Source organism: Streptomyces sp. NPDC047130 (assembly GCF_040643475.1).
Taxonomy (GTDB): Bacteria; Actinomycetota; Actinomycetes; order Streptomycetales; family Streptomycetaceae; genus Streptomyces.
On the sequence record NZ_JBEYUK010000003.1, the window covers coordinates 54,003 to 164,859 of the forward strand.

Genomic DNA, 110,857 nt, shown 5'->3' on the forward strand with positions numbered 1-110,857 from the left:
GAGCGGAGCCGACCGGGGGCGACCCCACCGGCCTGCGTCCCGAGCAGGGCGGCGTGGCGGGCGGTTCCCCGGTGTCGCCGAGGACGTCCCCGCAGCCGTACAGCCCGCCGCCGCACGGCACTCCCGACCAGCGTGGCAGGCCGAAGGGCGACCGTTTCTGATCCTCACGCGGTCCCTCACGCGGGCCCCGGGTGCACCTCGCCCCGGGGCCCGCGCCCGTGTGCGGGGCGGGCCCCGGTGGCACGCGGCGCCGTGCGTCAGGGGCCGGGTTGCAGGAGCCGGATGCCGGGAGCCGGGTTGCAGGAGCCGGATGCCGGGAGCCGGGTGTCAGGCGGCTCCGGCCGGGTCCGGTGCCGCCTTCGTGCCCTTGCCCCGGGTCCTGGCCCGCAGGGCGAGGGCGACCGCTCCGGCGACCAGGGCGAGCGTGGCGACCCCGGACCCCGCCAGGACGGCCCGGGGCCCGAAGGCGGCGGTGAGCGGACCGCCGAGGGCGGTGCCCATCGGCGAGGAGGCGAGCAGGGCGGCCCCGCGGACGGCGAGCACGGTGGTCAGCCAGGCCTCGGGGGTGCGGTCCTGGAACAGCGTGAACGACAGCGCGGTGAAGGGGCCGTAGATCACTCCGCCCAGGGCGAAGCAGGCCACGGTCACCGCCGGCGGCGCTCCGAGGCCGAAGGGGAGCAGGACCAGGCCCCATCCCGCGACGATGCCCAGCGCCGTCGGCCACAGCGGGAGCCGTCGCAGCATTCCGGCGGCCAGCCCGCCCAGGACCGCGCCGACGCTGAACAGGGTCCAGTACAGGCCCAGCAGCCCGGCACCCTGGCCCAGGTCGTCGGTGACGTGCAGGGGGAGGGCCACCTCGACGGGGCCGTAGAGGAAGAAGAAGAACCAGGTGAGCGCCAGGATGCCCAGCAGTTCGGGCCGCTGCCGGAAGAGCGCGAGGGCGGCCGTCGACTTCCCGCCGACGCCGCCCACGGGGTCGCCCGCCGGGTCACCCACGGTGTCGGCCACCGGGTCGGCCGGACCGGGGTCGGCCGTCTTGGGCTCGCCGGGCGTCCCGGGGCGGACGCGGGCGGCGCCGAGAGCGAGGACGGCGAAGGTCAGGGCGTCGATCCCGATGATCCAGGCGGGGTGCACCACGGTGATCAGCACTCCGGCCGCGGCGGGCCCGAACACCATCGCCGCCGAGGCACTCGCGCTGACCAGGGCGTTGGCGGGCAGCCGTTGCCCGGACGGCAGGAGCGTGGCGAGCAGCGCGTACTTGCCCGCGCTCCCCCACGCGTGCAGCAGCGAGGAGGCGGCCAGCAGCACCACGTACAGCCAGGGCGTCAGCACGCCCAGGGCCCAGGCCAGGGGCACGCAGGCGAGCATGGAGGCCCGCAGCACCGCGTCGGTGAACAGCAGGCGCCGGGCCGGGAAGCGCCGCATCCACCGCCCCAGCAGCAGCGCCCCGAGCGCTCCGGGCAGGGCGTACGCGGCGACGGCGGTGCCGACGTAGAGGCCGCGGCTGCCCTCGGGCGCGAGCAGCACGGCGAGCCACGGCACGGTGACGATCGCCATCCCGTCGCCGAAGTCGGAGGCCACGAAGGCCGGGAGCAGTCGCCGGAAGGGACGGTGGGCGAGCACCGGCCGGTAGGCCGGGGGCAGTTGGGGCAGCCGGGGCCGCCGGGTTCTGGGTGCGGTCACCGGGACAGCTTCGGGCCCGGGACCCTCCCGGCGTCAACCCGGCGGGTGCGCGGCGGACCGTTCGAGCCGGTCACGGCCCCGGCGGCATCGGTTTCTTCCTTTCCGCGCGCCCGGCATGGCGAGTGGTCAAGCGACGTCCTCTTCCCTCCAATGAGGGGAGGTGTCCCCGGTACCGAGTGAGGCGGCGAGCAGGTGGGCGAGGGTGTGCGTCGTGAGGAGTCCGCTGCCGCTTGCGGCCGGCCGGTGGTGTTCCTGCTCGACGAGGAGGGGACCGTGGTGCGGTGCACCGGGGCCGTGGACGACCTCCTCGGTCTCGGCGCGGAGCAGGTCGAGGGTCGCCCGCTGGCGGACCTGTGCGTCACCGCGCCCACCGGTGGCTGGGGCCGCCGGGCCGGCAGGGGTGCGGCCTCCCTGGTCCTGCGGCACCGGGACGGCACCCGGGTGGAGGCGGAGGCCGAGGTCGCGCCGCTGCCCGCCGGAGGCCCGCCCGGCCACCTGGTCCTGATCGGCCCCGGCACGGGGGTCCGCCGGGACCAGGCCCTGGTGCGCGGGTTCTTCGAGCAGAACGGGGTGGGGCTGGTGGTCCGCGGGGCGGATGCGCCGGAGCGCCTGCTGCTCGGTCCGGGTTTCTTCGGGCTGGACCGCCCGCTGGGCGGCGGCCCGTACGAGGGGCGGCTGGAGGACGCCCTGGTGGCCGAGGACGCCGCCCGGATCGGCACCTGGCTGCGGCAGGTGCTGGAGACCGGGGAGCCGCCCGCCGAACGCGAGTTCCTCGCCCGCTGGGCGGGCCTGCCGGAGCGGGAGCGGTCGGTCTCCGCGTCCGCGTTCCGCCTGGAGGACGCCGACGGCCGGGTGCTCGGCGCCGCCGCGGTGCTCACCGACGTCACCGAGCGGAACGCCGCCGAACGCGAGCTGTCGCTGCTCCACTCCTCCGCCTACCGGCTGGGCCGGTCGCTCGACGTGACCCGCACCGCGGAGGACGTCGTGCGGCTGCTGGTGACGGACTTCGCGGACCTGGCCTGCCTCGACGTGACGGATCGGGCGCGCCGGGGGGACGAGGCCGGCTCCTTCGCGCCGGGCACGCCGCTGCGCAGGGTCGCGGTCGCCTCCTCGGACGGCGTCTGGCCGCCCGAACTCCACCAGCTCGGCGATCCGGTGCGCGCCCGGAGTCTGGAGACCGACACCGTCGGCCGCGGGGGCACGCAGGTGGTGCCCGACCTGGACCGGCTGCGGCGGCACCCCGACGTCGACGAGGAACGGCGGCGGCTGCTGCTCCCCGCGGCGGCCTCCTCCGCCCTGTTCGTGCCGCTGGTGGCCCGTGGACACGTCCTGGGCGTCCTGTCGGCGTGGCGCCGTTCGGACCGGCTGCCGTTCGGTGAGGGGGACGTCCCGCTGATCGATTCGATCGCCTCGCGGGCGGCGCTGAACCTGGAGACCGCCCGCCGGTACACGCGCGAGCGGCGCACCGTCGAGGAGCTCCAGCGCAGTCTGCTGCCGCCCCCGGTGCGGCGGACGACGGCCGCGCACAGCTCGGGCGTCTACGCCCCGGCGAGCAGCGCGGCCGGGACGGGCGGGAGCTGGTACGACGTGATCCGGCTGTCCGGGGCGCGGACCGCCTTCGTGATCGGCCGGGTCGCCGGGCACGGGGTGCACGCCGCCGGTGCGATGGGCCGGCTGCGCTCCGCCGTGCAGACCCTGGCCGACGTGGACCTGCCCCCGGAGGAACTCCTCGGCCATCTGAACGACCTGGTGAGCCGCATGGGAAAGGACGAGGGCGACCGTCCCGCGTCGACGGCCGGATCCCTGTACGGCGCGACGTGCGTGTACGCCACCTACGACCCGATCGGCGGCGTGTGCTGCATGGCGAGCGCCGGCCATCCGGCGCCGCTGGTGGGCCGCCGGGGAACCGGTGAGGTGACGCAGGCCGGTCTCGAGCCGGGGCCCGCGCTCGGCAGCGGCGCCAAGCAGCCGTTCGAGCCGGTGCGGTTCCTCCTGGACCCCGGTGACGTCCTCGCCTTCCACAGCGGGACGTCCACGGGGCCCTCCCCCGCCGGTGCGGGAGACCTGGGCCACCTCGTCGAGAGCGCCCGCGCCGCCGCCCGCAGCGACATCCCGGTGGCTGTGCTCACCGCCCCGCTCCTGCGCCGCCTGCGGTCCCGGCCGCGCGCCGAGGACGTCGCCCTGCTCCTGGCCCGGGTAGACCGTGTGCCGCCCACGCGCACGGCCCACTGGGAGCTGTCCGCCGAGCCCGGCGAGGTCAACCACGCCCGCGCGCTGGCCTCGGCCCAGCTCACCGCCTGGGGGCTGGAGGAGCTGGTGTTCAGCACCGAACTGGTCGTCAGCGAGCTGGTCACCAATGCCCTCCGCCACGCGGGCGGGCCGATCGGTCTGCGGCTCATCAAGGACGAACGGCTGATCTGCGAGGTCTCCGACCCCAGCCAGTCCCAGCCGCACCTGCGCCGGGCACGGGCGTCCGACGAGGGGGGCCGGGGGCTGTTCCTGGTCGCCCAGATGACCGACCGGTGGGGCAGCCGCTACACCGCCGACGGCAAGACCATCTGGACGGAGCAGGTGTACGGCGAGGACGCCGCGGACGACTGACCCCGGGCGGTCACGGAAGGCCGGCCCCGGGACGCGGCGGTCAGGCCGGTACCACGCATCCGCGCCTCTCCAGCGCCACGGCCACCGGGTCGTCGGCGAGGATCGTTGCAGCGCGCCCGCACCCGGTTGCCGCGCAGGTCCTGGACGCGGCGGCAGCAGCAGGGCGGTGAGGGCGCCGGCGCCACAGGTCGGGGACGCTCAGAGCCGCTCCTCGAGGTGCCGTTCCAGATGGGCGATCAGGTCGTCGGCCGTGCCCAGCGGGACGCTGCGGTCGGTGACGACGACGTGGCCGTCGTGCTCCAGCGCGTAGAGAAACATGTCGCGGGCGCCTTCGTTGACGCTGCGCGCGGGCAGCCGGGCGAAGTCCACCTCGACCAGCAGGTCCTTCAGCCGGGCCCGCTCCGCGCCGGAGAGGGGATCGGCCTCGCGGGAGCCCTCGCTGCGGTCGCTGATCTCCACGGTGCCGTCGGTGGACGCCAGGATGGAGCGATGGACGCCGGCGATGCCTCCGGTGACCGTGAGACGCACCTGTTCGGCCTGTTCGGCCTGGTCCGTGGGTGTCCCCTGCGCCGCCGACGGGGACACCCGTGCGGGCGCGGGGACCTCGGCCGCGCCGGGGGGACGCGACGGGCCCCCGGGTTCCGAGGCCTCCACGGACCCGCAGGCGGCGAGCGTCAGCCCCGCCGCGACCAGCAGGGCCGGGCCCTTCCCCCGCTTCCGGTACGGCATCTCGGACTCCTTCCGCCGCGAGCGGTCCGTCTCACACGGTAGCCGTCCGGTCGTCCCACGGCTCCCGTACGGCGCAGTCGTGGTGAAGAGCACCCGCCGGAGGGCGGGACGCGGCCGGCGCCGTTTTCCGGCCGCCGGGGCGCCGACCCCGCGATTTTCTGATGTGATGCTCCAGTTTTTCACCTGTTAGGTAGGTTATTCGTCCGATGCCTTTCCCGGACCTGCGGCAAATGCCAGCCTGATGGAGCAGGAAGCACGGTCTACTGGAAGGACCGACCGTGGTGGAATCCCGGATCAGCGCTGTCGAACTGCCGCCCTTCTACTGTCCACTGGAATCCCGCTCCCATCCCCGCTCCGCCCAGGTCGAGCAGCGCGCCAGGGAATGGCTCCGCACCTGCGGGATGTGCGGCACCGACGAGGAATACCGACAGGTGGCCGCTTCCCGGAGCGTCGACTTCTACGGGAGATTCGCCCCTTCGGCGGACGACGACCGTCTGCTGGCCACCGCGGCGTGGGTGTACTGGGGTTTCGCCTTCGACGACGCGCGCTGCGACACCGGACCGCTGAGCAGACGGCCCGCCGAGTTCGGCGCGCTGGCCGGACGGGTCCAGCGGGCGCTGGAGGCGCCGTCGGCCGTGGAGGCGGACGAGCGGTTCGGGCCCCCGCTGCGGGACATCGCCGCCCGTTTCCGTTCCCTCGGCACGGACACGCAGTTCCGCCGCTTCGCCGCGGCCCACCGGGCCTGGCTGTCGGGTGTGTGCTGGCAGGTGGGCGTCCTGGCCCAGGGGCGGACCCCCGGACTGGACGAGTACCTGGCCATGCGGCTGCTGTCCTCCGGCGGCGAACCCACGTTCGCCATGCTGGAGTTGGCTACCGGCGCCGAGGTGCAGGCGGCGGAGATGCACCGGCCCGCGGTGCGCGCCCTCACCGAGATGGCCATCATGGTGGCCGCGCTCGACAACGACCGGCACTCGCTGCGCCGGGAGCTCTGCGACGGCCAGGACCTGAACATCTACACGGTGCTGGGACGGAGCACGGGGCTGCCCCTGCCGGACGTCGTGAGGACGGCCACCGGCGTGCGGGACCGCATCCTGGTGCGCTTCCTCTCCCTGTACGAGCGGGTGCGCAGGGGAGCGAGCTCCGGGCTCCGCGCCTACCTCCTCGGCCTGTGCCACGGCATCCGCGGCAACGCCGAGTGGGGGTTGCGCGTGCCGCGTTACGTGGGCGACCGGACGGACGCCGCCGGGGACGTCCCCGCGGCGGTGTGGGCGCGGCAGCCGGTCGACGGTGACAGCCGCCCGGTACCCGCCGCGTCCATCGCGTGGTGGTGGGACGACCTCGCCTAGCCGGCGGGACGGCCGGGCCGCCGCGAGAAGAACGGAGGACGAACGTATGACACGTGTGCCTGTCATCCCCCAGGACCGCTTCGGCGACGTCGTCGACCGCTGCCGTCGTCTGGTCCAGCCCGCGCTCCGCGCGGTCGCCGACGAACTCCACCCCAGAACCGCGCTGATGGTCCGCTACTCCTTCGGCTGGTGCGGCGCGGACGGCGTTCCCCGCCCCGACGCGGGGAAGGGGACGGGCAAGGGCGTCCGGCAGGTGCTGGCCGTCCTGTCCGCCGAGGCCGTCGGAGGCCGCGCCCAGGACGCCGTTCCCGCCGCCGTGGCCGCGGAACTCGTGCACGCCTTCAGCCTCGTGCACGACGACATCATCGACCGCGACGAACGGCGACGGCACCGCCCCACGGTGTGGAAGGCGTACGGCGTCGGCCCCGCCGTCCTCACCGGCGACATTCTGCTGACCCTCGCGACGGAGACCGCGGCCCGCTCCACCGCCGGCCACTCCGAGGCGGCCGTGGCCCTCCTGTGCGACTGCCTGCTGGCCCTGATGCGCGGCCAGACCGAGGACATGGCCTTCGAGGAACGCCCCTGGCGCGGCACGGAGGCGGTGACCCCCGCCGAGTACCGGGCCATGGCGATGGACAAGACCGGGGCCCTGCTCGGCTTCTCGGCCGGACTCGGCGCGCTGCTGGGGGGCGGTGCGCGGCCGCAGGTGGAGGCCTTCGTCGCCGCGGGCCGGGAGATGGGTCTGGCGTTCCAGATCATGGACGACGTCCTGGGCATCTGGGGTGACCCCGGACGGACCGGCAAGCCCGTGGGGAGCGACCTGCGGCAGCGCAAGAAGACGCTGCCGGTGCTCAGGGCCCTGGAACGGGGCGGCCCGTCGGCCGCCCGCCTGGCCGAACTGCTGGCCGACCCGACCACCACGGACGGCGAACGGGTCGCGAGGGCCACCGAGTTGCTCGACGAGGCGGGCGGGCCCGGCCTGGTGCTGGACGAGGGCCGCACCGCGCTGGAGCGCGCCCGACGGGCCGTCGCGCCCTTCTCACTCTGCCCCCGCGCCGGAGCGGAACTGGCCGCGCTGGGGGACTACCTGGTCGCACGCGCCCGGTAGGACGGAGAAACCCCACAGGGAAAGGAAACGCATGAAATAGCATTTCAGGTCACGCGCACAGAGAAGCGGCGGCGCGGTGCATTTCATCACCGCGAGCCGGGAATACCTTGCTCAGCGTCCACGGGAATGGATCGGAACGGTCCGCGCGTTTTCCGTGGCCTCGGCCGGAAGTGAAGGAAACGGCATGGCCGACATCGAATCGATCGAAATCGAAGTAATCACCGGCGACGAACCGGACGCGGGAACGGACGCCCTGCTCTACCTGGGTATCGGAGGACGTGAATTCCTGCTGGACAACTACGACGAGGACGACTTCCGCCGCGGGGACCGGAACGTCTTCCGCCTGGGCTGCGGCAGCACGGTCACCCACCCGTCGACCAACGACCCCACCGCACCGCGCCTCACCCTCGACGACGTCGAACGCCACCCGGTCTACCTGCGTCTCAACGCGCAACTGGAGGGCGACTCCTGGCTGCTGGAGAACGTCTGGGTCACCGTCCGCGCCGACGACCGGGACGTCCGCTACGACCGTTCCATGCTCGACGGCCCGGGCGCGGACCGCGCCATCTGGCTGGGCATCCGTGACGGGTGCGTCCTCCACCTCGACCGCGGGCGATGACCCCCGAGGACCACGCCCGCCCGTAAGGCTCGAAAGGAAGAGGACGCATGGGAAAGAGCACGAGCGACACCTTCCGGGACCTCCTCGGCGGTCTCACGGACGATCTCAAGGAGGCGTTCGACGACATCATCGACTACGGAGAGCACGGCAGGCGCGGGGAGAGGGGGAGGCGCCACGACCGGCACCGGCGGTGCGACCACGACCACGACCGCGGTCGTGACGGTGACCGCGACCGTGACCGCGACCGTGACCGTGACCGTGACCGGTGGGACGACCGGTGGGACGACCGCTGGGACGACGACCGCCGGCAGCCCCGCTGGCTGCAACGGGAGGACGACGGTGGTCGCCGCCGGCGGCGGGACCGAGGGGATCGCCGGGACCGGGAGGGCCCCTGGCCGCCCCGGGAGGACGGCAGGCGTTCCGCGGAGGAGGACGACGTCCGTGCCGCGCGGGGCCGGGTGACGCCCAGGACCGCCGGAGTGCCGCGCCAGAGCCGTCGGCAGGAGGTGACCGGCGACGAGGACCTCAGGGAGACCGTCGAGGCCCTGAGGTCCGAACTCGGCGCCCTCGTCGCGGCGTTGAGGGACGCCCCGGTCTCCGGGGGTTCCACGAGCCTCCGGGAGTCGCGGCGCGCCTGACCGGCGGCGGTCCCGTCGCCGACGTCTCCCCCTCCGTCACTGCGTCTCCCCCGGGCGGTCTTCTGTGAGCAACGGCCGTCTGCGCCAGGTGTCCCGGGCCGCCGGGCACCTGGTGGCCGAGGAGCTGTCCCGGAGCCTGCGCAGCCGCCGCCCGGGACACGGCTCCCACGACGCGCGGATGCGGCAGCGCGCGGAGCGGGCGCGGGACGTCCGCCGCTTCTTCGAGCAGCTCGGGCCCTTCTACACGAAGGTCGGCCAGATGCTCTCCACGCGCCCGGACATCGTCCCGGAGTACGTGATCCCGGAGTTGGAGAAGCTGCACGACAACGCCTCCGTGCTGCCCTTCCGGGCCCTGGAGCCGGTCCTGCGGGCCGAAATGGGCCCGCACTGGACGCGGGAGCTGCGGGACGTCGACACCGCGCGGCCGCTGGGGGCAGCGTCCTTGGCGCAGGTGTACCGGGCGAACCTGAGGGACGGGCGGCCCGTCGTCGTCAAGATCCAGCGGCCCGGGGTCCGTGAGACGGTGGCCCAGGACATGGCCGTCCTGCGACGCACGGCACGCGTCACCGGACGGCTGGCTCCGCGGTTCACCTCGGTCGTCGACGTGGGGGCCATGCTCGACGTCCTCTTCGACGCGATGCGGCCGGAGCTCGACTTCACCGTCGAGGCGCGCAACATGAGGCGGGCCGCCGAGCTCGTCACGTCCTTCAAGCACCTCGCGGTACCGGAGGTGGTCCTGGCCACCCCGCGCGTCCTCGTCCAGAGTCTGGCGCCCGGCCGGTCGGTGCGGCATGCCGAGCACGGCGACTTCTCGAGGGCCGAGCGACTGGGCATCGGGGAGGATCTGCTGGCCTTCGTCTTCCGGGGCTTCTTCGTCGACCGCTTCTTCCACGCCGATCTCCACCCCGGCAACGTCTTCGTGGCGCCGGGCGAGCGGGCCACACTGATCGACTGGGGCATGGTGGGCCGCACCGACCGGCGCACCGGCATGCTGCTGATGCTCATCCTCATGACACTGGCCCAGAACGACGGTCATGGCCTGGCCAAGGCGTGGGTGGAGCTGGGGCACGCGACCCCGTGGGCGCAGACCGGGGCGTTCGCCTCCGACATGGCCGTGCTGGTGCCGCAGATCGCCGACGCCTCCCTGGAGGAGCTGAACTTCGGCCTGACCCTCACCCGCGTCCTGACCTGCTCCACCCGGCGGGGCATCAGGACCAGCCCGGCGATCGCGGTCCTCGGCAAGGCGTTCGCCAACGTGGAGGGGTCGGTGCGGCACCTCGCGCCGGAGCTCTCGCTCATCGACGTGTTCAGGACGGAGATGCAGAACGTGATGCTGTCGCTGGCGGCCGAGACCGTGTCGAAGGAACAGATGGCCCGCACCGCGCTGGAGCTGATGCTGGGCCTCGGCTCGGCGGCGGAGCAGGTCCGCGGCGTCTTCGGCGGCCGGTCCTCCCGCCCGGGCGACGGGGAGGGCTGAAGGAGCCGGCCGCCGCGGCCGGTCAGGCGGCCGGGGTGATGAGGACCGCCGTCGTCGCGGCGAGGCCGCCGCGGAGGCGGCTGCCGAGGAGGGTCAGGCGGCCGGTGATGCCGTACTTGCGGGCGACGGCCCGGCGGACCCGCGCCGTCTCCTCGGGGGTGCCGAGCCGGGCGCGGGCCTCGACGGCCTCGCCGCGCAGGTTCCCGCGGAAGTCGCACGGGGCGACGGTCACCCGGCCCTCGCGGCGGATGCGCTTGACCTTGCCGCTGTCCACGCGGGTCCACACGGCCAGCGCCCCGTCGCCGTCCGGTACCACCCAGACGGGCGTGGCCACCGCCCGCCCGTCCTTGCGGAAGGTCGTCACAGAGACGTACGGGGCGGCGGCCAGGCCGTCGAGAGCGCTCATGCTCCGCAGGGTACCGGGCTCAGTTGACGGCGCGGTCGGTGCCCTCCCAGTACGGCTGCCGCAGCTTGAACTTCTGGATCTTGCCGGTGGCGGTGCGCGGGATGGACGCGCGGAACTCCACGCTGGTGGGCGCCTTGTAGCCGGCCATCCGCTCCTTGCAGTGGGCGATGATCTCGGCCTCGTCCGCGGTGGCGCCCTCGGCGAGGACCACCAGCGCCTTGACCGTCTCGCCCCACTTCTCGTGGGGCACGCCGATGACCGCGACCTCGGCGACCGCGGGGTGGCCGAAGACGACGTCCTCCACCTCGATGGACGAGACGTTCTCGCCGCCGGTGATGATGACGTCCTTCTTGCGGTCGGAGATGGTCAGGTGGCCGTCCCGCCGGTCGAGGAAGCCGCCGTCGCCGGTGTGGAACCAGCCGTCCTCCAGCGCCTCCGCGCTGGCCTCGGGCTTCTCCCAGTAGCCCTCCATCACGGTGTTGGAGCGGGCCAGCACCTCGCCGGAGTCGGAGACCGCGAGCCGCGTGCCCAGGGTGGGCAGGCCGGCGCGGGACAGCCGGTGGGCGCGCTCGTGCGGGGGCAGGGCGTCGTCGGCGGGCAGCGAGCGGTTGAAGGTGAGCAGCGGGGCCGTCTCGGTGAGGCCGTAGATCTGGAGGAACTCCCAGCCGAGTTCCTCGCCGACCCGCTGGATGGTGCGGCTCGGCGGCGGGGCGCCCGCGCAGACGATGCGCACCCGGTCGCGGCCGGGGATCCCGCCCTTCCAGTCGGCGGCGGCGTCGAGCACGGCGTTCCAGACGGCGGGCGCGCCGCACATCAGCGTGACGCCGTGCCGCTCGACGCGGCGCAGGATCTCGGCTCCGTCGACCTTGCGCAGGACGATCTGCGGGACGCCCAGACCGGCCATCACGAACGGCATGCCCCAACCGTTGCAATGGAACATGGGGAGCACATGCATGTAGACGTCGCGTTCCCAGGCCCGGGTGTGCAGGCCGAAGGTGACCGCGTCCACCCAGATGTTGCGGTGGGTGAGCTGGACGCCCTTGGGCCGTGCGGTGGTGCCGGAGGTGTAGTTGATGGTGGCGGTGGCGTCCTCGTCCGGGTCCGACCAGGGCCGCGGCGTGACGCCGAACCGCATCAGCGCCTCCGTCTCCTCGCCGAGGACGAAGCGGTGGGGCGCGGTGACCCGGGCCAGGTCGGCGTCGAGTTCGGGGTCGACGAGGAGCACCGAGGCGCCGCACTGGCGGACGATGTAGTCGACCTCCTCGGGCTTCAGCCGGAAGTTCACGGGGACGCAGATCCGCCCGCTCATCGGCACCGCGAACAGCAGCTCCAGCAGCCGGGCCGAGTTGTGGCTGACCACGGCGATCCGTTCGCCCTCCGCGACGCCGAGGGCGTCGAAGCCCGCCTGCCAGGCGCGGACCCGTTCGGCGAACCGCCCGTAGCCGCCGTCGGGCACCGGCGTCGCGGGCTGGACCGGCTCGTCCACCACTCCGGGGCTGTCGGCGAAGCCGATCTCCGCCCGCTCGAGGAAGTCCGCGATGGTCATGGGCACCCGCATCGTTCTCACTCCTCCGTACGGTGGCCCGGCGGCCTCGCCGGCCGGCCGGGTCGGCCAGGGTCCGAACATCTCATCACCCCCGCGGCCGCAGGTGAACACTCCGGCGGCGGGTGCGGCCGAAAAGATCGTGAAGGGTGTGCGGGAAGGGTCGTGAAGGGGGACGCGGGCACGCGCGGAGGGACGCGGGCACGCGGCGCGGTGCGCCCGGGCCGCCGCGAGCGGGGGCCGGCCGGGCCTGCGCCCAGGCCCGGCCCCCGCTCCCCGGCCGGCGCGTGAGCGGCGACGACAGCGGTTCAGCGCCGGCGGCCGTGGGCCGACCCGTCGTCAGGCGGGGCCCACGGCAAGGGGGTTCAGCATACGTACAGCTCTCCCCGCCAGGTCAACGACCGCCACTTGATGTGGCCGCGTCACCGTGCTCATATTGGTACGGACCAATGTTCGCGCGGCGTCCGCGGAGGTGCCCGGTATGGCTGGTGTGGAACGTGCTCCCCGGGTGGTGACCCGGTGCTGCGGCGTGCTGCTGACGGTGGCTCTGGCGGCGTCCTGCGGCTGGGGCGCCACGGCCGACGCCGAGGACGGCGGCCGGCTCCCCGGCGCGCCCGTCGGGGTCACCGCGCAGGCCGGAAGCGCGACCAGCGTGCACGTCATGTGGAACAAGGTCGCCGACAACGGCTCCGAGGTGGAGGCCTACGAGGTCTACCGGGGCCGCGCCAAGGTCGAGGAGGTCCCCGCCGACGAGCACATGGTGGACGTCACCGGGCTGAAGCCGGGCACCACCTACACCTTCCGGGTGCGGGCCCGCTCCACCGACGGGCGGCTGGGTCCGCAGAGCGCCGAGGTGCGCTCGACCACGCGCGCCGAGACCGTCGCCGACACCCGTCCGCCCTCCCGCCCGGGGGGCCTGGAGGGCCGCGCGGTCGGCAGCCGGGCCGCCCAGCTCTCCTGGAAGGCCTCCACGGACGACCAGGAGGTGGCGTCCTACGACATCTACCAGGGCTCCACGAAGATCCACAGCGTGGGCGGCGGCCAGACCGCGACCGTGGTCACCGGGCTGCGGCCGGGCACCCGCTACTCCTTCACGGTGCGCGCGAAGGACGCCGCCGACAACCTCTCCCCCGCCGGCGGGCCGGTCCGGCTCACCACCTCCGGCACCGCGGAGGACGACGGGCGCGGCACGGCCCCGGTGGCCTTCCGCGCGGCGGCGGTGCGGGCGGAGGGCGCCTGGCACCTGGAGATCTCCTGGGAACCGCCCCCGGTCGACGGGGTGGTCACCGAGTACCAGATCCATCTCGACGGCCGCCCGGCCACCACGCTGGTGTGGGGCGGCAAGGCCCCGGGAGGGCGGGCGACGCACCGTTTCTACCTGGGCGGAGAGGCCGGCGAGACGCATCGGGTCCGCCTGCGCGCCAAGCTGCCGGACGGGACCTGGGGCGGCTACTCCCCCGAACGCACGGTCACCACGGGACGCTGACGGGCGCCGGCCGGCACCTGCGGACGCGGCGGCGCGGGGCGCGGTGACACGGGGCGCGGTGTCTCAGGGCACGGTGGCACGGCGCGCGGCGGCGCGGGCCCCGGCGCAGGGAGCGGCGTCACCTGTCCGGGTGCTCTCCGGGTGCGCCCGGCGCGTCGTGGACATTGGCTGTCCCCGAGGGCGGTACGGGCGTTCCCGATCCTCGGCGGCGCTAGGGATGTCCGCCAGCCGTGCCGCCGGAGGTCAGACCATGCGTACATCTCGCGTCATCGTCAGATCAGGCCTGACCGTGGCTGCCGCCGCCGCCCTGCCGCTCGCCTTCGCGGGGCCGGCCGGCGCCGGCCCCGGCATCTCCGTGAGCACCAGCGGCACGACCGTCGCGGTCACCACCAGCGCCTGCTCCGAAGTCAACGGCAGTTGGGGCACCGCCTCGCTGCTGAACAGCACCCAGAACACCTTCGCCGAGGGCCGGCAGGTCGCCCTGTCCGGTTCGGCCACCAGCCAGTCGGCCGCCTGGTCCAGCGTCTCGCCCGGCACCTACACGGTCATCGTGCGGTGCTCGGACAACAGCACGGCGGGCACCCAGTCCGTCATCGTCTCCGGTGCGACGCCGACGGCCACGGCCTCTCCCACGTCCACCCCCACCTCCACCGCGACCCCGACCATGTCGGCGACCGCCTCCCCCACGCGCGGCGTGATGGGCGGCATCGGCGGCGCGGTGAAGGACCACACCACCCTCACCCTGGTCGCGGGCGGCGCCCTCGTCGCGGCCGGCGTGGGCGGCACGGCCTGGTACGTGCGGCGCCGCGCCAAGCCGCACCGCTTCTGAGCGGTTCCCGCGCCCACGGCAACGGCGCGGCCGTCCCGGCCGTCGCCCGGTGATGCACCGGGCGACGGCCGACGCGCGTGCGGCGCCGGCGGCTCACCGGGTCCGCTCCGGGTCCTCCGGGGACTCGGGCTCGGGGAACCCGGGGAGTTCCGCGCGCGGCAGCACACCGGTGATCACGTGGGCCTCGGTCTCCTCGCACACCGCGACTGCGGCGGTCAGACCCGCCTCCGTGAACGCCCGCAGGGCCGCGGGCGCCTGACGTGCGCTCGTCTCGGCGAGCACGCAGCCGCCCGGGGCGAGCCAGCCGGACGCGCCCTCGGCCACCCTGCGCAGCACGGCGAGACCGTCGGGTCCGCCGTCCAGGGCGACCGCCGGTTCGTGCTCGCGGGCCTCCGCGGGGAGCAGGCGGATGTCGGCGGTGGGCACGTAGGGCACGTTGGCGGCGAGGATCTCGACGCGGCCGCGGAGCGCGCCGGGCAACGCCGCGTACAGGTCGCCGTGGTGGACCCGGCCGCCGTAGGGGGCGAGGTTGCGGCGCGCGCAGGCCACGGCGGCGGGATCGATGTCGGCGGCGTGGAGTTCCGCGCCGGGCAGCGCGGCGGCGAGCACGGCCCCGAGGGCGCCGGACCCGCAGCACAGGTCGACGACGGTCCGCGCCGCGGGCGCCAGGGCGAGGGCGCGCGCGACGAGGAACTCGGTGCGCCGGCGGGGCACGAAGACGCCGGGCGCCAGGTCGATCCGCAGCCCGCGGAACTCGGCCCACCCGACGACGTGTTCCAGGGGTTCGCCGGCCGCGCGCCGGGTCACCAGGGCGGCCAGCCGGTCGGGCGAGGCCGCGGCGCGGACCAGGAGGGCGGCCTCCTCCTCGGCGAAGACGCAGCCCGCGGCGCGCAGCGCGGCGACCACCTCGGCCGGGGGCCGGGCGGGCGCGGGGGGCGGTGCGGAGGGGGGAACGGCGGGTGGTGTCCGGGAAGTCGTCATGGCCCTCGGTGTCGGTGGCGGCGCGGGTCGGACGGCCGGGTCCCTGCCCGGGCGCGGCCACCCTACCGACGGTCCGGCAGCCGGGCACGCGGAACGGCGGGCGGGCCAAAGGGGCGTGGCCGGTCGGGTGTGGGCGGGCGCGGAGCGGAGGAACGGGCGGCGCTCGTTGGCGCCCCACGGGCTTATGGTTGTATTCTGCAACCAGAACGTGAGGAGGTTCCCCGTGGACGCAGCCGCCGACCGGGCGATCGAGACGATCCAGCGTGAGATGACGTCGTTCGCGCGCCGGGCACGCGCGCTGGCCGGACGGCTCCATCCGGAGCTGTCGCTGGTCTCGTACACGCTCCTGGGACACCTGGAGGAGAGCGGCGGCTGCCGGGCCACCGACCTGGCGGAATTCTACGCGCTGGACAAGTCCACCGTGAGCCGGCAGGTGGCGGTGCTGGAGCGCGAGGGGCTGATGGAGCGCCTGCAGGACACCGCCGACCAGCGGGTCCAGGTGCTGCAACTGACCGACGCCGGGCGGCGGGTCCTCGCCCGCGTCACCGACCGGCGCCGCGAGGCCCTGAGGGAGCGGCTGACGGGCTGGAGCGAGGAGGACCTGGCACGGTTCGCCTCCTACCTGGAGCGTTACAACGCCGGGTCGCCCGGCCCCACGCCGCCGGAGGACTGACCGGCCGTCACGGGCGGGTGCCGACGACGAGACGGCAGCGCGGGCTGCCGTCGTCGCGGCGGCCGAACTCCGGCATGGCGTAGGTATCCACCGCGAACCCCGCGCGGACGAGGGCGTCGCGGAGCACTCCGAAGGTCAGGGCGCGGTAGTACATCACGAACCGCGGGCGCCACACGGCGTTGCGGATCCGCATCGCGGTGTCGAAGGCCAGGAGTTCCAGGGCCTGCCGGGAGCCCGGGCGGGGCGGCCCCGGGAGCGGGAAGGCGAGACGGCCGCCGGGGCGGAGGACCGCGTGGGCCTGCCCGAAGAGGGCGGGCAGGTCGCGGGGCAGGAAGTGGCCCAGCGCCCCGAAGGTGACGAGCAGGTCGAACGAGCCCGGCGCGAAGGGGAGGCGGCGCGCGTCCGCGCGGACCAGGCGTGCCCACGGCGCCGCGTCCCGGGCCCGTTCGAGCATGCCGGTGCTGACGTCGACTCCGGTGACGCCTCCTCGGCACAGGCCGGCCAGCACGTCCAGTCCCGCGCCGGTGCCGCAGCACAGGTCGAGACCGTCCCGGAACGGGCCCAGAGGCGCCAGTCCGTCACGGGTCGCCCGGAGGAAGCGTTCCGAGGTGCGGAACGGGGTGCTGTCGAAGGACGGGGCGAGCAGGTCGTAGCCGCGCTCGACGGACGACAGCGCCTGTACGGCGAGTTCGCCGAGGGTGGGGCCCTGCGGTCCGTGGATCTGCCGACCGAACATCCTCGGAGCATAGCCGCGGCGGTACGGCATCCGGGTGCCGCTCGGGCGGATCCGGCCGTGGCGCGCGGCGCGTCGCCGTGCACCATTCCTACCGTTCTCATATGAAAATCACACTAATGTCACGAGGCTCCGGCCGGGCGGCCCGCCTGGCCGTCGCCGGATGCGCCCTCCTCGCGGTGGGGGCGGCGGGGACGCCCGCGCCGTCGACCGCGCCGCCGGATCCGCTGCGGGCCTCGGGCACCCAGGTACGGCTCGTGGAGGGGGCGCCGGAGGTGCCGGAGGTGTCCGCGCTGTCCTGGGTGGTGGCGGACGCCCGCAGCGGCGACGTGCTGGCCGCGCACGAGGCACACCGCGAACTCCCCCCGGCCAGCACGCTGAAAACCCTGTTCGCCCTCGCGCTCCTCCCCCAGGTGCCGGCGGGCCGCCACCGGGCGACCGACGCGGAACTCGCCGGCGTCGGCGAGGGCAGCAGCCTGGTCGGGGTCGAGGCCGGCCGCGACTACGCGGTGGACGACCTGTGGCGGGGGGTCTTCCTGAGCTCGGGCAACGACGCCGTGCACGTCCTGTCGGCCATGGCCGGCGGCAAGCGGGCGGCGGTGGCCCGGATGCAGGCCACCGCCGAGAGGCTGGGCGCCCGGGACACCCGCGTGGTCTCGCCCGACGGGTACGACGCGCCGGGCCAGGTGTCGTCCGCCTTCGACCTGGCGGTGTTCGGGCGGGAGGGGCTGCGCGACCCGCGGTTCGCCGAGTACTGCCGGACGGCGGTCGCGGACTTCCCCGGCCGGGAGGGGGCCTACGGCATCCGCAACACCAATCGGCTGCTGACCGGGGCGGAGGGCGTCGAGCCCTATCCCGGGGCGATCGGCGTGAAGAACGGCTACACCAGCAAGGCGGGCAACACTCTGATCGCGGCGGCGAAGCGGGGCGGGCGGACCTTGGTGGTGACGGTGCTCAATCCGCAGGACGGCAGCTCGGGCGCCGTCTACGAGGAGGCCCGGTCGCTGCTGGACTGGGGCTTCCGGGCGGCGGGCCGGGTCCGTCCCGTCGGTTCGCTGGAACCGCCCGTCGCGGCGGGCGCCCCGGCCTCGCCCCGGCCCGGCCCCTCCGCGAAGCCCGCGACGGCCGCGCAGGTGGCCGCCTCCGGCCAGGCCGACGGCCTCGGGTGGTGGACGGTGGCCCTGGCCGCCTGCGCGGCGGCGCTCACGGCGGGCGGGACGGCCGTCGGCGCGCGCCGCGGCTGGTGGCGGCGCGGCTGGTGGTGGCGGCGCGGGGCACGGTGAGCCCGGCCGGGGCGTTCGCCCCGGGACGGACGGCGCCCCGGGCGTCGGCGATGCCGGGGCGGTGGCGTCTCCGCGGAGTCGGTCGGGGCGGCGTTCGGCGCGCTCAGCCCCAGGCCGCACCGCCCAGCGCGACGCCCGCGTACATCGCGCCCAGGCCCGCGGTGAGCGTCCCCAGCACGTTGAGCACGGCGAGGAGGGGGGAGCCGTCCTCGGCGAGGCGCAGGGTCTCCCAGGAGAACGTCGAGTACGTCGTCAGCGCCCCGCACAGCCCGGTGCCGAGCAGCAGTTCCAGCCGCTCCCCGGCGACCCCGGCCGCCACCGCGCCGGTCAGCAGCCCGAGGGCGAGCGAGCCGGCGACGTTGACGACCAGGGTGCCCCACGGGAGGACGGCGCCGGGCCCCAGCCGCAGCCGCACCAGGCGGTCGGTGAGGTAGCGCAACGGGGCGCCCACCACGGCGCCGGCGATCACCAGCAGCCAGTTCACGTGCGCCCTCTGGTGAACCGCGGCCGCCGGGACAGGACGCCGCGGCCGGCCGCCGCGCCGAGGAGGACGGCGGCCATCGCCGCCGCCAGGGTCCCGCCGAGGTAGAGGAGGGCGAGCGGCCGCTCCCCCGCCTCGTCCAGCCGGTGGACGTCCAGCGCGTAGGCGGAGAAGGTGGTGAAGCCGCCCAGCACCCCGGTGCCGAGGAAGGGGCGCAGCAGCGGATGCGGTGTGCGGGGCCCTTCGGTGGCCAGGACGGTGACGCCGCCCATCAGGGCGCAGCCGACGACGTTCACCCAGAACACCGCCCAGGGGAAGGCGTCGGCGGCGGGCCAGCGCAGGGTGGCGGCGTAGCGGGCGCTCGCGCCGATCGCGCCGCCCAGGGCGATCACGGCGACCACGGGCGCCTCGGCACGCCACGCGCGGGGGAACCGCGGAGCCGGGCGCGACGAGCGGGACCCGTTCGGCGGCACGGGCGCGTGCGGTGCGGGATCGTGCGGTGCGGGCCCGTCAGGCACAGGGCCGTGCGGTGCGGGGGTGTCACTCATGTCGGTCGGCCAGCCTAGCGGCGTGAGCAGGGCGGACGGGAAAGAGGGGCCGGACGGCCCTACGCCCGGCGGGCCGGTGCTGACAACGTGATCCATCCAGCCTGCACGGACTGCAAGGACTGCAAGGACTGCAAGGACCCGGACGCCCACGTCCGACCAGGAGCCAGGAGCCCAGGAGCCCGCATCATGCCCCGTACCGTCACCGTCGGTGTGGACGGCTCGCCGGAGAGCCTCGCGGCCGCCGACTGGGCGGCGCGGGAGGCCGAGTTGTGGAGCCGGCCGGTGCGGCTGGTGCACGCGGGATCGTGGCAGCCGTTCGGTGCGACGGCCGGCGGGGGCGGGGCGCGGGCCGCCGACCCGGAGGCCGAGGCGGCGCGGCGGCGGTGGACGCAGAAGGTGCTGCGCGAGACGGCGGAACGGCTGACCACGCACCGTCCGGGGTTGCGCGTGAGCTTCGAGCAGGTGCGTGAGGTCCCGGCTCCCGCCCTGCTGGAGGCCGCGTCGCGCGGGTGTCCGCTGGTGCTGGGGTCGCGGACGGTGGAAAGCGCGGACGGGCACGAGGACGTGTGGACGGTGGGCCCGGTGGCGCTGACCGTGGTGGCTAGGGCCCGGGGGCCGGTGGTGCTGGTGCGGGTCGGGACGTCGCCGGAGGACGAGCGGGCCGACGGGGCGGTGGGACCGTCGTGGGCCGGGGCCTGGCACCGGGACGTGGTGCTGGGACTCGACCCGGCGCGGGCCGCGGCGGGGGCGGTGGCGTTCGCCTTCGGCGAGGCGGCGCGGCGCCGGGCCCGGCTGAAGGTGGTGCACGCCTGGCGGCGGCCCCCGGGGGTGGGCCCGGAGCAGGACCGGGCGCTCGACGAGGAAGCGCGGCGGGCGCTGCGGGAGGCGCTGGCGCCGTGGCGGGAACGTCACCCGGCGGTGCGGGTCACCGCGCGGACGGGGTTCGGCACGGTGGCGGCCCGGCTGGTCGACGAGGCGGCGGAGGCGGCCCTGCTGGTCGTCGGCCGCGGCGGCGCGGCCGGCCGGATCGGCGGCGTCACGCGGACGGTACTGCGGCACTGCGCGGTGCCGGTGGCGGTCGTTCCCCGCTGACGGCGGCGCCCTGGCGGCTCACGGCGGGCGCCCGGAGGACCGACGCGGGTCCGGGAGGCCGGCGAGGGCGTCCGGGAGGCCGACCGGGGCCTCCATGAGGGCGTACGCCGGATGCGGGGCGCGCCGCGGGCGGCGAGCATGGGGCCATGGCGGCGCACCTGAGGACCCTGGTCTACCCGGTCGGCGACCTCGACGGCGCCAGGGCGCTGTTCCAGGCCCTGCTCGGCGTCGAGCCGCACGTCGACGAGGCGCACTGGGCCGGGTTCCGCACGGCGGACGGCCAGGAGCTGGGCCTGGACCCGCACGGTCACGACGCCGGGCTGACCGGCCCGGTCCCCTACTGGCACGTCGACGACCTGCGGGCCACCCTGGCCGCGTTGCTGGCCGCCGGGGCGGAGGCGGTGCAGGACGTGCGCGACGTCGGCGGCGGCAAGCTGGTGGCCTCCGTCCGGGACCTGGACGGCAACCCCGTGGGCCTGGTCCAGGACCCGCCCGGGGCGTGGCCGGAGACCGCCTGACAGCCCGTCGGAAACGGCGCTTCCGGGGTCTCCCCCGCCGGACGGCGCCGACCTACGATGGGCCCCATGGCAGCGGACACGGCCGGTGCGCGGCTGGAGCAACGGTGGCGCGGCATTCTCGCGGTCCATTCCCGTACGGTCTGCGAGATCGACCGGGTGCTGCACCCGTACGGCCTGTGCGCCAGCGACTTCGAGGTGCTGGAGGTCCTGGTGTCCGGTACGCCGGACGGGCCGGGCGTCCCCTGCCGTGTGCAGGACATCGCGGAGCGGGTCCACCTCAGCCAGAGCGCACTCTCCCGCCTGCTGGGACGGCTCGAACGCGAGGAGCTGCTGGAGCGCACGGTGTGCCGGGAGGACCGGCGCGGGGTGTGGGTCTCCCCGACCCCGCGGGGCCGTGAGCTGTACGCCCTGGTGCGGCCGCTGCAGCGTGAGGTGCTCTCCCGCACCCTGACCGACTGACCGCCCGCCCCGAGCGGCCGCTTCGGGCGGCGTCGTCGGGCGGCGGCTTCGGGCGGCGGCTTCGGGCGGCGGCTTCGGGCGGCGGCTTCGGGTAGGGCGGGGCAGGACGGGACAGGACGGCGAAGCGGGGTCGGCGCAGCCCAGGGCCGGGGTCCCGCACGCCCGAACATTGTCAACAATTTCGTCAGCGGTTACTGTGTGGGCGCGTGAGGCACCCGGAGAGGACTCGGATGATCATCGATTGCCATGGGCACTACACCACCGCGCCGCCCGCCCTGGAGGCCTGGCGCAAGCGGCAGATCGCCGCCGTCGGCGACCCCTCGGCAGCACCCTCGCCCGACGAGCTGCGGATCGAGGACGACGACCTGCGCGCCACCGTGGAACCGGCCCAGCTGCGGATGATGGACGAGCGGGGCATCGACCTCACCGTCTTCTCGCCCCGCGCCTCGTTCATGGCGCACCACATAGGCGACTTCGCGGTCTCCGCCGCGTGGGCGTCGGTCTGCAACGACCTGGTGCACCGCGTCGCCGGCCTGTACCCGGACCGCTTCGCGCCCGCCGCCATGCTCCCGCAGTCGCCGGGCGTCGACCCCGCCACCTGCGTGCCCGAACTGGTGCGCGCCGTCGAGGAGTTGGGCGCGGTCGCGATCAACCTCAACCCGGACCCGTCGGGCGGGCACTGGAGCGCGCCGCCGCTGACGGACCGGTCCTGGTACCCGGTCTACGAGAAGATGGCCGAGTACGACATCCCCGCGATGATCCACGTCTCGACCAGCGTCAACCCCGCCTTCCACACCACCGGCGCGCACTACCTCAACGCCGACACCACGGCGTTCATGCAGCTGGTGCAGGGCGACCTGTTCAAGGACTTCCCGACGCTCCGGCTGGTCATCCCGCACGGCGGCGGCGCGGTGCCGTACCACTGGGGCCGCTTCCGCGGGCTCGCCATGGCACTGGGCAGGCCGGAGCTCGAGGAGCACGTCCTGGGCAACGTGTACTTCGACACCTGCGTCTACCACCAGCCGGGATCGGACCTGCTGTACGAGGTGATCCCCGCCAGGAACATCCTGTTCGCCTCGGAGGCGATCGGCGCGGTCCGCGACGTCGACCCGTGCACCGGCCACCACTTCGACGACACCCGCCGCTACGCCGAGGCCGCGAAGCTGTCCGCCGAGGACCTGGCCGCCGTCCAGGAGCACAACGCGCGCCGCGTGTACCCGCGGCTGGACGCCCTGCTGAAGCGCCAGGGGCGCTGACCCCGCCCGCACCGTCCCCGCCCGGACACGTCCCGTCGAGAGGAACCCCCGTCATGTACGAACTCGGAGTCGTCCACCGCACCGTCCCCCGCCCGGCGGCCGAGGAGGTCGAGGCCCTCGCCCCGTACGGGGTGGCCACCGTCCACGAGGCGATGGGCCGCACCGGTCTGATGCGGCCCTACCTGCGCCCCGTCTACCCGGGCGCCCGGCTGGTCGGCCCCGCCGTCACGGTGCTGCTGCAGCCCGGCGACAACTGGATGCTGCACGTGGCGATCGAGCAGGTGCGGCCCGGCGACGTGCTGGTGGCGGCCTGCACCACCGAGTGCGAGGACGGGTTCTTCGGCGAGCTCCTGGCCACCTCGGCGCGTGCCCGCGGGTGCGCGGGGCTGGTCATCGACGGCGGCTGCCGCGACGTGGCCGACCTGGAGAAGATGGACTTCCCCGTCTTCAGCCGCGCGGTCAACGCCAAGGGCACGGTCAAGGCCACCCCGGGCTCCGTCAACGTGCCGGTGGTCTGCGGCAACGCGCAGGTCCGGCCGGGTGACGTGGTGGTCGCCGACGCCGACGGCGTGGTCGTGGTGCCGGCCGACCGGGTGGCCCGCACCGCCGACGCGGCCCGCCGCCGCGAGGAGAACGAGCAGCTCAAGCGGGAGCGGCTGGCCGCCGGCGAACTGGGCCTGGACATGTACGGCATGCGCGGCCCCCTGGAGGCCGCGGGCCTGCGCTACGTCGACTGAGCCTTCCCGGCGGGGCCTGCCGACCGGACGGTGTTTCGCCGCCGTCGAACAGCTGTCGGCCGACTCGCCCCCTGCCGGGTGATGTTCCTCTGCCCACGGCAGGGCTCCCGCCAGAATGCGCGGCATGATCAACAGCTCCGTGCGGCGGCGAGCCGCGTCCCTCGTGCTCGGTCTGGCCGCCGTCTTCAGCACCTCGGCGGCCGCCCCCGCCGCGCCCGTGTCCGCCCCAGCAGCCGCACCCGCACCCGCCGTGGCCGCGGCGGCGCCCGCCTGTCCGCAGTTCGAGGACAAGCTGCACGCCGCCGCGGACCGACGCGTCGACCTCGGGCGCATCACTCCCACCCCGACGTGGCGCACCACCTGCGGCACCCTCTACCGCAGCGACAGCCGCGGTCCCGACACGGTCTTCCCGGCCGGCTTCCTGCCCAAGGACGTGACCGACGGGCAGTACGACATCGAGCAGTACGTCCTGGTCAACCAGCCCTCCCCGTACGTCTCGACGACCTACGACCACGACCTGTACAAGACCTGGTACAAGTCCGGCTGGAACTACTACATCGACGCCCCCGGCGGCATCGACGTCAACAGGACCATCGGCGACACCCACCGCTGGGCCGACCAGGTCGAGGTCGCCTTCCCCGGCGGGATCGCCCGGGAGTACATCATCGGGGTCTGTCCGGTCGACAAGGTGAAGAAGGTCGAGATCATGGAGGACTGCCGGAGCAACCCGTACTACGAGCCCTGGCACTGACGCGGCCGTCGGAGCCGGGCACCGGGCGCCGACGCCGCGCCTTTTCGGCCTCCGTCGGAATGGCGCCGGAAACGCCAGGATTCGCCACCCCCGCACGCCCGCTGCCTGCGGCGCTTGCATGCGCCACCCGGTTTCGCCACCCTCTGCCATGATCGTTCGCCGGGCACATTTCCGGCAAAGCACGCACCGTGACATTCGGGTGCTTGCCGAAGCATCCAGGTTGGGGTTACCTGCGTAGTCCGGAGGCCGGGACCGCGTCCTGGCACTTCGCGACCGTCCCGAAACACACAGGGCCTGGCCCCGGGAGGCCACCCGAGGCCAGGCCTATGTGCGGGGCGGGGGGCGGGTCCGGCCGACTACTTCTCGGCCGGGCTCACCCGCAGGCGTCACACGACATGCTCAACGCATCCCGCGATGGCAGTGATCGCCGTCAGAAGCAGCACCGCGGCTTGCCCCCAGTCCATCCACCGGTGGCACCCGCGACGCCTACTCCGTCCCGATCGTCCCATCCCGTCCGACTCCTCTCTCTTTCCCAACTGCGTTGGGTCCCTGCCCGGTTGGCAGGAAGTTCAGGAGAGATCCGTCGGACAGTCGCAACATACCTGCACCGGGACACCCGATTCACCGGCGCTCGAGTTTCGCCGGGATTCGCCACCCCCTGCCGAAAATCGCCATGCCATCTCGCCACCCCGCCCCGCGGTCCTGCCTCCCTCGCCGTGCCGCTCAGCCCTCGACGCCGGTCGCCGAGTGGGAGGCGCCCACCGGTTTGGACTCCGGGCTGCCGCGCTGGCGGAGGTAGATGGAGAGCACCGCCATCGATGCCACCGCCAGCAGTTCGGACTGCCAGTTCTGCAGGGTGCGGCTCCAGAAGTCGGCGGAGGTGACGTAACCGCCCCAGCCGACGGGGCCCTCCATGGACCGCAGCCGTTCCTCGTTGTAGGCGGCGGTGCCGGTGATCGACTGGGCCAGCCAGGACAGCACGAAGATGCCGCCCATCACCAGGCCGAGGGAGCGGGAGAACAGCAGCCCGCGCCAGCCCGGGGCGGACGCCCAGCGCGGCGACTCCTCCGTGGCGTGCGCGCCGACGCGCTGCTCCCGGTCCGACTCGGTGCCCGCCCGGCCGATCTCCTTGGACTCCGGCGAGCCCCGCTGGAGCAGCCACACCGTGCCGAAGATGTAGAGGAAGAACTGGAGGTACTCCGACTGCCAGTTCTCGGTCACGTCCACCGCGAAGTCGGAGGACGTGGCGTAGGAGAGGAGCCCCACCGGGGGCAGTCCCTCGGAGACCAGGTCGTTGTTCAGCTCGGCGCGTCCGGCGAAGAGCTGGCCCACAAGGGTCAGCAGGAAGCCCGCCAGGAAGACCAGCCCCAGGCTGTTCTCGCGCAGGAAGCGGCGGACGCGGCCGGCCGGGCTCATCGGTGCATCAGCCCGAGGGTCGTGAAGTAGGCGAGCCCGGCGAAGATGATCAGTAGGGTCGCCGTGAACATCAGCCGCATCGCTCACCCGCCCTTGATGCCACAGCGGTAGGGCTGGTCCGGGCGCGGCTCGCAGCCGGCCGCTGTCACCTTCCAGCCGCCCGGGAACCGCGACAGGAAGAGGGTGTCGCCCTCCAGCACCACGCGCGCCCGGTCTCCCCAGACGTCCACGGCGCGCACCGCTCCGGCGGCCGGCAGGTCGTCCTCCTCGATGGCCTGGCGGATCGCGTCGCGGCACCCGCTCCTCGCGGTCTCCTCCAGCTCGTCGCGGGTGCCAGGGGCCAGCGCCGCGCACAGCAGCGCGTGGCGTCCCGCGTCCCGGTCGAGGGCGAAGCGGGTGGCCTCCGCCTGGGCGGCGTCGCGCCGCTCCTCGACCGCCCCGCAGGCGCCGATCCCGGTGATCGCCAGGGCGAGGCCCGCCGCGCGCACGGCCGCGTGCCGGTACCGGCTGCCGTTCATCCCGCCTCCCGCCTCCCGCATCCGGCATCCCGCATCCGTGGGCCCGGGCCGTGTGCCGGCGCCGTGTGCCGGCGCCGCGCCCGTTCCAGGTGTCCGTTCCGTGTGCCTGTGCCGCGGGACCCGTGCCGTGTGTCCGCGCCGCGGGGCCGGTTCCGGGTGTCCGCGCCGCGGGACCCGTGCCGCGTGCCCGCGTCGCGTCCGTTCCGTCTGCCATCCGAACCGGGGGGCGTGCCGCCCGCAACCGGGGGCGGACCGAACGGGCCCCCGGCGGAGGGTCACCGGCCCTTCACCGCGCGCCCGGTTGCGGGAGGCCGTCGTTCCGCTCGATGCTGATGGACCGGCAGGCGATGCCGGGCGACGCGACCCGGCGCAGGGGAAGGCGATGAGGTCACACATGCGTGAGGCCCGGCGGCCCAGGACGGCCGCGCTCGGCGCCACGGCGGCCCTCCTGCTCGGGCTGCTCTCCGGCTGTTCCGGGGAGACCGGGCCCGGCCGCCCCGACCGCAGGATCACCGTCTGGTCGCAGGAGAGCCTCCCGGACCGGATCGCCGCCACCGAGAAGGTGATCGACCGGTTCGAGCGCGCGAGCGGCGTCGAGGTGGAACTCGTCGGCGTCGCCGAGGCCCAGATGCCCCAGCTGATCATGTCTGCGGCGGCCTCCGGGACCCTGCCCGACGTGATCGGCGCGGCCACGCTGGGCCAGATCTGGCAGATGCACGGCAACGAGCTGCTGAACACCCGGATCCCCGGCCGGGTCGTCGAGACCCTGGGCCCGGGAACCTTCGACCCCAACGCCCTGGCGCTCGCCTCCGACGGTCCCACCAGGCTCGCGGTCCCCTCCGACGCCTGGCTGCAGCTGCTGGTCTACCGCGAGGACCGGTTCGCCGCGCGCGGGCTGCCCCCGCCCGACACCTACGCGCGGATGCTGGACGCCGCGCGGCGGCTGACCGGCGACGGCCGCAGCGGCATCTCCGCGGCCACCGACCCCGCCGACGTCTTCACCTCGCAGAGCTTCGAGAGTCTGGCGCTGGCCAACGACTGCCGTCTGGTGGACGGGGGCGAGGTCGCCCTCCGGTCCACGCCCTGCGAGGAGGCGTTCTCCGTCTACGACCGGCTGGCCCGGGACTACGGCGCACCGGGCACCCAGAGCGTGGACTCCACCCGGGCCACCTACTTCTCGGGGAGCAGTTCCATGGTGATCTGGTCGTCGTTCGTCCTCGACGAGATGGCGGGCCTGCGCTCCGACGCCCTGCCCAGCTGCCCGGAGTGCGAGGACGACCCCGGGTTCCTGGCCGAGAACAGCGGGGTGGTCACCGCGGTGAGGGGCCCGGACGCGAAGGCGCCCGCGCAGTTCGGGGAGGTGACCTCCTGGGCGGTGACCCGCACCGCCGAGGAGGACGCCTCCCGCCGGTTCGTGGAGTACATGATGGGCGCGGGCTACCAGGACTGGTTCGGCATGGCGCCCGAGGGCAAGATCCCCGTCCGGCGGGGCACCGCGGCGGAACCGGACCGCTACCTGCGGGCCTGGCGGAGCAGCGAGCTCGGCGTGGACCGGCGCCGGCCGATCGACGAGGTGTATCCGCCGGAGCTGCTGGACCGGCTGGTCGACGGGGTGCAGCGGATGCGCCGCTGGGGCATCACCGAGGGCGAGGGAGCACTGGTCGGCGCGGCCAACGGCGAACTGCCGGTCTCCAAGGCGATCGGCGCGATGACCGGTGGTCAGCTGAGCCCGGCGGACGCGGCCGCGCAGGCCGACGAGGAGGTCACCGACCTGCGGACGTCGCTCGACCGCCCCACCGACGCCCCGGGGTCGCCATGAGCACCGCGGCGCCCGGTCCCCGTCCGGGGCGGCGCGTCCCCCGGCGCGGGCGCCCGATGACGGCGAGCCGGCGGGCCAACCGGGCCGGCATCGCCTTCGTGTCGCCCACCTTCGTGGTGGTGCTGGTGGTCGTCGCCCTGCCGATCCTCTGGACGGTGCTGCTGGCCTTCCAGGACGCCCGGCTGGTCGACATCCAGGGCATGGGGCTGCTGGGCGACTGGACGCTGGAGAACTTCTCCGAGGTGTTCGGCTCGGCGGGCTTCTGGGAGAGCCTGTGGGTGACGCTGGTGTACACGGTGGGCGGCACGGCCGGTTCGATCCTGCTGGGCCTGGTCGCCGCGCTGGCCCTGCGGCGCCGGTTCCGGGGGCGGGGGCTGCTGCGCGCGGCGATGCTGCTGCCGTACGTCGCCCCGGTGGTCGCGGTGGCGTTCGTCTGGGAGGTGGCCCTCTCCCCGCAGTACGGCGTCGTCAACGCCTGGGGCGGCCGGCTGCTCGGCTGGGACGACCCGATCGCCTTCCTCTCCACCCGCCGTTACGAGGTGGGGCTGTTCGGCGTCCACGTCGACGTCCCGCTGGCGCTGCTCACGGTGATCGCCTTCGAGTGCTGGCGGTACTTCCCGTTCGCGTTCCTGTTCGTGCTGGCCCGGCTGCAGGCGGTGCCTGCCACCCTGGAGGAGGCGGCCACGGTCGACGGGGCGACGCCCACCCAGCGGTTCCGGTACGTGCTGCTGCCCCAGTTGACGCCGGTGCTCGCGCTGCTGTGCGTGCTGCGGTTCATCATGACGTTCAACAAGTTCGACGACGTCTACCTGCTGACGGGCGGCGGCGCGGGCACCGACGTGGCGGCCGTGCGGGTCTACGACTTCCTCACCGCGCGCTACGACGTGGGCGCCGCCGCCGCGCAGGCGCTGGTGCTGGCGGCCTCGCTGATGGTGCTGCTCGGGCTCTACTTCCGGTTCTTCGGCGACAAGGCGCAGGAGGAGGAGACGTGAGGATGTCCCGCGCCCGGTTCGAGGAACGGCTGTTCGCGGTGGTGCGGCCGCTGGTGATCCTGCTGCTGGCGCTGATCACGGTGGTGCCGTTCCTGTACATGGTGCTGCTGTCGGTGAAGCCGATCGACGCGCTGCTGCTGGACCCCGGCGCGCTCTGGGTGGCGGCCGAGGACTTCACGGTGTCCACCTACCGCGACGTGCTGCGGTCCTCGGACGCCGGCGGTCAGGGCTTCCTGCGGTTCCTGCTCAACTCGGCGCTGGTGTCGCTGGGGACGGTGGCGCTGACACTGCTGGCGTCCGTTCCGGGCGCCTATGCGGTGAGCCGGCTGCGGTTCTTCGGGCGGCGCCAGGTGAGCGCGCTGTTCCTCGCGGTGTACCTGTTCCCGGCCACCCTGCTGGCCGTGCCGCTGTTCGTGATCTTCGCGCGGCTGGGGCTGTCCTCCAGCCTGGCGGGGCTGGCCGTCGTGTACGTGGCGCAGACGGTGCCCGTCTCGGTCTACATGCTGAAGAACTACCTGGTCACCGTGCCGGTGTCGGTGGAGGAGGCGGCTGCGCTGGACGGCTGCACCCGGCTCCGGGCCGTCCGCAAGGTGGTGCTGCCGCTGGCCATCCCCTCCCTGATGGCCACCGGCCTGTACGTGTTCATGATCGCCTGGAACGAGTTCCTGTTCGCCCTGCTCTTCCTGGCCGCCGATCCGGAGAAGTGGACCGTCTCGCTGGGTCTGGCTCAGCTCGCCGACGGTGTGGAGGTCCCCAAGACGGTCCTGATGGCCGGTTCGGTGGTGCTGACGATTCCGGTGGTCGTCCTCTTCTTCGCGGCGGAGCGCCTGCTGACCGAGGGGCTCACCAGTGGCGCGGACAAGGGCTGAGCGGGACGGCCGCGGGCGCCGGTTCCGGCCAAAGTCGGGCGAATCCGGGGCGCGTCGGGACGGTGGGCCCGGCTGCCGACGCCCCCGGTCAGGCCGCCGGGCCGCCGGTGGACCGCCTGATTCCGTCCCGGCGGGCGGTCCGCCGGGCCGCCGGAACCGGCCGCGCGGCCGAAGTGGCTCCCTGGCGGCGGTCCGAGGGCGTTCCTAGGGTGACGCGACATCCCACTCCCGACGCTTCCGGAGGCGGCCATGTCGGTGAACGACGCGGCAGCACCGCTGAGTTACCCGTTCCCCTGGCAGTCGGCGCTCGAGCCGCCGGCCGAGTTCACCGAGCTGCGGGCGAAGTGCCCGCACGCCCGGATCTCCGTGGGCGGCGGCGAGATGACGCTGCTGACCCGGTACGCGGACGTCCGCGCCGTGACCGGCGACCCCCGCTTCACGCGTGACCTGTCCGCGGAGGGGGCGGTGAGCCTCAGCGCGGACGGCACGGACCTGTACAGCCAGAGCGAGTCCAAGAGCATGGCGGCGGCCGGCGAGGCCCACGAGCAGTGGCGGCGCATGGTCAGCCGCTGGTTCACCGCCAAGCGGATGACCGCGCTGCGGCCCGAGATCGAGCGGATGGCGGAGGACCTGATCGACGCCATGGTCGAACAGGGGGCGCCGGCCGACCTCGTCGCCCGGCTGGCGTTCCCGCTGCCGGTCCAGGTGATCTGCTCCATGCTGGGCGTGCCGGACGCGGACCGGGACCGGTTCGCCCACTGGTCCAACGTGATGATGAACTACAGCCGGTTCTCCCGGGACGAGGCGGCCGCCTCGACCGCCGAGTTCGACGCCTACATGCTCGGCCACATCGAGGCCAAGCGGAGCGATCCGCAGGACGACATCATCAGCAACCTGATCGTGCAGACCAACGACGTCGGGTACCGCATGCCCGGTGACGACCTGCTCGACACGGCGAAGGCGCTGCTCGCCGCCGGGCACGAGACCACCGCGAACAGCATCGGCAAGATGACGGCGTTCCTGCTGGCGGACCGCACGCGGTGGCAGGCCCTGCTCGCCGACCGCTCCCTGATCCGCACCACGGTCGAGGAGGCGCTGCGGTACGACGCCCAACTCGGCCTGGGGCTGCCCCGGTTCATCAGCGAGGACGTGGAGGTCGGCGACGCCGTCCTGCGGGCCGGGACCACGGTGATGCTGAGCATGGCGGCGGCCAACCGCGACGAGACGGTCTTCGAGCGGGCGGACGAGATGGTCCTGGACCGCAGCCCCAACCCGCACATCTCCTTCGGCGTGGGCCCGCACTCCTGCGTCGGCCAGGCGCTGGCCCGCACCGAGATGCAGGTGGTGCTGGAGGTGATGCTGCGGCGGCTCCCCGGGCTGGAACTGGCCGCGTCCGTGGACGAGTTGAAGCTCGAGGAAGGGTTGATCGTCACCGCCCTGACCGAGCTGCCGGTGAGCTGGTGACGTGCGGAGAGGGGCTGCGACCGTGAAGGTGACCGTCGACCGGGGCGTGTGCTGCGGCGCCGGGCAGTGCGCGATGCTGGCACCGGAGGTGTTCGACCAGGGGGACGCGGACGGGCTGGTGCTCCTGCTGGACCCGGAGCCCGGGGAGCGGCACGCCGCAGCGGTGCGGGAGGCGGCGGCGACCTGCCCGACCGGGGCCGTCCGGCTGCTCGACGCGGACTGACACCGCGCGGTCCTCCACTCCGCCGCGGCAGCCGCCCCAGCCACCGCTGGCGTCGTCGCTGTCGTCGCTGTCGTCGCTGCCGCTGCCTTCGTCGGCGCAGCCGCGGCCTCGGGAGCGGGCGCCGGGAAATCGGTCGCACACGGCGAGGGGCGCGTGGCAGGATCGCGCGGTCCGTCCCCGCCCCCACCGGAGTCGCCGTGCGTCTGGTCCCCGCCCCCTACCGCAGTCTGTTCGCCACCAGGGGGACGGCCGCGTTCACCGGGGCCGGGTTCCTCGCCCGGCTGGCCCTCGCCATGCAGGGGGTCGGCACGGTGGTGCTGGTGTCGTCGACGCACGGGTCGTACGGCCTGGCCGGCCTGGTGACCGGGGCGTCCCTCGTCACCACCCTGGTGACCCTGCCGCTGCTGGCCCGGCTGGTCGACCGGTTCGGGCAGGCGACGGTGGCGGTGCCGGCCGCGCTGTGGGCGTCGGTGTGGACCGCCGTGCTGGTGGTCTGCGCGGTGCTCGGCGCGCCCGCCTGGGCGCTGGTCGGCGCCAACGTGCTGTCCACCACCGCCCCGAACGTGGGGGCGATGGCGCGGGCCCGCTGGGCGGAGCTCCACGACGGGGACGCCTCGGCGATGCACCGGGCCAACTCCTTCGAGCAGGTGCTGGACGAGCTGTGCTTCGTGCTGGGCCCGGTGCTGGCCGTCGGGCTGGCGACGGCGGTCGCGCCGTGGGCGGGCCTGCTCTGCTCGCTGCTGCTGACCGCGGCCGGCACGCTGCTGTTCGCGGCCCAGCGCCGCACCGAGCCGCCGGTCCGCGCCGGGGCCGGTGCCGCAGGCGCGGCCTCCACCAGTCCGCTGCGCGTGCCGGGGATCCGGGTCATGTTCCTGGTCTTCCTGTGCACGGGCGCGGTGTTCGGGTCGCTGGAGCTGGTCACCGTGGCGTTCACCGAGGCGGCGGGGCACGGCTCGCTGGCGGGGGCGGTGCTCGGACTGCAGGCGGCCGGATCGGCCGTGTCCGGGCTGGCGTTCGGTCTGCTGACGCTGCGCGGCGGTCCGGTGCCGCTGTTCCTGGCCGGGGTCGCCGGGATGGCGTTGCTGGTGCTGCCGCTGACCCTGGCCGGCGGGCTGGGCACCCTGGTGCCGCTGATGTTCCTCGCGGGCATGGCCACCTCCCCCACGATGATCACCGGCACCGGGCTGGTGCAAGAACTGGTGCCGCGGGAGCGGATCAACGAGGGCATGACCCTCACCACCACCGCCCTGCTCGGCGGCATCGCCCTGGGCAGCTCCGCGGCCGGCTGGTTCGTGGACCGTCAGGGCACGGAGCAGGGCTACCTGCTGCCGGCCGCCGCGGCGTGGGCGGCGCTGGCCGTGGCGGCGGCGGGCTCGCCGGTGCTGCGGCGGGGCGTGCGGCCGGGGCTTCGGGACGCGCCCGCCCTCGCCTGATCGCGCGGGCCCACGGGCCGGAGCCGCCGCCGACCGGGCGCCGGGCAGGGCAGGGCAGGGCAGGGCCAGCGTGGGGGGGGAGGGGACGCTCAGGCCTCGGGGAGGCGCAGCGCGAGGATGGCCATGTCGTCGCGTCCGTCGCTCGGGTGGTGGTCCGCGAGCGCGCGCACCAGGTCCTCCACCGGCAACGCGGCGTAGGTCACGGCGAGTTCGAGCAGGGCGTCCAGGCCCTCGTCGATCGCGTGGGCGGGGTGCTCGACCAGCCCGTCGGTGAAGAAGACCACCGTGGCCCCGGGGGGCAGTGTCCGGCGGTGGTCGGGGCGTGGCACCGACGGGTCGACGCCCAGCGGGAGGCCGGGCTCGTGCAGCAGGTACTCGGCATGGCCCCCGGGCATGATCACCAGCGGCGGGAAGTGCCCGGCGGCGCTCCAGTGCAGGGCCCATTCCCTCCCGGCGTCCTCCACCCGGGCGACCAGCACGGTGGTCACCGGTTGGACGGTGCCCGCCTCCACGGTGACGTCGAGCTGCCGCAGGACGTCGCTGGGCGGGGTGCGGCGGTCGTAGAAGAGGGCGCGCAGCATGTTGCGGATCTGCGACATGGTGGCGGCGGCCGGCAGGTCGTGGCCGTAGACGTCGCCGATGACGATGCCCAGCGCGCCGTCCGGGAGCCGCATCGCGTCGTACCAGTCGCCGCCGAGGTGGTTGGGCTCCACCGCCGGGCGGTAGACGGTGGCGGCGGTGTGCGGGCTGAGGTCGGGCAGGGCGGGGAGCAGCAGGCGCTGGAAGGTCTCGGCGCTGTCGCGGACCTGTTCGAAGAGGCGGGCGCTCTCGATGGCCATGCCGGCGGCGCTGGCCAGTGCGACCAGCACCTCCTGGTCGGCGTGGTCGAACGGGCGGCCGTCGAGGCGTTCGGAGAGGTAGAGGTCGCCGTAGATCTCGCCGCGGACGCTGATGGCGACGCCCAGGAGGGTCCGCATGTGCGGGTGGCCGGGGGGATAGCCGACCGAGGCGGGGTGGCCGGCGATGTCGTCCAGCCGCAGCGGTTCCGGGTTCTGGATGAGCAGGCCGAGGACGCCTTCGCCGTGCGGGAAGTCGATGCCGGCCAGCGCCTGGTACTCCTCCTCGTTCAGCCCGACGGTGATGAACTCCTCGAGGTGGTCGCCCTCCTCGTCGAGGACGCCGAGCGCGCCGTAGCGGGCGTCGCACAGGTTCATCGCGGTGGTGACGATGCGGCGCAGCACCTCGTCGAGTTCGAGTTCGCCGGTGATGGCGAGCACCGCGTCGAGCAGGCTCTGGAGGCGGTCCTTGGTGAGGGCGAGGGCCCGTAGCTGCCCGGCGATCTGGTCCATCTCGGTGTCCAGGCGCCGTCGCAGGTCGGCGAAGGGCACCGCCTCGCCCCGTGGCTCCTGCCCGCTCACCGCGTCCGCCTCCCGACGCGTGCACCGCGGTGCGCCCGCCGGACCTGCCCCTGCCTCGCGCGGCGCACCCTGCCTCCCGTCCCGCTCCTGTCCCGGCCGTGAACGAACGGTTTCCACCCTGGCACGGGGCGGCCGGGGCGGCCCGTCCGGCTGCTCCGGGCGCGTGGCGCGGAGCCCGTCCCTCCCGGCGGGCGGAGGGGAGGAGACGGGTGCCGGGAGGGGCGGGACCGGGTCAGCCGGCGGGCGAGAGGGTGACCGGGAAGCCGTTGAGGACGGCGGTGCCGGAGAGCGGGTCGAGGAGGGTGCCGTCGAGGAGCTGGTTGACGTTGGCGCCCGGGTCGGCGGAGGCGTGGCGGGTGCGGGTGCCGGGCCGGTCGTGGCCCCAGCCGTGGGGCAGGCTGACCACGCCGCGGCGCACCGTGTCGGTGATCTCGGCGGGGGCGGTGACCTCTCCCCCGGCGCCCTTGACCCGTACCGGCGTGCCGTCGGCGATGCCGAGGAGCGCCGCGTCCTCGGGGTGGACGTGCAGGGTGCAGCGGTTGGAGCCGCCGGTGAGGGCGGGGAGGTTGTGCAGCCAGCTGTTGTTGGCGCGCAGGTGCCGGCGTCCGACCAGCACCATGCCGTCGGCGGGCCGGCGGAGGGCCTCGCGCAGCCGGGGCAGGTCGTCGGCGATCGGCCTGGGCAGCAGTTCGATCCGTCCGCTGCGGGTGCGCAGCACCTCGGGGACGCGGGGCCGGAGCGGGCCGAGGTCGACGCCGTGGGGGTGGTCGAGGAGGGTGCCGAGGGACAGTCCGCCGGGGCGGGCGCCGAAGCCGTCGCCGTAGGGGCCGAGGCGCAGCATCAGGTCGAGGCGGCGCTCCACGCCGTCCTCGCCGGTGAGGGCGGCGGCGAGTTCCTCCGGGTCCCGGCCGTGGACCGGGGAGTGCGGGTCCCGGACGGCCTGGCCGAGGGTCCGGGAGACGACCGCGGCGTCGACGGTTGCGGGGTCGGCACCGGGCTTTCCGCCCACGGCGAGGACCAGGCGGGCGAGGATCTCGCTCTCCGCCATGCGGCCCGGCTCGAGCGGCACGGCGGGGCGGGTGTAGCGGGCCTGGTTGCGCACCGCGAGGGCGTTGAGGGCGAAGTCGTGGTGCGGGCTCTGCGCGGGCGGGGGCGGGGGCAGCACCACGTCGGCGTGGCGTGAGGTCTCGTTGAGGTAGGGGTCGACGCTCACCATGAAGTCCAGGGAGGCGAGCGCCCGGTCCAGGCGGTCCCCGTCGGGTGCGGAGAGCACCGGGTTGGCGGCGACGACGACCAGGGCGCGGATCGGTTCGCCCTCGTCGGTGGCGGTGTCGATCTCCTCCGCCAGGGCGGCCATCGGCAGTTCGCCCTTGACCTCGGGGTGTCCGGAGACGCGGGAGCGCCGGCGGCCCAGGTCGAAGCCGCGGCCGGGGCCGGCGGGGCGGGGCGCCCGGCTCGCGGCGGCCAGGGGGAACATCGCGCCGCCCGGGCGGTCCAGGTTGCCGGTGAGGACCGTCAGCACGTCCACCAGCCAGCTGGCCAGGGTCCCGTGCGGCACGGTGCAGCTGCCGATGCGTCCGTAGACGGCGGCGGTGGGCGCGGCGGCCAGTTCACGGGCCAGTTCCCGGATGGTGCCGGGGTCGACGTCGCAGGCGGGGGCCACCGCCTCGGGGGTGAACTCGCGCAGCGCTTCCGGGAGTTCGTCGAGGCCCTCGAGGTGTGCGGTGAGGTCGCCGGGGTCGGCGAGGCCCTCGTCGAGGAGGACGTGCGCCATCGCGGCGAGCAGCAGGGCGTCGGCGCCGGGGCGGATCGCCACGTGCCGGTCGGCGAGCGCGGCGGTGCGGGTGCGGCGCGGGTCGACGACCGTGAGGGTGCCGCCGCGGCGGCGCAGCGCCTTGAGGCGGCCGGGGAAGTCGGGGGCGGTGCACAGACTGCCGTTGGACTCCAGCGGGTTGGCCCCGACGAGCAGCAGGTGGTCGGTGCGGTCCAGGTCGGGGACGGGGATGGCGTTGGGGTCGCCGTAGAGCAGTCCGCAGGAGACGTGCTTGGGCATCTGGTCGAGGGTGGAGGCGGTGAAGAGGTTGCCGGTGCCGAGCGCCCCGATCAGCAGGCGCGGGTAGAGGGCTCCGGCCATGGTGTGCACGTTGGGGTTGCCGAGCACCACGCCGGTGGCGGCGCCGCCGTGCCTCTCCAGTACGGGTGCCAGCCCGGCGGCGACGGCGGCGAACGCCTCCTCCCAGGTGGCCTCGCGCAGTTCGCCGTCCTCGCGGACGAGGGGCGCCCGCAGCCGGTCGGGGTCGGCGTCGAGCTGCCCGAAGGCGGCGCCCTTGGGGCAGACGAAGCCCTCGCTGAACACGTCCTCCCGGTCGCCCCGGGCGCCGGTCACCCGGCCGTCCCGGACGGTGAGCACCAGACCGCAGGTGGCCTCGCAGAGCGGGCAGATCCGCAGCGCGGTACGGGAGTCGATGACCTCGGACACGGGTTTCCTCCCGGAGCGACGACGACGTCACCGCGGAGCATACCGACCGGTACGCCTGTCCGGGAGGGTGCGGACCGGACCGTTTCCGCCGGGCACCCGACCGCGTCCCGCCGGCGGACCGCCGGCGCCACCCCTCCCCCGCGCCCGCCGGGCCCCTCGCGCCCACCGGTGCCGTCCGGTCACCCGGCCCCGTGGAGACGCGGTCGAGCCGGTAGCGGATCGCCGCGACCGCCGACGCCACGTCGCGCCGGCCCACGGGCACGCCGGTGCCCGGTCCGGCCCACGGGCACGCCGGTGCCCGGTCCGGCCGACATGGCCGGCAGGGACACCGCCAAGGGCGCTCCCGGTGTCCCCGCACCTGGTGTTCGGCCGACGCAGCCAGCTGGTGCGGGCCGAGGCCCGGTCCGAGGGCGTCCGGCGGCTGCCCGGCTCTCACCCTTCGGCCCGGCGGACGGCTTCGATCACCGGGCCGAAGGCGTCCAGGTACGGCCCGTGCACCGTGTAGTGGGTGAACCCGAACCGCTCCCGGCCGCGCAGGATCTGCCCCGCGATCTCCTCGACCGTGCCGATGAGGACGTACGGCGTGTCCAGCAGTTCCTCGACGGTCATCGCCGGGCCGAACCGCTCCACCACCCGCTCGGCCGCGCCGGCCCGGTCGTCGGTGACCAGCACCATCTGGGCCAGCGCGTGCCACTCCAGGCTCGCGGCCCGGTCCCCGGCGCAGGAGCGCGCGAAGGCCACCCGTTCCGCGGCCTCGGCGGCGGTGCCGATCCGGAAGGTCCCCGGCGGCCGGCCCTTGATCTGGTACGCGCCCGCCACGCTCACGGTGTCGGCGTGGCGGGCGGCGATCCGCAGCACGCGGTCCCCGGTGCCGCCGATGATCAGCGGCGGTCCCCAGCCGCCGAACCCGGCCCGCTGCACGGGGCGCAGCACGGGCACGCCGTAGGCCTCCCGCATCCCCGCCTGCTGCGCGAACCCGTCGGCGGCGAAGTGCCGCCCGACCTCCGTGACCGTCTCCTCCAGCCGGTCGGCGCGGTCGCCGAACCCCTGCCAGGCAATTCCGGCCTCGTCGAACTCCCATTTCATGTGGCCCGATCCCAGGCCGAGTTCGAGCCGTCCACCGGTGAGGACGTCGGTGGTGGCGGCGTCACGGGCGAGCAGGGCGGGGTTCCAGAAGAGGGAGTTGAGGACGAGGGTGCCGACCCTCAGCCGTTCGGTCGCCCGCGCGGCCGCCGCCAGCACCGGGAACGGCGCGGGCATCCCGAGGTGGTCGGCGGCGAACAGCACGTCGTATCCGAGCCGTTCGGCACGTCGGCAGAGGGCGTCGAACTCGTGGGGTGCGGGGAGGCCGAAGACGTTGAAGGAGAATCTGAAGTCGCTCATGCCCAGGTACCTGGCCGTGGCCCCGGGGCGGCAAACACCGGCCCGGGGCCCGTGGAGGCGCGGTCAGCGGCGACCGCGTCCCGGTTCCGCCAACCGCTCCAGCAGCGCGTCGGCCATGGCCCGCTCGCCCGCCGCGTTCGGGTGGTAGGGGGCCGCCGGGGAGGCCGGGACGAGCGGCTCCATCCAGCGCTCGGCCGGCGGACGGCAGGCGTCGTGGCCGATCGCCGGGGTGTAGGTGTCCACGTAGCGGGCCCGCGAGCGCTCCGCGACCTGGCGCAGCATGGCGTTGAGCCGCTTGGCGGTGGCCCGCAGGTACGGGGCGTCACCGGCCGCCGTCGTCACCTGCGGCCAGCAGCCGGGGCCCGTCTCCGGCAGGATCGGCGGGTACCCGAGCACGTACACCCGGGCCCGCGGCGAGCGCTGGTGGACGGCGTCCAGCACCTTCTCCACCAGCGGCGCGGCGGCCTCGATGCGGTCGGCCAGCACGTCGGCGCCATCGGCGGTCCAGTGCGCGGTGCAGGGCGCGCCGGCCGGGTCGGTCGCGCCCAGGCGGCCGCAGGTGGCCATGATCTCGCCGAACCCGATGTCGTTGCCGCCGATCTGCACGGTGACCAGCGTGGTCCTCCTGGAGACCGCGGTGAGCTGGGGCGGGTTGCCGCCCTGAGCCCGCCACATGTCGGCGGTGGTCGCGCCGCCGCAGCTGACGTCCGTGAACGAGGCGACGCGGAGCTCCCGGGCGGTGAGGGAGGGGTAGTTGCGGTCGGAGCGCGCGCAGCCGGCGTCGACCTGCCGGGGGATGCCGGGCCCTGAGGTGTAGGAGTCCCCCAGCGCCACGTAGCGTTCGGCGGGGGCCGCCGAAGCGGGCGCCGCTCCCCCGCCGGCCATCAGCGCCGCCGCGCACAGCGCGGCCAGTCCGGATGCCGTTCTCCGGCGGCTCTTCCGCATGCTTCCCCAACTCCTCGGTCGTCCGGCGCCGTTGCCGATCGGCAGACTCGGTGGTGGGACGGCCGGTGTCAATGGCGCTGCCGGCATGTGTTCGTCCCCTCGCCGGTCCGAGGAGCGGACGGCGAGCCCGCCCGGCCGGGCCGCGGCCACGGGAGAGGGACGCGCGGCCGCCTCCCTTTCCGGATCGCCCCCTTCCTCGCCCCGGACTCGGCGCTATGGTGCGCGAGTTCGACACCACGTTCCGCTTTCGTACGTGTAGAGGAATCGCGTCATGCGTGTGGGAATCACCGGGCACCGCGGCCTGAGCCACCCGATCGTCTCCGAGGTCCAGGAGCTGCTCGCCGAACGACTGAGGCGTTACGACCCGGGCGCCCTGACCGTGGTCACCTGCGCGGCCGAAGGGCCGGAGAGCCTGCTGGCGCGGGCGGCGCTGGACGCCGGCGCGGCCGTGGAGATCGTCGTGCCCGCCGACGACTACCGCGAGACGCTTCCGCCCGAACACCGCTCGGTCTACGACGACCTGCTCAAGCAAGCGCGGGGCGTCCACCCGACGGGCATGGCCTCGGTGACGCCGCAGGCCCGCCAGGTGGCGGGCGAGATCCTGGTCGGGCTGTGCGACGAACTGCTCGCGGTCTGGGACGGCCTGCCGGCCCGCGGCCACGGCGGCACCGCCGACACCGTCGCCTACGCGCTCGGCGTGCGCCTCCCCGTCACCGTCGTGTGGCCGGAGGGCGCGACGCGCCGACCGGCGGCCGGGCGGCCCTGAACGGGCCTCCCGGTCAGGCCTGCCCGCGTACCGCCGTCAGCACGGCCAGCGCGGCGCAGGCCGCCAGGGCGACCGAGCCGAGGGCGAAACCGACCGCGCCGCGGAGTCCGCCGACGCGGGTGCGGCGCGGGGCCGGACCGGGGGCGAGGCGGACCACCGCAACAGCGTCCACCGCACCGGTGTCCACCGCACCCGCGTCCACCGGGCCGGCGCCCCGGCGCGCGGTGCGCAGCAGGCCGGCGAGCTCCAGGGCGCGCAGACCCAGCGCCAGCGAGAGCGGCGTGAGGACGAGGACGGCGAGCACGGCCATGAGCCGGAGCACCGAAGGGTCGGACGGCATGGCGGGACGGTACAAGCGGCCGGACGCACGACCGCGGACGCCACGGCGAAGTCCGGGCGAACAGTGGGTGACCACACCGGACCGCCCCGCTCCCAACCCGCGGGCCGAACATCTGCGCTAGATTTTGCCTCTCCTTGAACTCGCTGATCACTCACCCTGGAGCCGACAGCTCATGAACGACATCATCGAAGGCCTGGGCCGGGCCGCCGCGTACGGCGCCCTGGGCGTGGTCCTGCTGATTCTCGGCATCTTCCTGATCGACCTGCTGACCCCCGGCAAGCTGGGACGCCAGATCTGGGAGCAGCGCAACCGGAACGCCGCCCTGCTGCTCAGCTCCGCGCTGCTGGGCATAGGCGGCATCGTCTTCACGTCGATCTGGACCACGTACGACGACTTCGGCAAGGGCCTGGTGTCGACGGCGGTCTTCGGCCTGCTGGGCCTGGTGATGATGGCCGTGGCCTTCCTGGTGGTGGACCTGGTCACCCCGGGCAGGCTCGGCGCCACCCTGGTGGAGCCCGAGCCCCACCCCGCCGTGTGGGTGACGGCCTCCTGCAACCTGGCGGTCTCGGCGATCGTCTCGGCGTCGATCGCCTGAGCCGGTCCGGCACCGGCACCGGCACCGGGCACCGGCACGACCACCGGTCCCGGCTGCCCCACCGGCCCCGGCACCGCGGACGCCTCCGCGGCCCGAGCCGCCGCCGGGTCCCCCGCGCGCAGGTCGCGCGTGAGCGGGGGCCCGGCGGCGGTTTTCTCGCGCCCCGCCCCTCCCACGCTGCTCCGGCGACGCGTTTTCGCCCCGGCCCCGCATCCGCCTCGTCCATCCCATTGACGCCGGGTCAGATGTGCATGAGCATGACCGCCAACCGGGCGATGGGAGCGCTCCCACAGCCGCTTGCGCCAGAGGCTTCCGCGCCCGGCAGGGCACGCCCGTGACCACCCGCACCGCGACCGAGGAGCCCCGGACGTGAAACGACGCAGAACCACCTTGCTCGGCGTGACGGCCCTGCTGGCGGCCGCCCTCGCCCTGCCGGCCGGACCGGCGGGCGCCGACGAGGTCGAACTCATCCAGAACGGCACCTTCGACACGTCCAGCGATCCCTGGTGGAGCAGCGCGGGCGTCACCACCGCCGTGGAGGACGGCGAGTTGTGCGCCGCGATACCCGGGGGCACCGCCAACCGCTGGGACGCGATCGTCGGCCACAACGACCTCACGCTACAGGCGGGGCAGACGTACCGGCTGTCGTTCTCCGCGACCGGCACCCCGGCGGACCACGTGGTGCGCGCGGTGGTGGGCCTGGCCGTCGAGCCGTACGACACCTACTTCGAGGTCAGCCCGCAGCTGAGCGTCTCCGGCAACGACTACAGCTACACGTTCACCGCCCCGGCCGACACCGCGCGCGGGCAGGTGGCCTTCCAGGCCGGCGGGAGCGCCGACGCCTGGAAGATGTGCCTGGACGACATCTCCCTCGTCGGCGGCGTGCCGCCCGAGGAGTACGAGCCGGACACCGGACCGCGGGTCCGCGTCAACCAGGTCGCCTACCTGCCGAACGGGCCGAAGAACGCCACGCTGGTGACGGAGGCGACCGAGGCGCTGCCCTGGGAGCTGCGGAACGCCGCCGGCTCCGCGGTGGCCCGCGGCCGGACCGTGCCGCGCGGCACCGACGCCTCCTCCGGTCAGAACGTCCACTCGGTGGACTTCGGCTCCTACCGCGGCGGCGGCAAGGGCTTCGTCCTGGTCGCCGACGGAGAGACCAGCCGTCCCTTCGACATCTCCGCCGAGGCGTACCGCAAGCTCCGGCTCGACTCGCTGAAGTTCTACTACACCCAGCGCAGCGGCCAGGAGATCCGCGAGGACCTGCGCCCGGGTTACGGCCGCCCGGCCGGCCACGTCGGCGTGGAGCCCAACCAGGGCGACACCGAGGTGCCCTGCCTGCCGGGGGTGTGCGACTACGCGCTGGACGTCTCGGGCGGGTGGTACGACGCCGGCGACCACGGCAAGTACGTCGTCAACGGCGGCATCTCCACCTGGGAGCTGCTGCGCACCTACGAGCGCTCCCTGTACGCCCGCACCGGCAGCCCGGGCGCCCTGCGCGACGGGACCCTGGCGATCCCCGAGTCCGGCAACAAGGTCCCGGACGTCCTCGACGAGGCGCGCTGGGAGCTCGAGTTCCTGCTGCGGATGCAGGTGCCGGCCGGGCAGCCGCTGGCCGGCATGGCCCACCACAAGATCCACGACGCGGAGTGGACCGGGCTGCCGCTGATGCCGCACCTCGACCCGAAGAAGCGTGAACTGCACCCGCCGACCACCACGGCCACCCTGAACCTGGCGGCCACGGCGGCGCAGGCGGCCCGGCTCTACAAGCCCTACGACAAGGCGTTCGCCAGGAAGGCCCTGAACGCCGCCCGCACCGCGTGGCGGGCCGCGCTCGCCCACCCGGACATCCTGCCGGACCCCGACGACGGCATCGGCGGCGGCGCGTACCCGGACACCGACGCCTCGGACGAGTTCTACTGGGCGGCCGCCCAGCTGTACCTGACCACCGGTGACGGCGAGTACGAGCGGTTCGTCCTGAAGTCCCCCGTCCACACGGCGGACATCTGGAACCCGCTCGGTTTCGACTGGCAGCGCACCGCGGCGGCCGGCCGGCTGGACCTGGCCACCGTGCCCAACCGCCTTCCGGGTCTGCGGTCCGTCCGCGCCTCGGTGGTCCAGGGGGCGGAGAAGTACCTGACCACCCTGCGCGAGCACCCGTACGGCATGCCGTACGCCCCCAAGGACAACGTCTACGACTGGGGCTCGAACGCGCAGATCCTCAACAACGCCCACGTGATCGCCACCGCGTACGACCTGACCGGTGAACGCCGGTACCGCGACGGGGCGTTGCAGAGCCTGGACTACGTGCTCGGCCGCAACGCGCTGAACATCTCGTACGTGACCGGCTACGGGGACGTCACCTCGGTCAACCAGCACAGCCGGTGGTACGCCCGCCAGCTCGACCCGAGCCTGCCCAACCCGCCGGCGGGCACGCTGTCGGGCGGCCCGAACTCGAGCATCCAGGACCCGGTGGCGCAGAGCCTGCTGCGGGGCTGCACCGGCCAGTTCTGCTACGTGGACGACATCCAGTCGTGGTCGACGAACGAGCTGACCATCAACTGGAACGCGGCCCTCGCCTGGATGGCCTCCTTCGCGGCGGACCAGGGGTAGTCCCCGGAACCCCGGCCGACCGGCGGCCCGGCCGGCGGCGTCCTTCGTGAGAAGGCGCTGCCGGGCCGGGCCGCCCGTGCGTCAGCGGGCGGCCGTCGCGAAGGGGACCAGCACGGGGTCCGGGGTGTCCGCCGGGCGGGCCGGGTGGCTCCACAGTCCGCGGTCGGCGAGGCGGGGCAGGACGCCCTCGCCGAACCAGTAGGCCTCCTCCAGGTGCGGGTAGCCGGAGAGCACGAACTCGTCGATGCCGAGGGCGTGGTACTCCTCGATCCGGTCGGCGACCTCCTGGTGGCTGCCGACCAGCGCGGTGCCCGCACCGCCGCGGACCAGGCCGATGCCCGCCCACAGGTTGGGGTGGATCTCCAGGCCGTCGTGGCCGCCGCCGTGCAGGGCGAGCATGCGGCGCTGTCCCTCGGACTCGCTGCGGGCGAGCCCCTCCTGGACGGCGCGCACGGTCTCGGGGTCGAAGCCTTCCAGCAGCCGCCGTGCCTCGGCCCAGGCCTGTTCGGAGGTGTCGCGGGTGATGACGTGCAGCCGGATGCCGAACCGCACCCGGCGGCCCCGCGCCTCGGCGTGCGCCCGCACCCGGGCGATCTTCTCGGCGACGGCCGCGGGCGGCTCGCCCCAGGTGAGGTAGACGTCGACGTGCCGGGCGGCGACCTCGAGGGCGAGCGGCGAGGAGCCCCCGAAGTAGATCCGCGGCGCGGGGTCGGGCAGCCGGCTGAGCTCCGCCTCCTCCACCCGCAGGTGCCGGCCGGTCCGGGTGACCCGCTCTCCGGCCCACAGGCCGCGGACGATGTGCAGGAACTCGTCGGTGCGCTCGTACCGCTGGTCCTTCTCCAGGAAGTCGCCGTAGGAGCGCTGCTCCTGGCGCTCGCCGCCGGTCACCACGTTCACCAGCAGCCGTCCGCCGGTGAGCCGCTGGTAGGTGGAGGCCATCTGCGCGGCGAGGGTGGGCGAGACGGAGTCGGGGCGGAAGGCGACCAGGAACTTCAGCCGCTCGGTGCGCTGGCTCACCATGGCGGTGGTCAGCCAGGCGTCCTCGCACCAGGTGCCGGTGGGGGTGAGCGCGCCGGTGAAGCCCAGGTCCTCGGCCGCGCGGGCGATCTGGGTGAGGTAGCCGACGGTGGGCGGCCGGTCTCCGCCCGCGGCGCCGGGACGGACGCCGTGGCCGCCGCCGACGACATGGCGGCTGTCGCCGCTGGTGGGCAGGAACCAGTGGAAGGTGAGCGTCACCGGAGGGTCGCCTTTCGGGAAGGGGGCGTGGGCCGGGAGTACGAGGTCGGGGTGCGGCGGGGAGTACGAGGTCGGGGCTCGGGCCGGGAGTACGAGGTCGGGCGCGGACGGAGGCTCACGCGGCGACGGCGCGGACCACGGCCCGGCGGGTGCGGTCGGCGAGGGCGGCGGAGAACTGGTCCACGACCCCCTCCAGCGCCGTGGCGGCCGGCTCGGCGACGGTGACCGTGCCGTCCTCGGCGACGGTGATGTCCTTGTCGAGGGTGAACCAGCCCTGGACGATGTGGCCGGCGCCCATGGAGCTCAGCACCGGGCGGAGCGCGTAGTCGATGGCGAGGACATGGGCGGTGGACCCGCCGGTGGCCAGCGGCAGCACCGTCTTGCCGGCCAGCGCGTACTGCGGGAGCAGGTCCAGCAGGGCCTTCAGCAGGCCCGAGTAGGCGGCCTTGTACACGGGCGTGCCGATCACCACGCCGTCCGCCTCCGCCACCAGGGCGGTGGCCGAAGTGATCGCCGGATGGCCGAAGTCGGCGCCGAGCAGCGCCTCGGCGGGCAGGGTGCGGACGTCCAGGGGGACCACCCGGTGCCCCTGGGCGGTGAGCCGGGCGTCCAGGTGGCGCAGCAGGCGGGCGGTGCGGGAGGCGGGGGACGGGCTGCCGGAGAGGGAGAGGACGGTTGCCATGGGAGGTCACTCCTGGGAAGGCGGCGGTGGTCTTTCGGACCGGAGCGGTGACGAGGGAGGACGAGGGAGGACGAGGAAGAAACGCGGGGGCGGCCGCGCGGGCACGCCGACGGACGCCCCCGCGAGGGGCGGACCGGGCGCGGAACGGCGCGGGCGGGCGGGACCGAGCGGGCAGGCCGGAGCGACGACGAGCGAGGACGCGGGGATGCGACGGGCCGGCCCCGCGGACGGCGGGGCGACGGGGGCCGCGACCGCTCAACGGCTCAGGGGCTGCTCACCGGTACGACCGGGAGGGAGAGGCGACCGGAGGGAACTCCGGATCAGGCCACGCGACAGAGCGCCGCGGCGACACGGACCAGGTCGACGCAGCGGCGGCAGGTGAGGATCTGGCGCGGCATGCTCCGATGCAAGCACGCGGTCCGAAGGGGCGTCAACGCCGTGCCGCGATACGAGACGCCCCCGGGCGGGCACCATGGGCGGCGCTGAAGGCCGAGTCGGGCGAAGGAGCGTGGCCCACATGTCCATGGTCGGCAACCTGCGGAAGGTGGCGCGGCCGGCCCGGCGCGGCCGCCGCGTCGATCTCAGCCACCCGGCGCGCTCCCCCCTCGGTTCGACGGTGGTGAACTGCGTCGTCTACCGGGCCGGCGTCCGGCAGGACGGTCCGCGGAGCGTGGACGAGGCGGTCCGGCTCGCCCGCAGGTACCGTGACGGCTTCGTCCGGCTGGGGCTGCACGAGCCGACCGCCGAGCAGTTCGCCGACGTGGCGGAGCTGTTCGGGCTGCACCCGCTGGCGGTGGAGGACGCGATCCACGCCCACCAGCGGCCCAAGGTCGAGAGCTACGGCGACGTGCTGTTCTCCGTCCTCAAGACGGTCACCTTCGTGGAGCACGACGAGCTGACCGCGACCAGCGAGGTGGTCGACACCGGCGAGATCATGGTCTTCACCGGTCCCCGCTTCGTGGTGACGGTCCGCCACGGCAGCCACGGCTCGCTCGGCCCGCTGCGCGAGGAACTCGAGTCCCGGCCGGCGCAGTTGGCCCACGGCCCGGCGGCGGTGCTGCACGCGGTGGCGGACCACGTCGTCGACGAGTACCTGACGGTGGCCGCGGCCGTGCAGGACGACATCGAGGCGGTCGAGACCCAGGTCTTCTCCCCCGACAACCGCACGGCCGATCCCGGGCGCATCTACCAGCTGAAGCGCGAGGTGCTGGAGTTCAAGCGGGCTGCCGTGCCGCTGGCCCAGCCGCTGGCACGGCTGGCCGCCGACCCGGCGGCCCCGGTCGGCGAGGAGATACGGGCGTACTTCCGCGACGTGGCGGACCACCTGGCCCGGGTCACCGAACAGATCACCTCCTTCGACGCCCTGCTGGACTCCGTGCTCCAGGCCCATCTGGCGCAGGTGACGGTGGCGCAGAACGAGGACATGCGGAAGATCACCGCCTGGGCCGCGATCATCGCCGTGCCCACCATGGTCTGCGGCGTGTACGGCATGAACTTCGAGCACATGCCGGAGCTGGGCTGGCGGTACGGGTACGCCTGGGCGATCGGGGTGATCGTGGTGGCCTGCTTCCTCGTCCACCGCGGATTCAAGCGCAACGGCTGGTTGTAGCGGCGCGGATGGCGCATGATCGGAGCACCCCCGATCGGAGCGGAGTGACGCGGTGAGCACCAGCGAAACGCCTGTCGAGCAGCTGGACGTCCTTGTCGTCGGAGCCGGCATCTCCGGGATCGGCGCCGGCCGCTACCTCAGGACGGAGCACCCGGACCGGTCGTTCGCCATCCTCGAGGCGCTGGCCGCCACGGGCGGCACCTGGGACCTCTTCCGCTATCCGGGCGTCCGTTCCGACTCCGACCTGCACACCTTCGGCTACGAGTTCAAGCCGTGGCGGGACCGGCAGTCCATCGCGGACGCGCCGCGGATCCTGGCGTACCTGCGCGAGACGGTGACCGAGAACGGCCTCGACGCCCACATCCGCCACCACCACCGGGTGGTCGCCCTGTCCTGGTCGAGCGAGGAGTGCCGCTGGCTGGCCGAGGTGGAGCGCACCGACACCGGGGAGCGTCTGCGGCTGGGCGCCCGCTGGGTGTTCTGCGCCGGCGGCTACTACCGCTACGACGGGGGCCACACCCCGCACTTCGAGGGCCGTGAGGACTTCGCCGGCACCGTCGTCCATCCGCAGCACTGGCCGGAGGACCTGGACCACGCCGGCCGGCGGGTGGTGGTGATCGGCAGCGGGGCCACCGCGGTGACCCTGGTCCCCGCCCTCGCGGAGACGGCCGCGCACGTCACCATGCTCCAGCGCACGCCCACGTACGTCATGCCGGTGCCCCGGGAGGACCGGATCGCCGCCGTGCTGCGCAGGTGCTTCGGCGAGGAACGCGGCTACGCCCTCACCCGGCGCAAGAACATCCTCCAGCAGCGTGCCGTCTGGTCGTTCGCCCAGCGGTTCCCGAAGGCGGCGCGCAGGCTGATCCGCCGGGTCAACATGAAGCTGCTGCCCGACGGCTACCCGGTGGACGAGCACTTCCGTCCGCCGTACGACCCGTGGGACCAGCGGCTGTGCGCGGTGCCGGACGGCGACCTGTTCACGGCGATCCGCCGCGGCGCGGCCGAGGTGGTCACCGACCGCATCGTCCGCTTCACCGGGCGCGGGATCCTGCTGGAGTCGGGCCGGGAACTGGAGGCGGACCTGGTGGTCACGGCCACCGGTCTGAAGGTGCAGGCGATCGGCGGGATCGCCGTGACGGTGGACGGCACGCCGGTACGGCTCTCCCGGACCGTCGCCTACAAGGGCATGATGCTCTCCGGGGTGCCGAACTTCGTGATCGCCATCGGGTACACCAACTCCTCCTGGACGCTGAAGATCGGGTTGCTCTGCGAGCACTTCTGCCGTCTCCTGTCGCACCTGGACGCCCACGGGTACGACGCGGCCTGCCCGGAACCGAGCGACCCGGACATGCCCACGCGGCCCTTCCTGGACTTCGCCGCCGGCTACATCCGCCGGGCGGTGGACGACCTCCCCCGGCAGGGCGACCGGATGCCGTGGCTGACGTCGATGAGCTACCACTCCGACGTGAAGCTGCTGCGCTCCGACGACGTGACCGATCCGGAGCTGCGGCTCTTCCGCGCCGCCGGCCCGGGCGGGCCGGCGGGCGGCGACGAGGTCACACGTCCCGTCGCCGGACCGCGAGGACGGTGACCACAGCGGCGGCCACGGCCCACACCGCGAGGACCGTCCAGGCGCCGGCCTCGGTCCAGGGGAACGGCGTGGGCGGCGCGTCGGAGGCGGTGAGCCGGAGCCACGCCGGGAAGGGCAGCGCGTGCCGGACGACGGCGGTCCCGTGCCGGTCCTCGGTGAGCAGCAGCGGCAGCACCAGGACGACGGTCACCGAGGCGAGCACGGTGGCCGCGGTGCGCCGCAGCACGGTGGCCAGGGCGAGCCCGGTGAGCGCGCACACCGGGGCCAGCAGGGCGGAGGCCGCGAGGACCCCGGCCGCGCCGGGATGCCCCCAGGGGACGCCCACCCCGCGGCCGTCGAGGATCGCCTGGGTGAGGGCGAAGGAGACCGCGGTCACCAGCGCGCCCCAGACGGCGGCGGTGGCGGCGACCACCACGGCCTTGGCGGCGGTCACCTCGCCGCGCGCCGGGACGGCGGTGAAGGTGGTGCGGACCGCTCCGGTGGCGAACTCCGCGAGGATCGGGAGCGCTCCGAGGACGCAGAGGGCCACCATGGTCACCACGGCGGCGTTGACGGTGTAGGCCTCCTGCAGCGGGATGCCGGCCTCGACGAAGGCGGTCCGGTCGGCAGGGGTCCGCTCCTCCCAGTGCGCGTAGGTGTCGTAGGCGGTGCCCGCGTTGAGGGCGATCACCGTCAGGGCCGCGGCGCCGTAGGAGATCCAGGTGGACCGCGGGGACCGGAGTCCGGTCCACTCGGCGGCGATCAGGTCCCCAAAGCGCGGGCGGGGTTCGGTGGTCATCGGGCGTCTCCCTCGGCACTCCGGGCGGCGTCGGCGGTCAGGCGCATGAACGCCTCCTCCAGGGACGGGCGTTCGGTGTGGAGCCCGGACAGCGGTATGCCGTGCCGCCCGGCGATCTCGCCCACCCGGCCGGCGTCCAGGCCGGTGACGACGAGTCGTTCGCCCTCCGTGCGGACGTCGGCGTCCTCGGCGGCCAGCAGGGCGCTCAGCGCGTCGGCGGCGGAGGTCCGGACGGTGACGCGCCCGGTGGCGTCGCGCGCCGAGAAGTCGGCGAGGCTCTCGGCCGCGATCAGCCTGCCGCGGCCGACGACGACCAGGTCGTCGGCGGTGTGCTCCATCTCGGACATCAGGTGACTGGAGACCAGGACGGTGCGGCCCTCCGCCGCCAGGCGGCGCAGCAGGCCCCGGACCCACCGCACGCCCTCCGGGTCCAGGCCGTTGAACGGCTCGTCGAACACCAGGACCGGCGGGTCCCCCAGCAGGGCGGCGGCGATGCCCAGGCGTTGCCGCATGCCGAACGAGAACCCGCCGATCCTGCGGCGTGCGGCGCCGGCCAGTCCGGCCTCCTCCAGCACCTCCGCGACCCGGCCGGGCGCGATGCGGTGGGCGCGGGCGAGGGCCGACAGGTGGGCCAGGGCGGTGAGCCCGCCCCGCACTCCCTGCGCGTCGAGGAGGGCGCCGACCCGGCGCAGCCCTCGGCGGTGGACCGCGAAGGGACGCCCGTCGACGGTGGCCGTGCCGGCGGTGGGCCGGTGGAGGCCCAGCAGCACGCGCAGGGTGGTGCTCTTGCCGGCCCCGTTCGGCCCCAGGAAGCCGGTCACCCGTCCGGGGCGGACGGTGAAGGTCAGGTCGTCGACGGCGGTGACGCCGCCGTAGCGCTTGGTCAGGTGCGTGACGTCGATCATGGCGTCCACGGTGCCGTCCGGCGGGGCCGCGGGTCGTCCGGCCGCGGTCGGCAATGCCCGGTCACCGTGTCGACCCCGGTCGTACGGCCGTGAGTCGATGCCCGGGGCGGGGGACCGTGCCACCATCGGGCCATGTCCGTCCCGCCGACTCTCCCGCCGACTCCCCCGCCGCTGCGGCGACTTCCCCCGGGCGTGTGGCCCGCGCTCGTGTGGTGTGCGGCCGCGCTGTATCCGGTGGTGGTGTACGTCCTGGCGCCCACCGGGCCCGGCCACGCCACCAGTTACCCGCGGGACGGACTGGCCGGCCCCCTCCCCCGGGCCCTGTTCGTCCTCGCCTTCCTCCTGGTCCTCGGGGGCGCCGCGGTCTCCCGGCGCCGGCCCGTGGCGGCCTACGCCCTGGTCCTCGCCGGGACGGTGGTGCTGGCGGCCGCCTGGGGGCAGGACGAGATCCCGCCGCCGCAGTTCCTCGGTGCGGACGTGGCGCTGGCCGGGGTCGCGGCCGTCCGTCCGCGGCGCGAGGGCCTGTACGCGGCCGGGGCGGCGCTCGGTGTGCTCGGCGGCTACCTCGCCGTGCGGACGTGGACCGGCGGGGAGACCGGCACGGCCGACGAGCCGTTCGTGGCGCTGACGGTCGCCGTCGCCTGGCTGGCCGGCCGCCTGGTTCACCAGGCCCGGGCCCACGACGGGGAGCTGCGCCGGAGGGCCGCGGCCGAGGCCGTGACCGCCGAACGGCTGCGCATCGCGCGGGAGATGCACGACACTGTGGCACACAGCCTCGGCATCATCGCGCTCCAGGCGGGAGCCGCGGCCCGGGTCCTGGAGACCCGGCCGGAGCTGGCCAGGGAGGCGATGGTGGCGGTGGAGCAGGCGGGCCGCGAGACGCTGGGCGGGCTGCGCCGCCTCCTGGGCGCGCTGCGCGCCGCCGACCCGTCCCCGCCGGGCGCGGCGGCGCCCTCCCTCCCCGACGACGCCGTCGGTGCCTTCGCGGGTCTGGCGGAGGAACTGGAACGCCTCGCGGCGCGGACCACCGCGGCGGGGGTGCGGGTGGAGGTCGGCCGGCGGGGCACGCTGCGGGGGCTGCCGCCGGAGGTGTGCCTGGCCGCGTTCCGGATCGCGCAGGAGGCGGTGACCAACGTGGTCCGCCATTCCGGCGCGGACTCCTGCCGGATACGGGTCGACCGGGGCGCGCGGGAGGTCACCGTGGAGGTGGACGACCGGGGACCCGGCGGGACGCCCCGGCCCGGAAGCGGCTTCGGTCTGGCCGGCATGCGCGAACGGGCCGCCCTGCTGGGCGGAACGCTCGACGCGGGTCCTCTTCCCGGCGGCGGCTTCCGGGTGACCGCGCGGCTGCCCCTTCCCGTCGGGCCCGGCGGACGTCCCCACCCTGAGAAGGCGGAATCCCGATGACCGTGCGTCTGCTGCTCGTCGACGACCAGCCCCTGATCCGCACCGCCCTGCGCATGGTGGCGGCCGAGACCGCGGACCTGGAGGTGGTGGGCGAGGCGGGCGACGGGGCCGAGGCGGTCCGGCTGGCCGCCGAACTCGCCCCGGACGTCGTGGTGATGGATCTGCGGATGCCCGGGACGGACGGCATCGAGGCCACCCGCCGGATCACCGGGGCCGGCACCGCGCGGGTCCTGGTGCTGACCACCTTCGACGACGACGCGTCGGTCTACGGGGCGCTGCGCGCGGGGGCGTCCGGCTTCCTGGTCAAGGACATGGCGCTGGACGACATCCTCGCCGCGGTCCGGGTCGTCGCGGCCGGCGACGCGCTGCTCGCCCCGGCGGTCACCGGGCGGCTGATCAGGGAGTTCGCCGCGCGTCCCGCCGGTCCGGCGCGCGCGCCGTCCGCGCTGCCGGACCGGGTCACCGAGCGGGAGACCGAGGTGCTGACCCTGGTGGGGCGGGGCCTGACCAACACGGAGATCGCCGAGCGGCTGCACATCACGGTGGCCACCGCCAAGACGTACCTGACCCGGCTGCTGGCCAAGCTGGACGCCCGTGACCGGGTGCAGCTGGTGATCATCGCCTACGAGGCCGGGCTGGTCGCGCCGTCGGAGGACTGAACGGCGCGACCGGGGCCCGCTCCTCGCCTCAGTCCTCCCCGGTGGCCTTGCGGACCAGCGCCGCGTAGCCGAGCTGGAGGGCGTCGGCCCCGGCGAGGGCGGTCAGGCCGCCCATCGCGGTGCGGGTCGCGCGGGGCGCCAGCAGCAGGCCGGCGGTCAGCGTGGAGGCGACCCAGACGCTGGTGCAGAACGGGCAGGTCATCAGCTCGCCCACGGTCTCCCGGCCGCTCTCCTCGCGGGCCTCCTCGTGGAGTTCCGCGGGGCCCTCCGGGCCGACGTACCGGGTGAACGGCGCGCGCAGCGGGCTGGTGACCGAGGCCTTGCTGAGCAGCCGGCTGAGCCGGAAGGTGGACACCGCGGTGAGCGCGACGTCCCAGGGGTCGGGGCGCTCGGGCAGCGGGCGGCCCCGGCGCCGGACGGCGACGGCCCAGGTCGCGGTGTACGCGCCGAAGGCCGTCATCGCGGCGAGGTAGCCGCCGAGCGGCCGTTCGCCGCCGTCCGCGTACGCGCCGTGGGTGCGGTGGAGTGCCGCCCTGAGGCGTCCCGCGATGCCGTCGCCGTCGCCGTCCGGATGGTGTGCCATGTGCCCTGTCCGTTTCCCGCCGTGGTCGGTCACCGCCGCCGGTCGATCCGGCGGCCCCTCTGTCCGATCCGGTGTCCTGCCGGTTCCGGTGTACTGCCGGTCCCGGTGTGCTGTCCGTTCCGGTGTCCTGCCCGTTCCGGTGCCCGCCCGGGGCCCCGGCACGCCTGTGAAGGCGGGCGGGTCACGGCAGCGGGGTGCCGCCGGTGGCGTTGACGATCTCACCGGTGATGTACGAGGCCTCCTGGGACGCCAGGAAGACGTAGGCGGGCGCCATCTCGGCGGGCTGGGCGGGACGCCCGAGCGGCGCCTGCTTGCCGAACTCGCTGGTGTCCGGCATGGTCGCCGGGATCAGCGGGGTCCACACCGGCCCGGGCGCGACCGCGTTGACCCGCACGCCCCGCTCGGCCAGCATCTGCGCCATGCCGTGGGTGAAGGACACGATGCCGGCCTTGGTCATGGCGTAGTCGAGCAGGTGCGGGCTGGGCTGGTAGCCCTGCACGGAGGTGGTGTTGACGATCGACCCGCCCTCGGGGATGTGCGGCAGGGCGAACTTGGAGAGCCAGAACATGCCGTACAGGTTGGTGCGCATCACGCGGTCGAACTGCTCGGTGGAGATCGCCTCGATGCCGTCGGGCTGGGACATCTGGTAGGCGGCGTTGTTGACCAGGACGTCGATCCGGCCGAACTCCTCCACCGCCCGGTCGATCAGCGCGCGGCAGTTGGCCTCCTCGCGGATGTCGCAGCTGACGGCGACCGCGCGGCGGCCGGACTCCTCCACCAGGCGGGCGGTCTCCCGGGCGTCCTCCCCTTCCGCCTCGAGGTAGGTGAAGAGCACGTCGGCGCCCTCGCGGGCGAAGGCGAGCGCGACGGCGCGGCCGATGCCCGAGTCGCCGCCGGTGATCACCGCCTTGCGGCCCTCCAGCTTCCCCGAGCCGCGGTAGGACTCCTCGCCGTGGTCGGGCGGCGGGTCCATGGGGGCGGTCCGGCCGGGGTGGGGCTGGTCCTGGGAGGAGAACTCGGGAGTGGGGTGCTTCTCGCCCGGGTGCTGGGGCTCGTTCACGTCGCTGACGCTCCTCTGCGCGGTCTGACCAGTACGGACCCAGCCCGAGGTACCCGCCCCGGCACCCCCTACACCGGTCCTCCCGCCACCGCCCGTCCGCGCATCCCCCGGCGGGCGGCGGGGTACTCGGCCGCCGAACCCCGCCCCACCGGACCCGCAGCGGGAGACGACATGATCACCCACCGACGCCTGGTCGAGGACGCCGCCGCGCGCACCCGCCTGCCCTCCGAACGGGCGGCCCGCGCGATCAAGGTAACGCTGGCGGTCCTCGCGCTCCATCTCGATCCTCCGGCCCGGCAGCGGCTGCGCCGGGCCGTGCCGGGGCCGGACCGCGACGCCGCCTACGCCACCGTGCCGCGCTCCGGCGGCACGGTCACCGACTTCTACGGCGAGGTCGCGGCCCATCTGCAGGCCCCGCCGGAGCAGGGCCGCCATGTGGCGCGCTCGGTGCTGTCCCTGATCGCCCGCGACGACCCGGACCTCGGCCGCCACCTCGTGGCGGGCCTGCCCCCCGGGTTCGACGAGGCGTTCACCGCTCCGGATGCCCACCCCGAGCGGCTGCCGGGCGAGGACACGCCGCTCACCGAGCGGGAGCTGCGCGCCGCGCTGCGCCGGCGCCCGCAGTGGAGCGGTGACGGCCACCGGCTGACCCGCACCGTCGGGCTGCCCCGGGACCGGGTGCCGCCGCTGCTCCACCAGGTGGAGGACGACGCCCGGGAGCTGCACCGCCACGTCGCCCACGCGCTGTCGGACGACGGGATCACCTTCACCGTGCGCACCCGTTCGGTGGACGCCGTGACGACCACGGACCTGGAGCTGGCCGACCGCATCGACGCCGCGGTCGCCGCGGTGGGCTCGGGCGGCCGCCCCGGGTGACCGCCGTCCTGCCCACCCGCGACGCCCTCGGGGCGGAAAACCCGCGCCGGACGCCGGTGACCCGTGCGGGCCGGGGCAGGTTGTCCCGGTGGGGGCGGTCCGCGTCGAGGCGCCGGGGAGCGCCGGCGGGCGGTCGCCCCGGCCGCGGTGGCGGCCGTCCTGGTGAGAGGAGCTCTTCGTGACATCGTCGACGTCGGCGTCCGGCGGACCTTCCCCGACCGGGAAGGGGGCCGCCGTCGGCGAGCGGGACCCCAACCGGTGGCGCGCCCTGTGGGTGACCCTGGTCGCCGGCTTCATGAGCCTGCTCGACGTGACGATCGTGGCCGTCGCCCTGCCCACCATCCAGAGCGACCTCGGCGCCGGCCCGGCCGAGGTGCAGTGGGTGGTCTCCGGGTACGCGCTCGCCTTCGCCCTCGCGCTGGTGACGGCGGGGCGGCTCGGTGACGCGCTCGACCGGCGGCGCATCTTCCTGCTGGCGCTGAGCGCGTTCGTGGTCTGCAGTGCGCTCGCCGGGGCCGCCCCCGGCATCACCTGGCTGGTGGTGGCGCGGCTGGCGCAGGGCCTGGCGGCGGGCTGCATGGCCCCGCAGAACTCGGCGCTGATCCAGCAGATGTTCCGCGGGCCCGAACGCGCCCGCGCCTTCGGCTTCTTCGGCGCCACCGTCGGCATCTCCAGCGCGGTGGGCCCGATCGTCGGCGGCCTGATCCTGGCCCTGGCCTCGGGCGGCGAGGGCTGGCGCTGGATCTTCTACGTCAACGTCCCGATCGGGGTCCTGGCCGTGCTGCTCGGCCGCCGGCTGCTCCCCCGCACCCGGCCGACCGGGAAGGGGCAGGTCGACGTCCCGGGCGTGCTGCTGCTGGGCGTGGGCGTGCTCGCGGTGATGCTGCCGCTGGTGCAGGCGGAGGCCGGGGGGCTGAGCCGGCTGTGGTGGCTGTTCCTGGTCGGCGCGGCGCTGATCGGCGTCTTCGTCCTCTGGCAGCGCCGTGTCCTGCGGGCGGGCGGGCAGCCGCTGCTGGACCTGCGGCTGTTCACGCAGACCCGCGGCTACGCGGTCGGCGCGGGCGTCGGCACGCTGTACTTCGTGGGCTTCAGCGGCGTCTGGCTGGTCTTCGCCCTCTTCTTCCAGCACGGTCTGGGTTACTCGCCGCTCGAGTCGGGTCTCGCCGTGACCCCGTTCGCGGTCGGTTCGGCGGGCGCCGCGGTGGTGGCGGGGCGGCTGGTGGAGCGGCTGGGCCGGCTGCTGACGGTGTGCGGGCTGGGCGCGGTGATCGTCGGCATGAGCGCGACCGCGCTGCTGCTGCGCTTCGCCCCGGAGGGCGCGGCGACCTGGCTGGCCGCGCCCGCCCTGTTCGTGGCGGGCATGGGCAGCGGCTCGGTGATCTCGCCGAACATCACCATGACCCTGCGCGACGTCCCGGTCCGCATGGCCGGTGCGGCGGGCGGGGCGCTGCAGACCGGTCAGCGTCTGGGCGCGGCGGTGGGCACGGCCGCGCTGCCGGGCCTGTTCTACCTGGTGCTGGCCCGGAACGACGACAACTTCCGCGACGCCCTGGCCATCGCGCTGGGGGCCGCGCTGATCGGCATGACGGCGGCGCTGGGCCTGGCGGTGGCCGACTGGCGCCGGGACCGGCGTGGCCGTCAGGAGGACGCCGAGGGCGCCCAGCAGGCCGCCGGCTCCCCGGTCCGCACGGGCCGCACCTGACGGAGCGGGCCACGCGCCGACGGAGCCGGGCACGCACCCGGCCGGAACGCGGCCGGCCGTGCCCGTGGGGACGTCAGCTCGCGCTTCCGCCCTGGTGGGTGGGGGCGAACATGCGCAGGGCCGCCGGGAGCACCACCACCGAGGGGCCCGGGGTGGACAGCGCCTCGGCCAGGTCGGCGCGCAGGTCCTCGGGCGTGGTCCGCACGCCGGGCACGCCGAAGGACTCGGCCAGGGCGACGAAGTCCGGCCCGGGCAGGTCGGTCCCGTGGGTCTCGCCGTAGGCGTCGGTCATGTAGTCGCGGAGGATGCCGTAGCCGCCGTCGTCGACGATCAGCCAGGTGACGTCGAGGGCGTGCTGACGGGCCGTCGCCAGTTCGGCGACGGAGTAGAGGGCGCCGCCGTCGCCGGAGACCGCGAGCACCGGCTGCCCGGGTTCGGCGACGGCCGCGCCGAGGGCGGCGGGGAAGGCGTAGCCGAGGCCGCCCGCGCCCTGGGCCGAGTGCATGGTGTTGGGGCGGCGGGCGTCGAAGGCGGACCACGCCCAGTAGGTCAGGACGGTCATGTCCCAGAACGAGGGCGAGCCGGAGGGCAGCGCCGAGCGGACGGCGGCCAGCACCTCCTGCTCCCGGTCGAGTCCCTGCGCGGCGATGCGCGCGCCGACCCGGTCGAGGAGCCCCCGCACCCGCCGGGCGGCCTCGGTGTGCTCCCGCGCCGGGACCGGTTCCAGGGTCTCCAGCAGGGCCTGGAGGGCGAGCCGGGCGTCGGCGTGGACACCGAGGGCGGGGTGGTTGGCCTCCAGCTTCCCGGCGTCGGCGTCGATCTGCACGATCGTGCCGCGGGGCCGCAGCGTGTGGTAGTTGGAGGAGAGCTCGCCCAGCCCGGAGCCGACGACCAGCAGGACGTCGGCGTCCTCGAGGAGGTCGGTGGTGTGCCGGTCCTCCAGCCAGGAGCCGAGCGAGAGCGGGTGGGTCCAGGGGAAGGCGCCCTTGCCGCCGAAGGTGGTGACGACCGGGATCGCCAGCTTCTCGGCGAGCTGCCGGAGCTTCTTGGAGGCGTCCGAGCGGATCACCCCGCCGCCCGCGACGATCACCGGGCGCTCGGCGCGGGCCAGCAGGTCGGCGGCGACGGCGGTGAGTTCGGGCCGGGGCGGCAGTTCCTCCGGGGTGGCGTCCACGGCGGTGACCTGCGGGAGGCGGGCCGGCTCCGCCAGGACGTCCTGCGGGATCTCCACCCAGACCGGCCCGAACGGCACGGTGAGGGCGGAGCGCCAGGCCTCGGCGATCGCGGACGGGATCTGCGACTGGGTGCGGGCGGTGTGCACCGACTTGACGATCCCCCGGACGGAGGCGGCCTGGTCGTCCAGTTCGTGGAGGTGGCCGCGGCGGCGTCCGCCGAGCCCGGTGGAGGGGATCTGGCCGCTGATGGCCAGTACCGGCGCGGAGGCGGCGGCGGCCTCCTGCAGCGCGGCGAGCGCGGTGAGCGCGCCCGGGCCGGTGGACAGCAGCAGCGGGGCGGCCTCGCCGGTGATCCGGCCGTAGGCGTCGGCGGCGAAGCCCGCGTTGTTCTCGACCCGCAGGCCGACGTACCGCAGGCCGGAGCGGCGCAGCGCGTCGAAGACGGGCAGGACGTGCTGGCCGGGCAGGCCGAACACCGTGGTGGCGCCCAGCCCGGCCAGCGTCTCCACGACCAGGTCCCCGCCCAGGCGGCCGGGCGGAGGGTCGAGCGCCGCCTCCGTCTGCGCGGCGGTCGGGCGGAGCACCAGGTCGTGGTCGTGGGTCACTGCGTACGGGCCTTCGCGATCTGTCGGGACATGATGGTGGTGAGCTCGTAGGCGGTGTGGGAGGCCGCGACGGAGGTGATCTCCGCGTGGTCGTAGGCGGGGGCGACCTCGACCACGTCCGCCGAGACCAGGTTGCAGTCGGCCAGGCCCCGCAGGATCTCCAGGAGTTCCCGCGAGGTCATGCCGCCGGCCTCCGGGGTGCCGGTGCCGGGGGCGTGCGCCGGGTCGAGGCAGTCGATGTCGATGGAGATGTACAGCGGCCGGTCCCCGATCCGCCGGCGGAGCTGGTCGGCGACCTCGTCGGCGCCGCGGCGGTAGACGTCGGCCGAGGTGACGATGCCGAAGCCCATCTTCTCGTCGTCCGTGAGGTCCTGCTTGCCGTAGAGCGGGCCGCGGGTGCCGACGTGGGAGAGGGCCGAGGTGTCGAGGATGCCCTCCTCGACCGCCCGCCGGAACGGCGTGCCGTGGGTGTACTCGGCGCCGAAGTAGGTGTCCCAGGTGTCCAGGTGGGCGTCGAAGTGCAGCAGGGCGACGGGGCCGTGCTTCTTCGCCACCGACCGCAGCAGGGGCAGCGCGATGGTGTGGTCGCCGCCCAGCGTCATCAGCCGGGCCCCGGTGCCGAGCAGGTCGTCCGCGGCGGCCTCGACGGTCTCGACCGCCTCGTCGATGTTGAACGGGTTGACCGCGATGTCCCCGGCGTCCGCGACCTGCGCGAGCGCGAACGGGGAGGCGTCCTGTGCCGGGTTGTAGGGGCGCAGCAGCCGGGACGCCTCGCGGATGGCGTTGCCGCCGAAGCGGGCGCCGGGCCGGTAGGAGACGCCCGAGTCGAACGGGACGCCGACCACCGCCACGTCGGCCGTGCCGACCTCGTCCAGCCGGGGCAGCCGGGCGAAGGTCGCCGGTCCCGCGTAGCGCGGGATCCGCGAGGAGTCGACGGGCCCGCGGGGCGTCCGGTCGTTGCTCGTGGAAGTCATGGGGGTGAGGCCCTTCTTGTCACCGGTTCGAGGGTACGTGGCGCCGGGTTCACCCGCGCGGAGCGCACCACCGACCGACAGTAGATGGCCCGGCGACGGCTGCGAAGTGTACGTTTCCTCCATCGGACCGGCGAGAACCAGAGGAAACATCCACCATGACCTCCGCACCGGCGCTGCCGCCCACTCCCCCGGTGCCGCTGGCGGCGCTGCTGGCGCGGGCCGACCTGGGTCTGGTCCACCTCGCCGGACCGCGCGACGGGGACGTCCACTGGGCGCAGGTCTCGGAGATGGCGGACCCGTTCCCGTACCTGCTGGGCGGCGAGCTGCTGCTGACGGCGGGCGTGCAGCTGCCCGCCGGGGCCGGCGCCGGGTACGTCGACGCCTATGTGGAGCGGATCCTGGCCGCGGGCGGCGCGGCGCTGGGGTTCGGGGTCGCGCCGGTGCACGACACGGTGCCGCGGGCGCTGATCGACGCCTGCGGGGCGCGCGGGCTGCCGCTGGTGGAGGTGCCGCCGGGGACCACGTTCTCGGCGGTGGCCCGCGCGGTCGGCGAACTGGTGGCCCGGGCCCGGCTGGCGGAGGTCCGGCGGGTCGCCGAGGCCCAGCGGAGTCTGGCGGCGGCGGCCTCGCGGCCCGAGCCGGTGCCCGCGGTGCTGCGTCAGCTGGCCCGGGCACTGGGCGGCTGGGCGGTGCTCTTCGACGCGGACGGGACGGAGGGCGCCTCGGCCGGGCAGGAGCCGGGCCCCCGGGTGCGGGCGGCGCTGGCCGGGCTGGCCCGGGTGGTGCGGCCGTCGGCGGCGGGCACGTCGGCCGCGGGCACGTCGGCCGCGGATCGGCCCTCCCCGGGGCCGTCCGCCTCGGGACCGGTCGCCCCGGCGCCGTCCTCGGCGACCGACACGGTGGACGGCGTGCGGCTGTCGGCGTACGCCCTCGGGGCGGGGCCGGGCGGTGCGCTGGGGCTGACGGGCGGCGCGGAGCCGGGCGACCACACCATCACCGCGGTGGCCACGGTGCTGCTGGCGCTGCTCACCGGGGAGCGGGGCGACGGCCCGGACGCCGCCCGGTCGGCGGCCCTGGTGCGGCTGCTGCTGGGGGCCGGTGCGCGGGAGGTGTCGCCGCTGCTCGGGGGCGAGCGGTGGACCGTGGTCCACGCCTGCCGGGAGGCCGGTTCCCCGGACCCCGCGTCCTCCGCGGAGCCCCTGGACCCCGCGTCCTCCGCGGCCGCCGCGGAGCTGGGCGAGGCGCTGGGTTCGCCGCTGGTGGACCTCTCCGGCGGGCTGGTGCGGGTGCTGGTGCCCGCCGGAGGCCGGGTGGAGCGGCAGTCCGGCTGGAGGCTGGGGGTGAGCGCCGCGGTGGACCCGGAGGACCTGGCGGCGGGGGACGCGCAGGCCGCGCGTGCGCTGGGCCGGGCCCGCGCCACCCGGGTCCCGCTGGTCCGGCACGGCCCGGGCGGACGCCTGGCCGACCTGGTGCCGCCCGGCGAGGCGGTGGAGCACGCCCGGACCCTGTTGGCGCCCCTCGCCGGCGCCCCCGCGCTGCCCGGGACCCTGCGGGCCTGGCTCTCCCTGCACGGCAGCTGGGACCGCACCGCCGTGGCGCTCTCCGTCCACCGCAACACGGTCCGGCAGCGGATCGCCCGGTGCGCGGCACTCCTGGGGGCCGACCTGGACGATCCGGACGTGCGGATGGAGCTCTGGTTCGCGCTGCGCCACTTCCCTGACTGAGGCCGGACCGAGGCCGGACGGGGGCCGCCCCGCCCCAGGAGGCGGGGGCAGCCCCACGAGGCCGGGGCCGGGTGTCGCCGGGGTGGTCACATCTGCCGGACCTCGCTCTCCTCGACCGCCCGCCGGCCGGGGCGGAGCGACGACAGCAGCAGCGTCAGCAGCGTGCCGCCCAGCGCCCACGCGCCGAGGACCAGCAGCGGCCCGGTGACGGCCCGCCCGTCGAAGTAGGCGACGGACCGGGCGGTCCAGGTGCCCGCGCCGGGGATGAGGGCGGGCCCGATCTCCCGCCAGAACGTGGGCAGCAGCGGGTACGGATAGGCGCCGCCCGCGCTCGGGTTGCCGGCGATGACGACCACCAGGACGGTGAGGCCGATGCCGATGATGCCGAACGCCCCCTGGAAGGCGAAGGTGGTGGCACCGGTGGCGAACACCACGAGCGCGCCGAGCCACCACAGCGCCGTCACGCTGCCCGGCAGCGCGCCCAGCACCGGCCCGATCACCACCGCCCCCAGCAGCCCCAGGAGCACGGCGTAGACGGCGAGGGCCAGCAGCCGGATCACCGCCCGGGGGAGGTTGGCCGGGCGCGCGCCGTAGCCCACGGCCAGGATGGCGGCGCACAGGTAGCCGCCCACGCACCAGCCGACGATCAGGTAGAACGACGACAGCCCGCGCGCGTCGCCCCGCTCCACGGGCACCAGGTCGACGGTGCGCAGTTGCCGGCCCTGCCGTGCCTCCACCTGGCCGACCACCTCCTCCAGGGCGTCGGCGACCGGGGAGCCGCCGCCGCTGGCGACCAGCAGCCGGTCCGCGGGGGTGCGCGGGTCGACGATCAGCGCGCCGTAGAGCGTCCGGTCCTCGATCAGCCGTCGCGCCTCCTCGGCCGAGGCGACCGGCCGGGCGTCGAGGGGCCGCCCGGGCAGCGCGTCGAGCTGCTCCACCAGGCGGGTGGAACGCGGCCCCTGCTCGGCGGTCACGACGCCGAACGCGATGTCCCTGGGCTTCGGCTGATGGAAGGCGCCGGCGTACGAGGCGATGAAGAGCACCCCGAGCGCCAGCACGCCCAGGACGAGCAGCGCGGAACGCGGACGGACCGCGTCCTTGACCTCTTCGGCGAACGTGCGCCTGGCGGGAGCCTCGGTATCCATGATCCCCAGCCTGGCCAGCCACCCCGCACTCCGCAGGCCGGGTCCGCCGGGCGGGGGAACGAACCGCCCCCCGGGCACGGGCTCCGGAGCCCTGGCGGCACGGGAGCGATTCGGCCAAAGTGCGGCAAGGAGGGCGGGAGGCCACGTAACGCGCGGACGGCCCGCGCCGGAGGACCGCCTCCCGCCCGAGGTGCGGGAACTCCGGCGCGCACGCGGCCCGAAGGCCCGGCGGCGGCCGACGAAAGTCGGCCAGGACCGGCCTTACGGACCACCCGGCTCCCCGTTTGTCCGGTCGTCGTCCACTTCCCACGGGCATAATCCGCGTTGGTCTGGTCCCACTTGTTCCACCACTCCTGCCTGTCGCCGCCCGCGCGCGCCCACCGGCACGCGCACCCGGCCGACGCGGCAGTGTGGGGAGGAGGGCTCCGCATGGCAACGCGTCCGCCGCAGCACCGGTCCACGTCCGCCGTGCCCGCCGCGGATCCGCCGGCGGCGGGGGGCCGCGGCGCTCCCCCGGACCGCGCTCCGCTGCGACGGGCGACCGCGCTGGGCGCGCTGCCCGCCGCCTCGGCCACCCTCCTGGCGGGCGCCGCCTACGCCGCCGCGCTCTCGCCGTTACCCACCTCGGCCGCGGTGGGCGCGGGCATCTGCGCGGCCATCGGCTGTGCCGCCGTCACCGCCACGGCCACGGTCTCCGCCCGCCGCGCCGCCGCCTCGGCCACCGCCCGCGAACAGGCCGCCGCGGCGGCGACCCAAGGGCTGGGAGAACTGCTGGAGTCCGGCCTGCGGCAGATCGAGGTGGCCGCCCGCCGGGTCCGGCGCGGCGAGACCCCGCTGCCGCTGGAGTTGCCCGACCCCCCGGCCACCGGGGGCGTCCGCCCGCCCGGTGCCGTCACCGGCCTCCAGGAGGCGGTGCGCCGGACGCTGACGGACGCCCACACGGCGGTGCTGACCGCCGGGGCGGGCCGGCAGACCGAAGCCTCCCTGGCCATCGTCCGCAAGATCCAGACGCTGGTCCTGCGGGCCATGGAACTCCTCGACGACGCCCACGACCGCACCGAGGACCCGGAACTGCTGGACGTGCTCTTCCGGATCGACCACCTGGTGACCCGGACCCAGCGAGCGGTGGAGAGCGTCGCCGTCCTCGACGGCCGGCTGCCGCGTGCCGTCCGCCGTCCGGTGCCGCTGTCCACGGTGCTGCGGCAGGCCGCCGCCGAGACCGAGGACTACACGCGGATCCAGGTCGCGCCCCCGCCCGCCGGGTACGCGCTGGCGGGTCCGGCCGCCGCCGAGGTCATCCACCTGATCGCCGAGCTCGCGGAGAACGGAGCCCGCTTCTCCCCCGCCGACACCAAGGTCACGGTACGGACCGCGCTGGCCCGCGAGGGGCTGGTCGTGGAGATCGACGACCAGGGTCCCGGTCTCACCGGCGACCAGCTCGAGGAGATGAACCAACTGGTCTCCCTGGCCCGCGAACCGGACGAGGAGGACGGCCGCACCGGCCTGGCGGTGGTGGCCCGGGTCGCCCAGCGGCTGCGCCTGGCGGTGCGTTTCCAGACCAACCTCTACGGCGGGGTGCAGGCACTCGTCCGCCTCCCCGCGAGCCTGCTGCAGCGGACCGAGGAGGACCCCGCGGGCCACGAGCAGCCGGAGCACCGCCGTGCCGTTCCGGTCGCCGACACCCTGCCCCTCGCCCAGGTGAGGTCCGACAGGCCGGAGCTCAGGACGGTACCGGCGGCCGGACGCGCGGTGCGGGGCCGCCCCGCGCGGGGCGTCCGGACGGCGGGGTCCTCCCCCGCGGTGTCCGAGCCCGTCTCCCCCGTCTCCCCCGCCGCCCCGGTCTCCCCCGTCTCCCCGGCCGACGACGCGTTGTTCGGCCCGTACACCGGGGGCGCCTGGCGCGCCGCCGACCGGCCGGGCGGTCACTGAGGTGGCCCGGCCGCACCCGTGGGTGACCCAGGAGACGGCGTCGGTCCGCGCCTACGCCGTGACCGTGGGCCGGACGCGTCCGGCCGTGCCGCTGGAGCCCGGATCGCTGGTCCGGGCGGCGGCCAGTCCCCCGTACGAGGCGGTCTCGCCGGAGGGCCTGGCCGCGGTGCGGCTCTGCGCCGGACAGGCCCTGTCGGTGGCCGAGCTGGCGACGCTGCTCCAACTGCCGCTGCAGGTGGCGAAAATCGTCGTCGCGGACCTCCTCCACGGCGGCTTCCTGATCCACGCCATGCCCGACCGCTCCGCCGACGGCAGCGACCCCTCACTGCTGGAGGCCGTCCTGGACGGCCTCCGCAACCTCTGAGGGGCCGCTGCCGGCCGGCCTCAGCCGGCCTCGGCGAACTCAGTCGTCGAAGTCGACCGTGGAGCACACCACGGCGTAGGTGGAGTAGCTGCCGTTCCACGACCCCCAGTGGGTGCCGGCGGCGACCACGTCACCGTCGCAGTGCTGCCGCTTGCCGTGGTCGCGGCCGTCGTGGTGGCCGTGGCCCCTGCCGTGCTCGTTGCCGCGGTTCTTGCCCTCGTCCTTGCCGTGCTCCTTGCCGTGCTCACGGTCCTTGTCCTTGCCGTGCTCACGGCCCTCGTCCTTGCCGTGCTCCTGGCCCTTGCCGTGCTCGTGCCCGTTGCCCTTGCCGTGCTCACGGCTCTCGTCCTTGCCGTGGTCGCGGTCCTTGCCCTTGTCCTTGTCCTTGCCGTCCTCGTGGCCCTTGCCCTTGTCCTTGTCCTTGCCGTGCTCGTGGCCCTTGCCCTTGTCCTTGTCCTTGCCGTGCTCCTTGTCCTTGCTCTTGTCCTTGTCCTTGCCGTGCTCGTGGCCCTTGCCCTTGTCCTTGTCCTTGCCGTGGTCCCGGCTCTTGTCCTTGTCCTTGTCCTTCTCCTTGTCCTTGTCCTTCTCCTTGTCCTTGCCGTGCTCACGGTCCTTGTCCTTGCCGTGGTCGGCGGACTGGGTGTGGTGCTGCTGATCGCGAGGGGCGTCCTCCGCGGCGGCGCTGCTCACGCCCAGCGCGGCGAGGGCGAAGGCGGCCAGGACGGTGACGGTGGCGCGACGTACGCGCATGGGTTCCTCCAACGGGAGAGAGGCAGGGAACGCGGCCGGCGGGTGTGCCGTCGCGCGAGGACCGAATTCCCCTCTCCCGGCGCCCTCGGCCGCCTCGGCCCCCGCATTCACCCGTGCGAGCCGGAACCTTGCGCCGCACGACCGCACCCCGGAGGTCCCCTCAGGAGGAGGACGCCCTCCGCGCCGCCGCCCACTCGTCGGCGAGCAGCGCGTAGGAGATCCCGTCGATCCAGCCCAGCTCGCGGTGCAGGGACTCGCGCACGGTGTACTGCTCGCGTCGCATGCCGAGCCGTTCCATCAGGCGCCAGGACGCCACGTTGTCGGCGAAGGCGTTGGCCACCACGCGCCGGAGCCGCAGCTCCTCGAAGCAGAGCCGCAGCAGTGCACGGCACGCCTCGGTGGCGTACCCGCGTCCGCCGAGGTCCGGGTCGAGCACCCACCCCAGCTCGGCCTGGACGCCGCGGGCCCGCTCGGCGACCTCCCGCTGCGCCCAGGCGTCCTCCACCCGCAGGTAGAAGTCGCCGACGACCCGCCCGTCACGTTCCGCCACCAGCGTGGTGGCCAGCCGATCGGGCGCCGCCAGCAGCAGCCGCCAGTCGTCGAGGTCCCGCGGCCGGAACGTCAGCCAGTGGGACACCTCGGGCAGCCCCCGGTAGCGCCACATGGCCTCGGCGTCCTGAAGGGTCACCCGGCGCAGGGTCAGCCGTTCGGTGGCCAGCGGCCAGCACACGGCGGACAGCGGATCGGTGGTCGCGGACGGAAGCTCGGTCGTCATGCCGACCGGCTCTCCAGCGCGTCGAGGGAGGACAACAGCTCGAGATCGGGGTCCCCGAAGGCCGCGCGCAGCTCCTGAAAGGCGACGACCTTCTCCTCACCGAAGCGGCGGACGTGGGCGGCGTACTCGTCGGGCGTCAGCAGGGAGGTGGGCCGGGACTTGCTGTGGAACTTGTCCGCGTACATCACCAATTGCTCTTCCGGCGACACCGCCACGTAGTCCCCGGGCGGCAGCGGCAACCCCTGCCGCTCGATGTCTTCCCGGGTGACGCCGACCCCGGTGTGGTGGGAGCAGAACCGCCGCAGCGTCTCCGGCAGACCGGCCTGCTCGAGCAGCTCGTGCCCGAGCACGCCGTGCCGGATGTAGTTCTTGTGGTCGAGCACTCCGTCGTCCGAGTAGAGCCGGTAGACCCCGATGTCGTGGAGCAGACAACCCGCTCTGACCAGCTCGAAGTCCACATCCGGTCCCGCCGACTCGATCAGCTGCTCGGCGATCCGCCACACGATCTCGCAGTGCGTGTGGACCGACCGGAACGCCTCCGGGGTGGGCGCCCACTTCTCGTGCAGGGCGCGGATCTCTTCGGGCGACGGGATGCTCATCCGGGGAGGCTAACAACCGTTCCCGGCGGCCTGCCATCCGGTTCGCCGCGCGGCGCGACGGCCACGGCGATGATCCGGCCCGGGCGGCAGCGGGCGGGGGGCTCGGGGCCCGACCGGTTCACCGACTCGCAGCCGCCCTGACGTCAGAGCGCGCGCCAGGGTATGTCGCTCGACGCTCTGTACTCCACGGGCGGGCGGCGTCCACCCGTGGAGTGAGGCCGTGAGCCGCGTTCTTCATGTTCCTCTACCTGGAGGTCCTGGACGCGTCGTTCTCCTTCGACGGCGTCATCGGCGCCTTCGCCATCACCAACGACATCGTCCTGATGGCCCTGGGTTTGGGCATCGGCGCCATGTACGTCCGTTCACTGACGGTGTACCTGGTCCGCGAGGGCACCCTGGACGACTACGTCTACCTGGAGCACGGCGCCCACTACGCGATCGGGGCCCTGGCGCTGATCCTCCTGGTGACCATCCGGTACGAGATCAACGAGTTCGTCACCGGCATGATCGGTGTCGTCCTCATCGGTGCCTCCTTCTGGTCCTCGGTCCGCCGCAACAAGCGGCTCACCGCAGCCGCGGCCGAAGACTCGAGCGTCAGCGAGAAGTCGGAGGCGGCTTCCGCGGTGTGAACCGCTCGGTCCCTGCCCCGGCTCATTCTGCGCAACGGAATGACCCATCCCTGCAGTGCACGGAACATGTCACCTGTGGGTGGAAACTCTGACGCACCGGAACGTCGGCATGCTTTGGCGGTCCGCGATCAGCCACATCGGCCGCTTGCCGTTCGGCGAGCCGTAGTTCCTTCTCTGGAGGGGGCGGGGCACCGCTCGGGCACCGACGGCAGCATGTGGGAGCTGGATACCGGCCTGGTCGTCAGTGGTGGCCACCCTCCAGCAGATAGGCGGCGCGCTGGGTACCGCCGTGGTCGGCACCGTCTGCTACGGCGCGGTCGGCGACGGGACGCACGGCGACTATCCGCACGCCTTCGGCCTGGGGCTGGCCTTCTCGCTCGGCCGGGAACTGACGCCGGACGGCCGGTGGCCATGCCCTACGCGGCTCCCGGCCGGGAGCGGCCCGCCCGCTGACCGGCGGGCGCCGTACGGCGGCGCTCGGCGGTGTGCGCCGCGGGGTTCACGTCGGCGCGCGGACAGGCTAAGGGGCGACCGCTTGGGTGGTCGCCCCTTACCGCGTCGCCGCGTCGGTCAGACGCGCTTCAGCCGCACAACGGGGATCTCGCGGTCGGTCTTCTCCTGGTACTCGGCGTACGGCGCGTACACGTCGAGCAGGTGCGGCCACACCCGGGCCTTGTCCTCCGCTGAGAGCGTCTCGGCCCGCGCGGTGAAGCGCTCACCGCCGACCCTCAGGTGGACCTCCGGGTTCTCTTGGAGGCTGAGGTACCACAGGGGGTGCTCGGGGGCGCCGCCCTTGGAGGCGACGATCAGGTAGTCGTCCCCGTCCCGGCCGTAGATCAGGACCGTGCGCAGCCAGTCGCCGCTGCGGCGGCCCTGATAGTCGAGGAGCAGGCACGGCGAGCCGTTGAGGTCGGTGCCCTCCTGGCCGTCGGACTCCTCGTACCGGCGGGCCTGGTCGGCGACCCACTTCTCCGGACTGAGCTTCACTGCGGCGGGATCGTATGCGGTCATGCGTTCGCACCTTTCCTGAATCTTTGGCAGCACTCAGCGTAGATGGCCCGGTGGCTGAGGCCACGGTCTCAAGCCCGAGGAGATCATTGCCGAAGTACCGGTGGCGGACGAGGTCGACACTCCGCCGGTACTCGCGTCCGGCGAGGGCGTAGCGGCTGAAGTCCCCAGCAATGCAGAGAGGATGGGTCCCGTGGCCCCAGCCGGGTGTGGTCAGCGAGGGCCGTTCAGGCGGCTGCTGATTTGCTCGTGGAGTTCGTGCGGCAGGTGAATGGCCCAGCGGTCGGCGGCCTCGGCGGCCAGGTCGAGGCTCCAACGCCAGCTGCTGCGTGCCGCCGTGCGCACGTCCTGGTCGCGGGCGGCGGCCGTGGTGGAGGCGTAGCGGTGGCGGTCGGTGTCGGGCAGGTCCTGTTCGAGCGCGCGGCTGGGGGTGAGCCAGTGGGCCGTGCTGTTGCGCAACAGGCGGCAGAGCTGGAGTTGCTGGGGGGCGATGACGGTGTGCAGCAGGGCGTGGGCACGGGCGATCTCGCCGCGGGCCAGTACGTGGGCGAGCATGAGTGTCCAGTTGGTCAGCTCGTCGGTGAGCTGCTGGGCAGTGGTCACCGGCTCGGGCGGCTGGAAGGTGGCCAGCTGCCGGGCGGCCTGGGTGAGCCGGCCGGTGCGGTCGAGCAGGACGGCGTCGTCGGGGCGAGGCAGGTGCACCATGCCCTGCCAGGTGGGGACTTCGTCGATGCCGGGACCGGCCGGGGTGAGGTGGAACTCGCCGCGCATCAGGTCGTCGAAGACGACGGCGAGGATGCCGTACATGTTGGTGTAGGAGAGCTGGAGCGGCGCGAGCTGTGTCAGGAAGCCGGGGCCGTCGAAGTCGGCGAGGCGGTCATCCTGGATGTAGAGGTATGCCTCGAGGTCGGAATGGGCATCGGCCTCGCCCACGGTCCACGAGCCGTAGAGCAGTACCCCCTCCAGCCGGGTGTCGGCCTGGGCGAGCTGTCGCAGGCGTGCGATGCGGTCGTCCAGGGCGGAACGGGCAGGGTGAACGGACATGGTGTGGTCGTGTCTCCTGAGGTGAGCGTGCGGGCACGCTGCCGCATGTGTCGATCATGGTCAATCGGGCGGTGCTGGCGTATCGGCTGCTCACTGGGTTCCCCCGCGAGCATCTCGTCTTCCTTGCCGAGGAGTTGGCTGCGCCGCGGGAAGCCGAACTCGAGAGTCGACGCCGTGCCGCACGAGGAAGAGTCCGGAAGCGTGTGCCCTGCCTTGCATCTGTCTCTTCACCGACCGACGGATCCAACGACCGTCGGGCTCCACGGCGTCCTGCACTGCCCGCCTGACGGAGGCGAGGACACGGCGCGGGAGCGAACCCGTCAGGTCACGGGGTGAGGGGCGCCAGCACCTGGTTGTGGGTGTGCTGGTAGATCACGGAGGTGCGGAATCCGACGACTTCGCGGCGCTCGGTGAACTTGTCCATGAGGAAGCCGTGGAGGTAGTCGACGCTCGGTACGGAGACGTGCACGATCATGTCGTCGCCGCCGGTGACGACATAGACCGTGCTGACCTCGGGCAGGGCGGCGGCATACGTCTTGAACGCCTCGATGACCGCCCTGCTGAGAGGGCGGATCTGGAAGTGGATGAGCGCCTGGACGTGACGGTTCAGGGCGGCCGGGTCGACAGCGGCGTGGTAGCCGGTGATGACCCCGCGGGCCCGCAGTGCGCGGATGCGTTCCAGGCAGGTCGACGGGGCGATGCCGAGGGTGCGGGCGAGGTCGCGGTTGGTCTGCCGTGCATCGCGCTGGAGATGCCGAACGATCGCCGAATCAAGTTCGTCCATGCGGCGAGTATGAACCCCCGCACCGAATTCTGTTCGCCTGTTCGCCACTGCTCTTGTCCGACCGGCTAGCTTCACGCCATGACAGTCGCACTTGAGCAAGCTCTGTCCCGCAACCTGCCGAATCCTTCGCACGAGTTGGTACAGGTCGTACGCGGCAGCCGCAGCGGACTCGCGATCACCGTCGCGATCCACTCCACCGCTCTCGGCCCGGCGGCCGGGGGGTGCCGGATCGCTCACTACGCCGACCCGGCCGCCGCGATCGCCGACGCGATGCGGCTGGCGGCGGCGATGACCGGGAAGAACGCGCTGGCAGGTCTGGAACACGGCGGCGCGAAGGCGGTCGTCGCCCTCCCGACCGCAGCCCGGCCGACCGGACCGGAGCGCACCGCACTGCTCCACGACCTCGGCGACGCGATCGAGGCGCTCGGCGGCCGCTACATCGCAGGCCCGGACGTGGGAAGCGGTCCGGACGACATGTCCGTGATCGGCGACCGCACCACCCATGTCTGCTGCCGACCCGTCGAGGACGGTGGCAGCGGCGACTCCTCCCTCCACACCGCGCGCGGCACCCTGGCGGCCCTGGGCGCGGTGGCCGACGAGGCCTTCGGCTCAGCGGAGCTCGCCGGCCGGACCATCGGGATCATCGGCCTCGGCGCGGTCGGCGCCCACGTGGCCCGGCTCCTGAACCGGGCAGGCGCGCGGCTCGTGGTGACCGACGTCGACCCGGCCAGACACAGCCTGGCCGCGGAGTTGGGCGCGACCTGGGTGCGTCCGGACGGCATCCTCACCGCGGAGGTCGACATCCTCGTGCCGGCCGCGCTCGGTGGCCTGCTGACCGCCCGCACGGTGCCGCTGCTGCGGTGCGCCGCCATCGCCGGCCCGGCCAACAACCAGCTCGACGAACCGGCCACCGCCCACCTCCTCGCGGCACGAGGCATCCTGTGGGCGCCGGACGTGGTCGTCAGCTCCGGCGGAGTCATCCACGCCACCGGTGTCGAACTGCGCCAGGAATCGGAGGAGCGGCTGACCGAGCGCATCCAGGGCATCGCGGCTACGCTCCGACAGGTCTTCCACGCGGCCCGGACCCACCGGACCACGCCCGCGATCGCTGCCGGGCAACTCGCCGAGCAGCGGGTGCGCCAGGGACGCCCGCACCCGACTCATCCGCAGCGCCGCCCCTGACCTCGCGGGCAGCCGGGCCGACGGAGTCCGCGCCGCCGGCATCCCGCACGACGACAGAAGGAGTACCGACAACATGGCGAACCACTGGGGCGGAGTGACCGTCGACTGCGTCGACGTGGAGCGGGTGGCGGCCTTCTGGAGCGCCCTCCTCGACCGCGAGAGGGGGCCGTCCCAGCCCGGCTGGGTGTACCTCGGCCACCGCGACGACCCGCGGCCCCGCCTCGTCTTCCAGCCTGTCCAGGAGCCCAAACAGGGCAAGGCACGCCTGCACCTCGACGTCGTGGTCGACGACATCGACCAGGGCATCGCCCAGGTCGTCGCCCTCGGCGGCCGGTTCACCGGCGAACGCCACGACTACGACGAGGGCGTGGTCGTCGTGATGGCCGACCCTGAGGAGAACGAATTCTGCCTGGCCCAGTACTACTGACCCGCGCCACGCCCTCGTGCTCTCGACAGCGACACAGACCGGCGCTGGAGCCCCGGCGCGCGAACCCGTGGACCACCGCCGGCGGCGCGACGCCGGCGCGCTCGGCGCGGAAGGCGAGTTCGGTGGCCAGTGCGGGGTCGCGGGGCGATGGCGTCGGTAGGCCGGAGCTTCTTCGGGGGTGGCGAAGGCGTCAGTGCTCCGGGCGTGACGGGCGGGCCGCGCCGTCGACCGGGGTGAGGCAGCGGCGGACGAGGGCGAGGGTGCGTTCCGTGACCCTGTCGAGGGGGGCTCCGTGTTCGACGGCGGTCAGGGCGGTGTGCAGCATTCCGGCGACGAGGTCGGCCGTGAGCGCGGGCTCGGGGGCGCCCAGGTCCCGGACGGCCGCGCGGAACGGTTCGACCTGTGCCAGGTGGAGTTCCATCAGCCGTTGCCGGCAGGCGGGCGGAAGCCCGGCGCTCATGAGGGCGGCGGCGGGCCGGTGGGCGCCTTCGGCACCGAGGCGGAGGCTTTCGGCGAAGAACGCCTCGACGCGTTCCAGCGGGCCGTTCGCGGCGGCGAGGGCACGGGTGAGGGCTTCGTCGGAGCGGCGGAAGGCCTCCTCCGTGATGGTGGCGAGGAGGGCCGCCGAGGAGTCGAAGTACTGGTAGACGCTGGAGCGGGCCAGGCCAGCGCGGGCGCCGACCGCCGCCGGTGTCACGGCGGCGGCGCCCTCGGCGACCAGGATGTCGATCGCTGCCTTGATCAGCGCCTCGCGTTGCCGGGCACGGTGTTCGGCGACGGTGGAGGCGTTGATCTTCGGCATGCGGCGCGGGCTCCTGTGGGGGCGGACGGGGCCCGGGAGCGAGACACCGGCCCGCGGCCGCCGGTCAGGACAGGCGGCCGTCGACCATCTCGTGCACCCGGTCGGCTGCGTCCATTATCGCCGTGTCGTGGGTGACCATGACCGTGGCCGTCCCGCACCGGTGGGTCTGCTCGGCGATCAGCTGGACGGCCTCGGCCGAACGGACCCGGTCCAGTGCCGAGGTCGGTTCGTCCACCAGCAGGACGGCGGGCGAGGTCATCAGGGCACGGGCCAGGCCCGCGCGCTGGCGTTCACCGCCGGAGAGCTGGTGCGGGCGGGAGCCGGCGCGGTGGGCGAGCCCGACCGCCTCGATGAGTTCGTCGGCCCGGCCGCGGGCCGCGGCGTCGAGGCGGCCGTCGATGTGCAGGGGCAGCAGCAGCTGCTCCTTGACGGTGAGCGAGGCCAGCAGGTTGGACTGCTGGAAGACGAAACCGATGTGGCGGCGGCGGGCGGCGGTGCGTTCCTTGTCCGCCAGTGCGGTCAGCTCGGCGCCGGCCACGTGCACGGTGCCCGAGGTGGGCCGCTGCAGGCCACCGGCGACGGCGAGGAGGCTGGACTTCCCGGATCCCGAGGGGCCGACGACGGCGACGAACTCACCGGGGGCGACGGTCAGGCCGACGTGGTCGAGGGCGGTGACGGCGGCGTCGCCGTCTCCCAGGGTGAGGGTGACGCCGTCCAGGCGCAGTCCGCCGGGGCCCGTCGAGCCCGCGGAGCCCGCGGAGCCCGCGGAGCCCGAAGAACCCGCGGAGTCGGCAGAGCCCGAAGAACCCGCGGAGCCCGAAGAACCCGTGTAGCCCGGGGCGGTCGGACGGCCGGTGGAGGGTGTGGTCATCGGTGGGCTCCCAGAGCGGTCAGGGGGTCGACGGCGGTGATGCGGCGGACTGCGACGACGGCCCCCACGGTCCCGAGGACGACGAGGAGGCCGGACGAGGTGGCGATGTCCGGGGCGGAGAGGGAGAAGGGGGCCTTGCCGATCATCGCGCTGCCCAGGGCCAGGCCCACGGCGGTGCCGACGGCCGTGGCCCCGACGAGCACGGCGACGACCTGCGCGAGCGCGTCGCGCAGGATGTAGCCGGTGGGTGCGCCGAGCGCCTTCAGCAGGGCGATCTCCCCCTTGCGCTGCACGGTCCAGACGGTGAAGAAGGCGCCGACGACCAGGGCGGAGATGGCGTACAGGAAGCCCTTGATCAGGGCCATGGTGCTCGACTCGGCCGTGTAGCCGGGCGACGCGCCGAAGGTGGTCTCCTTGGTGTCGGCGCGGGTGGCGGTCGCCTTCTCCACCGCGGTGACGTCGGCGCCCGGCTCCAGGGTGAGGGCGACGGCCGTGGCCTGTCGGTGCGCGGCCTCGGGCAGGTCGCCCGGCAGGCCGTAGTGGAGATGACGCCAGGTGTCGAGGTCGGCGTAGGCGACGCCGATGTGGCCGTAGGAGACGGTCTCGTCGACCAGGCCCACGACCTTCAGCGGCACCTCGCTCTTGTCGGCGGTCAGGACGTCCCCGACCCGCACGCCCAGGTCGGCGATCTCCCGGGTGATCACGATGCCCGCACCGCCCGCCTCCAGCCCCTGGCCCTGGCTCGGGCTGGGTGCCAGGGGCGAGTCCGGTGCCATGCCGAAGACGGCGAGATTGACCTGCTCGCCCTTCTCGGCGCCCCGGGTGACCTCGGCGTTGGCCAGGGTGTTCCCGAACGGCTCGGCCCGGTCCACCCCGGGCGCCGCGGACCACGCCTGCCAGTCCTCCTGCTCCACGACCGAGCGGGAGAACTGCTCGCTGGTCGCCTTCTCGTCGAAGGCCATATGGGTCACCGGCAGGGCGCGCAGACCGGATATACCGGCGTCCGCCAGACCGGAGGCGAGCCCGGACAGCAGGACGCCGAGCACGGCGATGAGCGCGACCACCGCGCCCATCAGGGCGAAGCGACCGCGGGCGAAGCGCAGATCGCGTAGGGCAAGGAACACGGAACTCTCCGGGCGATGAAGGGGGTGACGGCACGACAGGCCGGACACGGCGCCGCTTTGCGGAAACTTGACGACGCCAGTGTCGGCATCCTAGCGCACGTTACCGACACGCCCGTCGGCATGTTGGACGGCACGCGACCGCCGACCACTCCCGTCGACTCCCCGCAGCACCGCCGACCGCGCCCGTTGACTCCCCACAGCGCCACCCCTAACTTGTCCGCATCAGTCGACAATGCGGCCGAAACTTTCGAACCGGTAGGGCGGCACCCCACCTTCCGTCGGGCCGTGCCGACGCCCACCGCTCCCCCTGCGGAAAGGACACGCACGTGAAGGCCAGAAGCAAGTCACGGTTACGCCCGCTCCTGCTGGCGCTGTTCGGAGGGGTGGTTCCCCTGCTCGCCGGCTTCCTCCTCGGGACCCCGAGCGCGCGGGCCGCCTCCCTCACCGAGGTGACCGCCTTCGGGAACAACCCGGGCAACCTGCGGATGTACGAGTACGTGCCCAGCACCGCCGGCGCCGGTGCGCCGGTCCTGGTCGCGGTCCACTACTGCACCGGCACCGGGCCGGGCTTCCACGCGGGCACCGAGTTCGCCTCGCTGGCCGACCGGTACGGATTCATCGTCGTCTACCCGGACGCCAACGTCGGCGGCCAGTGCTTCGACGTGTCCTCTCCGCAGGCGCTGAAGCACAACGGCGGTAGCGACCCGACGAGCATCGCCTCCATGGTGGGGAACGTGGTCCAGCGCCACGGGGCCGACCCCGACCGCGTCTACGTCACCGGCGCCTCGTCGGGGGCGATGATGACCAACGTGCTCCTCGGCGCCTACCCGGACGTCTTCAAGGCCGGGGCGGCGTTCGCGGGCGTGCCGTTCGGATGCTTCGCCACCACCGACGGGTCGGGGTGGAACAGTGCCTGCGCCGACGGCCGGATCAGCAGGACCCCTCAGCAGTGGGGCGACCTGGTGCGCGCCGCCTATCCGGGCTACAGCGGACCTCGGCCGCGGATGCAGCTGTGGCACGGAACGACGGACACGACGCTGCACTACAACAACTTCGGCGAAGAGATCAAGCAGTGGACGAACGTGCTGGGCGTGAGCCAGACCCCGGTGCTCACCGACAGCCCGCAGTCGGGCTGGACCCGCACCCGCTACGGCTCCGACAGCGCCCAGGCGCCCGTCGAGGCCATCAGCGTTGCCGGAGTCGGCCACAGCCTGCCCACCTCGGGCATGGCCGCCAGGGCCGTCTCGTTCCTCGGCCTCGACCGGAGCGCGCCCCCGACGTCGCCGCCGCCCACGACCCCGCCGCCCACCTCACCTCCGCCGGGCTCCGGGACCTGCCGGGTGACCAGCACCGTCAGTGCGTGGAACAACGGCCTCACCGACAACATCACCGTCACCAACACCGGTTCGTCGACGCTCAACGGGTGGACGCTGACCTTCACGCTGCGGTCCGGGCAGACGATCACCTCCGGCTGGAACGCGACCTTCTCCCCCACCAGCGGCGCGGTCACGGCCAGGAACGTCGGCCACAACGCGACGCTCGCTCCGGGCGCGAGCACCTCCATCGGATTCCAGGCCACCCACAGCGGTGACAGCGGCGGTCCGACGGAGTTCAAGCTCAACGGAACGGCCTGCCAGGCCGGCTGAGCGGAGGCGGAGGCGGCGCCGCCCTCGCACCGCGACGCGCCGCCTTCGCACCACCTGCGGACGACCTACCTCGACCGGGTCCCGTCCTGGCCGTTCGCCGCGTCGGAGGCGAGGACCCGGTTGAGGGCGCTGTCCGGACGCGTCGACAACTCGTCCCAGGCGCCCTCCTCGACGACGCGTCCGCCGGCGAGGACGGCGATGCGGTCGGCCCTGCGGATCGTGGCCGCGCGGTGCGCGATGACGACCGTGGTGCGGTTCTCCGCGCGGAGCGCGGCGGCGAGGGCGGCGTCGCTCGCGTTGTCCAGGTGCGCGGTGGACTCGTCCAGGACCAGGATCCTGGGCCGGGCCAGCAGCGCCCGGGCCAGGGCGATGCGGGCGCGCTGTCCTCCGGAGAGCGTGGCGCCCCGCTCGCCGACCAGGGTGTCGAGCGGGGCGATCCGGTCGACACCGCACAACGCCGCCGTCCGCCGGAGCAGGCCGTCGTCCGCGTCGGGCGCCGCGAGCCGCAGGTTCTCGGCGAGCGTGCCGTGGAACAGCGGCGCCTCCTGCCCCACGAGGGCGATCGCTCCGCGCAGTTCGGGATCGCTCACGTCGCGGAGGTCGACGGGGTCGCCGTCGGCCGGTGTCAGCTGGACCGTCCCCCGTGACGGGTCCCAGAAGCGGGCCAGCAGATGGGCGCAGGTCGACTTGCCGGCTCCCGAGGCGCCGACCAGGGCGAGGGTCCGTCCCGGCGGGACGGTCAGGTCCAGGCCGTCCAGTACGGGACCCGCGCCGTAGTCGAAGCTCACGTCGCGCATCCGTATCCCGAGCGGGCCTGACGGCAGCGGGCGAGGGGCCGCGGGACCCGGTGCGAGGGCGGGGGCCCTGACCGCCGCGTCGACCCTGGCGGCCGCGGCGCGCAGGGCCACGGCCTGGCTCAGCGCACGGGCCGATTCGGCGACCGGGCCGAGCAGCGACAGGGCCAGCGTCATCGCCGCCGGGGCCCACGCCCCGGAGAGCCGGCCGCCGGCCACCGACTGGGCCGCCGCCGCCACCACCCCGAGGACGGCGCCCACGATGAGCAGGTCCCGGACCGCGGCGGCGACGGCTTCCCCGGTGGCCTCGGCGCTCTGGGCGGAGCCCACCTGCCGCCCCCGTCCGGCCAGCCTGCGGCGGTGCTCGCCCAGGGCACCGAAGGCGAGCAGTTCGCGCAGCCCGTCGACGGCCTCCACGGTGTCGGCGGACAGCTTCGCGAGGGCGGTCCGGGTCCGGGCGCCCCGCTCCGCACGTCGGCGCATCTCGACGAAGGGCGCCACCGCCAGCAGCACGGCCGCCGGGAGAACGGCTGCCGGGAGCCAGGGGTCGACGGAGGCGAGGAGGACGGTGCCACCGGCGAACACCGTTCCGGAAGCCAGCAGTTGGGCCGTGGTGTGGGCGTAGAAGAACTCCAGCGCCTCCACGTCGGCCATGGCCGTGGCGGCGAGGTCGCCACTGCGGCGGCCGGCGACGCGGGCGGGGGCGCTCCGGGCGAGCCCGTCGAAGACCCGTACGCGCAGGACGGCCAGCACACGGTAGGCGAGGTCGTGGGAGAGGTCCATCTCCCGCCACGTCGTCAGGGCGCGCGCGACGGCCAGGGCGATCAGGCACACGACCGTCGTCGCCGAGGGCGCCCGGCCCTCGATGACGGCCGCGCCGACGGTGTGCGCGACGAGTGTCAGCAGGGCCACGAGCGAGGCGTGTTCGAGCAGTGCGGCAAGACAGGTCCGGACCGCCGTGCCACGGTGGGCGGCGAGGGCGGGGAGCAGCGCGCGGAGGGCGCCACGCGGCGGCGCGGGCGCGTTCGCGGGGCCGCCGCGGGGGTCGGCGACACCATGAGTGTCGGCAGTGTCGGCGGTGTCGGCAGTGTCGGTGGCGCCGCGCCGGTCCATGGCGCCGGTGGTGTCGGCGGTGTTGCGGGGGTCGGTGCTGGTCGTGTCGGCGGTGCTGGTCATGCGGCGATCTCTCCTCGGCGGGTCCGGCCGGCCTGGACGAGCTGTGCGTAGACGCCTCCGGCCTCGAGCAGGCCGGTGTGGTCCCCGACCGCGTCCACCTGTCCCCCGTCGAGCACCACGATGCGGTCGGCGTGCCGGACGGCGGCGAGCCGGTGGGCCACCACCAGGACGGTCCGGCCGCCGGCCGCGTTCAGCAGTTCCCGGACGATGTCCGACTCACGGCGCTCGTCCACGGCACTGGTGGCCTCGTCGAGGACCAGCACCCGGGCGTCGGCGAGCAGGGCGCGCGCCAGGGCGAGCCGCTGGCGCTGCCCGCCGGAGAGGGTGGCCCCGCGCTCGCCGAGGACGGTGGCGTAGCCGTCGGGGAGGGCGGTGATCTCGTCGTGGATGCCCGCGACGCGGGCGGCGTCCGCGAGGTGGTCGTCGGTGGCGTCCGGCCGGGCCAGCCGCAGGTTGTCGGCGATGGTGGCGTGGAAGAGGTAGGTCTCCTGGGAGACCACGGCGATGCCCCGGCGCAGGGAGTCGAGGGTGTACCGGTGCGCGGGCCGCCCGTCCACGAGGACGCGGCCCCGCTGCGGGTCGTGGTGCCGCAGGAGGAGGGAGACGAGCGTGGACTTCCCGGCGCCGGAAGGGCCGACGATCGCCGTCGTGCGGCCTCCGGGCGCGGTGAAGGAGACGCCCCGGAGGGCGGGCGAGGGCGCGCCGTCGTAGGTGAAGGCGACGTCCTCGAAACGGAGTTCCGGTGGCGCCGTCCAGTGCGCGGCCTCGGTTCCGGTGTCGCGGACGGAGGGCTCGGCGGTACGCAGGTGCGCGAGTCCGTCCGCCGCGGACGCTCCGAGGTAACCGGCGTGCCACTCCCGGGCGAGGTCGCGGACCGGCCGGAAGCACTCGGAGGCCAGCAGCAGCACCAGGTAGGTGCCGGCCGCCGTGGTGGACCCGGTGACGGCCGACCAGGCGGCGAGGACACCCGCGGCGACGGTGCCGCCCTGGATGGCCAGGTCGGTGATGCCGGTGTCGACGAGGGAGAGGCGCAGCTTGGCGACGGTCGCCCGGTGCAGGTCCGCCGAGCGCCGCTCCAGGCGTTCGCGGGTGCGGCCCACCGCCCCGGCGGCCCGCAGGGCGGGCATCCCCTGCAGGGCCTCAAGGTAGTCGGCGCCCAGGCCTTCGTACGTGTCCCAGTGTTCCTTCCCCCGCGCCAGGAGGAGGCGGTCCCAGGCGCGCGGGCCGGCCAGTGCCAGCAGCAGGGCGGGGACCAGGCCGAGGAGCGCCGACGGCTCGACGACGGCCAGGACGGTGAGGACGAGGGACGGCACGGTGAGGGTGATCAGGAGCTGGGGCAGGTAGCGCGAGACGTACGCGTCGACGCCTTCCACCCCGTCGACCAGGGTGGTGCGCACGGCGCCGGCGCGGGCCGTCGTCAGGTGTGCGGGTCCCAGCCTTCCGAGGCGGTCGAGGAGTTCGTCGCGCAGGGCGACCCGTACCGCGGATCCGGCGCGGGTGGCGGTGCGCCGTTGCGTGACGGCCAGTGCGGCGCGGACGGCGACGACGGCGAGTACGGCGGCGAGCAGCCACGGGAGGCGGGCCGTGTCGCCGCGCGCCAGGCCGGCCAGGGCCACGGCCAGCAGGACGGCCTGGGCCAGGTGGGTGAGGGTGACGGCGCCCTGCAGGAGGGTGGCCATGAGCAGGGGGCGTCGTGCGTGCCGTGCGGCACGGCGCAGTTCCGGGTGGACGATCATGTGGTGTTCTCCTCGTCGGCGTGGCGGGTGCCGAGGGCCAGGCCGTGGACGATCCAGTCGCGGCCGGGGGCGCCGCCGAGCGCGGCACCGAGGTCCGCCTGCTGCCAGGAGCCGACGGGGCGGGCGGCCAGGTGGTGCCGCAGGGCGGTGAGGTGGGCGTGGTGGACGGCGAACCCCGCGCGCAGGTGGGTGCGGCGGATGTGCGGGGGGTCGGCATCGGTGGGGCAGCCGTACGCGAGGAGGACGGCGCCCGCCTCCGCGATCCAGGCCTGTCCGGCGGCCCAGGCGGCCAGTGCCGGACGTGCCTCCCCGGTGGCGAGGCGGCGCAGCGTGCGGCCGTCGGGGGCGAGTTCGAGCAGGCCGGGCTTCGGTGGGCCGACGGCGGCGCACCAGCGCAGGTCGCCGCCCTCCCGGACGGCGGTGGCGAGGACCGCCCGCAGCGCGTCCTCGGAGGGGACGCCCCGCAGTGGCGGCGGCGCGCTGCGGCGGGCCAGGAGCTCGGTGGGCGAGGGCACGCGGGAGCCGCCGACGGCGGGGGCGCCCGGTGGGGGGACGTACACCTCGGCGAGCCCGTGGTGCGGCTGCCCGGTGAGCCCGCGCAGCCGGACCACGGGCTCACCGGCGCCCAGGGCGCGGGCGGCGAGGACGAGGGCTGCCGCGGCGTGGCCGGTGTCCAGGAGGAGCAGCGGCCAGGCGCGGTGGCCGTACTGGGAGGCGGTGCGCCGCACGGTGACGGACAGCTCCGCGGTCAGGCCCGGCCGCGTGGCGCCGGGGTGCCGGTCGAGGCGGTGTGCGCGGTGGCGCAGCGGGTCGTAGCCGTAACGGCCGGGCGGCAGGGAGCAGCCGGGGCCTGTTGTCACGGTGGTGTCCACCGGGTGCAGCGCACCGGCGGAGGAGGCCGGACGCAGGCGTCCGGCCTTGTCCGCGGCGGCCAGGGACAACCGCAGCAGTGCCCCCACGTCCAGGTCCCCGGCACCGCCACCACCACCAGCACCGGCACCGGCACCGGCACCGGCACCGGCACCGGACGGAGGAGTCAGCGGAACCGGTGGTCCCGGCCAGGCTCGGGTCGCGGAGCCGGCCGGTGTCCGGGGCCCGGGGATCTCGGCGGAGCGGGCGAGGGCGAGGGCCGTGACCAGGTCGACCGGGCCGTCGTCGGGGTGGTGGTCCACGGGTGGCGGTTCCTCACATGTGGGGCGGCGGGGCCAGCGTGAAGTCCTCCGGGGCCGCGGGCGCGGTGGTGCGCCAGCCCCGTCCGACGGCGGCGTCGGCGAGGCGGGGGCAGCCGAAGTAGCCGAAGGCCGCGGGGGCGTTGGGGAGCAGTCCGGAGACGAGGACGCGGGCCACCCGCAGCGGCGTCTCGGCCACGTCCTCGGTGGTGAGGTCGAAGGTCATGATCCGGTGGCCGCGCTCGTGGAGCGTGCGTTCCAGCCCTTCCCGGTCGGTCGGCCGGACGGCGTCGACGGGCACGGTGCCGAGCGCGGGCTCGGTGAAGCGCCGCGCTTCGGCGGCCGTCCGCGGGTCCAGCCACACCTGTACGTGGGCGCCGAGGTCCCTGACGTGCTCGAACTGCTCGCCGCAGGCGTCGAGGTAGCGGTTGTCGGCGCGGTGGTCGAGGTAGAGGCCGCGGGCGAGCAGGCCGGCGTCGACGGCCTGGAACACCCAGCCGTCGGGATCGGTGAGGCCCTGGGTGAACACCCAGGTGTGGACGGCCTCGAGCACGGCCTTGCGGGCGGCCTCGGCCGGGTCGTACTTGCAGGCGAAGCCCGCCGCGTACAGGCCGAGGCGCGGGTCGTGCACGAGTGCCGCCATGCAGGGGGCGAACTCGGAGGGCATCTCGACGAGGTGCACGTCGAGTGCGCACCCGGCGAGGTCGTCGGCGAGGCCGGGGACACTGGCCGGGTCGATGCCGCGGGCGGGTCCGTCGAGATGCCACCACAGTTCCAGGGCGTCCCGTTCGACGATCTCCAGCAGCCCTCGTTCCACGGCGTCGTCGACGCCCTGGCCGGTGGCTATGCCCGCGTAGTTGAGGTGGTGGGTGCGGGGCAGTGAACGCAGCTCCCCCTGGCGCCAGTTGAGGTGGGTGAGCGCCACGGGGGCCCAGACCTCGGTGGTGGTTCCGCCGGGCAGGCGCTCGAGGCCGCGGGTCCACAGGGCCGGGGTGTCGTCGGTGAGGGGACGGTAGGGGAACCGGGGGCGGGAGTACTGCCACGGGGCGTAGGCGGGCAGGTCGGCCGGCCCGTACAACCGGGCTTCCTGGTCGGCGAGTTGGGCGGCGGTGGCGCGCAGTGGGGCGAGCGGGTGGTGCGGGGGAGGCAGCCGGTTGCCGCAGTAGCGCTCCACGCCCTCCGCTATCGCCGCGATGCGGGCGCCCTCCGGATCGCCGAAGGTGGTGCCGAGGGAGACCCGGTCGGCGGGCCAGAGGCCGAGCCTGCGGGCGTCGGATATCTCGGCGGTGAGCGCCGTGTAGCGGGGCGGGGCTCCCGCGGGGTGCTCGACGGGCTTGACCTTGCGGACGATGCCGCAGACAGGGTCGACGAGGGCTTCCAACGGCAGCGCCGTCATCGCAGGACCTCCATGGCCGGGTCGACGGGGGCGGGTGGGGACGGGAGGACGCACAGGTCGAGTCGTACGCCGGCGGGGACGATCTCCCGGCGGGAGCCGGTCAGCCGTACCGCCGTGACGGGGTCCTCGCCGGTGTGGGGATTGCGGGCGTGGGCGGGGAAGTGGTGGCCGGCGATCTCCAGGCGCAGCCGGGTCCCGGCCGGGAGGCGGCGGGCGAGGCGGCCGAGCTCGACGGCGAACCCGGTCTCGACGCCGGGAGGTTGGTCGCGCCGGACGATGCCGACGGCGAGCCGTTCGGCGTTCCCGTCGGGGAGGAGGGCCACGAGGCGGGCGGCCCAGTCGGCGGACGGGGTGTCGGCGGTGCCCCGCAGGCGCACCCGTGCCGGTCCCACCACGTCGAGGGTGCTGGGCAGGGGCCGGGTGGCGAACAGACAGCGGTCGACGGGCCCTTCACGGGGAACGGCGAGGTCGTCCGAGCGGACCGGGTGGCCGGGGTCGGCGGTGAAGGCGGAACCGCGCAGCAGGATCAGCTCCGGCGTGTACGGTGCGCCCTCGGTGGTGGCGGGCAGCCAGCGATCGGCGCCGCCGAGTGCCAGCGCCCCCCGGCGCCCGGGGGCGAGGTCGCCGGCGAGGGCGCGGCGGGCCCAGCGGACGTAGAGCTCGCCCAGGTTCACCCGGTGCGCGGGTCCGGCGCCGGGGCCGGGCTCGGCGGTGAGGCCGTGCCCCCAGGGTCCCGTCAGCAGCCGCGCCGAGGGCCCTCCCCAGGCGTGCCAGAGGGCGGCGGTGTCGTCCGCGAAGTGGTCGTGGAGGCCGCCCACCGCGAGCAGGGGTGTGGTGGCCCCGGCCGCGCGGGTCACCGGGCGGCCCCGGTCGCGTTCGCGCCACAGCGCGGGCCAGGAGGGCAACTCCCGCCCCAGCCGTTCGGGCAGGGTGACGAGCGGCAGGTGGGTGAGCAGTCCGGGGTCCGCGGCGAGGGCCGCGGCGAGGGCCGTCCCGTCGGAGTCGGGCCGGTCGCCGTGTGCGGCCCACCATCCGGCGCGGGCCGACAGCCGTTCCACTCCTGAGGGTTCGCGCGCGGTCTCGGCGGCGCCGAGGGCCGGGACGGCGACGAGGACGGCGTCGGGGCGGGCGTCGCGGGGTGCGTCCAGGGCGAGGACGAGGGCGCAGTGGGCGGCGTACGAGGCGCCGGCGGCGACGATCCGCCCGTCGCTCCACGGCTGGCGGCGGATCCAGCGGGAGGTCCGCGTGCCGTCGGTGAGCTCGTGCGCGTACGGCCGCCACTCCCCCGCCGACCCGGCCGGCCTCGCCGACCCGGCCGACCCCGCGGACCCGAACCGGCCCCGTACGTCCTGGACCACGGCGGCGAACCCGTGGCGGGCCCAGCCGCGTGCCTCGGGCAGGTGCCGGGTCCGGTCGTAGGGGGTGCGGATCAGGACGGCGGGGAACGGGCCGTCACCGGCGGGGAGGACCACGTCGGTGGCGAGCCGGCCGACGGCCGCGCCGGTCCGCCTCATCCGTCCTTCCTCGGCATGGGCGCGACGTCCGGAACGGGCAGCACGGGGTGCTCGGTGACCGTGAGGGTGCGCAGGTCGACCTTCCGCAGTCGGCGTCGTGCCGGGAGTCCCGTCGTGCCGGGTGCGTCGGTGGCCCAGCGGACGAGGTCGTCGGCCAGCAGCGCCGCGAGCAGCCCGGCCGCGGGTCCGGTGAGTCCGTCCGTGGCGCCCGACGTGCGGGGTCCGCTCCAGTAGGCCGCCAGTTCCCGGTGGGCGGGGGTGGCGGCGAGCCGCCGGAGGCGTACGTGCGCGGACGTCACGTCTCCCGGGGCGGCGGCGAGCGGTTCGACGTACGCCTGCCGGCCCTCGCGGTGGCAGCGGAGCCAGGCGACACCGTGCTCGGGCAGCAGGTCCGCCGCGTCCCACAGGCCGTCGGGCACGGGGCCGTCGAGGCACCACACGACGGCGGCGGGATCACCGTGCAGCAGATCGCCGAGGGCGGCCGGGGAAGCGGCGGAGTCCGCGGCGGGCGGATCGGTCCTGGGCTCGGCGCCCAGGCCGGTCAGGCAAGCGGCGAGCGGTTCCGTGAGGACCGGGTCGCCCAGGAGACGGACCGCGCGGCGGGCGGCGGGCCACTGGGGGCTCGCCGCTTCCGGCGAGTGCTCGGCCAGATAACCGGCTTCCTCGAACGCCCGCAGGAGCCGGTCCAGTTCGGCGTCCGTGGGAGTGTCGGTCCTGCCGGAGAGCAGGGACAGGAGGGCGGCGTGGTCGGCTGCCGCGGTCCTGACGCTCAGGAACTCTCCTGAGTCGGTGCGCAGGGCGAGGCCCCGCCCGGGGACGGGGAAGACCTCGACACCGGGTGCGAGTCGGCTGCGGAACACGGCGACCTCCTGACGGACGGGTTGCGGGACGGGGCGTGGGCCCGCCCGGACTGAGCCGGACGGACCCACGGTCGAGGGGTGGGACCCTCGGTTACTCCTCGGTGTCGTCGAAGGGGTTCTCGACGAGCGCGTTGGAGTGGGAGGCGGAGTCGTGGGCCAGCTGGCCCGGGTCCGCGATGGGGGCGAAGACCGACTCGTTGTCCATGAGTTCTCCTTCTGTTCCGGGGAGACGCGGCGTTCGGGTGAGCGCCGCGTCACAAACTCTAGATGAATATGATTTTCATATTCTAGAGGGCAGAGGGTGATCTGGGTAACACACCGGCCAACCCCCCTGCGGATCACGGCCCACCCGGCCGGCCACCCTCAACACGTCCGCCAGCAGGCCGGGGGTGACGACCTGTCGGGGCGGTCCGTCCGCCGCCACCCGGCCGTCCCGCAGGGCGACGACGCGCTCCGCGAAGCGGGCGGCGTGGGCGAGGTCGTGCAGCACCATCACCACGGTCAGGCCGCGCTCCTCGCGCAGCCGGACCACCGTCTGCAGCACGTCGAGCTGGTGGTGCAGGTCCAGGTAGGTGGTCGGCTCGTCGAGCAGCAGGACGCGGGTGTCCTGGGCGAGCGCCATCGCGAGCCGGACCCGCTGCCGCTCGCCGCCGGAGAGGGCGTCGACGTCGCGGTCGGCCCAGTCCTCCACCCCGACGTCCCGCAGCGCCCGGCGCACGACCGGGTCGTCGCCCTCGCGGAGCATGCCCAGCGGCCCGCGCGCCGCGTACCGCCCCTGGCGGACCAGGTGACGCACGGTCATGCCGGGCACGGCGGGCGAGGACTGGTGGAGCAGGGCGACCCGGCGGGCGGTGGCCCGCCGCGACAGCCGGGCGACGTCGTCGCCGCCGAGCAGCACGCGCCCCCGTTCCGGCCGCAGCAGGCCGGCCGCCAGCCGCAGCAGGGTCGACTTCCCGCACCCGTTGAGGCCGACCAGGGCGGTCAGCTCCCCCGGCGCGACGGTCAGGTCGACGCCCTGCAGAACGGGGCGGGCCGGATAGCCGAAGTGGACCCCCTCGATGCGGATCCCCAGGGGCTCGGTCATTGTCTGTCCTCCGTCGGCATCAGAACGTACGGCTCGGCGCGCGGCGCACGACGGCCAGCAGCAGGGCGGCGCCGAGGCACGCGGTGAGCGCCCCGACCGGCAGGGTGAGCCGCCCGGAGTCCAGCGCGGCCGCCAGCAGCCGCGAGGACAACTGCGCCGCCGCGTCGGCGCCGCACATGACCACCGCGCCGAGCAGGGCGGCCCCCGGCAGACCCACCCGCAGGTCGGCGCCGAACACGGCCAGCGCCAGGTGCGGGACCAGCAGCCCCACGAACCCCAGCGCGCCCACGGCGGCGACGGCGCCCGCGGTCAGCGCCACCGCGCACAGCAGCGCCAGGGTGCGGGCCCGGCGGGCCGGAAGACCGGCGGCCAGGGCGATCTCGTCGCCGCAGCGCAGCAGGGTCAGCGGCCCCGCCAGCAGCCAGGCCGCGGTGCCCCAGGCCAGGGCCCACGGCCAGAGCAGGTGCCAGTGCTGCCACACGCGGCCTTCCGTGGTGCCGACCAACCACTGCACCACGCTGCCGAGTTCGCCCGGCCGCACGAGCAGCACCATGGCGGTGAGCCCGCCGAGGACCGCCGACACCAGCACGCCGTGCACGGCCGTCCTCGCCGGATCGCCGCCGCCGCGCCCCGCGAGCAGCCACAGCAGGGCCGCTCCGCAGCAGCCGCCCACGCAGGCGGCGACCACGACCGCCAGGGGTGAGTCCCAGCCGGCCACGCCGAGGGCCGTCGCGGTCACCGCCCCGAGCACCGCGCCCGGGGTCACGCCGGTCACCTCCGGTCCCGCGAGCGGGTTCCGCAGCGCGGACTGGAGCACGAGCCCCGCGACGGCCAGGCACGCGCCCGCGCCGAGCGCCACCAGCAGCCGGGGCAGGCGGAGTTGGAGGAGGATGTGCCGTTCCGTCGGGTCGCCGCCACCTCCCAGGACCTGCCAGATGGCGCCGGGGGACATCCCGCGTCCGGCGACCAGTTCGACGGCGGCCAGCACGACGGCCAGCGCCGAGAGCGCCGCGAAACGCCGGTTCATCGGGTCTCCTTCCCGCCGGCCGGGGCGCCGCTGCCGCTCCGGGGCCGGCCGTCGCCCGCGCGCATGAGGGCGACACCGGCCGGGACGCCCAGAAGCGCGGTCCAGGCGCCCGCAGGGGTCTCCACCGGCGCCAGTGCGAGCCGGGCCGGGATGTCGGCGACGGTCACCACGACCGCGCCCCACGCGGCGGCCCAGGGCAGCCACCGGACGGCGCCCGCGCCGGGGAGGAACCAGCGGGCCAGGTGCGGGGCGAGGAACCCCACCCACGCCACGGGCCCGCACGCCGCGGTCACGGGGGCGATGAGGACGACGGCCACGGCGAGCGCCACGAACCGCGCACTCCGGGCCCGCACCCCGAGGGCCTCCGCGTCCTCGTCGCCCAGCCGCATCACGGAGAGCACCGGGGCGCACAGGACCAGCGCCGGAACGGCGGCCAGCAGCCAAGGCCACAGACCCGCGACGTCGTCCCAGGTCCGGGCGGAGAGGGAGCCGAGCAGGTAGCGGTAGATCAGCTGCAGGTCGAGCTGGTCGGCCATCACCATCAGCACCAGCAGCGCGGCCTGCAGGGCGGCCGCGACCGCGGCTCCGGTGAGCAGCACGGCCGACGGGCTGCGGCCCAGCCCGGCGGCGAGCAGGGTGAGCCCGCCGCCGAGCGCGGCTCCGCCGACCGCCAGCAGCGGCTGGACCGCGAGCGGGATCGACAGGGTGAGCACCAGCGGCGCGGCCACCCCGAGCGCGGCCCCGGAGGAGACGCCCAGCATCTCCGGCACCGCCAGGGGGTTGCGGAGCGCCTCCTGGAGCACCAGCCCCGCGGCGCCCAGGCAGGCCCCCGCGGCGAGCGCCAGCACCAGCCGCGGCAGGCGGAGTTCGGTGAGGACGATGCCGGCGAGCGTGGTCTCCCCCTCCAGTGCCGCGCCGACGAGCCGGTGCGGCGGGACGTAAGGGGTGCCCGCGCTCAGGGCGCACACCGACGCGGCGACCAGGAGAACTGTCAGCAGGACCGGTTGACGGTGCGTCCGCCACCGGGACATTGCGGGGCGCGCCGGGCCGGCCGGGCCTGCCGTTGCGGGCGGGGCCGTGCTCACCGCAGTGCGGCCGTGGCCTCGTCGAGGACGATGCCCAGCGAGCGCGTGCCGCGCCCCTTCGCCCACACCTCCGGGTCCACCTCGTGGACGTCGCCGTTCCTGACGGCGGGGATCTTGCTCCAGAGAGGGTTCTCGGCCAGTTTCTCCGAGAGCTTGCCGTCCTGGTCGCCGAAGCTCATCGTCTCGACGAACAGCACGTCGACGCCCTGCGCGAGTATCTCCTCGAGGCTGTAACTGCCCTCGACGCCACGGGACTTCCACGGATACTCGGCGATCTTCGGGAACAGGCTGGCGGCCACGTCACCCTCCGGGGTGGCGACGCCGAAGTTCTCGTCGCTGCCGTAGATGATCAGTGCCGTCCTGTCGCTGGGCGTCTTCTCGGCCTCGGCCAGCTTGGTCCGGAAGACCCTCTCGGCCTTCTCGCCCTCGGCGGTACGGCCGGTGAGCGCGGCGACGTCACGCAGGTACCCCACGCTGTCCTGCCAGGTCTCGGGCTGCATCGCCCAGAAGGTGGTGGCGCCCTTCATCGCGGGGGCCAGCTTCCCGTGGGTGTCCCCCAGCCCGATCACGAGATCCGGCTTGTGGGACAGGACCGCCTCCACCTCGGGGGCGATGAACCCGCCGGGTACGACGTCGACCTCCTTGGCCCTGTCCTCGCCGAGGAAGCCAGGACGGGCCAGCAGCGCGCTGTTGGTGGCGACCGGCACGATGCCCAGCTCGGTCAGGATGTCGTCGCAGAGCGCGAACAGGCAGACGATCCGCTCCGGCCGCTTCTCGAGTGCGACCTTCGTGCCGTTGACGTCGGTCAACTCCGTCGCCGCCTTGATGGGTTCGACGTTCACCTCGGTCCTGGCGGCTGGTTCGCCCTTTCCCTCCGCGGGTTCGCCCGACGGCGAACCGCAGCCGGCCAGCACGGCGGCAGCCGCCACCGAGGCGAACCAGGTACGGACGGATTTCGACGGTGCTCGGAGCATCGACGCCCTCACTTTCTTCTCCGGGGTCCCGAACACGCCGAACATACATGATAATCGTTTTCATTGTCGTTCCCTTGGAGGACTCCGTGCCCGCATCCCCCGCCGTGCTCCTCGTCTCCGACCATGTCGACGGCTGTGTCCACGTGGTGACCGTTCCGGACGGTGAGGTCGTCGCCCGCCTGACGGGGCGGCACCTGTCGGAGCACGCCGGTTTCCTGGCCCTGCCGGGCGGACGGACGGCCTGCGTCGACGACCGCCGGGGCGAACTGCTCGTGCTGGACCCGTTCGGCGACCGGCTCGTGGAGGCCGCGGTCCCGGTCGCCGTGCCGGCCGAACACCTCGCCGGCGACCCGGCCGGCCGCCGACTGGCCGTCACCACCGGCCTCGGCAGGAACACCGAGCCGTGGTCGGACCTGCTCACGGTCGTGGACCTCACCACCGACGAGGCGGCCCGGGTCCGCACGCGCACCGGTGAACCCGGCGTGACCGTGACGGGTGGGCAGGAACCGCTGGTCGTGCTGCGTCACCGGGAACCGGGGGCGCTGGCCGTCCACCGCTTCGCGGACCTGCTGGCCGCGCCTCCCGGCTGTCCTCCGCAGCCGCCCGGCGCACTGCTCCCCCTGCCGGACGACGGGCACGGCGACGCCTACGACCCCGCTACGGGCCGGGTGTTCGCGGCCACCGGTGAGGGAGTGCACCGGGCCCACGCGGAAGGCGGCGGCCTGACCGCCGAGCCGGTGATCCCCTGGGAGCACCCCGCCCGCGGCTGGTACCTGCGGCTGGACACCCGCCGGCCCGCCCTGTGGAGCACCCTGCGGGGCGGCCCCACGGACCCGCTGCGCTGGCCGGAGTGGACCAACCACGCCTGGCGCCACGACCTGGCCACGGGCCGCACGTCCCTGTCCGCCCTCGGTCCCGGCCTGGTCTTCCGGCTCGCGTTCGCCCGGCACCACACCGCGTTCACCCGCATCCACCCGGACGGCGACGAACTGGTCCTCCTGGCCCTCGACGGGACCGTCCGCCGCGTGCCGCTTCCCGCCATGGACGGCGCCCCGGGCCGCGGCGCCACCCCGTGGGAGGGCGTGGAGCGGCGGGCGGTGGCCGCCTCACCCGGGGCCTCCTGGGTTGCCGTCACCCGGGGCGGCCACGGCGAGGTGCACATCGTCGACGCCGCCTCGGGCCGGGAGGTGACCCGCCTGCGGCTGAGCACCCCGTTGCACCACGGCGGGCACGCGGCACTGCGCACGCCCGCCGACGGCGCCGAAGGCGACCCCGTCGGCCGGTGACGCCTCCACGCGCGTGCCGTCGTGGCGCAGGCAGGCGTGCCGTGCCGCGGGTCCTGGGAGCCGGAAGCGTTCTGCGCCGGGGGCGCTCAGTCCCCCACCGCGCGCCTCACCCGCCGGGACGGGGCGAACGCGTACAGCTCCAGGATCGGTGGCACCTCGGCGATGCCGGGGCCCCCGCCCGTGACCCACGCGGCGATGTCGGCCGTCGCGTCGGGGTCGTTGACCAGGCCGAGCCAGACGGGACGGCCACCGGCCTCCCGGCCGGCCGAGGAGGGCTGCACCACGACGACGTTCGCGTGCTCGCAGGCGTCCAGGCAGTTCACCACCCGTACCTGCGCGACCGGACCCAGCGCGGTCTTCAGGGTGGCGAGCTGCGCGGCGTGGTCGACGCCGGGGATCTTGGGCGTACCACAGCAGCATCCCCGGCAGACGGTGACCGTGCACCCGGGTGCGGCGGGTACCGCGGCCCTGGCGGGCGTCTTGCGGCGGCTCACGCGGCGGCCCGCTTCCAGGCCGACTCGCGCAGCAGGCGCAGCCCGTTGAGCGCGACGAGGACGGTGGAGCCTTCGTGGCCGGCGACGCCCAGCGGCAGCGGCAGGTGGCCCACGAGGTCCCAGACGACCAGACCGGTGATGAAGATCCCGGCGATGACCAGGTTCTGCACGACGAGCCTGCGGGCCCTGCGCGAGAGGGCGATCACGGCGGGCACGGTGGCGAGTTCGTCGCGGACGATCACCGCGTCGGCGGTCTCCAGGGCGAGGTCGGAGCCCGCCCGGCCCATCGCGATGCCGGTGTGCGCCGCCGCGAGCGCCGGAGCGTCGTTGACTCCGTCGCCGACGACCAGGACCTTGCGTCCGGCGCCCTCCAACTCCCGGACGACCTCCACCTTGTGCTGCGGGAGCAGTCCGGCCCTGAGGTCTTCGATGCCCACCTCGGCGGCGAGGCGCGCGGCCGCCCGGGGGTTGTCGCCGGTCAGCAGCACGGGCGCGTGCCCGGTGAGGGAGGTGAGCGCGGCGACGGTGCCGGCGGCGTCGGGGCGCAGCCGGTCCGCGACGCCGAGCACCCCTACGGGCGTGCCGTCCACGGTGACCAGCACGGCGGTCCGCCCGCCCTCCTCCAGCTCCGCCGCCAGGACGGAAGCCACCCTGGCGGCGTCGGTGTCGGGCACGCCCTCCAGCAGCCGGGCCGGCGCGCCGACCGCGACCACGCGCCCCTCGACGGTCGCGGTCACGCCGACACCGGGTGTGGAGTCGAAGTCCTCCGCCACCGCCGGGCCGGGTCCGCGCTCGCGGGCCGCGTCCACCACGGCCCGCGCCAGCGGGTGCTCGCTCGGGTGCTCCACCGCGGCTGCCAGCGCCAGCAGTGCGTTCTCGTCGAGGCCGGACCCGGTCAGCGGCCGGACGGCGGTGACGCGCGGAGTGCCCTCGGTGAGGGTTCCGGTCTTGTCGAGCGCCACCGCGTCGACCTGGCCGAGCCGCTCCATGACCACGGCCGACTTCACCAGCACCCCGTGGCGTCCGGCGTTGGCGATGGCCGACAGCAGGGGCGGCATGGTCGCCAGGACCACCGCGCAGGGCGAGGCGACGATCATGAAGGTCATGGCCCGCAGCAGCGAGTCGCCGAGGTCCGCGCCGAAGGCCAAGGGCACCAGGAAGACCGCGAGGGTCGCCACCACCATGCCCACCGAGTAACGCTGTTCGACCTTCTCGATGAACAGCTGGGTGGGCGCCTTGGTCCCGGACGCCTCCTCCACCATGCGCACGATCCGGGCGATCACCGTGTCGGAGGGGTCGCGCTCGACGCGCACGCGCAGGACGCCGGTGCCGTTGAGCGTGCCGGCGAAGACCTCGTCCCCCCGGGCCTTGCCGACGGGCAGGGGTTCGCCGGTGATGGTGGCCTGGTCGACGTCGCTCGCCCCGTCGAGGACGCGCCCGTCGGCTCCGACGCGTTCCCCGGGCCGGACGAGGATGGTGTCGCCGACCGTCAACTCCCCGGCGGCGACGGTCCTCTCGCCGCCGTCGGCGTCGACACGCGTCGCCGTCGCGGGCGCGAGGTCCAGCAGCCCCCGCACGGAGTCGGCGGTCCTCGCCGTGGCCAGCGCCTCCAGCGCCCCCGACGTGGCGAAGATGACGATCAGCAGGGCCCCGTCCATGACCTGGCCGATCGCCGCGGCGCCGAGGGCGGCGACGACCATCAGCAGATCGACGTCGAGGGTCTTCTCGCGCAGGGCCCGGAGACCTTCCCAGCCGGGTTCCCAGCCGCCGGTCGCATAGGTCAGGGCGTAGAGCGGGCCCCATGTCCACGCCGGGGCGTCGGCCAGTTGCAGCGGCAGCGCGAGCAGGAAGAAGGCGGTGGCCGCCGCGGCCCAACGCGCCTCGGGCAGGGCGAGTACACGGGTGCGCCGCCGGGGCGGACCGCCGTCGCGCTGACGGGCGGCCCGGTCCGCCGGGGCGGGAGCGAGGGTGGCGGTCATCGCAGTGGGGACCCTTCAGGAAGGCAGGACGGAACAGCGGCCCCTCCTCAGGGAGCGCCGCGCCTTCCACCATACAGGATCACATGAACACCTATTCATGCGTTCATGAGTTCTCCTCGCCGTCCTCATAGGATGGGGCCATGGGCCACGGAGCTGAGACCAGGACCACCGCCACCGCACGCGAGCGCCTCGAAGCCGTGGGCGCCGCCGACGTGGCCGCCGCCCTCCAGGCCTTGGCGACCCCGTCCCGGCTACGGATCCTGGCCCGCCTCCAGGAAGGCCCGTGCGCCGCGACGGAGCTCGCGGACGCCGTCGGCATGGAGCAGTCCGCCTGCTCCCACCAACTGCGGCTGCTGCGCAATCTCGACCTGGTCACCGCCGAGCGCCGGGGCCGCTCGGTCATCTACGCCCTCTACGACAACCATGTCGCCGAACTCCTCGAGCAGGCCCTGCACCACGTGGAACACCTGCGCCTGGGCCTGCGGGACGCACCGGCCGAGCCCTGAGGCCGACGCCCGCGCCCACGGCCCCTGCGCCCACGGCCCCTGCGCCGGCGACTCCTGCGCCCGGCACGGCGGCGCGGGCAGGACCCCTCCTCACCTGCTGGAGCAGGGCAGCAGGGCCATCTCCCGCGCGTTCTTGACCGCCGCGGCGATCTGCCGCTGCTGCTGGGCGGTGACCCGGGTGACGCGGCGGCTGCGGATCTTGCCGCGGTCGGAGATGAACTTCCGCAGCAGGTCGGTGTCCTTGTAGTCGACGTAGGTGATCCCTGCCGCGTCGAGGGGGTTGGGGCGGGCCTTGAGCGGCTTGCGGGGGTCGTGGCGTCGTGCCATCGGGGTTCGTTCCTCTCGTAGGTGGGTGTCGTGGTGGGTCAGGCGGCGTCGAGGAGGGCGTCGAAGGCGCGGGGCAGGTGCTTCCACGCCTCGCGGCCGGCCGCGTACTCGGCGTCGGTGAGCAGACAGGACTCCAGGAGCCGCTCGAGGTTGTCCCGGTCGAGACCGGGTGAGGTGAAGACCAGGTGCTGGCAGCGGTCGCCGTGCTCGTCGTGCCAGTCCAGGGCGGCGGCCGCCCGGCGCGCGGGCGGCACCATCTCCCAGGCGGCGTCCGGCAGCGCGGCGAGCCACGGGCCGGTGCTCTCCACGCACAGGGCCCCGCCCGCGCAGTCCCAGGCGAGCAGGGTGTCGGGGCGGTCGGCGAGCCAGAACCGGCCCCGGCTGCGGGCGGCGGCGCAGCACAGGTCCTCGAGCGCCTCGTAGAGGCGTTCGGGGTGGAAGGGCCGGTCGCGGTGCCAGACGAAGGTGGCCACCCCGGCCTCGTCGGCTTCCTGCGGGAGGAGGGCGCAGGCGGGATGCTGGGCGGCCGCCGCGGCGTCCACGTCGAAGCCCGCGAAGGCCAGTCGGGCGAGTTCGCCGGATCCGGCCGGGGCCCGGCGGGCGGTGGGGTGGAGCTGGGCGAGCAGGGCGCGGTCCTCGTCGTCGGCCTCGTCGCTGTCGACGACGGCGAGGACCGGGGCGTACTCCAGCTGCCGGGCCCAGGTGTCGCCGACCGTGCGCCGGTCGGTCGCGGCGGCGGCGAGGCCCGCCTCGGCGAGGTCGTCGCCGTTGCCGAGGCAGGGCAGGACGAGCGCGGGGTCGACCGCCGTGATCACGTTGGTGAGTTCCAGGGCGCCGGCGCCGTGCGCGGCGATCACCTCCGCCATGGCCTTCGGCTCGACCGAGTCCCACAGCTCGACGACGGCGAGCCGGGTCGAACCACCGTCCGCGAGCCGCTCCAGCTCGGGGACCAGATCCTCGCGCAGCGCGCAGCAGGCGCAGTCGTTGACCAGCCGGGTGTCACCTCGGGACAGCTCGCCCGAGGCGTCGCGCACCACGCGCAGCACGGTGCCGTCGGCCGCCGTGGACAGGTCGTGGTGGAGCGCCACGCTGCCGGGCACGGCGCGCAGCAGACCGTCCACGGCCTCCTTGCGCGCGGCGGAGTGCAGCCCGCCGACGATCACGACGGGCAGCGGGGCCTGCCCTGCCATCACTTCTCCCCGATCCGGCCGTACCGGCGCTCGAACCGCTCGACGCGTCCGGCGGTGTCCAGGACGCGCGCCGTGCCCGTGTAGAAGGGGTGGCTCACGTTCGAGATCTCGACGTCGACGACCGGGTAGGTGTTGCCGTCCTCCCACTCGACGGTCTTGTCACTGGTCATGGTGGAGCGGGTCAGGAAGGCGTGGTTCGCCGCCCGGTCGCGGAAGACGACGGGGCCGTAGGCGGGGTGGATTGCGGGCTTCATGGGATGTCCTTCGTGGTCTGACGGGTCTGACGGGGCGGGCGGTGGCGGGGCCGGGTCAGCGTTCTTCGCGGAAGTCGACGTGCTTGCGGGCGATCGGGTCGTACTTGCGCAGCACCATCCGGTCCGGGTCGTTCCGGCGGTTCTTGCGGGTGACGTAGGTGAAGCCGGTGCCGGCGGTGGAGCGGAGCTTGATGACGGGGCGGAGTTCGTTGCGTGCCATGACCGGTACTATATGGGAACGGTTTTCATTTTCGAAACCAGCTCCACCACCGCATCCCCGACCACGAAGAGGCAGGTATCCCCTTGTCCGCCCACTGCCAACTGACCGGCGCCAAGCCGGGCTTCGGCAACAAGATCTCCCACTCGCACCGGCGCACCTCGCGCCGCTTCGACCCGAACATCCAGCACAAGCGCTACTGGCTCGCGAGCGAGGGCCGGTACGTCCGGCTGACCCTGAGCGCCAAGGCGATCAAGACCGTCGACACCATCGGCGTCGAGGCCGCGGTGGCGCGCATCCGCGCCCGGGGAGGGAAGGTCTGATGGCGAAGAAGAGCAAGATCGCGCAGAACGAGAAGCGCAGGGCGACCGTCGAGCGGTACGCGGCCCGGCGCGCGGAGCTCAAGGAGACCATCCGCCGCCCCGGCACCTCGGACGCCGAACGCACCGCCGCCTGGGCGGAGTTGCGCCGTCAGCCGCGCGACGCGAGCGCCACCCGGGTCCGCAACCGTGACAGCGTGGACGGCCGGCCCCGTGGCCACCTGCGCAAGTTCGGCCTCTCCCGCGTCCGGATGCGCGAGCAGGCGCACGCCGGGTTCCTTCCGGGGGTCACCAAGTCGTCCTGGTGACCGCCGAGTCACCTCGGGAGGCGCCCGGTCGCGACTCGGCGGAGCCGCGGCCGGGCGCCTCCCGCCGGTCCACCAACGGCTCTTTGTTAATGATTCCCATTTTCATGTAGCGTCCGGGTCGTACCACAGCACCCCCATCGAGGAGGTCAGCCCCCATGGCTGTTCCCAAGCGGAAGATGTCCCGCTCCAACACCCGCCATCGCCGCGCGCAGTGGAAGGCGGTCACGCCGCAGCTCGCCCCCGTCACCGTGGACGGCGTCCCTCACCTGGTCCCGCAGCGCCTGGCCAAGGCGTACGAGCGCGGCCTGCTGCGTCCCGACGACTGACCAACGGGTGCGTCTGCTGCACCCTCCGCGAAGATCTCCTGGTGGAGGTGGACCGGCCGGCCCTCGAGGCCCGGTTCGACTACCTGCTCATCGAATAAGACTCCGGGCCGGACGGTGGTCGCAGCCACGGCACCGTCCGGCCCGGTCCGCCCTCGGTCCCCGGCCGTCACCCCTCGCCCCTCGGCGCGCCGGGGCGGGCGTCCGGCCGCTGCCCCGGCACCGGTGGGCCGGTCGGTCAGTGGTCGTCCCAGTGGCCGTCGTGCTCCGCGTGGCGGTGGCCGTCGTGGATGTAGTCCATGTGGTCACGGTGCGGGACTGCCACATGACCGCAGCCGGGCCGGTGCTGGTGGTCATGATTCTGATGGGTGGCGTGTGCACCGGCCTCGCATTCGTCGGCGTGACCCTCGTGCACCCGGTGGAGATGGCCGTCGTGGGCGTAGTCGACGTGGTCGTCGTGCGGCACGGCCACGTGCCCGCAGCCGGGGCCGTGGGAGTGCTGGTGGTCCGTGTGGGGTGCGTGGGTGGCGGTCGCCATGATGCTCTCCTCTCTCCCCCGCCACCTCCAGTGTCGGCCGGGCCGCTTCCGGGCCGCCACCCGGAGGCGGGCGGAGGCGGGCGGACACTGCTCCGAGGTCACGCCCTGCGGGCGACCAGGACTCCGCTGTCCCCGTACTGCCAGACCAGGCCGGCTTCGGAGAACCCGGCCTTCCGCAGGAGTTCCACGTGGCGGGACACGCCGAGGCCGTCGCCCGTGCCGTCGGCCCCTTCGAGCGCCGCGTACCGGGACTCCCGCCGTTCGAGCAGGTCGACGAACTCCTGTTCCCGGGCGGCGGCCGCCCACCAGGACTCCCAGTCCTCACGGCCGTCGCTCCGGGACCGCTGCGCGAAGCGGTGGCCGAGGTGCGCGGTCAGTCGTGCGCGCCACGGGTCCTCGGCGGGGAAGTGGTCCCCGTTGACCACGGCTCCGTCCGCGCCGAGCCGGCGGGCGAGCTCGCCGTAGACCGTCGCGAGGACCGGTTCGGGCAGGTAGTGGAGGGCGGTGGTGGAGACCGCGGCGTCCACCGGGCGCTCCAGCCCGAGCGCGTCGGCCCAGCCCGCCGCGCCCATCACGGCATCGACGTAACGGGCCGCGTCGGGCCGGTGCGTCCGGCCCAGCTCGAGCAGGAACGGGTCCATGTCCACGGCGACGATCTCGGCGTGCGGAAGGCGTTCGGCGAGCCTGGCGGACAGGGATCCCGGTCCGCAGCCCAGATCGAGCAGCAGCGGCCTCTCCCGTTCGCCGACCAGGTGCTCGACCACGTCGGCGATCACCGTGAACCGCGTCTCGCGGTCGAGCGCGTAGTGCTCCTGCTGCAGCTCCCAGCGCTCCACCCACCGCTGCGCTGTCGACATGCTCACGCCCATGGAACCGGACAACCTTTCCGCCGCGCCGCGTACGGACCCGTCGGCGACTGCGGGCCAATCTACTACTGGAAACGGTTCCCATTTCGCAGGAGGTGATGTGTCAGGCGAGTTCCACAAGAACGGTCAGCAGGCGATCGATTTCCTCGACCGTGTTGTACACATGCACGCTGACCCGGACCGATCCTTGCTCCTCGGGTTGCCCGGCCTGGCAGAGGGCGTCGGCGCGCACCATGAATCCGTGGCTGTCCAGGATGAACCCGAGGTCGTCGGAGGGGATGTCGCGGTGGCGGAAGGTCACGATGCCGTGGCGTCGCTGCACGGCCGGCCCGGCGGCCAGACTGGCCTGGCAGCCGAGGATCTCGTAGGACGGGCAGTGCCGCAGCTCGTCCGTCAGGCGGGCGGCGAGGGCGGTGGTCCACCGGTCGATCCGGTCGGTGCCGGCGGCGTCGAGCCAGCACAGTGCGGCCTCGAGGGAGGCGATCCCGGCCGTGTTGGGGGTGCCCTGCCAGCCGCCGGGGCGGAAGGCCGGTCCCCGGGTGTCGCGTGACCAGACGGCTCCGGTGCCGGGCAGCGCCAGCGCCTTGTGGCCGGAGAACACGACGAAGTCGACGTCCAGTCGCTCCACGGAGACCGGCAGGTGCCCGACGCTCTGCGCGGCGTCCAGGCAGATCGGCACGTCGGGGCCGACGGCCTCCCGGATCCGGTGCACGTTCATGTCACCGCCGTGGACGTGGTGGACGTGGGTGGCGGCGACGAAACGGGTCCGCGGCCCGACCAGGCCGGGGAACGCGCGGTGGTCGTAGTCGCCGGACCCCGCCTGGTACGGCAGCTCCCGCACCCGCACGTGCACGCCCCGGTCGGCGAGCAGCCGCTGGACCTCCAGCCACGGATCGTGGTTCGCCCGGTGGTCGGCGCCCGGGACGAGGATCTCGTCGCCGTCGGCGAGCCGGTCCGCCAGCCAGTCGCGGGCGACGGTCCTGAGCCCTTCGCTGGTGCCGCCGGTGAACCGGACGCCCGAGCGGGGGCGGCCGGAGCCCGCCTCCGGGTCGCCCAGGAAGGACCGGACCCGGTCCTTCGCGCGCTCCACCAGCTCGGTCGTGCGGTTCGCCCAGAGGTAGGAACCGCGGGCGGCGTTGGCGTTGGAGGTGGTCAGGTAGGCGTGGACGGCGTCGAGGACGGCCTGCGGCTTCTGGGCGGTGGCGGCGCTGTCCAGGTAGGCGAGGTCCGGGTTGCCGGTGATGATGGGGAACTGCTCGCGCAGCTCGCGCTGCCAGGGCTCGAGGTCCTTCAGCTCGCGTTCCGGGTCGTAGGGCGGGTGCGTCGTGGTCCGGTGCGTCATGGTTCAGTCCCGGACCAGGGGCGCGCCGGAGTCCCGCCAGGCGACGATGCCGCCGGCCAGGCTGTGCACGTCGGGGTGGCCCATGCGGGTCAGCAGGGCGGCGTAGCGGGCCGACCGTTCGCCGACCGGACAGGCCAGCAGGACGGGGCGGCTGCGCGCGAACGGGAGGCCGCCGCGGACGAGTTCGGCGAAGAGCTCGTCGGGGATGTTGAGGGATCCCTCGATGTGCAGGGCCGCGTACGCGTGGGGCCCGCGCAGGTCGACCACCAGGGGCGGCGGGGTGCTCGTGGAGAGCCGCCGGCGGGCCTCCCCGGCCGTCATCTCCTTCGCGAGGCGGGCGGCCTCCTCGCCGGTGAGGCTCTCCACCGAGTTCTTCCTCGGGGGCCGCCCGAGGAGTTCGGGGCGGCGCTGCCGGACGTAGCTCAGATAGCTCTCGGCCCGGTCGCAGACGATGAACACCGCGGTACGCCGCTCCGTCAGCTCCGCGTCGAGCGCCCGCAGGTGGCGGACGGCACCGTGGTAGGCGGCACCGCCGGTCGGACCGGAGAGCAGGCCGCAGCGGCGGATCAGGGTGAGCATCCCGTCGATGGCCTCGTCGGAGGTCACGGGTTCGATGGTGTCGTAGGTCGCCGGGTCGAAGAGACCGACCTGGTGCACCTCGTCGAGGGTGCGGATGCCCGGGATGAAGTCCGACTTGTCGGCGACGAGGCCCACCACCCGCACCGCCGGGTCGTGCTCGCGCAGCGCCCGGGCCACCCCGGTCGACGAGCCGGCGGTGCCCACGCAGGCGACGAACCAGTCGGGCACCCGGCCGTCGAGGTCCTTCACGATCTCCGGCCCCGTGCCCACGGCGTGGGCCTCGGTGTTGCGCGGGTTGAAGTACTGGTCGGTGTGCAGGTAGGCCCCGCCCTCCTCCGCCAGCGCCTGGTGGAAGCGGGTCAGGGGATCCTCGGTGTCGGTCGGGTCCAGGCATTCGCTGCGTCCCGGCAGTTCCTCGATCTCGGCCCCCAGCAACAGCAGGAGTTCCTTGATCTCGGGGACCCTCATCCGGTTGGTGACGCTCTTGAACGGCAGGCCGTGCATGCCGGCGAGCAGCGCCAGCGCCTTCGCGGTGTTGCCGCTGGACAGCTCCACCACGGTCGCCTCGCGTCCGGCCGCCGCGGCCAGGCCGTCACGGGCCATGTTCCAGGCGGCCCGGTCCTTGACCGACCCGAACGGGTTGAGCATCTCCAGCTTGGCGTACAGGTCGATGTGGCGCAGGCCGTGGACGGCCGGGTCGATGCGCACCAGCGGCGTGTTGCCGATGGCCTCGACGATGCTGTCGTACCTCATGACACTCCCCTCCCGACGGACCGACCGGCTGTTCCTGCTCCTGCTCCCGCTTCTGCTTCCGCGCGCGGCCGCCCGAAGCCCCGCCTCAGGCCCGCCCACGGCCGCACGGTCGCAGCCCTCCTCACGCGAACCGACGTGAACCGAAGCGAAGCGAAGCGATGCGAAGCGATGCGAACCGGACCGGCCCGGAACTGAACCAGATCGAGAAACATCTGTTCGCGATGCATCCCTTTCCACCCGTTCCCGGACCTAAGCCCTGGATCCGCGGGCACACCGGCGCGGTCACGGCGCCGACGCGGAGGCGGACGGTCCGCCCGGAGATCCCTCACCGGGTGGCAGGCTGACGCGTGTGACATCGCATCGGACGGCACCCGCTCCCGTCATCACACAGCTCAGCCGCCCCCAGGACGCCACCGCCGCCGTCCGGCGGGAACTCACCGCCTGCTGGACGGCGGTGGTCAACGCCGGCGGGGCCGTCGTCCCCCTGGACTGCCCGCTCCCGCCGGTGGCCGAGGCGTCGCTCCGGCCGGCGGTCGAAAGGATCGCGGACGGGCTCTCCCCGGAGCGCAGCAGACTCGTCCGGGCGACGGTGGACGGCGCGCTCGCGGGCTGGCTGCTGCTGCGCCGCGAACGGCACCCCCTGGTGTCGCACTGCGGTGTGGTGAACCACGTGCAGACGCACGTGGACTTCCGCGGCACGGGGGTGGGGGCCGCGCTGATGAGGCACGTCCGGGGCGTCGCGCGCGACCACATGGGGCTGGAGCGGCTGCAACTCGCCGTGCGCTCGGGTCTGGGACTGGAGGTCTTCTACCGCAAGGCGGGCTGGACGGAGGTCGGCAGGTGGCCGGGCGCGCTACGGGTGGCGCCCGGCGACGACCGGGACGAGATCCTGATGAGCCTGGCGCTCTGAGGCCCCCCGCTGAGGTCCCCGCTCGCCGGGCCGGGCCCGTGCGGCCCCTCCCCCTCCCGCCGGTCTCCTCAGGTGCCGGAGGGGGCGGGCAGCGGCCCGGCGTCCGGAGCGGGCCGGACACCGGGAGGTGCGGGTGGGGCTGTTCCCTCCTCGTCGGGGCCGGCCGGCCAGTAGTCCTCGTCCGGGCACCAGTGCCAGGAGCCGCCCCGCCGCTCGACCGCGACCGTCCGCGCGAGGGGATGCCGCTGCGCGTGATGGGCCCGGAAGTCCATGGCGTATCCGGCGGTGTTGACGAAGGCCAGCAGATCCCCCGCCCGGGGCAGCCGGGGCAGGAAGACCAGGCGGCGGGTGAGGAGGTCGCCTTCCAGGCAGAGATTGCCCGTGAGGTACACGCCGACCGGTTCCCCGTCGCCCGCCGCCGCTTCGCCGCGTGGCAGCAGGACGGGATCGACCAGCACTCCGTGCTCCTCCAGGCTCATGTCGCCGGCGTTCATCGCGAGGTGCACCAGATGGTGACCGGAGTCCGGGTCCGCGGGGCGCACGTCCAGCACCCGGGCCAGCGACAGTCCGCACTGGTCGACCAGGGCGCGCCCGGGTTCGATGTGCAGGTCGTGGAGGTGCTCCAGCAGCAGGGTGGCGGGCGGGCGTCCCAGCGCGGGTGCGGGACGGGAGAGCAGTTCGTCGAGGTAGCCGGGGCCGGCGGTGGGGCGGTGGGCGGGGTAGAGCGCGGCGGCACCGCGCACCGTGCCGCCCTCGTTGCGCAGCCCGTAGCCGTGACCGCGCCAGGTCAGGGGCGGGCGGACTCCGAGCACCGCCTCGCTCAGCGCCGTCGTCCAGCGCTCCCACTCCGCCGCCTCGGCGACATAACCGACGCCGAACCCGCCCCCGATGTCGACGGCGCGCGGCGTCAGCCCCCGGGTGCGGCACTCGTCGAGGAAGAGCACGCACTGCTCCAGTGCCCGTGCCTTCTCCTCCACGGCGGTGGTGTCGAGGTGGTAGGCGGCGCCGACGAACTCCACGGCGTCCGCGTCGCGTTCGAGGTCCGCCATCAGTGCGTGCGCGTCCCGGACCGGCGTGCCGAAGCGGCTGCGCCGGGAGAGCAGCCGGGCGCCCGCGCCACCGTGGGCGGCGTCCGACTCGAAGCCGGACAGGCGCACCAGTACCGCGACCCGGCCGAGGCCGTGCCGGCGTACCAGGCGGGACAGCCGTTCCAGCTCCCCGCGGGAGTCCAGGTTCACCGTCGCTCCCACCCGCGCCGCCAGCCAGAGGAACGCGGTGTCCTTGGGGCCGGTCGCCATGATGCGGTCACCGGTGAAGCCGCTCGCGAGGGCGTGCCGGAGCTCCTCCAGGGAGGCGACGTCGATGCCCACGGCGGCCGGGTCCTCGGCCGCGAGTCTCCGGACCAGGGCGCTGGACCGGTTCGCCTTGTGGGCGAAGTGGACGCGGCCGGTGAGGTGGTGGCGGCGGTAGACGGCGCGGAAGCGGGCGGCGTTCTCCGCCACGGTCTCGGGCAGCAGCACGTTGAGCGGGGACCCGAGCGCGTCGACGAGGGAGCACAGGAACTGCCGGTCCGCCAGGAGCGCGCCGATCGGCGGGTCCACCGTGGGTCTCAGGTACAAGGGCTCATCCACGTCGGACCCCTCCCCGGGTAGCCGGCCGTCGTCACGACGATCGTTCGGGGGTAGTCGTTTCCACGTGCGCGCGCCCCTAAGCCTCCCTGCCCGGGTGGCATGGGGGCGCCTTGCCGTGCGAACGGCGCGGACCCGATTGTCACCGGGTCCGGTGAACACGGACCGCAGGGCCCCGCGGTCGCGCAGGGACCGTTCGACGGACACAGGGCATCAGGCGTTCACACGGGGAGTGCGCCGGACGGGGCAGTGTGCGCGCCCCCCTCACGGGCCATGGCCGCCGTAGGTCCGACGGCACCACACTGCCGTCACCGACGAGGCCGTCGGCCTTCACCCTCGTGTCCCCCAGCGAATCGTGTCCAGGACGGGCACGGAGGACGCATCACTGGGCGGCGCCTTCGAGAAAGGACACCATCGTGCCCCGCTTGACCCGCACCGTCACCACCGCGGTGGCGGCCCTCGCCGCCACCATGCTCCTGTCCGGCCAGGCCATGGCGACCACGACCACGGCCAACGCTTCCGGCACCTTCTACTACACCGACCTCCTCGGCGGGAACCAGCAGGTCGTCGATCCCGAGCTGGACAGCTGCAAGCTGGTCTCCACCCTCGGCACCAGCGTGAGCAACCAGACCGACGCCACCGTCGTGCTGTACACGGACACCAGCTGCGCCCTCCTGGCCAACCCGGTGTCGCCCGGCAGCAGCATCACCTTCCTGTTCAAGTCCTACCGGTTCATCGACGGCTAGAAGCTGATGTGACGCTCCGGTGCCGAACGAGGCCGCTGACGGCGCCGAAGGCGACAGGACCCCTCCTCCGGCGTCCTTCGCCGGCCACACCCCACGGAGGAGGGGCGCCACCCGCAAGTCGGCGGGTGGCGCCCCCCTCCTCGCGCTGCGGCCCTCCTCGCGCGGACCGGACGTACAGGCGTGTGGACCTGCGCGACCCGGGCACGAAGCTGCGGCCAGGCGGATCGGGTGAGCGTCGCCGACCGGCACCGCGGAGCCTTCGCCGTTGCCGGACCCGCTGCGCGGACGCGCGCGGGGCGGACCAACGGCGCTCACACGGCAGTCCCCGGTCCGACGGACTCGCGCACGTCAGGCCATCCGCCCCGCGCGAAGTGACCGTGGTGCGGCTCCGCCGGACTGCACGGCGGAGAAGTTCTGGAACAGCAACTCGGTGTTGTCCCCGCGCACGCCCACCGCGCCCGGTCCGGCCAGCCGCCCCGGTGTGGTGTCTTCGGCCTGCAGGATCAGTCGGCCCGCCACCCACAGGCGTAGCACGACCGAACGGCTTGCGGTGGTCACCGCCTGTGCCGCGACGTGGCGGTAGGTCTCGTAGCCGAAGAGCGAGGTGGCCTGGGTGAGTGTGGTGTAGACGCCTTCGCCGGAACCTGTGCGCGGGGCCTTGCGTTTGATGGCCACGGCACCGTCGCGACGGCTGAAGCTGAAGGCGTACAGCTCCTGCGGGCTCCGGTAGCGGAGCAACAGGTGGCCTCCGTCCCAGGCCGTGGCGGGCGTGCGTGCGGTGCTGCCCGGGGGGTGAAGGTGGAACCGGCCGCCGACCGTGACGTCGCCGAAGTTTGTGCGCCGGGTGACGACGCGCAGCACCGCCGACCCCGTACGCAGCCGTGAGGCCGGGTCGGGGGACAGGCCGTCGGGGACGCCGCTCCAGCCGCTTCCCCCCTGTCCGAAGAGGGAACCACTGGTGACCGTCCAGTGCGGGTCGACCCGGGCGTCGGGGGCGTCGGGGTGGCGGAAGGCGTATTCGTTGGTGACCAGACCGCTCCGGGGAAACGACGGTTGGAAGGGAGGCCCGGCGGACGCCCCGGACGGGGTGGGGGCCGGGGGTTCGGGCAGCGCCGCCTTGCCGTCCGGTCCGGGGACGGGAGCCTCTCGTTCCGGCCGTGCCGGGTGTGCCAGGACGCCGGCACCGGCTGCGACGGCCAGCGCGGCTCCCAGGACGACGCGCCGGGAGGGCCTGCTTCGACGGCCGGTCGACGTCACCGGGCGGCCCCTGACGCGGTCGTGCGGGGCCGCCCCTGCGGAGAGGCGACGGTCATCGAGGTGAAGCGCGGGTACGGGGTTGCCGCGTCACCGTTGCGGGTGCTGATGGCGATGCCTCCCGTGGCGTCTCCCCCGGTCACCGCGCGGGTCGTCGGCCGTTCGATGCGGACGGATCCGTCGACGGTCACGACCGTCCGCTTCTCCTCGACGGTGACCTTCAACCGGTGCCGCGGAGCGCTGACCAGTTCACGGCGGGCGACCTCCCGGCGTCCGGCCCCGGTGCCGGTCAAGACGCGCACGTAGCTGTCGCTGAGGGTGATGGTGACCGGTTCGCGGCTGTGGTGACGCACGACGAGGCCGACGTTGTTGCCGTGGGCGGCGAGCCGTCCGATCGTGGTGGTCACGGTGTACCCGCTCCAGTCGGCGGAACCCATGGGCAGGTAGGCGGCGGAGGCGTAACCGGTGCGGCCGGGGTAGGGGCCCTGGCCGGTGAGAGCTCCCAGCCCGGTGTGCCCGGTCCCGTCGGTGCGCTCCCACCGGGCCGGCTCCCGCAGCGGATTCCGGCAGGTGGCGGGGTCCTGGGCGGTGAAGCGCGCGAGTCCGTCGAGCAGGTCGGCCGCGGTGGTCCCGCGGTTGACCTCCAGTCGCTGCACCTGCCCGGCGGCCGCGGCCCGCGCTCCGGCGGGCAACGGCCGGTCGGCGCGGTTGGTGAGCCGGGCGTCGAAACGGGCGCGCAGCATCTCCGTGAGGAGGACCTCGGTCGAGTGGGCGCCCTCCTCCGCCGTTGCCCCGTCCGCCCCCGAGTGCGCCGGGGTGTCGGAGAACGGGAAGGCGAACAGTCGGGGGCGCGGCAGGTCGTGCTCCGCGAAGGCGCGGAGCGAGACGTCCAGGTCCTCGCCGACCCTCTCCCGGTACTCGGAGCGTGTTTCCGCGCGCTTCTTGTCCGGCAGCCACAGCCGGCTGCCGAGCGCCGGCTCCTGGCGGCCCGTCCGGTCCACGGCAGCACGATGGTGCAGGTCGTGGGTGTGGTTCTCGAAGTCCCAGCGGCCCGATGCCCGCATCCGCTCGATCTCCGCCCAGGAGAGGTAGTACGGGCGGTGGCGGCCGACCTGGCCGGTGATCAGGAAGGCTGCGGCCCGCATGCGGTACTTCGCCAGGATGCGGTCGGCGTGGACCCAGAGTCCGTGCGTGCCGTCGTCGAAGGTGATGAACACCGTCCGGGGGGCGGAGGCACGGCCGGTGCGGAGGTAGGCCAGGAAGTCCGAGCTGCTCAGGCTGCGGTACCCGGCACGCGCGAGGGCGGCGATCTGGTCCTCGAAGGCCTGCGGGGTGACCGTGTACCGGCTGCGGCCGCTGTGTCCGACGTCGTGGTAGGCCAGCACCACGGGGGCGCCGGGTGTCGTGGGGCGGTCGGAGGAGCCGGCACCCGCGTGCGGTGTCCGCGGTGCCTCGGACGTGCCGGGCGGATCCTCCTGCGCGGTGACGGCCCGGCGGTGTGTGTCGTAGGTCCACGCCAGGTGGAACGGCAGGGCGAGAAGCACGCACGCGAGCGCGCCGGAGAGGAGGCGGACGCCCCGGGCCCCGCCCCGCCGGGCGCCGGGTGCCTGTCCGGCGGGCGGTGGCGAAGGTGTCCACGGTGACGTGTTCACGGAAGGTTCCCCCGGGAGAGTACGAGGAGGTACACGACGCCGGCGCCGAGCAGGAGCACGGTGCCGGTGAGGGCGTCCCACGCGCGCCGCAGTTTCTTGCTCATGCCGCGCCCCTCGACCAGACGCCCCTGCGGACGGTGAGCAGTGCGTACGGCAACAGCCACGCCAGGACGACGGCGGAGAACAGGCTCATGAGCGGGCGGTAGCGCCAGCGGCGGTCACCGGGGTGATCGATGCGGTACGCGAAGGCCCAGGCGAAGCCCTTGAGAAGCACTCCGAGGAGATACAGACCCGTGAGCAGGAAGGCACCGTGCAGCGGTGCCCGGATCAGGTGTACGAAGGCCAGGACGGGAGCTGCCAGGACCCAGAGCACGTGCCCGTAGAAGAGGGTGGCGGGACCGGCACCCCGGCGCCACATGAATCCGCCGGTGAAGACCAGGTTGCGGATGAAGCTCTTCTTCCAGCGCACCTGTTGACGCAGCAGGGGGCGCAGCCGGGCGGGTACGTCGGTCCAGACCTCGGCGGAGCGCACGTACCCGACCTGCCAGGGACGTTCGGGGAAGTCCTCTGCGGCGACGAAGGGCGAGTCGGCGTAACGGGCCTTCAGCGCGCGGCCCTTCCAGGGCTGGCCGAGGACGTAGCCGGTCAGCTGCCGGTCCGTGGCGAACTTGAAGGGGGCGCCCAGGAAGTGGTCGTCGGCCCAGGCGGGGAGGTAGTTGTAGACGGCGTCGCGGCGGAAGACCGCCAGGGGTCCGGAAACGCACGTGACCGAGCCGAAGGACGCCTCCGCGGCCTTGATGACGCGGAACTGGCCCTCGTACCAGGTGTCCTGGACGCGGGTGAGGAGGCCGGCCGAGGCGTTGAGCGCCCGGCAGTGGCCGCTGACGGCGCCGAGCGAGGGGTTGCGCACGAGAGCCCGGACGCACCGCCTCAGCGCGTCGGGGGCGAGGACGCAGTCGGAGTCGGTGAAGGCGATGACATCGGTGTCCACCCCCGCACACGCGGTGACCAGCGCCTGCTTCTTGCCGAGGTTCTCGTCGAGGTGGATGACGGTGATGCCGAGCTCGTCGCGGAGTCGGCGCAGCACGTCCGCCGTGCCGTCGCAGGAGTGGTCGTCGATCACGGTGACGCGCACCCGTGGGCAGTCGGAGGCGACCATGGAGCGGACGCAGGCCTCGATGCCGTCCACCTCGTCCTTGACCGCCAGCAGGAAGGTCACGGACGGCTCAGCGGGCAGCGGGGGGAACTGCATGCCGACCGCGTGACGGCGACGGACGGTCAGCGGGCCGGTGGAGGGGTCCTCGTACCGGGTGTAGGCGATGTAGAGCACGGCGATCGAGCCGGCCAGGACGACGCACCCGTAGGCCAGCGGGAGGGTCGGCTCGGTGAGGCGCAGCGTGGCGCCAGCCAGGAGCAGGAGGAGCGGGGACAGGCACAGGAGGACGAGCAGGCGGCGCAGGCCGTGCCGGACCACCGGGTCGGCATGCCCGAGCCGCTCGGTCACCCGGCCCCTCGCGCGGGGAGCCGGCACGCCGGTCATGGCCCGGGAGGGGCGGCCGGAGCGGGAGCGGACGTCGGTGCTGTCGGCGACGTTCACCGGGGCAGCCCTTCCGCCGCGGACAGTCGGTGGCCGACGTCGACCACGGCCGTGTTCTCGTCCAGCCAGCTCAGGTCGGTGCCGCGGTGCAGGGTGTGGATCACCACGAGGTCCCACTCCTCGGCGGCGGGGTCGGTCACCGCCTCGACGAGGGTTCCGCCGAGGCGAGCCGTCGGCACCAGGGGGTCGGCGTACGCGACGCGGGCGCCCGCCGCGGCGAGCCGGCCGTAGATCTCCAGGGCGGGGCTCTCCCTCAGGTCGGCCACCTCCTCCTTGTACGCGATCCCCACGATCAGGATGCGCGCTCCCGCGACCGGGGTGCCCGCTCGGGCGAGCCGCTCGACGACCTGGCTCACCACGCTGCCGGGACGCCGTGCGATGGCTCGCATCGCCGTCTCGACCAGTGGGGATTCGGCCTGCGTGGTGCGCAGTTGCCACAGGAGGTAGTGCGGGTCGCACGGGATGCAGTGTCCGCCCACTCCGGGGCCCGGGTAGAAGGGCATGAAGCCGAAGGGCTTGGTGGCGGCGGCTTCGATGACGGGACGCGGATCGAGTCCCAACGCCTGGCAGCCGTCGGAGAGTTCGTTGGCGAGGGCGATGTTCACGGCCCGGAAGGTGTTCTCCCAGAGCTTGGTCATCTCGGCCGCCTCCGCCGAGGCGAGACGGTGTACGTACGGCGCCGTGGCGGACAGGAACGCTGCCGCGCGGTCGGCGCTGCGCGGGTCGGCGCCGCCGAAGACGCGAGGCGTCCGCTCCTGTCCGTGCGCCGGATTGCCGGGGTCGATCCGTTCCGGGGCGAACGCGACGAAGATGTCCGTGCCCACGGCCAGCCCACGTGCTTCGAGCGGCTCGACGAGCATGTCCCGGGTGGTGCCGACGTAGCTGGTGGACGTGAGCACGATCAGCTGGCCCTTCCGCGCGTGCCGCACCACCGCGGCGCACGCGGCCGACAGCATGCCTAGGTCGGGGACCTTGTGCCGGTCGACCGGCGTGGGCACGCAGAGGACGACGGTGTCCGCCGCCTCCACTGCCGCCGGGTCGTCCGTCAGATGGAAGTCCGGGGCCCGTACCGCTTCCGCCGTCTGCGCCAGGTGTTGCGGCTGGAGGTCCACCTGACAGGTGCGGATGTCTTCCAGCCTGGCGGTGCTGACGTCGATGCCGATGATGCCGGCTCCGGCCTCGCGGAGGGCGAGGGCGGTGGGCAGGCCCACGTAACCGAGCCCGACGACGGCGACCCTGCGGCCTCTGAGGCCGAACGGCGCGCCGGGCACCTCGGCGAGCCGAGGCCGGTCGCTGTACGACTGGGCCGGCACCACGGTGTGCGGCGAGCGCGTGTCCACGGGGCTTGTGGTGGGTTCGGCTCGATCAGGACGGACGGGCGCGGATTCCATGTTCGCTTCCCGGAGTAAGAGTGCCGCGAGACGACATCGCGTCGCCCCCGTCTTCCGGCTCGGCGATCATGCACGGTCGGTGCCGGCACACGGTGGCACGGCACGGGACACCACCCTCCAATGGCGTACGGCGGAGCGGGAACTCCCCTGTCCGGCCGATGGGTTCCCTGTCCTGCGTGGGCGGGGGGCGGTGCGATGATTCGGCAGTCCGGACATGAACCGCACAGCCGGACCGTGATCGGATGAAGTGAACTGCAGCACCCGGTCGCGGAGATTGCCGCCGGTGCAGGATGACAACGTGGCTCGTCCGCATCGTGGTCGGTGGCGCGGCGAAACGTCATGCACACCGGAGCGGACCTCCGCGACGTCCGTCCACCCGCAGCCGCTCACGTTGCCGGGGCGAACCACAGGGGGTTGGCGCCGCCGTCGGTGTAGTCGACGGTGATCTCGGAGCCAGGAAGGACAGCCCGCACGGCCACGATGTCGATCGTGTCGGCGTCGAAGTTCTTGCGGTACCGGGCGAGAGGTTCGGAGGAGTGGTTGTAAAGGCTGCCGTATCCGAGCGCGAGGGCCGCGGCTCCGTCCTGCCAGTAGAAGTAGTACTCGTACAGCGACGTCCGGTCGAGGAGGGCGCGCTGTGCTGCGGGGACGACCAGGACCGGGCAGGATTCCACCACTTCGCCCTGCGCGAAGGGGCGGGTCGCGTAGACCCCGCGACCGTGGGTGGCCGAAGGGCGGATCTCGAGAGCACTCATGACGCCCCGTCTCCTCACCGCTGTCGGACTTTCACGGCCGTGTACCAGCAATTGGGTTCCCCGAGCATGCCGAGGTCAGCGGAGTGAGCAATGCGGTCGCGGTGGTACGTCGACCACTCCGCCACGGGGCCGACGTTGCTCAGTTCCAGTCCGGCCTGCCTGAACTGCCGGGTCAGCAGTTCGTCAGGCACGATCAGCTTGCGGTAGGAGTGGCGTGGTACCACCGGGGTTCCGGTTCCGGTCTCCACGATTTCGCAAGTGATGGTCAGGACCGACATGGGCGATCCGCCGAGCGGCGAGACGGACCGCGTCCTCCGGTCGAGCACCTCGATGTCGCCGTCGGCCGTACGAAGGGTCTCCGGCCACTCGGTGGACCGAGAACCATGGCCGGGCAGGTAACGGTCGCCCACGTAGTCGAAGATCAGCACACCGTCCGGAGCCAGCGAGCGGGCCAGGGCCGCGAGCAACTCAGCGTGCCCGTGGGGGTCCGTGAGGTCGCCCAAGCTGTTGCCGCCCAGGAGGACGAGATCGGCGCCTCTGCCGGACAGCACCTCTCCTGCGTCACGGACGTCACCGTGGCAGACGGTGAGCCTGGAGGCGGCGGTCGGCGGCACGTTGCGCGAAAGCCCTGCGGAGAGGCTGCCCAACGACAGGTCGACGGCGAGCAGTTCGGTGCAGCCGCGTTCCAGCAGGGGTGCCACGTGGCGCAGCGTTCCGGCGCAGGGCAGATACACGGTCCGTGGCGCCGGGCGGTCGTAGATCCGCAGGACCGCTTCCACGTCGGCCCGGCTGAGGGACATGTCGAAGTGGATTTCGCCGGCGAGCCGCATCAGCGGTTCGTTGTCGTAGTGTTCCTCGACCAGTTGGCGCAGTTCCGGCTCCCGCCGTGGCGGGGCTCCGCGGAGCGGGTGGATGCGTAAGGGTTCGGACATCGG

Annotated in this window: 106 protein-coding genes and 2 pseudogenes (1 of these 108 running past the window's edge); 47 read left to right on the forward strand and 61 right to left on the reverse strand. The window is 74.3% G+C overall.

Features of this window, described 5'->3' with window-relative positions:
- On the forward strand, positions 1-161 hold the 3' end of the coding sequence (locus ABZ836_RS05340; RefSeq protein WP_356128344.1) for a hypothetical protein. It extends 190 nt beyond the left edge of the window; the window shows 161 of its 351 coding nt (coding positions 191-351); its start codon lies off the left edge, out of view; its stop codon occupies positions 159-161.
- A gap of 166 nt (positions 162-327) precedes the next feature.
- On the opposite strand, the gene ABZ836_RS05345 is transcribed toward ABZ836_RS05340, so the two are convergent.
- Positions 328-1,683, reverse strand: a complete 1,356-nt coding sequence (locus ABZ836_RS05345; protein ID WP_361139479.1) for an MFS transporter — start codon at positions 1,681-1,683, stop codon at positions 328-330.
- 204 nt (positions 1,684-1,887) lie between these two features.
- Here ABZ836_RS05345 and ABZ836_RS05350 point away from each other — a divergent pair, with 204 nt between their 5' ends.
- On the forward strand, positions 1,888-4,284 hold the full coding sequence (locus ABZ836_RS05350) for a SpoIIE family protein phosphatase (RefSeq protein ID WP_361139482.1): 2,397 nt from the start codon (positions 1,888-1,890) through the stop codon (positions 4,282-4,284).
- 198 nt (positions 4,285-4,482) lie between these two features.
- On the opposite strand, the gene ABZ836_RS05355 is transcribed toward ABZ836_RS05350, so the two are convergent.
- Positions 4,483-5,013, reverse strand: a complete 531-nt coding sequence (locus ABZ836_RS05355; RefSeq protein WP_356127298.1) for a hypothetical protein — start codon at positions 5,011-5,013, stop codon at positions 4,483-4,485.
- Between the two features lie 278 nt (positions 5,014-5,291).
- Between ABZ836_RS05355 and ABZ836_RS05360 the strand changes: the two genes are divergently transcribed.
- The 5 genes from ABZ836_RS05360 to ABZ836_RS05380 all read left to right on the forward strand — a co-directional run bounded on the left by ABZ836_RS05360 (position 5,292) and on the right by ABZ836_RS05380 (position 10,201).
- Entirely contained in the window at positions 5,292-6,359 is a 1,068-nt protein-coding gene (locus tag ABZ836_RS05360; protein WP_361139485.1) for a hypothetical protein, read from the forward strand.
- Between the two features lie 46 nt (positions 6,360-6,405).
- Positions 6,406-7,467 (forward strand): polyprenyl synthetase family protein, encoded by a 1,062-nt coding sequence (locus ABZ836_RS05365; RefSeq protein WP_361139488.1) that lies wholly within the window; start codon positions 6,406-6,408, stop codon positions 7,465-7,467.
- A gap of 184 nt (positions 7,468-7,651) precedes the next feature.
- Positions 7,652-8,086, forward strand: coding sequence for a hypothetical protein (locus ABZ836_RS05370; protein WP_361139491.1), 435 nt, complete (start codon positions 7,652-7,654; stop codon positions 8,084-8,086).
- A gap of 47 nt (positions 8,087-8,133) precedes the next feature.
- Positions 8,134-8,724 (forward strand): hypothetical protein, encoded by a 591-nt coding sequence (locus ABZ836_RS05375; protein WP_361139494.1) that lies wholly within the window; start codon positions 8,134-8,136, stop codon positions 8,722-8,724.
- Between the two features lie 64 nt (positions 8,725-8,788).
- Positions 8,789-10,201, forward strand: coding sequence for an AarF/UbiB family protein (locus ABZ836_RS05380; RefSeq protein ID WP_361139497.1), 1,413 nt, complete (start codon positions 8,789-8,791; stop codon positions 10,199-10,201).
- Positions 10,202-10,223: 22 nt separating this feature from the next.
- Here ABZ836_RS05380 and ABZ836_RS05385 read toward each other — a convergent pair whose 3' ends face one another.
- Positions 10,224-10,607, reverse strand: coding sequence for a PPOX class F420-dependent oxidoreductase (locus ABZ836_RS05385; protein ID WP_361139500.1), 384 nt, complete (start codon positions 10,605-10,607; stop codon positions 10,224-10,226).
- A 19-nt stretch (positions 10,608-10,626) separates the two neighbouring features.
- Positions 10,627-12,165: an AMP-binding protein gene (locus ABZ836_RS05390; RefSeq protein WP_361139503.1), complete on the reverse strand. Its 1,539-nt coding sequence runs from the start codon at positions 12,163-12,165 to the stop codon at positions 10,627-10,629.
- Between the two features lie 466 nt (positions 12,166-12,631).
- On the opposite strand from ABZ836_RS05390, the gene ABZ836_RS05395 reads away from it, so the two are divergent.
- Together ABZ836_RS05395 and ABZ836_RS05400 are read left to right on the forward strand one after the other, a co-directional pair.
- A complete protein-coding gene (locus ABZ836_RS05395; RefSeq protein ID WP_361139506.1) occupies positions 12,632-13,636 on the forward strand; it encodes a fibronectin type III domain-containing protein in 1,005 nt (334 codons plus the stop codon).
- A gap of 250 nt (positions 13,637-13,886) precedes the next feature.
- Entirely contained in the window at positions 13,887-14,465 is a 579-nt protein-coding gene (locus ABZ836_RS05400; RefSeq protein WP_361139509.1) for a hypothetical protein, read from the forward strand.
- 93 nt (positions 14,466-14,558) lie between these two features.
- On the opposite strand, the gene ABZ836_RS05405 is transcribed toward ABZ836_RS05400, so the two are convergent.
- A complete protein-coding gene (locus ABZ836_RS05405; protein ID WP_361139512.1) occupies positions 14,559-15,446 on the reverse strand; it encodes a putative protein N(5)-glutamine methyltransferase in 888 nt (295 codons plus the stop codon).
- 268 nt (positions 15,447-15,714) lie between these two features.
- Here ABZ836_RS05405 and ABZ836_RS05410 point away from each other — a divergent pair, with 268 nt between their 5' ends.
- Positions 15,715-16,119 carry a MarR family winged helix-turn-helix transcriptional regulator gene (locus ABZ836_RS05410; RefSeq protein ID WP_361140257.1) on the forward strand — a complete coding sequence of 135 codons (405 nt, stop codon included), beginning with the start codon at positions 15,715-15,717 and terminating at the stop codon, positions 16,117-16,119.
- A 7-nt stretch (positions 16,120-16,126) separates the two neighbouring features.
- On the opposite strand, the gene ABZ836_RS05415 is transcribed toward ABZ836_RS05410, so the two are convergent.
- Positions 16,127-16,840, reverse strand: coding sequence for a class I SAM-dependent methyltransferase (locus ABZ836_RS05415; RefSeq protein ID WP_361140259.1), 714 nt, complete (start codon positions 16,838-16,840; stop codon positions 16,127-16,129).
- 131 nt (positions 16,841-16,971) lie between these two features.
- Here ABZ836_RS05415 and ABZ836_RS05420 point away from each other — a divergent pair, with 131 nt between their 5' ends.
- Positions 16,972-18,135, forward strand: a complete 1,164-nt coding sequence (locus tag ABZ836_RS05420) for a serine hydrolase (protein WP_361139515.1) — start codon at positions 16,972-16,974, stop codon at positions 18,133-18,135.
- A 103-nt stretch (positions 18,136-18,238) separates the two neighbouring features.
- Here ABZ836_RS05420 and crcB read toward each other — a convergent pair whose 3' ends face one another.
- Positions 18,239-18,619, reverse strand: a complete 381-nt coding sequence (gene crcB / locus ABZ836_RS05425; protein ID WP_356127330.1) for a fluoride efflux transporter CrcB — start codon at positions 18,617-18,619, stop codon at positions 18,239-18,241.
- On the reverse strand, positions 18,616-19,017 hold the full coding sequence (locus tag ABZ836_RS05430) for a CrcB family protein (protein WP_356127333.1): 402 nt from the start codon (positions 19,015-19,017) through the stop codon (positions 18,616-18,618). The genes crcB and ABZ836_RS05430 overlap by 4 nt, the downstream gene beginning before the upstream one ends.
- Positions 19,018-19,350: 333 nt before the next feature.
- On the opposite strand from ABZ836_RS05430, the gene ABZ836_RS05435 reads away from it, so the two are divergent.
- The 6 genes from ABZ836_RS05435 (at position 19,351) to ABZ836_RS05460 (ending at position 23,977) form a co-directional block, all read left to right on the forward strand.
- Complete coding sequence (locus ABZ836_RS05435) at positions 19,351-20,256, forward strand: universal stress protein (RefSeq protein ID WP_361139519.1); 906 nt, start codon at positions 19,351-19,353, stop codon at positions 20,254-20,256.
- 146 nt (positions 20,257-20,402) lie between these two features.
- Complete coding sequence (locus ABZ836_RS05440; RefSeq protein ID WP_356127339.1) at positions 20,403-20,774, forward strand: glyoxalase; 372 nt, start codon at positions 20,403-20,405, stop codon at positions 20,772-20,774.
- Between the two features lie 66 nt (positions 20,775-20,840).
- The gene (locus ABZ836_RS05445) at positions 20,841-21,233 is read left to right on the forward strand and encodes a MarR family transcriptional regulator (protein ID WP_356127342.1); all 393 of its coding nucleotides are present in this window, start codon (positions 20,841-20,843) and stop codon (positions 21,231-21,233) included.
- Positions 21,234-21,463: 230 nt separating this feature from the next.
- Positions 21,464-22,489, forward strand: a complete 1,026-nt coding sequence (locus ABZ836_RS05450) for an amidohydrolase family protein (RefSeq protein WP_361139524.1) — start codon at positions 21,464-21,466, stop codon at positions 22,487-22,489.
- A gap of 53 nt (positions 22,490-22,542) precedes the next feature.
- Entirely contained in the window at positions 22,543-23,226 is a 684-nt protein-coding gene (ligK, locus tag ABZ836_RS05455; protein ID WP_356127347.1) for a 4-carboxy-4-hydroxy-2-oxoadipate aldolase/oxaloacetate decarboxylase, read from the forward strand.
- Positions 23,227-23,350: 124 nt separating this feature from the next.
- Positions 23,351-23,977: an ADP-ribosyltransferase gene (locus ABZ836_RS05460; RefSeq protein WP_361139527.1), complete on the forward strand. Its 627-nt coding sequence runs from the start codon at positions 23,351-23,353 to the stop codon at positions 23,975-23,977.
- Between the two features lie 723 nt (positions 23,978-24,700).
- On the opposite strand, the gene ABZ836_RS05465 is transcribed toward ABZ836_RS05460, so the two are convergent.
- Positions 24,701-25,393 carry a DUF6766 family protein gene (locus tag ABZ836_RS05465; protein WP_356127353.1) on the reverse strand — a complete coding sequence of 231 codons (693 nt, stop codon included), beginning with the start codon at positions 25,391-25,393 and terminating at the stop codon, positions 24,701-24,703.
- Between the two features lie 83 nt (positions 25,394-25,476).
- The gene (locus ABZ836_RS05470) at positions 25,477-25,911 is read right to left on the reverse strand and encodes a hypothetical protein (RefSeq protein ID WP_361139530.1); all 435 of its coding nucleotides are present in this window, start codon (positions 25,909-25,911) and stop codon (positions 25,477-25,479) included.
- 394 nt (positions 25,912-26,305) lie between these two features.
- Between ABZ836_RS05470 and ABZ836_RS05475 the strand changes: the two genes are divergently transcribed.
- From ABZ836_RS05475 to ABZ836_RS05500, 6 genes are all read left to right on the forward strand, one after another.
- Positions 26,306-27,730: an extracellular solute-binding protein gene (locus tag ABZ836_RS05475; protein WP_361139534.1), complete on the forward strand. Its 1,425-nt coding sequence runs from the start codon at positions 26,306-26,308 to the stop codon at positions 27,728-27,730.
- Between the two features lie 56 nt (positions 27,731-27,786).
- Positions 27,787-28,722 (forward strand): sugar ABC transporter permease, encoded by a 936-nt coding sequence (locus ABZ836_RS05480; RefSeq protein ID WP_356127362.1) that lies wholly within the window; start codon positions 27,787-27,789, stop codon positions 28,720-28,722.
- Positions 28,723-28,724: 2 nt separating this feature from the next.
- Positions 28,725-29,591, forward strand: a complete 867-nt coding sequence (locus tag ABZ836_RS05485; protein WP_361140262.1) for a carbohydrate ABC transporter permease — start codon at positions 28,725-28,727, stop codon at positions 29,589-29,591.
- A 249-nt stretch (positions 29,592-29,840) separates the two neighbouring features.
- Entirely contained in the window at positions 29,841-31,055 is a 1,215-nt protein-coding gene (locus ABZ836_RS05490) for a cytochrome P450 (RefSeq protein ID WP_361139538.1), read from the forward strand.
- Positions 31,056-31,077: 22 nt separating this feature from the next.
- Positions 31,078-31,278, forward strand: coding sequence for a ferredoxin (locus ABZ836_RS05495; protein ID WP_356127371.1), 201 nt, complete (start codon positions 31,078-31,080; stop codon positions 31,276-31,278).
- Between the two features lie 197 nt (positions 31,279-31,475).
- The gene (locus ABZ836_RS05500) at positions 31,476-32,711 is read left to right on the forward strand and encodes an MFS transporter (RefSeq protein WP_356127374.1); all 1,236 of its coding nucleotides are present in this window, start codon (positions 31,476-31,478) and stop codon (positions 32,709-32,711) included.
- Positions 32,712-32,800: 89 nt separating this feature from the next.
- On the opposite strand, the gene ABZ836_RS05505 is transcribed toward ABZ836_RS05500, so the two are convergent.
- From ABZ836_RS05505 to ABZ836_RS05520, 4 genes are all read right to left on the reverse strand, one after another.
- Positions 32,801-34,060 carry a GAF domain-containing SpoIIE family protein phosphatase gene (locus ABZ836_RS05505; RefSeq protein WP_361140265.1) on the reverse strand — a complete coding sequence of 420 codons (1,260 nt, stop codon included), beginning with the start codon at positions 34,058-34,060 and terminating at the stop codon, positions 32,801-32,803.
- Between the two features lie 301 nt (positions 34,061-34,361).
- A complete protein-coding gene (locus ABZ836_RS05510) occupies positions 34,362-36,608 on the reverse strand; it encodes a molybdopterin-dependent oxidoreductase (RefSeq protein ID WP_361139541.1) in 2,247 nt (748 codons plus the stop codon).
- Positions 36,609-37,040: 432 nt separating this feature from the next.
- Entirely contained in the window at positions 37,041-37,991 is a 951-nt protein-coding gene (locus tag ABZ836_RS05515; RefSeq protein ID WP_361139544.1) for a TIGR03621 family F420-dependent LLM class oxidoreductase, read from the reverse strand.
- 63 nt (positions 37,992-38,054) lie between these two features.
- A complete protein-coding gene (locus ABZ836_RS05520; protein WP_361139547.1) occupies positions 38,055-38,936 on the reverse strand; it encodes an SGNH/GDSL hydrolase family protein in 882 nt (293 codons plus the stop codon).
- Positions 38,937-39,207: 271 nt separating this feature from the next.
- Between ABZ836_RS05520 and ABZ836_RS05525 the strand changes: the two genes are divergently transcribed.
- Complete coding sequence (locus ABZ836_RS05525) at positions 39,208-39,702, forward strand: hypothetical protein (RefSeq protein WP_361139550.1); 495 nt, start codon at positions 39,208-39,210, stop codon at positions 39,700-39,702.
- 13 nt (positions 39,703-39,715) lie between these two features.
- Here ABZ836_RS05525 and ABZ836_RS05530 read toward each other — a convergent pair whose 3' ends face one another.
- A complete protein-coding gene (locus ABZ836_RS05530; RefSeq protein ID WP_356127388.1) occupies positions 39,716-40,042 on the reverse strand; it encodes a hypothetical protein in 327 nt (108 codons plus the stop codon).
- A 172-nt stretch (positions 40,043-40,214) separates the two neighbouring features.
- Between ABZ836_RS05530 and ABZ836_RS05535 the strand changes: the two genes are divergently transcribed.
- Positions 40,215-40,637, forward strand: a complete 423-nt coding sequence (locus ABZ836_RS05535; protein ID WP_356127391.1) for a DUF350 domain-containing protein — start codon at positions 40,215-40,217, stop codon at positions 40,635-40,637.
- Between the two features lie 369 nt (positions 40,638-41,006).
- Positions 41,007-43,247, forward strand: a complete 2,241-nt coding sequence (locus tag ABZ836_RS05540) for a glycoside hydrolase family 9 protein (RefSeq protein WP_361139554.1) — start codon at positions 41,007-41,009, stop codon at positions 43,245-43,247.
- A gap of 81 nt (positions 43,248-43,328) precedes the next feature.
- Here ABZ836_RS05540 and ABZ836_RS05545 read toward each other — a convergent pair whose 3' ends face one another.
- Both ABZ836_RS05545 and ssuE read right to left on the reverse strand, forming a co-directional pair.
- Positions 43,329-44,483, reverse strand: a complete 1,155-nt coding sequence (locus tag ABZ836_RS05545) for an LLM class flavin-dependent oxidoreductase (protein ID WP_361139556.1) — start codon at positions 44,481-44,483, stop codon at positions 43,329-43,331.
- A 115-nt stretch (positions 44,484-44,598) separates the two neighbouring features.
- Positions 44,599-45,165 (reverse strand): NADPH-dependent FMN reductase, encoded by a 567-nt coding sequence (gene ssuE, locus ABZ836_RS05550; RefSeq protein WP_356127400.1) that lies wholly within the window; start codon positions 45,163-45,165, stop codon positions 44,599-44,601.
- Positions 45,166-45,682: 517 nt separating this feature from the next.
- On the opposite strand from ssuE, the gene ABZ836_RS05555 reads away from it, so the two are divergent.
- Positions 45,683-46,774 (forward strand): magnesium and cobalt transport protein CorA, encoded by a 1,092-nt coding sequence (locus ABZ836_RS05555; RefSeq protein WP_361139560.1) that lies wholly within the window; start codon positions 45,683-45,685, stop codon positions 46,772-46,774.
- Between the two features lie 52 nt (positions 46,775-46,826).
- Positions 46,827-48,365, forward strand: a complete 1,539-nt coding sequence (locus tag ABZ836_RS05560) for an NAD(P)/FAD-dependent oxidoreductase (RefSeq protein ID WP_361139564.1) — start codon at positions 46,827-46,829, stop codon at positions 48,363-48,365.
- Here the strand turns inward: ABZ836_RS05560 and ABZ836_RS05565 are convergent.
- Together ABZ836_RS05565 and ABZ836_RS05570 are read right to left on the reverse strand one after the other, a co-directional pair.
- Positions 48,331-49,143, reverse strand: coding sequence for an ABC transporter permease (locus tag ABZ836_RS05565; RefSeq protein ID WP_361139567.1), 813 nt, complete (start codon positions 49,141-49,143; stop codon positions 48,331-48,333). The two genes, ABZ836_RS05560 and ABZ836_RS05565, sit on opposite strands and share 35 nt — an antisense overlap.
- Positions 49,140-50,048: an ATP-binding cassette domain-containing protein gene (locus ABZ836_RS05570; protein WP_361139570.1), complete on the reverse strand. Its 909-nt coding sequence runs from the start codon at positions 50,046-50,048 to the stop codon at positions 49,140-49,142. Before ABZ836_RS05570 ends, ABZ836_RS05565 begins: the two co-directional genes overlap by 4 nt.
- Before the next feature lie 132 nt (positions 50,049-50,180).
- Here ABZ836_RS05570 and ABZ836_RS05575 point away from each other — a divergent pair, with 132 nt between their 5' ends.
- Both ABZ836_RS05575 and ABZ836_RS05580 read left to right on the forward strand, forming a co-directional pair.
- Entirely contained in the window at positions 50,181-51,455 is a 1,275-nt protein-coding gene (locus ABZ836_RS05575) for a sensor histidine kinase (RefSeq protein ID WP_361139573.1), read from the forward strand.
- Positions 51,452-52,114: a response regulator transcription factor gene (locus ABZ836_RS05580; RefSeq protein WP_356127413.1), complete on the forward strand. Its 663-nt coding sequence runs from the start codon at positions 51,452-51,454 to the stop codon at positions 52,112-52,114. The genes ABZ836_RS05575 and ABZ836_RS05580 overlap by 4 nt, the downstream gene beginning before the upstream one ends.
- A 28-nt stretch (positions 52,115-52,142) precedes the next feature.
- Here the strand turns inward: ABZ836_RS05580 and ABZ836_RS05585 are convergent, their stop codons facing one another.
- Together ABZ836_RS05585 and ABZ836_RS05590 are read right to left on the reverse strand one after the other, a co-directional pair.
- Positions 52,143-52,697, reverse strand: coding sequence for a DUF1360 domain-containing protein (locus ABZ836_RS05585; RefSeq protein WP_361139576.1), 555 nt, complete (start codon positions 52,695-52,697; stop codon positions 52,143-52,145).
- Between the two features lie 181 nt (positions 52,698-52,878).
- Complete coding sequence (locus ABZ836_RS05590) at positions 52,879-53,757, reverse strand: SDR family oxidoreductase (protein WP_361139579.1); 879 nt, start codon at positions 53,755-53,757, stop codon at positions 52,879-52,881.
- A 171-nt stretch (positions 53,758-53,928) separates the two neighbouring features.
- Here ABZ836_RS05590 and ABZ836_RS05595 point away from each other — a divergent pair, with 171 nt between their 5' ends.
- Positions 53,929-54,633: a DUF2267 domain-containing protein gene (locus ABZ836_RS05595; RefSeq protein ID WP_361139581.1), complete on the forward strand. Its 705-nt coding sequence runs from the start codon at positions 53,929-53,931 to the stop codon at positions 54,631-54,633.
- A 268-nt stretch (positions 54,634-54,901) separates the two neighbouring features.
- Positions 54,902-56,335, forward strand: a complete 1,434-nt coding sequence (locus ABZ836_RS05600; protein ID WP_361140268.1) for an MFS transporter — start codon at positions 54,902-54,904, stop codon at positions 56,333-56,335.
- 73 nt (positions 56,336-56,408) lie between these two features.
- On the opposite strand, the gene ABZ836_RS05605 is transcribed toward ABZ836_RS05600, so the two are convergent.
- Positions 56,409-58,115: a thiamine pyrophosphate-binding protein gene (locus ABZ836_RS05605; protein ID WP_361139584.1), complete on the reverse strand. Its 1,707-nt coding sequence runs from the start codon at positions 58,113-58,115 to the stop codon at positions 56,409-56,411.
- A complete protein-coding gene (gene speB, locus ABZ836_RS05610) occupies positions 58,112-59,089 on the reverse strand; it encodes an agmatinase (protein WP_361139587.1) in 978 nt (325 codons plus the stop codon). Before speB ends, ABZ836_RS05605 begins: the two co-directional genes overlap by 4 nt.
- Positions 59,090-59,244: 155 nt before the next feature.
- On the opposite strand from speB, the gene ABZ836_RS05615 reads away from it, so the two are divergent.
- Complete coding sequence (locus tag ABZ836_RS05615) at positions 59,245-60,813, forward strand: helix-turn-helix domain-containing protein (protein WP_361139589.1); 1,569 nt, start codon at positions 59,245-59,247, stop codon at positions 60,811-60,813.
- A gap of 86 nt (positions 60,814-60,899) precedes the next feature.
- Here ABZ836_RS05615 and ABZ836_RS05620 read toward each other — a convergent pair whose 3' ends face one another.
- Positions 60,900-61,958, reverse strand: a complete 1,059-nt coding sequence (locus ABZ836_RS05620) for a DUF3533 domain-containing protein (RefSeq protein ID WP_356127434.1) — start codon at positions 61,956-61,958, stop codon at positions 60,900-60,902.
- Between the two features lie 429 nt (positions 61,959-62,387).
- Between ABZ836_RS05620 and ABZ836_RS05625 the strand changes: the two genes are divergently transcribed.
- The gene (locus tag ABZ836_RS05625; RefSeq protein WP_361139592.1) at positions 62,388-63,887 is read left to right on the forward strand and encodes an ATP-binding protein; all 1,500 of its coding nucleotides are present in this window, start codon (positions 62,388-62,390) and stop codon (positions 63,885-63,887) included.
- Between the two features lie 22 nt (positions 63,888-63,909).
- Entirely contained in the window at positions 63,910-64,251 is a 342-nt protein-coding gene (locus ABZ836_RS05630) for a DUF742 domain-containing protein (RefSeq protein WP_361139595.1), read from the forward strand.
- A 39-nt stretch (positions 64,252-64,290) separates the two neighbouring features.
- Here the strand turns inward: ABZ836_RS05630 and ABZ836_RS05635 are convergent, their stop codons facing one another.
- From ABZ836_RS05635 to ABZ836_RS05645, 3 genes are all read right to left on the reverse strand, one after another.
- A complete protein-coding gene (locus tag ABZ836_RS05635) occupies positions 64,291-65,001 on the reverse strand; it encodes a hypothetical protein (protein WP_361139598.1) in 711 nt (236 codons plus the stop codon).
- Positions 65,002-65,161: 160 nt separating this feature from the next.
- Positions 65,162-65,776, reverse strand: a complete 615-nt coding sequence (locus ABZ836_RS05640; protein ID WP_361139601.1) for a GNAT family protein — start codon at positions 65,774-65,776, stop codon at positions 65,162-65,164.
- Positions 65,773-66,375 carry an HD domain-containing protein gene (locus ABZ836_RS05645; RefSeq protein WP_356127449.1) on the reverse strand — a complete coding sequence of 201 codons (603 nt, stop codon included), beginning with the start codon at positions 66,373-66,375 and terminating at the stop codon, positions 65,773-65,775. Before ABZ836_RS05645 ends, ABZ836_RS05640 begins: the two co-directional genes overlap by 4 nt.
- Positions 66,376-66,599: 224 nt before the next feature.
- Here ABZ836_RS05645 and ABZ836_RS05650 point away from each other — a divergent pair.
- Positions 66,600-67,004: pseudogene (locus ABZ836_RS05650) on the forward strand (DUF475 domain-containing protein); the annotation flags it as partial.
- Between the two features lie 570 nt (positions 67,005-67,574).
- On the opposite strand, the gene ABZ836_RS05655 reads toward ABZ836_RS05650, so the two are convergent.
- The 3 genes from ABZ836_RS05655 to ABZ836_RS05665 form a co-directional block, all read right to left on the reverse strand.
- Positions 67,575-68,015, reverse strand: coding sequence for a nitroreductase family deazaflavin-dependent oxidoreductase (locus ABZ836_RS05655; RefSeq protein ID WP_356127452.1), 441 nt, complete (start codon positions 68,013-68,015; stop codon positions 67,575-67,577).
- 210 nt (positions 68,016-68,225) lie between these two features.
- Positions 68,226-69,056 carry a nucleotidyltransferase domain-containing protein gene (locus ABZ836_RS05660; RefSeq protein WP_356127455.1) on the reverse strand — a complete coding sequence of 277 codons (831 nt, stop codon included), beginning with the start codon at positions 69,054-69,056 and terminating at the stop codon, positions 68,226-68,228.
- Between the two features lie 325 nt (positions 69,057-69,381).
- On the reverse strand, positions 69,382-69,840 hold the full coding sequence (locus ABZ836_RS05665; protein WP_361139605.1) for an Lrp/AsnC family transcriptional regulator: 459 nt from the start codon (positions 69,838-69,840) through the stop codon (positions 69,382-69,384).
- Positions 69,841-69,918: 78 nt separating this feature from the next.
- On the opposite strand from ABZ836_RS05665, the gene ABZ836_RS05670 reads away from it, so the two are divergent.
- Together ABZ836_RS05670 and ABZ836_RS05675 are read left to right on the forward strand one after the other, a co-directional pair.
- Positions 69,919-71,022: a Glu/Leu/Phe/Val dehydrogenase dimerization domain-containing protein gene (locus ABZ836_RS05670; protein ID WP_361139608.1), complete on the forward strand. Its 1,104-nt coding sequence runs from the start codon at positions 69,919-69,921 to the stop codon at positions 71,020-71,022.
- 73 nt (positions 71,023-71,095) lie between these two features.
- A complete protein-coding gene (locus ABZ836_RS05675; RefSeq protein WP_361139611.1) occupies positions 71,096-71,449 on the forward strand; it encodes a VOC family protein in 354 nt (117 codons plus the stop codon).
- 190 nt (positions 71,450-71,639) lie between these two features.
- Here the strand turns inward: ABZ836_RS05675 and ABZ836_RS05680 are convergent, their stop codons facing one another.
- The 3 genes from ABZ836_RS05680 to ABZ836_RS05690 all read right to left on the reverse strand — a co-directional run bounded on the left by ABZ836_RS05680 (position 71,640) and on the right by ABZ836_RS05690 (position 74,246).
- Entirely contained in the window at positions 71,640-72,251 is a 612-nt protein-coding gene (locus ABZ836_RS05680) for a TetR/AcrR family transcriptional regulator (protein ID WP_356127466.1), read from the reverse strand.
- Between the two features lie 64 nt (positions 72,252-72,315).
- Positions 72,316-73,122 (reverse strand): ABC transporter ATP-binding protein, encoded by an 807-nt coding sequence (locus ABZ836_RS05685; protein WP_361139615.1) that lies wholly within the window; start codon positions 73,120-73,122, stop codon positions 72,316-72,318.
- Positions 73,119-74,246 carry an FtsX-like permease family protein gene (locus ABZ836_RS05690; protein ID WP_361139618.1) on the reverse strand — a complete coding sequence of 376 codons (1,128 nt, stop codon included), beginning with the start codon at positions 74,244-74,246 and terminating at the stop codon, positions 73,119-73,121. The genes ABZ836_RS05685 and ABZ836_RS05690 overlap by 4 nt, the downstream gene beginning before the upstream one ends.
- Before the next feature lie 326 nt (positions 74,247-74,572).
- Here ABZ836_RS05690 and ABZ836_RS05695 point away from each other — a divergent pair, with 326 nt between their 5' ends.
- On the forward strand, positions 74,573-75,892 hold the full coding sequence (locus ABZ836_RS05695; RefSeq protein ID WP_361139621.1) for a PHB depolymerase family esterase: 1,320 nt from the start codon (positions 74,573-74,575) through the stop codon (positions 75,890-75,892).
- Positions 75,893-75,957: 65 nt separating this feature from the next.
- On the opposite strand, the gene ABZ836_RS05700 is transcribed toward ABZ836_RS05695, so the two are convergent.
- The 11 genes from ABZ836_RS05700 to ABZ836_RS05750 form a co-directional block, all read right to left on the reverse strand.
- Entirely contained in the window at positions 75,958-77,862 is a 1,905-nt protein-coding gene (locus ABZ836_RS05700; RefSeq protein WP_361139624.1) for an ABC transporter ATP-binding protein, read from the reverse strand.
- A complete protein-coding gene (locus tag ABZ836_RS05705) occupies positions 77,859-79,598 on the reverse strand; it encodes an ATP-binding cassette domain-containing protein (protein ID WP_361139627.1) in 1,740 nt (579 codons plus the stop codon). The genes ABZ836_RS05700 and ABZ836_RS05705 overlap by 4 nt, the downstream gene beginning before the upstream one ends.
- A complete protein-coding gene (locus tag ABZ836_RS05710) occupies positions 79,595-80,770 on the reverse strand; it encodes a SagB/ThcOx family dehydrogenase (RefSeq protein WP_361139630.1) in 1,176 nt (391 codons plus the stop codon). Before ABZ836_RS05710 ends, ABZ836_RS05705 begins: the two co-directional genes overlap by 4 nt.
- Positions 80,771-80,783: 13 nt before the next feature.
- Positions 80,784-82,163 carry a YcaO-like family protein gene (locus tag ABZ836_RS05715; RefSeq protein ID WP_361139633.1) on the reverse strand — a complete coding sequence of 460 codons (1,380 nt, stop codon included), beginning with the start codon at positions 82,161-82,163 and terminating at the stop codon, positions 80,784-80,786.
- A complete protein-coding gene (locus tag ABZ836_RS05720; RefSeq protein ID WP_361139636.1) occupies positions 82,160-83,677 on the reverse strand; it encodes a CocE/NonD family hydrolase in 1,518 nt (505 codons plus the stop codon). Before ABZ836_RS05720 ends, ABZ836_RS05715 begins: the two co-directional genes overlap by 4 nt.
- Positions 83,674-84,537: a hypothetical protein gene (locus ABZ836_RS05725; RefSeq protein ID WP_361139639.1), complete on the reverse strand. Its 864-nt coding sequence runs from the start codon at positions 84,535-84,537 to the stop codon at positions 83,674-83,676. Before ABZ836_RS05725 ends, ABZ836_RS05720 begins: the two co-directional genes overlap by 4 nt.
- 91 nt (positions 84,538-84,628) lie before the next feature.
- Positions 84,629-84,742 (reverse strand): streptamidine family RiPP, encoded by a 114-nt coding sequence (amiA, locus tag ABZ836_RS05730; protein WP_257231356.1) that lies wholly within the window; start codon positions 84,740-84,742, stop codon positions 84,629-84,631.
- Positions 84,743-84,817: 75 nt separating this feature from the next.
- Positions 84,818-85,621 (reverse strand): ABC transporter ATP-binding protein, encoded by an 804-nt coding sequence (locus ABZ836_RS05735; protein WP_356127497.1) that lies wholly within the window; start codon positions 85,619-85,621, stop codon positions 84,818-84,820.
- Between the two features lie 19 nt (positions 85,622-85,640).
- Positions 85,641-86,648 carry an iron ABC transporter permease gene (locus ABZ836_RS05740; protein ID WP_361139643.1) on the reverse strand — a complete coding sequence of 336 codons (1,008 nt, stop codon included), beginning with the start codon at positions 86,646-86,648 and terminating at the stop codon, positions 85,641-85,643.
- Positions 86,645-87,616 carry an iron ABC transporter permease gene (locus ABZ836_RS05745; RefSeq protein WP_361139645.1) on the reverse strand — a complete coding sequence of 324 codons (972 nt, stop codon included), beginning with the start codon at positions 87,614-87,616 and terminating at the stop codon, positions 86,645-86,647. The genes ABZ836_RS05740 and ABZ836_RS05745 overlap by 4 nt, the downstream gene beginning before the upstream one ends.
- A 113-nt stretch (positions 87,617-87,729) precedes the next feature.
- Positions 87,730-88,707 (reverse strand): ABC transporter substrate-binding protein, encoded by a 978-nt coding sequence (locus ABZ836_RS05750; RefSeq protein ID WP_361139648.1) that lies wholly within the window; start codon positions 88,705-88,707, stop codon positions 87,730-87,732.
- A gap of 86 nt (positions 88,708-88,793) precedes the next feature.
- On the opposite strand from ABZ836_RS05750, the gene ABZ836_RS05755 reads away from it, so the two are divergent.
- Positions 88,794-89,993, forward strand: coding sequence for a hypothetical protein (locus ABZ836_RS05755; protein WP_361139651.1), 1,200 nt, complete (start codon positions 88,794-88,796; stop codon positions 89,991-89,993).
- A gap of 86 nt (positions 89,994-90,079) precedes the next feature.
- Here the strand turns inward: ABZ836_RS05755 and ABZ836_RS05760 are convergent, their stop codons facing one another.
- Entirely contained in the window at positions 90,080-90,487 is a 408-nt protein-coding gene (locus ABZ836_RS05760; protein WP_361139654.1) for a (2Fe-2S) ferredoxin domain-containing protein, read from the reverse strand.
- Positions 90,484-92,466: a heavy metal translocating P-type ATPase gene (locus ABZ836_RS05765; RefSeq protein ID WP_361139657.1), complete on the reverse strand. Its 1,983-nt coding sequence runs from the start codon at positions 92,464-92,466 to the stop codon at positions 90,484-90,486. The genes ABZ836_RS05760 and ABZ836_RS05765 overlap by 4 nt, the downstream gene beginning before the upstream one ends.
- Positions 92,467-92,606: 140 nt before the next feature.
- Between ABZ836_RS05765 and ABZ836_RS05770 the strand changes: the two genes are divergently transcribed.
- Complete coding sequence (locus ABZ836_RS05770) at positions 92,607-92,972, forward strand: metalloregulator ArsR/SmtB family transcription factor (protein ID WP_180223472.1); 366 nt, start codon at positions 92,607-92,609, stop codon at positions 92,970-92,972.
- Positions 92,973-93,062: 90 nt separating this feature from the next.
- Here ABZ836_RS05770 and rpsR read toward each other — a convergent pair whose 3' ends face one another.
- The 4 genes from rpsR to rpmG are packed head-to-tail and all read right to left on the reverse strand — an operon-like array spanning position 93,063 to position 94,963.
- Positions 93,063-93,299 carry a 30S ribosomal protein S18 gene (gene rpsR / locus ABZ836_RS05775; RefSeq protein WP_356127517.1) on the reverse strand — a complete coding sequence of 79 codons (237 nt, stop codon included), beginning with the start codon at positions 93,297-93,299 and terminating at the stop codon, positions 93,063-93,065.
- A gap of 38 nt (positions 93,300-93,337) precedes the next feature.
- Positions 93,338-94,489, reverse strand: coding sequence for a GTP-binding protein (locus ABZ836_RS05780; protein WP_361139662.1), 1,152 nt, complete (start codon positions 94,487-94,489; stop codon positions 93,338-93,340).
- Positions 94,489-94,743, reverse strand: coding sequence for a type B 50S ribosomal protein L31 (locus ABZ836_RS05785; protein ID WP_356127523.1), 255 nt, complete (start codon positions 94,741-94,743; stop codon positions 94,489-94,491). Before ABZ836_RS05785 ends, ABZ836_RS05780 begins: the two co-directional genes overlap by 1 nt.
- A 55-nt stretch (positions 94,744-94,798) precedes the next feature.
- On the reverse strand, positions 94,799-94,963 hold the full coding sequence (gene rpmG, locus ABZ836_RS05790) for a 50S ribosomal protein L33 (RefSeq protein ID WP_356127526.1): 165 nt from the start codon (positions 94,961-94,963) through the stop codon (positions 94,799-94,801).
- An 83-nt stretch (positions 94,964-95,046) separates the two neighbouring features.
- Here rpmG and rpmB point away from each other — a divergent pair, with 83 nt between their 5' ends.
- The 4 genes and pseudogenes from rpmB to ABZ836_RS05810 all read left to right on the forward strand — a co-directional run.
- Positions 95,047-95,283, forward strand: coding sequence for a 50S ribosomal protein L28 (rpmB, locus tag ABZ836_RS05795; protein ID WP_361139666.1), 237 nt, complete (start codon positions 95,047-95,049; stop codon positions 95,281-95,283).
- Positions 95,283-95,588: a 30S ribosomal protein S14 gene (rpsN, locus tag ABZ836_RS05800; protein WP_356127532.1), complete on the forward strand. Its 306-nt coding sequence runs from the start codon at positions 95,283-95,285 to the stop codon at positions 95,586-95,588. The genes rpmB and rpsN overlap by 1 nt, the downstream gene beginning before the upstream one ends.
- Positions 95,589-95,743: 155 nt before the next feature.
- Complete coding sequence (gene rpmF, locus ABZ836_RS05805; protein ID WP_356127535.1) at positions 95,744-95,914, forward strand: 50S ribosomal protein L32; 171 nt, start codon at positions 95,744-95,746, stop codon at positions 95,912-95,914.
- Positions 95,914-96,009 (forward strand): annotated as a pseudogene (locus ABZ836_RS05810) (GTP-binding protein); the annotation flags it as partial. The gene rpmF and the pseudogene ABZ836_RS05810, both read left to right, overlap by 1 nt.
- Before the next feature lie 140 nt (positions 96,010-96,149).
- Here ABZ836_RS05810 and ABZ836_RS05815 read toward each other — a convergent pair.
- The 4 genes from ABZ836_RS05815 to ABZ836_RS05830 all read right to left on the reverse strand — a co-directional run bounded on the left by ABZ836_RS05815 (position 96,150) and on the right by ABZ836_RS05830 (position 99,989).
- On the reverse strand, positions 96,150-96,449 hold the full coding sequence (locus tag ABZ836_RS05815) for a hypothetical protein (RefSeq protein WP_356127538.1): 300 nt from the start codon (positions 96,447-96,449) through the stop codon (positions 96,150-96,152).
- Between the two features lie 98 nt (positions 96,450-96,547).
- Positions 96,548-97,318, reverse strand: coding sequence for a class I SAM-dependent methyltransferase (locus tag ABZ836_RS05820; RefSeq protein WP_356127541.1), 771 nt, complete (start codon positions 97,316-97,318; stop codon positions 96,548-96,550).
- A 100-nt stretch (positions 97,319-97,418) separates the two neighbouring features.
- Entirely contained in the window at positions 97,419-98,657 is a 1,239-nt protein-coding gene (locus ABZ836_RS05825; RefSeq protein ID WP_361139671.1) for an aminotransferase class V-fold PLP-dependent enzyme, read from the reverse strand.
- Between the two features lie 3 nt (positions 98,658-98,660).
- A complete protein-coding gene (locus ABZ836_RS05830) occupies positions 98,661-99,989 on the reverse strand; it encodes a pyridoxal-phosphate dependent enzyme (protein WP_361139674.1) in 1,329 nt (442 codons plus the stop codon).
- A 349-nt stretch (positions 99,990-100,338) separates the two neighbouring features.
- Between ABZ836_RS05830 and ABZ836_RS05835 the strand changes: the two genes are divergently transcribed.
- Positions 100,339-100,899, forward strand: a complete 561-nt coding sequence (locus ABZ836_RS05835) for a GNAT family N-acetyltransferase (protein WP_356127550.1) — start codon at positions 100,339-100,341, stop codon at positions 100,897-100,899.
- Between the two features lie 68 nt (positions 100,900-100,967).
- Here the strand turns inward: ABZ836_RS05835 and ABZ836_RS05840 are convergent, their stop codons facing one another.
- Entirely contained in the window at positions 100,968-102,530 is a 1,563-nt protein-coding gene (locus tag ABZ836_RS05840; RefSeq protein WP_361139677.1) for a Y4yA family PLP-dependent enzyme, read from the reverse strand.
- 413 nt (positions 102,531-102,943) lie between these two features.
- On the opposite strand from ABZ836_RS05840, the gene ABZ836_RS05845 reads away from it, so the two are divergent.
- On the forward strand, positions 102,944-103,273 hold the full coding sequence (locus ABZ836_RS05845) for a hypothetical protein (RefSeq protein WP_356127555.1): 330 nt from the start codon (positions 102,944-102,946) through the stop codon (positions 103,271-103,273).
- 348 nt (positions 103,274-103,621) lie between these two features.
- Here the strand turns inward: ABZ836_RS05845 and ABZ836_RS05850 are convergent, their stop codons facing one another.
- The 6 genes from ABZ836_RS05850 to ABZ836_RS05875 all read right to left on the reverse strand — a co-directional run bounded on the left by ABZ836_RS05850 (position 103,622) and on the right by ABZ836_RS05875 (position 110,854).
- Positions 103,622-104,530, reverse strand: a complete 909-nt coding sequence (locus tag ABZ836_RS05850; protein ID WP_361139680.1) for a hypothetical protein — start codon at positions 104,528-104,530, stop codon at positions 103,622-103,624.
- Entirely contained in the window at positions 104,527-106,071 is a 1,545-nt protein-coding gene (locus tag ABZ836_RS05855; protein WP_361139683.1) for a polysaccharide deacetylase family protein, read from the reverse strand. Before ABZ836_RS05855 ends, ABZ836_RS05850 begins: the two co-directional genes overlap by 4 nt.
- 208 nt (positions 106,072-106,279) lie before the next feature.
- Positions 106,280-107,719 carry a glycosyltransferase gene (locus ABZ836_RS05860; RefSeq protein ID WP_361140271.1) on the reverse strand — a complete coding sequence of 480 codons (1,440 nt, stop codon included), beginning with the start codon at positions 107,717-107,719 and terminating at the stop codon, positions 106,280-106,282.
- A 53-nt stretch (positions 107,720-107,772) separates the two neighbouring features.
- A complete protein-coding gene (locus ABZ836_RS05865; protein WP_361139686.1) occupies positions 107,773-109,116 on the reverse strand; it encodes a nucleotide sugar dehydrogenase in 1,344 nt (447 codons plus the stop codon).
- Between the two features lie 437 nt (positions 109,117-109,553).
- Entirely contained in the window at positions 109,554-109,922 is a 369-nt protein-coding gene (locus ABZ836_RS05870) for an SET domain-containing protein (RefSeq protein ID WP_356127567.1), read from the reverse strand.
- A 14-nt stretch (positions 109,923-109,936) separates the two neighbouring features.
- A complete protein-coding gene (locus ABZ836_RS05875; protein WP_361139690.1) occupies positions 109,937-110,854 on the reverse strand; it encodes a hypothetical protein in 918 nt (305 codons plus the stop codon).
- Between the last annotated feature and the right edge of the window lie 3 nt (positions 110,855-110,857).

Bases quoted from the DNA above. Each gene is read 5' to 3' on its own strand.
- ABZ836_RS05355 (WP_356127298.1), bottom strand. From the start codon at position 5,013: ATGCCGTACCGGAAGCGGGGGAAGGGCCCGGCCCTGCTGGTCGCGGCG.
- ABZ836_RS05365 (WP_361139488.1), top strand. From the start codon at position 6,406: ATGACACGTGTGCCTGTCATCCCCCAGGACCGCTTCGGCGACGTCGTC.
- ABZ836_RS05370 (WP_361139491.1), top strand. From the start codon at position 7,652: ATGGCCGACATCGAATCGATCGAAATCGAAGTAATCACCGGCGACGAA.
- ABZ836_RS05375 (WP_361139494.1), top strand. From the start codon at position 8,134: ATGGGAAAGAGCACGAGCGACACCTTCCGGGACCTCCTCGGCGGTCTC.
- ABZ836_RS05385 (WP_361139500.1), bottom strand. From the start codon at position 10,607: ATGAGCGCTCTCGACGGCCTGGCCGCCGCCCCGTACGTCTCTGTGACG.
- ABZ836_RS05390 (WP_361139503.1), bottom strand. From the start codon at position 12,165: ATGCGGGTGCCCATGACCATCGCGGACTTCCTCGAGCGGGCGGAGATC.
- ABZ836_RS05395 (WP_361139506.1), top strand. From the start codon at position 12,632: ATGGCTGGTGTGGAACGTGCTCCCCGGGTGGTGACCCGGTGCTGCGGC.
- ABZ836_RS05400 (WP_361139509.1), top strand. From the start codon at position 13,887: ATGCGTACATCTCGCGTCATCGTCAGATCAGGCCTGACCGTGGCTGCC.
- ABZ836_RS05405 (WP_361139512.1), bottom strand. From the start codon at position 15,446: ATGACGACTTCCCGGACACCACCCGCCGTTCCCCCCTCCGCACCGCCC.
- ABZ836_RS05410 (WP_361140257.1), top strand. From the start codon at position 15,715: ATGACGTCGTTCGCGCGCCGGGCACGCGCGCTGGCCGGACGGCTCCAT.
- ABZ836_RS05420 (WP_361139515.1), top strand. From the start codon at position 16,972: ATGTCACGAGGCTCCGGCCGGGCGGCCCGCCTGGCCGTCGCCGGATGC.
- ABZ836_RS05435 (WP_361139519.1), top strand. From the start codon at position 19,351: ATGCCCCGTACCGTCACCGTCGGTGTGGACGGCTCGCCGGAGAGCCTC.
- ABZ836_RS05440 (WP_356127339.1), top strand. From the start codon at position 20,403: ATGGCGGCGCACCTGAGGACCCTGGTCTACCCGGTCGGCGACCTCGAC.
- ABZ836_RS05445 (WP_356127342.1), top strand. From the start codon at position 20,841: ATGGCAGCGGACACGGCCGGTGCGCGGCTGGAGCAACGGTGGCGCGGC.
- ABZ836_RS05450 (WP_361139524.1), top strand. From the start codon at position 21,464: ATGATCATCGATTGCCATGGGCACTACACCACCGCGCCGCCCGCCCTG.
- ligK (WP_356127347.1), top strand. From the start codon at position 22,543: ATGTACGAACTCGGAGTCGTCCACCGCACCGTCCCCCGCCCGGCGGCC.
- ABZ836_RS05460 (WP_361139527.1), top strand. From the start codon at position 23,351: ATGATCAACAGCTCCGTGCGGCGGCGAGCCGCGTCCCTCGTGCTCGGT.
- ABZ836_RS05465 (WP_356127353.1), bottom strand. From the start codon at position 25,393: ATGAGCCCGGCCGGCCGCGTCCGCCGCTTCCTGCGCGAGAACAGCCTG.
- ABZ836_RS05470 (WP_361139530.1), bottom strand. From the start codon at position 25,911: ATGAACGGCAGCCGGTACCGGCACGCGGCCGTGCGCGCGGCGGGCCTC.
- ABZ836_RS05475 (WP_361139534.1), top strand. From the start codon at position 26,306: ATGCGTGAGGCCCGGCGGCCCAGGACGGCCGCGCTCGGCGCCACGGCG.
- ABZ836_RS05480 (WP_356127362.1), top strand. From the start codon at position 27,787: ATGACGGCGAGCCGGCGGGCCAACCGGGCCGGCATCGCCTTCGTGTCG.
- ABZ836_RS05485 (WP_361140262.1), top strand. From the start codon at position 28,725: ATGTCCCGCGCCCGGTTCGAGGAACGGCTGTTCGCGGTGGTGCGGCCG.
- ABZ836_RS05490 (WP_361139538.1), top strand. From the start codon at position 29,841: ATGTCGGTGAACGACGCGGCAGCACCGCTGAGTTACCCGTTCCCCTGG.
- ABZ836_RS05505 (WP_361140265.1), bottom strand. From the start codon at position 34,060: ATGGACCAGATCGCCGGGCAGCTACGGGCCCTCGCCCTCACCAAGGAC.
- ABZ836_RS05515 (WP_361139544.1), bottom strand. From the start codon at position 37,991: ATGAGCGACTTCAGATTCTCCTTCAACGTCTTCGGCCTCCCCGCACCC.
- ABZ836_RS05520 (WP_361139547.1), bottom strand. From the start codon at position 38,936: ATGCGGAAGAGCCGCCGGAGAACGGCATCCGGACTGGCCGCGCTGTGC.
- ABZ836_RS05525 (WP_361139550.1), top strand. From the start codon at position 39,208: ATGCGTGTGGGAATCACCGGGCACCGCGGCCTGAGCCACCCGATCGTC.
- ABZ836_RS05530 (WP_356127388.1), bottom strand. From the start codon at position 40,042: ATGCCGTCCGACCCTTCGGTGCTCCGGCTCATGGCCGTGCTCGCCGTC.
- ABZ836_RS05535 (WP_356127391.1), top strand. From the start codon at position 40,215: ATGAACGACATCATCGAAGGCCTGGGCCGGGCCGCCGCGTACGGCGCC.
- ssuE (WP_356127400.1), bottom strand. From the start codon at position 45,165: ATGGCAACCGTCCTCTCCCTCTCCGGCAGCCCGTCCCCCGCCTCCCGC.
- ABZ836_RS05555 (WP_361139560.1), top strand. From the start codon at position 45,683: ATGTCCATGGTCGGCAACCTGCGGAAGGTGGCGCGGCCGGCCCGGCGC.
- ABZ836_RS05565 (WP_361139567.1), bottom strand. From the start codon at position 49,143: ATGACCACCGAACCCCGCCCGCGCTTTGGGGACCTGATCGCCGCCGAG.
- ABZ836_RS05570 (WP_361139570.1), bottom strand. From the start codon at position 50,048: ATGATCGACGTCACGCACCTGACCAAGCGCTACGGCGGCGTCACCGCC.
- ABZ836_RS05575 (WP_361139573.1), top strand. From the start codon at position 50,181: ATGTCCGTCCCGCCGACTCTCCCGCCGACTCCCCCGCCGCTGCGGCGA.
- ABZ836_RS05580 (WP_356127413.1), top strand. From the start codon at position 51,452: ATGACCGTGCGTCTGCTGCTCGTCGACGACCAGCCCCTGATCCGCACC.
- ABZ836_RS05585 (WP_361139576.1), bottom strand. From the start codon at position 52,697: ATGGCACACCATCCGGACGGCGACGGCGACGGCATCGCGGGACGCCTC.
- ABZ836_RS05595 (WP_361139581.1), top strand. From the start codon at position 53,929: ATGATCACCCACCGACGCCTGGTCGAGGACGCCGCCGCGCGCACCCGC.
- speB (WP_361139587.1), bottom strand. From the start codon at position 59,089: ATGACTTCCACGAGCAACGACCGGACGCCCCGCGGGCCCGTCGACTCC.
- ABZ836_RS05615 (WP_361139589.1), top strand. From the start codon at position 59,245: ATGACCTCCGCACCGGCGCTGCCGCCCACTCCCCCGGTGCCGCTGGCG.
- ABZ836_RS05620 (WP_356127434.1), bottom strand. From the start codon at position 61,958: ATGGATACCGAGGCTCCCGCCAGGCGCACGTTCGCCGAAGAGGTCAAG.
- ABZ836_RS05625 (WP_361139592.1), top strand. From the start codon at position 62,388: ATGGCAACGCGTCCGCCGCAGCACCGGTCCACGTCCGCCGTGCCCGCC.
- ABZ836_RS05635 (WP_361139598.1), bottom strand. From the start codon at position 65,001: ATGCGCGTACGTCGCGCCACCGTCACCGTCCTGGCCGCCTTCGCCCTC.
- ABZ836_RS05640 (WP_361139601.1), bottom strand. From the start codon at position 65,776: ATGACGACCGAGCTTCCGTCCGCGACCACCGATCCGCTGTCCGCCGTG.
- ABZ836_RS05645 (WP_356127449.1), bottom strand. From the start codon at position 66,375: ATGAGCATCCCGTCGCCCGAAGAGATCCGCGCCCTGCACGAGAAGTGG.
- ABZ836_RS05655 (WP_356127452.1), bottom strand. From the start codon at position 68,015: ATGACCGCATACGATCCCGCCGCAGTGAAGCTCAGTCCGGAGAAGTGG.
- ABZ836_RS05660 (WP_356127455.1), bottom strand. From the start codon at position 69,056: ATGTCCGTTCACCCTGCCCGTTCCGCCCTGGACGACCGCATCGCACGC.
- ABZ836_RS05665 (WP_361139605.1), bottom strand. From the start codon at position 69,840: ATGGACGAACTTGATTCGGCGATCGTTCGGCATCTCCAGCGCGATGCA.
- ABZ836_RS05670 (WP_361139608.1), top strand. From the start codon at position 69,919: ATGACAGTCGCACTTGAGCAAGCTCTGTCCCGCAACCTGCCGAATCCT.
- ABZ836_RS05675 (WP_361139611.1), top strand. From the start codon at position 71,096: ATGGCGAACCACTGGGGCGGAGTGACCGTCGACTGCGTCGACGTGGAG.
- ABZ836_RS05680 (WP_356127466.1), bottom strand. From the start codon at position 72,251: ATGCCGAAGATCAACGCCTCCACCGTCGCCGAACACCGTGCCCGGCAA.
- ABZ836_RS05685 (WP_361139615.1), bottom strand. From the start codon at position 73,122: ATGACCACACCCTCCACCGGCCGTCCGACCGCCCCGGGCTACACGGGT.
- ABZ836_RS05700 (WP_361139624.1), bottom strand. From the start codon at position 77,862: ATGACCAGCACCGCCGACACGACCAGCACCGACCCCCGCAACACCGCC.
- ABZ836_RS05705 (WP_361139627.1), bottom strand. From the start codon at position 79,598: ATGATCGTCCACCCGGAACTGCGCCGTGCCGCACGGCACGCACGACGC.
- ABZ836_RS05715 (WP_361139633.1), bottom strand. From the start codon at position 82,163: ATGACGGCGCTGCCGTTGGAAGCCCTCGTCGACCCTGTCTGCGGCATC.
- ABZ836_RS05720 (WP_361139636.1), bottom strand. From the start codon at position 83,677: ATGAGGCGGACCGGCGCGGCCGTCGGCCGGCTCGCCACCGACGTGGTC.
- amiA (WP_257231356.1), bottom strand. From the start codon at position 84,742: ATGGACAACGAGTCGGTCTTCGCCCCCATCGCGGACCCGGGCCAGCTG.
- ABZ836_RS05735 (WP_356127497.1), bottom strand. From the start codon at position 85,621: ATGACCGAGCCCCTGGGGATCCGCATCGAGGGGGTCCACTTCGGCTAT.
- ABZ836_RS05740 (WP_361139643.1), bottom strand. From the start codon at position 86,648: ATGAACCGGCGTTTCGCGGCGCTCTCGGCGCTGGCCGTCGTGCTGGCC.
- ABZ836_RS05750 (WP_361139648.1), bottom strand. From the start codon at position 88,707: ATGCTCCGAGCACCGTCGAAATCCGTCCGTACCTGGTTCGCCTCGGTG.
- ABZ836_RS05765 (WP_361139657.1), bottom strand. From the start codon at position 92,466: ATGACCGCCACCCTCGCTCCCGCCCCGGCGGACCGGGCCGCCCGTCAG.
- ABZ836_RS05770 (WP_180223472.1), top strand. From the start codon at position 92,607: ATGGGCCACGGAGCTGAGACCAGGACCACCGCCACCGCACGCGAGCGC.
- rpsR (WP_356127517.1), bottom strand. From the start codon at position 93,299: ATGGCACGACGCCACGACCCCCGCAAGCCGCTCAAGGCCCGCCCCAAC.
- ABZ836_RS05780 (WP_361139662.1), bottom strand. From the start codon at position 94,489: ATGGCAGGGCAGGCCCCGCTGCCCGTCGTGATCGTCGGCGGGCTGCAC.
- ABZ836_RS05785 (WP_356127523.1), bottom strand. From the start codon at position 94,743: ATGAAGCCCGCAATCCACCCCGCCTACGGCCCCGTCGTCTTCCGCGAC.
- rpmG (WP_356127526.1), bottom strand. From the start codon at position 94,963: ATGGCACGCAACGAACTCCGCCCCGTCATCAAGCTCCGCTCCACCGCC.
- rpsN (WP_356127532.1), top strand. From the start codon at position 95,283: ATGGCGAAGAAGAGCAAGATCGCGCAGAACGAGAAGCGCAGGGCGACC.
- rpmF (WP_356127535.1), top strand. From the start codon at position 95,744: ATGGCTGTTCCCAAGCGGAAGATGTCCCGCTCCAACACCCGCCATCGC.
- ABZ836_RS05815 (WP_356127538.1), bottom strand. From the start codon at position 96,449: ATGGCGACCGCCACCCACGCACCCCACACGGACCACCAGCACTCCCAC.
- ABZ836_RS05820 (WP_356127541.1), bottom strand. From the start codon at position 97,318: ATGGGCGTGAGCATGTCGACAGCGCAGCGGTGGGTGGAGCGCTGGGAG.
- ABZ836_RS05825 (WP_361139671.1), bottom strand. From the start codon at position 98,657: ATGACGCACCGGACCACGACGCACCCGCCCTACGACCCGGAACGCGAG.
- ABZ836_RS05830 (WP_361139674.1), bottom strand. From the start codon at position 99,989: ATGAGGTACGACAGCATCGTCGAGGCCATCGGCAACACGCCGCTGGTG.
- ABZ836_RS05860 (WP_361140271.1), bottom strand. From the start codon at position 107,719: ATGACCGGCGTGCCGGCTCCCCGCGCGAGGGGCCGGGTGACCGAGCGG.
- ABZ836_RS05870 (WP_356127567.1), bottom strand. From the start codon at position 109,922: ATGAGTGCTCTCGAGATCCGCCCTTCGGCCACCCACGGTCGCGGGGTC.
- ABZ836_RS05875 (WP_361139690.1), bottom strand. From the start codon at position 110,854: ATGTCCGAACCCTTACGCATCCACCCGCTCCGCGGAGCCCCGCCACGG.